The sequence below is a fragment of the Amycolatopsis cynarae genome, from assembly GCF_026802195.1.
Taxonomy (GTDB): Bacteria; Actinomycetota; Actinomycetes; order Mycobacteriales; family Pseudonocardiaceae; genus Amycolatopsis_E; species Amycolatopsis_E rhizosphaerae.
Map to the genome: position 1 here is coordinate 1,923,511 of NZ_CP113836.1, position 115,343 is coordinate 2,038,853.

At 71.9% G+C, this 115,343-nt stretch carries 74 protein-coding genes and 3 pseudogenes (2 of these 77 only partly in view); 48 read left to right on the forward strand and 29 right to left on the reverse strand.

Features of this window, described 5'->3' with window-relative positions:
• A protein-coding gene (locus ORV05_RS09290) for an SDR family NAD(P)-dependent oxidoreductase (protein ID WP_456062018.1) crosses the window boundary here: on the forward strand, positions 1-10,634 show its 3' portion. 5,470 nt of this gene lie to the left of the window's left edge; 10,634 of the gene's 16,104 nt are visible here — the last part of the coding sequence; the start codon falls outside the window, past its left edge; its stop codon occupies positions 10,632-10,634.
• Entirely contained in the window at positions 10,631-16,039 is a 5,409-nt protein-coding gene (locus tag ORV05_RS09295) for a type I polyketide synthase (RefSeq protein WP_268758042.1), read from the forward strand. Before ORV05_RS09290 ends, ORV05_RS09295 begins: the two co-directional genes overlap by 4 nt.
• Before the next feature lie 280 nt (positions 16,040-16,319).
• On the opposite strand, the gene ORV05_RS09300 is transcribed toward ORV05_RS09295, so the two are convergent.
• Together ORV05_RS09300 and ORV05_RS09305 are read right to left on the reverse strand one after the other, a co-directional pair.
• Positions 16,320-16,586, reverse strand: coding sequence for a hypothetical protein (locus tag ORV05_RS09300; protein ID WP_268758043.1), 267 nt, complete (start codon positions 16,584-16,586; stop codon positions 16,320-16,322).
• 166 nt (positions 16,587-16,752) lie between these two features.
• Positions 16,753-17,532, reverse strand: a complete 780-nt coding sequence (locus ORV05_RS09305; RefSeq protein ID WP_268758044.1) for a thioesterase II family protein — start codon at positions 17,530-17,532, stop codon at positions 16,753-16,755.
• 195 nt (positions 17,533-17,727) lie between these two features.
• Here ORV05_RS09305 and ORV05_RS09310 point away from each other — a divergent pair, with 195 nt between their 5' ends.
• Positions 17,728-20,394, forward strand: coding sequence for a helix-turn-helix transcriptional regulator (locus ORV05_RS09310; RefSeq protein ID WP_268758045.1), 2,667 nt, complete (start codon positions 17,728-17,730; stop codon positions 20,392-20,394).
• Between the two features lie 9 nt (positions 20,395-20,403).
• Positions 20,404-20,589, forward strand: a complete 186-nt coding sequence (locus tag ORV05_RS09315; protein WP_268758046.1) for a helix-turn-helix domain-containing protein — start codon at positions 20,404-20,406, stop codon at positions 20,587-20,589.
• A 91-nt stretch (positions 20,590-20,680) separates the two neighbouring features.
• Here ORV05_RS09315 and ORV05_RS09320 read toward each other — a convergent pair.
• Positions 20,681-21,117 (reverse strand): annotated as a pseudogene (locus ORV05_RS09320) (transposase); the annotation flags it as partial.
• Positions 21,118-21,234: 117 nt separating this feature from the next.
• Here ORV05_RS09320 and ORV05_RS09325 point away from each other — a divergent pair.
• Positions 21,235-22,518: an ISL3 family transposase gene (locus ORV05_RS09325; protein WP_268758047.1), complete on the forward strand. Its 1,284-nt coding sequence runs from the start codon at positions 21,235-21,237 to the stop codon at positions 22,516-22,518.
• Positions 22,519-22,527: 9 nt separating this feature from the next.
• Here ORV05_RS09325 and ORV05_RS09330 read toward each other — a convergent pair.
• The 5 genes and pseudogenes from ORV05_RS09330 to ORV05_RS09350 form a co-directional block, all read right to left on the reverse strand.
• Positions 22,528-22,877, reverse strand: a pseudogene (locus ORV05_RS09330) (transposase); the annotation flags it as partial.
• 50 nt (positions 22,878-22,927) lie between these two features.
• Positions 22,928-24,028: an HNH endonuclease signature motif containing protein gene (locus ORV05_RS09335; RefSeq protein WP_268758048.1), complete on the reverse strand. Its 1,101-nt coding sequence runs from the start codon at positions 24,026-24,028 to the stop codon at positions 22,928-22,930.
• 251 nt (positions 24,029-24,279) lie between these two features.
• On the reverse strand, positions 24,280-25,248 hold the full coding sequence (locus ORV05_RS09340) for an NAD-dependent epimerase/dehydratase family protein (protein WP_268758049.1): 969 nt from the start codon (positions 25,246-25,248) through the stop codon (positions 24,280-24,282).
• A gap of 14 nt (positions 25,249-25,262) precedes the next feature.
• Positions 25,263-26,555, reverse strand: coding sequence for a nucleotide sugar dehydrogenase (locus ORV05_RS09345; protein ID WP_268758050.1), 1,293 nt, complete (start codon positions 26,553-26,555; stop codon positions 25,263-25,265).
• A 71-nt stretch (positions 26,556-26,626) separates the two neighbouring features.
• Positions 26,627-27,310, reverse strand: a complete 684-nt coding sequence (locus tag ORV05_RS09350; RefSeq protein ID WP_268758051.1) for a PIG-L deacetylase family protein — start codon at positions 27,308-27,310, stop codon at positions 26,627-26,629.
• 423 nt (positions 27,311-27,733) lie between these two features.
• Between ORV05_RS09350 and ORV05_RS09355 the strand changes: the two are divergent.
• A pseudogene (locus ORV05_RS09355) lies at positions 27,734-36,616 on the forward strand (SDR family NAD(P)-dependent oxidoreductase); the annotation flags it as partial.
• Here ORV05_RS09355 and ORV05_RS09360 read toward each other — a convergent pair.
• Positions 36,609-37,379, reverse strand: a complete 771-nt coding sequence (locus ORV05_RS09360; RefSeq protein WP_268758053.1) for a TetR/AcrR family transcriptional regulator — start codon at positions 37,377-37,379, stop codon at positions 36,609-36,611. The pseudogene ORV05_RS09355 and the gene ORV05_RS09360 overlap by 8 nt on opposite strands.
• 65 nt (positions 37,380-37,444) lie before the next feature.
• On the opposite strand from ORV05_RS09360, the gene ORV05_RS09365 reads away from it, so the two are divergent.
• The 11 genes from ORV05_RS09365 (at position 37,445) to ORV05_RS09415 (ending at position 66,211) form a co-directional block, all read left to right on the forward strand.
• A complete protein-coding gene (locus ORV05_RS09365) occupies positions 37,445-37,864 on the forward strand; it encodes a hypothetical protein (RefSeq protein WP_268758055.1) in 420 nt (139 codons plus the stop codon).
• 105 nt (positions 37,865-37,969) lie between these two features.
• Positions 37,970-38,203: a hypothetical protein gene (locus ORV05_RS09370; RefSeq protein ID WP_268758056.1), complete on the forward strand. Its 234-nt coding sequence runs from the start codon at positions 37,970-37,972 to the stop codon at positions 38,201-38,203.
• Complete coding sequence (locus ORV05_RS09375) at positions 38,200-38,976, forward strand: ABC transporter ATP-binding protein (protein WP_268758057.1); 777 nt, start codon at positions 38,200-38,202, stop codon at positions 38,974-38,976. The genes ORV05_RS09370 and ORV05_RS09375 overlap by 4 nt, the downstream gene beginning before the upstream one ends.
• Positions 38,973-41,540, forward strand: coding sequence for an ABC transporter permease (locus ORV05_RS09380; RefSeq protein WP_268758058.1), 2,568 nt, complete (start codon positions 38,973-38,975; stop codon positions 41,538-41,540). The genes ORV05_RS09375 and ORV05_RS09380 overlap by 4 nt, the downstream gene beginning before the upstream one ends.
• A 158-nt stretch (positions 41,541-41,698) precedes the next feature.
• Positions 41,699-42,616, forward strand: coding sequence for a nucleotide disphospho-sugar-binding domain-containing protein (locus ORV05_RS09385; RefSeq protein WP_268758059.1), 918 nt, complete (start codon positions 41,699-41,701; stop codon positions 42,614-42,616).
• Positions 42,617-42,798: 182 nt separating this feature from the next.
• Positions 42,799-48,084 (forward strand): type I polyketide synthase, encoded by a 5,286-nt coding sequence (locus tag ORV05_RS09390; RefSeq protein WP_268758060.1) that lies wholly within the window; start codon positions 42,799-42,801, stop codon positions 48,082-48,084.
• Positions 48,085-48,125: 41 nt separating this feature from the next.
• The gene (locus tag ORV05_RS09395) at positions 48,126-52,913 is read left to right on the forward strand and encodes a type I polyketide synthase (protein WP_407652778.1); all 4,788 of its coding nucleotides are present in this window, start codon (positions 48,126-48,128) and stop codon (positions 52,911-52,913) included.
• 56 nt (positions 52,914-52,969) lie between these two features.
• Positions 52,970-63,520 carry a type I polyketide synthase gene (locus tag ORV05_RS09400; RefSeq protein ID WP_268758062.1) on the forward strand — a complete coding sequence of 3,517 codons (10,551 nt, stop codon included), beginning with the start codon at positions 52,970-52,972 and terminating at the stop codon, positions 63,518-63,520.
• A 172-nt stretch (positions 63,521-63,692) separates the two neighbouring features.
• On the forward strand, positions 63,693-64,634 hold the full coding sequence (locus ORV05_RS09405; RefSeq protein WP_268758063.1) for an ATP-binding cassette domain-containing protein: 942 nt from the start codon (positions 63,693-63,695) through the stop codon (positions 64,632-64,634).
• On the forward strand, positions 64,631-65,458 hold the full coding sequence (locus ORV05_RS09410) for an ABC transporter permease (RefSeq protein WP_268758064.1): 828 nt from the start codon (positions 64,631-64,633) through the stop codon (positions 65,456-65,458). The genes ORV05_RS09405 and ORV05_RS09410 overlap by 4 nt, the downstream gene beginning before the upstream one ends.
• A gap of 135 nt (positions 65,459-65,593) precedes the next feature.
• Positions 65,594-66,211, forward strand: a complete 618-nt coding sequence (locus ORV05_RS09415; RefSeq protein WP_268758065.1) for a methyltransferase domain-containing protein — start codon at positions 65,594-65,596, stop codon at positions 66,209-66,211.
• 84 nt (positions 66,212-66,295) lie between these two features.
• On the opposite strand, the gene ORV05_RS09420 is transcribed toward ORV05_RS09415, so the two are convergent.
• A complete protein-coding gene (locus ORV05_RS09420) occupies positions 66,296-67,060 on the reverse strand; it encodes an AfsR/SARP family transcriptional regulator (RefSeq protein WP_268758066.1) in 765 nt (254 codons plus the stop codon).
• 310 nt (positions 67,061-67,370) lie between these two features.
• Here ORV05_RS09420 and ORV05_RS09425 point away from each other — a divergent pair, with 310 nt between their 5' ends.
• Positions 67,371-68,009, forward strand: coding sequence for a ScbR family autoregulator-binding transcription factor (locus tag ORV05_RS09425; RefSeq protein ID WP_268758068.1), 639 nt, complete (start codon positions 67,371-67,373; stop codon positions 68,007-68,009).
• A gap of 6 nt (positions 68,010-68,015) precedes the next feature.
• Here ORV05_RS09425 and ORV05_RS09430 read toward each other — a convergent pair whose 3' ends face one another.
• Complete coding sequence (locus ORV05_RS09430) at positions 68,016-68,651, reverse strand: ScbR family autoregulator-binding transcription factor (RefSeq protein ID WP_326938130.1); 636 nt, start codon at positions 68,649-68,651, stop codon at positions 68,016-68,018.
• Between the two features lie 194 nt (positions 68,652-68,845).
• Between ORV05_RS09430 and ORV05_RS09435 the strand changes: the two genes are divergently transcribed.
• Positions 68,846-69,826 (forward strand): ScbA/BarX family gamma-butyrolactone biosynthesis protein, encoded by a 981-nt coding sequence (locus ORV05_RS09435; RefSeq protein ID WP_268758069.1) that lies wholly within the window; start codon positions 68,846-68,848, stop codon positions 69,824-69,826.
• Complete coding sequence (locus ORV05_RS09440; RefSeq protein WP_268758070.1) at positions 69,823-70,848, forward strand: NAD-dependent epimerase/dehydratase family protein; 1,026 nt, start codon at positions 69,823-69,825, stop codon at positions 70,846-70,848. The genes ORV05_RS09435 and ORV05_RS09440 overlap by 4 nt, the downstream gene beginning before the upstream one ends.
• Positions 70,849-70,944: 96 nt before the next feature.
• Here ORV05_RS09440 and ORV05_RS09445 read toward each other — a convergent pair whose 3' ends face one another.
• The 4 genes from ORV05_RS09445 to ORV05_RS09460 all read right to left on the reverse strand — a co-directional run bounded on the left by ORV05_RS09445 (position 70,945) and on the right by ORV05_RS09460 (position 76,085).
• Positions 70,945-71,823 (reverse strand): SAM-dependent methyltransferase, encoded by an 879-nt coding sequence (locus ORV05_RS09445; protein ID WP_268758071.1) that lies wholly within the window; start codon positions 71,821-71,823, stop codon positions 70,945-70,947.
• A gap of 79 nt (positions 71,824-71,902) precedes the next feature.
• On the reverse strand, positions 71,903-73,273 hold the full coding sequence (locus ORV05_RS09450) for an NAD(P)/FAD-dependent oxidoreductase (protein ID WP_268758072.1): 1,371 nt from the start codon (positions 73,271-73,273) through the stop codon (positions 71,903-71,905).
• Positions 73,270-75,027: a hydroxysqualene dehydroxylase gene (locus ORV05_RS09455; RefSeq protein WP_268758073.1), complete on the reverse strand. Its 1,758-nt coding sequence runs from the start codon at positions 75,025-75,027 to the stop codon at positions 73,270-73,272. The genes ORV05_RS09450 and ORV05_RS09455 overlap by 4 nt, the downstream gene beginning before the upstream one ends.
• Entirely contained in the window at positions 75,024-76,085 is a 1,062-nt protein-coding gene (locus ORV05_RS09460) for a hypothetical protein (RefSeq protein ID WP_268758074.1), read from the reverse strand. Before ORV05_RS09460 ends, ORV05_RS09455 begins: the two co-directional genes overlap by 4 nt.
• A 77-nt stretch (positions 76,086-76,162) precedes the next feature.
• Here ORV05_RS09460 and ORV05_RS09465 point away from each other — a divergent pair, with 77 nt between their 5' ends.
• Positions 76,163-76,777, forward strand: a complete 615-nt coding sequence (locus ORV05_RS09465) for a TetR/AcrR family transcriptional regulator (protein WP_268758075.1) — start codon at positions 76,163-76,165, stop codon at positions 76,775-76,777.
• A gap of 22 nt (positions 76,778-76,799) precedes the next feature.
• Here ORV05_RS09465 and ORV05_RS09470 read toward each other — a convergent pair whose 3' ends face one another.
• Positions 76,800-77,024 (reverse strand): hypothetical protein, encoded by a 225-nt coding sequence (locus tag ORV05_RS09470; RefSeq protein WP_268758076.1) that lies wholly within the window; start codon positions 77,022-77,024, stop codon positions 76,800-76,802.
• 172 nt (positions 77,025-77,196) lie between these two features.
• On the opposite strand from ORV05_RS09470, the gene ORV05_RS09475 reads away from it, so the two are divergent.
• From ORV05_RS09475 to ORV05_RS09485, 3 genes are all read left to right on the forward strand, one after another.
• The gene (locus ORV05_RS09475; protein ID WP_268758077.1) at positions 77,197-78,294 is read left to right on the forward strand and encodes an HNH endonuclease; all 1,098 of its coding nucleotides are present in this window, start codon (positions 77,197-77,199) and stop codon (positions 78,292-78,294) included.
• A gap of 294 nt (positions 78,295-78,588) precedes the next feature.
• A complete protein-coding gene (locus ORV05_RS09480) occupies positions 78,589-78,861 on the forward strand; it encodes a VOC family protein (RefSeq protein WP_268758078.1) in 273 nt (90 codons plus the stop codon).
• A gap of 105 nt (positions 78,862-78,966) precedes the next feature.
• Positions 78,967-79,518 carry an AAA family ATPase gene (locus ORV05_RS09485; RefSeq protein ID WP_268758079.1) on the forward strand — a complete coding sequence of 184 codons (552 nt, stop codon included), beginning with the start codon at positions 78,967-78,969 and terminating at the stop codon, positions 79,516-79,518.
• Positions 79,519-79,569: 51 nt separating this feature from the next.
• Here ORV05_RS09485 and ORV05_RS09490 read toward each other — a convergent pair whose 3' ends face one another.
• From ORV05_RS09490 to ORV05_RS09500, 3 genes are all read right to left on the reverse strand, one after another.
• A complete protein-coding gene (locus ORV05_RS09490; protein ID WP_268758080.1) occupies positions 79,570-80,019 on the reverse strand; it encodes a carboxymuconolactone decarboxylase family protein in 450 nt (149 codons plus the stop codon).
• An 89-nt stretch (positions 80,020-80,108) separates the two neighbouring features.
• Positions 80,109-80,759 (reverse strand): RES family NAD+ phosphorylase, encoded by a 651-nt coding sequence (locus tag ORV05_RS09495; RefSeq protein WP_268758081.1) that lies wholly within the window; start codon positions 80,757-80,759, stop codon positions 80,109-80,111.
• 20 nt (positions 80,760-80,779) lie between these two features.
• Positions 80,780-81,364 carry a helix-turn-helix domain-containing protein gene (locus tag ORV05_RS09500; protein ID WP_268758082.1) on the reverse strand — a complete coding sequence of 195 codons (585 nt, stop codon included), beginning with the start codon at positions 81,362-81,364 and terminating at the stop codon, positions 80,780-80,782.
• Positions 81,365-81,600: 236 nt separating this feature from the next.
• On the opposite strand from ORV05_RS09500, the gene ORV05_RS09505 reads away from it, so the two are divergent.
• The 3 genes from ORV05_RS09505 to ORV05_RS09515 are packed head-to-tail and all read left to right on the forward strand — an operon-like array spanning position 81,601 to position 85,254.
• The gene (locus ORV05_RS09505) at positions 81,601-83,172 is read left to right on the forward strand and encodes a sugar ABC transporter ATP-binding protein (protein ID WP_268758083.1); all 1,572 of its coding nucleotides are present in this window, start codon (positions 81,601-81,603) and stop codon (positions 83,170-83,172) included.
• Positions 83,169-84,212 carry an ABC transporter permease gene (locus ORV05_RS09510; protein ID WP_268758084.1) on the forward strand — a complete coding sequence of 348 codons (1,044 nt, stop codon included), beginning with the start codon at positions 83,169-83,171 and terminating at the stop codon, positions 84,210-84,212. Before ORV05_RS09505 ends, ORV05_RS09510 begins: the two co-directional genes overlap by 4 nt.
• 40 nt (positions 84,213-84,252) lie before the next feature.
• Positions 84,253-85,254, forward strand: coding sequence for a substrate-binding domain-containing protein (locus tag ORV05_RS09515; RefSeq protein WP_268758085.1), 1,002 nt, complete (start codon positions 84,253-84,255; stop codon positions 85,252-85,254).
• On the opposite strand, the gene ORV05_RS09520 is transcribed toward ORV05_RS09515, so the two are convergent.
• Genes ORV05_RS09520 through ORV05_RS09535 form a run of 4 tightly spaced genes read right to left on the reverse strand, consistent with a single transcriptional unit; the run spans position 85,241 to position 88,833 of the window.
• Positions 85,241-85,555, reverse strand: a complete 315-nt coding sequence (locus tag ORV05_RS09520) for a FeoC-like transcriptional regulator (protein WP_268758086.1) — start codon at positions 85,553-85,555, stop codon at positions 85,241-85,243. The genes ORV05_RS09515 and ORV05_RS09520 overlap by 14 nt on opposite strands.
• A complete protein-coding gene (gene feoB / locus ORV05_RS09525; protein ID WP_268758087.1) occupies positions 85,552-87,537 on the reverse strand; it encodes a ferrous iron transport protein B in 1,986 nt (661 codons plus the stop codon). The genes ORV05_RS09520 and feoB overlap by 4 nt, the downstream gene beginning before the upstream one ends.
• The gene (locus ORV05_RS09530) at positions 87,534-87,785 is read right to left on the reverse strand and encodes a FeoA family protein (RefSeq protein ID WP_268758088.1); all 252 of its coding nucleotides are present in this window, start codon (positions 87,783-87,785) and stop codon (positions 87,534-87,536) included. Before ORV05_RS09530 ends, feoB begins: the two co-directional genes overlap by 4 nt.
• A 52-nt stretch (positions 87,786-87,837) precedes the next feature.
• Positions 87,838-88,833 (reverse strand): LacI family DNA-binding transcriptional regulator, encoded by a 996-nt coding sequence (locus tag ORV05_RS09535; protein ID WP_268758089.1) that lies wholly within the window; start codon positions 88,831-88,833, stop codon positions 87,838-87,840.
• 98 nt (positions 88,834-88,931) lie between these two features.
• Between ORV05_RS09535 and ORV05_RS09540 the strand changes: the two genes are divergently transcribed.
• The 6 genes from ORV05_RS09540 (at position 88,932) to ORV05_RS09565 (ending at position 94,558) form a co-directional block, all read left to right on the forward strand.
• Positions 88,932-90,350 (forward strand): L-fucose/L-arabinose isomerase family protein, encoded by a 1,419-nt coding sequence (locus ORV05_RS09540; protein WP_268758090.1) that lies wholly within the window; start codon positions 88,932-88,934, stop codon positions 90,348-90,350.
• Entirely contained in the window at positions 90,340-91,845 is a 1,506-nt protein-coding gene (locus ORV05_RS09545) for an FGGY-family carbohydrate kinase (RefSeq protein WP_268758091.1), read from the forward strand. The genes ORV05_RS09540 and ORV05_RS09545 overlap by 11 nt, the downstream gene beginning before the upstream one ends.
• 22 nt (positions 91,846-91,867) lie before the next feature.
• Entirely contained in the window at positions 91,868-92,638 is a 771-nt protein-coding gene (locus ORV05_RS09550; RefSeq protein WP_268758092.1) for an MgtC/SapB family protein, read from the forward strand.
• 146 nt (positions 92,639-92,784) lie between these two features.
• Positions 92,785-93,258, forward strand: coding sequence for an MmpS family transport accessory protein (locus ORV05_RS09555; RefSeq protein ID WP_268758093.1), 474 nt, complete (start codon positions 92,785-92,787; stop codon positions 93,256-93,258).
• Between the two features lie 69 nt (positions 93,259-93,327).
• A complete protein-coding gene (locus tag ORV05_RS09560; RefSeq protein WP_407652779.1) occupies positions 93,328-94,041 on the forward strand; it encodes an ABC transporter permease in 714 nt (237 codons plus the stop codon).
• Positions 94,042-94,051: 10 nt separating this feature from the next.
• On the forward strand, positions 94,052-94,558 hold the full coding sequence (locus tag ORV05_RS09565) for a mycothiol transferase (RefSeq protein WP_268758095.1): 507 nt from the start codon (positions 94,052-94,054) through the stop codon (positions 94,556-94,558).
• Here ORV05_RS09565 and ORV05_RS09570 read toward each other — a convergent pair.
• Complete coding sequence (locus ORV05_RS09570) at positions 94,555-95,862, reverse strand: erythromycin esterase family protein (RefSeq protein WP_268758096.1); 1,308 nt, start codon at positions 95,860-95,862, stop codon at positions 94,555-94,557. The genes ORV05_RS09565 and ORV05_RS09570 overlap by 4 nt on opposite strands.
• Before the next feature lie 63 nt (positions 95,863-95,925).
• Between ORV05_RS09570 and ORV05_RS09575 the strand changes: the two genes are divergently transcribed.
• The 3 genes from ORV05_RS09575 (at position 95,926) to ORV05_RS09585 (ending at position 98,346) form a co-directional block, all read left to right on the forward strand.
• Complete coding sequence (locus tag ORV05_RS09575; RefSeq protein ID WP_268758097.1) at positions 95,926-96,459, forward strand: helix-turn-helix domain-containing protein; 534 nt, start codon at positions 95,926-95,928, stop codon at positions 96,457-96,459.
• A gap of 101 nt (positions 96,460-96,560) precedes the next feature.
• Positions 96,561-97,073 (forward strand): SRPBCC family protein, encoded by a 513-nt coding sequence (locus ORV05_RS09580; protein ID WP_268758098.1) that lies wholly within the window; start codon positions 96,561-96,563, stop codon positions 97,071-97,073.
• 148 nt (positions 97,074-97,221) lie between these two features.
• Entirely contained in the window at positions 97,222-98,346 is a 1,125-nt protein-coding gene (locus ORV05_RS09585) for a S1 family peptidase (protein WP_268758099.1), read from the forward strand.
• Positions 98,347-98,503: 157 nt separating this feature from the next.
• On the opposite strand, the gene ORV05_RS09590 is transcribed toward ORV05_RS09585, so the two are convergent.
• Positions 98,504-99,511: an EamA family transporter gene (locus ORV05_RS09590; protein ID WP_268758100.1), complete on the reverse strand. Its 1,008-nt coding sequence runs from the start codon at positions 99,509-99,511 to the stop codon at positions 98,504-98,506.
• A 204-nt stretch (positions 99,512-99,715) separates the two neighbouring features.
• On the reverse strand, positions 99,716-100,393 hold the full coding sequence (locus ORV05_RS09595) for an MBL fold metallo-hydrolase (protein WP_268758101.1): 678 nt from the start codon (positions 100,391-100,393) through the stop codon (positions 99,716-99,718).
• 103 nt (positions 100,394-100,496) lie between these two features.
• Between ORV05_RS09595 and ORV05_RS09600 the strand changes: the two genes are divergently transcribed.
• Together ORV05_RS09600 and uvrA are read left to right on the forward strand one after the other, a co-directional pair.
• Entirely contained in the window at positions 100,497-101,762 is a 1,266-nt protein-coding gene (locus tag ORV05_RS09600) for an acyltransferase family protein (RefSeq protein ID WP_268758102.1), read from the forward strand.
• A gap of 53 nt (positions 101,763-101,815) precedes the next feature.
• The gene (gene uvrA, locus ORV05_RS09605) at positions 101,816-104,671 is read left to right on the forward strand and encodes an excinuclease ABC subunit UvrA (protein ID WP_268758103.1); all 2,856 of its coding nucleotides are present in this window, start codon (positions 101,816-101,818) and stop codon (positions 104,669-104,671) included.
• A 139-nt stretch (positions 104,672-104,810) separates the two neighbouring features.
• Here the strand turns inward: uvrA and ORV05_RS09610 are convergent, their stop codons facing one another.
• A complete protein-coding gene (locus ORV05_RS09610; RefSeq protein ID WP_268759743.1) occupies positions 104,811-106,112 on the reverse strand; it encodes a cation:dicarboxylate symporter family transporter in 1,302 nt (433 codons plus the stop codon).
• A 205-nt stretch (positions 106,113-106,317) separates the two neighbouring features.
• On the opposite strand from ORV05_RS09610, the gene ORV05_RS09615 reads away from it, so the two are divergent.
• Genes ORV05_RS09615 through ORV05_RS09625 form a run of 3 tightly spaced genes read left to right on the forward strand, consistent with a single transcriptional unit; the run spans position 106,318 to position 109,059 of the window.
• Positions 106,318-107,925, forward strand: a complete 1,608-nt coding sequence (locus ORV05_RS09615; RefSeq protein ID WP_268758104.1) for a sensor histidine kinase — start codon at positions 106,318-106,320, stop codon at positions 107,923-107,925.
• Positions 107,922-108,587: a response regulator gene (locus ORV05_RS09620; RefSeq protein WP_268758105.1), complete on the forward strand. Its 666-nt coding sequence runs from the start codon at positions 107,922-107,924 to the stop codon at positions 108,585-108,587. The genes ORV05_RS09615 and ORV05_RS09620 overlap by 4 nt, the downstream gene beginning before the upstream one ends.
• 19 nt (positions 108,588-108,606) lie before the next feature.
• Positions 108,607-109,059 (forward strand): YbjQ family protein, encoded by a 453-nt coding sequence (locus ORV05_RS09625; protein ID WP_268758106.1) that lies wholly within the window; start codon positions 108,607-108,609, stop codon positions 109,057-109,059.
• Positions 109,060-109,203: 144 nt separating this feature from the next.
• Here the strand turns inward: ORV05_RS09625 and ORV05_RS09630 are convergent, their stop codons facing one another.
• Positions 109,204-110,511 carry an amino acid deaminase gene (locus tag ORV05_RS09630; RefSeq protein ID WP_268758107.1) on the reverse strand — a complete coding sequence of 436 codons (1,308 nt, stop codon included), beginning with the start codon at positions 110,509-110,511 and terminating at the stop codon, positions 109,204-109,206.
• Between the two features lie 155 nt (positions 110,512-110,666).
• On the opposite strand from ORV05_RS09630, the gene ORV05_RS09635 reads away from it, so the two are divergent.
• Positions 110,667-111,047, forward strand: coding sequence for a RidA family protein (locus ORV05_RS09635; protein ID WP_268758108.1), 381 nt, complete (start codon positions 110,667-110,669; stop codon positions 111,045-111,047).
• A gap of 112 nt (positions 111,048-111,159) precedes the next feature.
• Here the strand turns inward: ORV05_RS09635 and ORV05_RS09640 are convergent, their stop codons facing one another.
• The gene (locus ORV05_RS09640; RefSeq protein ID WP_268758109.1) at positions 111,160-111,519 is read right to left on the reverse strand and encodes a DUF1844 domain-containing protein; all 360 of its coding nucleotides are present in this window, start codon (positions 111,517-111,519) and stop codon (positions 111,160-111,162) included.
• Between the two features lie 175 nt (positions 111,520-111,694).
• On the opposite strand from ORV05_RS09640, the gene infC reads away from it, so the two are divergent.
• The 6 genes from infC to pheT all read left to right on the forward strand — a co-directional run.
• Complete coding sequence (infC, locus tag ORV05_RS09645) at positions 111,695-112,336, forward strand: translation initiation factor IF-3 (protein ID WP_268758111.1); 642 nt, start codon at positions 111,695-111,697, stop codon at positions 112,334-112,336.
• Positions 112,337-112,411: 75 nt separating this feature from the next.
• Entirely contained in the window at positions 112,412-112,606 is a 195-nt protein-coding gene (rpmI, locus tag ORV05_RS09650) for a 50S ribosomal protein L35 (protein WP_144588502.1), read from the forward strand.
• 77 nt (positions 112,607-112,683) lie between these two features.
• Positions 112,684-113,067, forward strand: coding sequence for a 50S ribosomal protein L20 (gene rplT, locus ORV05_RS09655; RefSeq protein WP_144588504.1), 384 nt, complete (start codon positions 112,684-112,686; stop codon positions 113,065-113,067).
• A complete protein-coding gene (locus ORV05_RS09660; protein WP_268759744.1) occupies positions 113,064-113,906 on the forward strand; it encodes a TrmH family RNA methyltransferase in 843 nt (280 codons plus the stop codon). The genes rplT and ORV05_RS09660 overlap by 4 nt, the downstream gene beginning before the upstream one ends.
• Before the next feature lie 97 nt (positions 113,907-114,003).
• Positions 114,004-115,080 carry a phenylalanine--tRNA ligase subunit alpha gene (gene pheS / locus ORV05_RS09665; RefSeq protein WP_268758112.1) on the forward strand — a complete coding sequence of 359 codons (1,077 nt, stop codon included), beginning with the start codon at positions 114,004-114,006 and terminating at the stop codon, positions 115,078-115,080.
• 62 nt (positions 115,081-115,142) lie between these two features.
• On the forward strand, positions 115,143-115,343 hold the start of the coding sequence (pheT, locus tag ORV05_RS09670; RefSeq protein WP_268758113.1) for a phenylalanine--tRNA ligase subunit beta. Its footprint extends 2,340 nt past the window's final position; only the first 201 of its 2,541 coding nucleotides appear in the window; its start codon is at positions 115,143-115,145; its stop codon lies beyond the right edge, outside the window.

Genomic DNA, 115,343 nt, shown 5'->3' on the forward strand with positions numbered 1-115,343 from the left:
TCACCACCGCCGACGCGGAGGAGCCGATCGCGATCGTCGGCATCGCCTGCCGCTACCCCGGCGGGGTCGCCACCCCGGAGGACCTGTGGCGGCTGGTGGCCGAGGACCGGGAGGCGCTCACCCCGTTCCCCGCCGACCGCGGCTGGGACGTCGACGCGCTCTACGACCCCGAGCCCGGCAAGCCCGGGCACAGCTACGTCAGGCACGGCGCCTTCCTGCACGACGCGGCCGAGTTCGACGCCGACTTCTTCGAGATCAGCCCGCGCGAAGCGGCCGCGATGGACCCTCAGCAGCGGCTGCTGCTGGAGGTGTCCTGGGAGGCCTTCGAGCGGGCCGGGATCGACCCGGTGTCGCTGCGCGGCAGCGCGACGGGGGTGTTCGCCGGGGTCATGTACCACGACTGGGGGACCCGCCTCGGCACCGTCTCCGACGACATCGCCGGGTACCTCGGCAACGGCAGTCTCGCCAGTGTCGTCTCCGGACGCGTTTCCTACGCACTGGGGCTGGAAGGCCCGACGGTCACCGTCGACACCGCGTGTTCGTCCTCGCTGGTCGCCCTGCACTGGGCGGCCCAGGCCCTGCGGCGCGGCGAATGCACGCTGGCGCTGGCCGGCGGGGTGACGGTGATGTCCACTCCGGACACCTTCGTCGACTTCAGCCGCCAGCGCGGCCTGTCGGCCGACGGCCGCTGCCGCTCGTTCGCCGATGCGGCCGACGGCACCGGGTGGGGTGAGGGTGCGGGCATGCTGCTCGTCGAGCGCCTGTCCGACGCCCGCCGCAACGGTCACCCGGTGCTCGCGCTGCTGCGGGGTTCCGCGGTGAACCACGACGGCGCCTCGAACGGCCTGACCGCCCCGAACGGCCCCTCGCAGCAGCGGGTGATCGCGAAGGCGCTGGCCGACGCCGGTCTTTCCCCGTCCGATGTGGATGCCGTGGAGGGCCACGGCACCGGCACCACGCTCGGCGACCCGATCGAGGCGCAGGCGCTGCTCGCGGCCTACGGCCGGGACCGGCTTCAGGACCAGCCGCTGTGGCTCGGCTCGATCAAGTCCAACATCGGGCACACCCAGGCCGCGGCCGGTGTCGCGGGCATCATCAAGATGGTCATGGCGATGCGCAACGAGCGGTTGCCGCGGACGCTGCACGTGGACCGTCCGTCCACTGTGGTCGACTGGACCTCCGGCGCCGTCCGGCTGCTCACCGAGCCGCGGGACTGGACGGCGAACGGGCACCCGCGCCGGGCCGCGGTGTCGTCCTTCGGCATCAGCGGCACCAACGCCCACGTGATCCTCGAACAGGCTCCCGCGCCCGAGGGCGCACCGGCGCCGGTCCCCGAGCCGCACGCCGGGCCGGACGTGGTCCCCGTGCCCCTGTCCGGCCGGTCGCCCGCCGCGGTCCGCGGCCAGGCCGCGCGCCTGCGCGGATACCTGGCCGCCCACGAGGACGTGCCGGTCGCCGAGCTGGCCCGCTCGCTGGCCACGACCCGCGCGGCGCTGGAGCACCGCGCGGTGGTCATCGCCGGGACCGCGGCCGGGCTGGCGGACGGCCTGGACGCACTGGCGGCGGGCGAACCCTCGGCGGCGGTGGTCACCGGCTTCGCGGGCACCGACGGCACCGACGGCAAGCTCGCCTTCCTGTTCTCCGGGCAGGGCGCGCAGCGGGTGGGCATGGGGCAACGCCTGTACGAGACCTACCCCGTGTTCGCGGAGGCCTTCGACGCCGTCTGCGCCGCCGTCGACCCGTTGCTGGACCTGCCGTTGCGCGAGGTCGTGTTCGGCACCACGGCGCTGGCCGACCGCGGCCTGCTCGACCAGACGCAGTACACCCAGACGGCCCTGTTCGCCGTGGAGGTCGCGCTCTTCCGGCTCGTGCGCTCGTGGGGGATCGTCCCCGACGCGCTCGCCGGGCATTCGGTCGGCGAGCTGGCCGCGGCGCACGTCGCCGGCGTGCTGTCGCTGGCCGACGCCGCCACGCTCGTCGCCGCCCGCGGCCGCCTGATGGGTGCGCTGGACGAGGTGCCGGGCGCGATGGTCTCGCTCGCGATGCCCGAGGAGGCCGCGCGGGAACTGCTGCGCGGACACGAGGACGAGGTGAGCATCGCCGCGGTGAACGGTCCCGCTTCGGTTGTCGTCTCGGGCGCCGCCGACGCCGTGTCGCGCATCGAGCGGGAGGCCTCCGCGGGCGGCGTGCCGACCCGCAGGCTCCGGGTGAGTCACGCGTTCCATTCGCCGCTGATGGCGCCAATGCTCGACCGGTTCCGCGAGATCGCCGCCGGGTTGACGTTCACCGCGCCGGAGATCCCGATCGTCTCCTGCGTCACCGGCCGTCCCGCGACGGACGAAGAGCTGTGCTCGCCGGAGTACTGGGTCACCCATGTCCGCGAGGCGGTGCGCTTCGGCGACGCGGTGTCCGAATTGGAATCCGGCGGGGTGCGGACGTTCCTGGAACTCGGGCCCGACAGCGTGCTGTCGGTGCTCGGCCCGCAGAACGTGCCGGATCCCGGCGCGGTCGCGTTCGTGCCGTTCGGCCGTCGTGACTCCGACGAGGTGCGCACGGCGCTGGCGGCGGTGGCGAGCCTCCACGTTCGCGGCGCGGCGACGCTGCCGCCCGTCCTCGGGGACGGCCCGGTGCGGCTCGACCTGCCCACCTATGCCTTCCAGCACAAGCGTTACTGGCTCGACGCCACACCGTCCGGCGACGTGACCGCGGTCGGCCAGCAGGCGCTGTCCCACCCGATGCTCGGTGCCGCCGTGGCGCTGTCCGGTTCGGACAGCACGGTGCTCACCGGCAGGCTCTCGGCCGGATCGTTGCCGTGGCTGGCCGACCACGTGGTGAAGGGCGCGATCCTGGTGCCCGGTACCGGTTTCCTCGAACTGGCGCTCGCGGCGGGCGAGGAGGTGGGCTACCCGGCGGTCGAGGAGCTGACCCTGCAGGCGCCGCTCGTGCTGCCGCCGGACGGCGCGGCCGCGCTGCAGGTGGTCGTCGGCCCCGCGACCGGCGACCGCCGCCCGGTCACCGTCTACTCCCGCCCGGCCGATTCGCCGGTGGACGGCGAGTGGACCCAGCACGCCCTCGGCTCGCTCGCCGCGGTGCCGCGGCCCGAGCCCGCCGGGCTCACCGAGTGGCCGCCGCCGGGTGCGCAGCCCATCCCCACCGAGGGTGCCTACGAGTTGCTCAACGCCCGCGGCTACGGCTACGGCCCGTCGTTCCAGGGCCTCGAGGCGGCGTGGCGCCGGGGCAACGAGGTGTTCGCCGAGGTGGCGCTGCCGGAGCCGGCCGCGGCCACGGCGGGCTCCTACGGCCTGCACCCGGCGTTGCTCGACACCGCGATGCACGCCGATCTGCTGGGCGATCCCGATGGCCCGACGCTGCTGCCGTTCGTGTGGAACGGCGTGACGCTGCACGCCGTCGGCGCCTCGATGCTGCGGGTGCGGATCGTGCGGCTGGACGGTGACGAGGTGTCGGCGATCGAGGTGGCCGACGGCGAGGGCAGGCCGGTCGCGTCGATCGAGTCGCTGGTCTCGCGTCCGGTGCGGCAGGAGCTTTCCGGGGCGCCGTCCGACGGGGCCGACGGACGACTGCTGAAGATCGCCTGGCAGCCGGTGCCCGTCCCGGCCGCCGAGCACGACGCGGCCGAGGGGAGCGACGTGGTCGCCGTCGGGCGTGGCCTGCCAGGGGTGGCCGCCACCTACGCCGGATTCGCCGACTTCGCCGCCGCCGTCGACCGGGGTGAGCCGGTCCCGGGGCTGGTGACGCTGACCGTGCCCCTGACCGCGGCGCACGGCGCGGACGACGTGCCGGAGACGGCTCGGGAGAACACCGCCTGGCTGCTCGCCGAGCTCCAGGCCTGGCTGGCCGATTCCCGGTTCGCGGGCACGAAACTGGCGGTGGTGACCCGGAACGCGGTGCCCGCCGAAGGGTCCACTGTGGACGTCACACAGAGCTTGCTGTGGGGTCTGGTCCGCGGGGCGCAGGCCGAGCACCCCGGCCGGGTCTTCCTGGTCGACACCGGCACCGGCACCGGCACCTCGGAGACCTCGGTGGCGGTGGTCGCGGCGGTGGTCGCCTCGGGTGAGCCCGAGGCGGCGGTTCGCGGCGTCGCTGGGGACACCGTGTTCGTGCCGCGGTACGCCGGGACGGAGCCGTCGGGCACGTCGCCGTGGGCCGCGGGCGGCACCGTCCTGATCACCGGCGGTACCGGCGGGCTCGGCAGCCTGCTCGCGCGGTACCTGGCGGCCGAACACGGGGTGAAGAACCTGCTGCTGACCAGCCGCCGCGGTCTGGCCGCGCCGGGTGCGGCGCAGCTCGCCGAGGAACTGACCGACCTCGGAGCGAAGGTGACCGTCGCCGCGTGCGACGTCGCCGACCGCACCCAGGTGGCGGCCCTGATCGCGGGGGTTCCCGCGGACGCGCCGCTCACCGCCGTGCTGCACGCGGCCGGTACGGCCGAGAGCGGGCTCTTCGACTCGCTGACCGCCGGGCAGACCGACCGGGTGCTGCGGCCCAAGGTGGACGCGGCCTGGCATCTGCACGAGTCGACCGCGGAGCTGGACCTCGCCGCGTTCGTGCTGTTCTCCTCCGCGGGCGGGCAGGTACTGCCCGAGGGCCAGGCGAACTACGCCGCGGCCAACGCGTTCCTCGACGGCCTCGCCGAATACCGCCGGGCCTCGGGCCTCGCGGCGACGTCGCTGGCCTGGGGCCTGTGGGCGGAGAACACCGGGCTCGGCGGCGAACTGGCCGAGGCGGACCTGACCCGCATGGCGCGGCTCGGCCTGCCCGCGGTCACCGCGGAGCAGGGCCTGGCGCTGTTCGACGCCGCACTCGGCGACGGCGAGGACATGCCCGCCGTGATCGCCCCGCTGCGGGTGGACGTGGCGGCGCTGCGGGCCCGCGCCGGCGAACTGCCCGCCCTGCTGCGCGGCTTCGTCCCGGCGAAGGCTCGCCGGGTCGCGAAGGCGGCGAAGCCGGCCGGCGCGGGCAACGCGCTGGCCGCCGAGCTGGCCGGACTGGCCGACAGCGAGCGCGACCGGCTGCTGGCCGACATCGTGCTCACCCAGGTGGCCGCCGTGCTCGGCTACCCGGACAAGTCCGAAGTGGACGGTACGCGCGCGTTCAAGGAGCTCGGTTTCGACTCGCTCGCCGCGGTGGAACTGCGCAACCTGCTCGGCACCGCCACCGGCCTGTCGCTGCCCGCGACCCTGATCTTCGACCACCCGACCGCGAAGGCGGTGGCCGACTTCGTCAAGGGCAGGCTCCTCGGTGCCTCCGCACTGGCCAGGGTTTCCGCCGCGCCGGCGCGGACCGGCGCCGCCATGCGGGAGCCGATCGCGATCGTCGGCATGGCCTGCCGCTATCCCGGCGGTGTCAAGTCACCCGAGGACCTGTGGCGGCTGCTGGTGGACCAGGTCGACGCGGTCACCGGGTTCCCGGTGAACCGGGGCTGGGACATCGACGGCATCTACGATCCGGAGCCCGGCAAGCGGGGCAAGACCTACGCCCGCGAGGGCGGCTTCCTGCACGACGCCGCCGAGTTCGACCCGGCGTTCTTCGGCATCGGCCCGCGTGAGGCGACGGCCATGGATCCGCAGCAGCGGCTCCTGCTGGAAACGGCGTGGGAGGCCATCGAACGGGCCGGTATCGACCCGACCACGCTGCGCGGCAGCCTGACCGGCGTCTTCGCCGGTGCCATGTACGACGACTACGGCAGCCGCGCCCCCGGCGCGCCCGCCGATGTCGCCGCCTACATCCCGAACGGCAGCTCGGGTGCGGTCGTTTCCGGCCGCATCTCCTACCTGTTCGGGCTGGAAGGCCCGTCCATGACGGTGGACACGGCGTGTTCGTCCTCGCTGGTGACACTGCATCTCGCGGTGCAGGCGCTGCGGGCGGGGGAGTGTGAACTGGCGCTCGCCGGTGGTGTCACGGTGCTCTCGCAGTCCGATCTGTTCGTCGACTCCAGCCGCCAGGGCGTGCTCTCGCCCAACGGCCGGTCGAAGTCCTTCTCCGCCGCCTCCGACGGCGTCGGCTGGGCGGAGGGGGCGGGCCTGCTCCTGCTGGAGCGGCTTTCCGACGCCCGCCGCAACGGGCACGAGGTGCTCGCGGTGGTCCGCTCCAGCGCGGTCAACCAGGACGGCGCGTCCAACGGGCTCACCGCACCGAACGGCCCGTCGCAGGAACGGGTGATCCGCGCCGCGCTGGCCGCGGGCGGCCTCCGTCCGTCCGATGTGGATGCGGTGGAGGCACACGGTTCCGGCACGAAACTCGGTGACCCGATCGAGGCGCAGGCGCTGCTGGCCACCTACGGCCAGGACCGCGAGCGGCCGCTGTACCTGGGCTCGGTGAAGTCCAACATCGGCCACGCCCAGGCCTCGGGCGGCGCGGCGGCCGTGATCAAGGTCGTGCAGGCCCTGCGGCACGACCTGCTGCCCGCGACGTTGCACGTGACCGCCCCGTCACCCGTCGTCGACTGGAGTACCGGGGACATCGAGCTGCTGACCCAAGCGCGGCCCTGGGCGCCGAACGGCCGCCCCCGCCGGGCCGGTATCTCTTCCTTCGGCATCAGCGGAACCAACGCCCACGTCATCATCGAGGAGGCGCCACCGTCCACTGTGGAGGACAAGCCACGCGCGGCACCGCAGCTGCCACCACTTCCGGTGGTGCCGCTGCCGGTCTCCGGCGCGGTGGCCGGGGCACTGGCCGACCAGGCGGGCAGGCTGGCCGCGCACCTGCGGGCCCACCCCGAGCAGGACCTCACCGACGTGGGCTACTCGCTCGCCACCGGCCGGGCGGCACTCGACCATCGCTCGGTGGTGCTGGCCGCCGACCGGGAGGCCGCGCTGAAGCTGCTCGACGGCCTCGCCGCGGGGCGCACCCCGGCGGGCACGGTGACCGGCACGACCAGTGCCGCCGACCTCACCGCCTTCCTGTTCACCGGCCAGGGCGCGCAGCAGCCGGGCATGGGGCGCGGACTCCACGAGGCCTTCCCGGTGTTCGCCGGTGCCTTCGACGAGGTGTGCGGCCTTTTCGACGCCGAGCTGGAGGTGCCGCTCAAGCAGGTGATCTGGGCGGACAAGGACTCCGCCGAGGGACGGTTGCTGAACCGGACCGCCTACACGCAGTGCGCGTTGTTCGCCGTCGAGGTGGCGCTCTACCGCCTGATGGAGTCCTGGGGTGTGACACCGGACTACGTGGCCGGGCATTCGATCGGCGAGCTGGCCGCGGCGCACGTGGCCGGGGTGTTCTCGCTGGCAGACGCGTGCTCGCTGGTCGCGGCCCGCGGCCGCCTCATGCAGGCGCTGCCCGCGGGCGGGGCGATGGCCGCCATCGCGGCCACGGAGGACGAGGTGCGCGCCGCACTGCCGTCCGATGTGGACATCGCGGCGGTCAACGGCCCGCGCTCGGTGGTCGTCTCCGGTCCCGGGGAGTCGGTGCGGGCCGCGATGGCGGCCTTCGCCGAGTCAGGACGGCGGACGAAGGAACTCGTGGTCTCGCACGCCTTCCATTCCGCGCTGATGGACCCGATGCTCGAAGATTTCCGCGCCGTGGCGCGGCGGCTGGCCTACTCGGCCCCGGCGATCCCGGTCGTTTCGAACGTCACCGGCCGGATCGCCACCGCCGCCGAGCTGTGCTCGCCGGAGTACTGGGTGAACCACGTGCGGGCGGCCGTCCGGTTCGCCGCCGGGGTCGACGCCCTCCTGTCGGCCGGGGTGACCCGGTTCGTGGAGCTCGGCCCGGACGCGGTGCTGACCGGCATGGCCCGCGAGTGCGATCCGGCGCGGGCCGACCGGCCGGACCGCGTCGTGGGTGTCCCGGCGCTGCGGCGCGGCCGCGACGAGGTGACGACCCTGTTCGCCGCGCTGGCCACGGTGTATTCGCGGGGCGCCGGGATCGACTGGCGGGCCGTGTTCGCCGGCCGTGGGGCGTCCAGAGTGGACCTTCCGACGTACGCCTTCCAACACCGCAGCTACTGGCTCGACGCCACCAGGAAGACCGGTGACGCCGGGTCGCTCGGCGCCAGGTCCGCCGCGCATCCCCTGCTGGGCGCGGTGGTGGAACTGCCGGACGGCGGTGCGGTGCTGACCGGGCGGCTGTCGGTGGACAGCCAGGCCTGGCTCGCCGACCACGTGGTCCTGGGCCGCACCATGCTCCCCGGCACGGCCTACGTCGAGCTGGCCGTGTACGCCGGTGACCAGCTGGGCTGCGACGTGGTGGAGGAGCTGACCCAGCAGGCTCCGCTGCTGCTGCCCGACGGTGCGGCCGGTGGCGTCGAGATCCGGGTACTGGTCGGTGCGCCCGACGCGACCGGCCGCCGTGAACTGTCGGTGCACTCGCGCACGGAGGAGTCCGGTGCGGTGTGGACGCGGCATGCGGCCGGCGTGCTGGACACCGGGGCCGCGCCCGAGGAGTTCGACCTTTCGTCCTGGCCGCCCTCCGGGGCCGAGCCGGTCGATCTCGGCGGGCTCTACGACGACCTGGCGGGACTCGGCTTCGGCTACGGCCCGGCCTTCCGGAACCTCAAGGCGGTATGGCGGAAAGACGGCGAGGTGTTCGCCGAGGTGGCCCTGCCCGAAGGCACGGTGGTGACCGGGTTCGGCCTCCACCCCGGGCTGCTCGATTCGGCACTGGGCGCCACGGACTTCCTGGTCCCTGGCGGGCCCAAGGCGTTGACCGAAACGACCATCCCGTTCGCCTGGAGCGGTGTGTCGCTGCACGCCGCCGAGGCCACCGCCCTGCGGGTTCGGGTGCGCGAGGAAAACGGCGGCGCGTCGCTCGCGCTGGCGGACGCGGCGGGCAAGCCGGTCGCGTGGATCTCCTCGCTGGTGACGCGGCCGGTGTCCCACGACCGGCTGGGCGCGAAGGTGCCGGACTCGCTCTACCGCATCGAGTGGCAGCGGGTGGCGGGTACCCGGCAGGCCGGGACGAGGGACGGCTGGGCCGTGCTCGGCTCGACCGACCTCGGTCTCGGTCTGCCGGTCCACGAGGAGCCGGTCCCGGCGAAGGTGCTGGTCCTGCCGGCCGGCTCCGGCGAAGGCGGGGCCGGGGTGCCTTCGCGGGTGCACGCGACCGTGCAGGACACGCTCGCGCGGCTGCGGGCCTGGCTGGCCGACGACCGTTTCGCCGACGGGAAACTGCTGGTCCTCACCCGGAACGCGGTGTCCGATCAGGACGGTCCGGATCTGGCACAGGCGTCGGTGTGGGGCCTCGTGCGGGCCGCACAGGCGGAGAACCCTGGCCGGGTGCAGCTGGTCGACCTGACCGGCACAACCGACACCGATGCGCTGGACGCGCTGGATGCGCTGGATGCGCTGTCGACGGTGGTGGCCTCCGGCGAGCCGGAGGCGATCGTCCGCGAGGGCGAGATCCGGGTGCCGAGGCTGACGAAGGTGACGGCGCTCGGCGAACACGCGGAGTGGGACCCCGACGGCACGGTGCTGATCACCGGTGGCGCCGGGCTGCTCGGCGGCCTGCTGGCCCGCCACCTGGTCGCCCGTGGTGCCCGCAGCCTCGTCCTCACCAGCCGCAGAGGGCCGAAGGCGCCGGGGGCGAAGGAATTGGCCGACGAGCTGGCCGGGCAGGGGGCGAAGGTGACCGTCGCGACCTGCGACGTCACCGACCGCGCCGAGCTGGCCAGGCTGCTCGGCTCGATCGAAAACCTCACCGCGGTGGTGCACGCCGCGGGCCAGATGGACAGCGCGGTGCTCGGTTCGCTGACCCCGGAGCAGGTCGAAACCGTGCTGCGGCCGAAGGTGGACGCGGCCTGGCACCTGCACGAGCTGACCGCGGAGCGGGACCTGTCCGCGTTCGTCCTCTACTCCTCGGTGGGCGGCCTGCTGCTCGCCGGCGGGCAGGCGAACTACGCCGCGGGCAACGTCTTCCTCGACGCGCTGGCCCGGTACCGCGTGGCCCGCGGCCTCCCGGCCACCTCGCTGGCCTGGGGTCCGTGGCAGGGCACCGGCGGCGAAGTGGACCTGGCGCACATCGCCAGGGCCGGGGTGGCCGAGCTCTCCGCGGCCGAAGGGCTCGAACTCTTCGACGCCGCGCTGGCGGCCGGGGAGCCGGTGCTGGTGCCGGTGCGGCTCGCCGAGCGGCGGGACGCCGACCGGGTGGCTCCGCTTCTGCGCGGCCTGGTGACGGCCGCCCCCCGGCGGGTCGCCGCGGCGGCCGCACCGGAGGCGGCCGCGCAGGAGGCCGGTTTCGCCGCACGGCTGGCCGGGTTGCCCGTGGACGAGCGGGAAGCGGCGACGCTGGAGCTCGTGTGCGAGCATGCGGCGGCGGTCCTCGGCTATGAGGACGCTTCGGCTGTCGGCGCCGAGAAGGGCTTCACCGACCTGGGCATCGATTCGCTGGCGGCGCTGGAACTACGCAACCGGCTCGGCGCCGCCTGCGGGCTGCGCCTGCCCGCGACGCTGATCTTCGACTACCCGAGCCCCCGCCCGCTGGCCCGGCACCTGCTGACGGAGTTGGCCGCGGAACTCGGCGAAGCAGCATCGAACCCCACGGAGACAGCAAGCACACCAGGCACTGTGGACATCGAGGGCGCCGACACCGCGGCAGCGCTGGAATCCATGGACCTGGCGGAGCTGGTCCGGTCCGCGATGGGTGACAACCACACCGACGAACGAGGGGAATCCCAGTGACCGAGGTGCCGTCGACGGAGCAGATCGTCGCCGCCCTGCGCCGGTCCATGATGGACAACGAGCGGCTCAAGGCGGACAACCACCGGCTCAACGCGGCCCTGGCGCCGATGACCGAGCCGATCGCCATCATCGGCATGGGGTGCCGCTATCCCGGCGGGATCACCAGCCCGGGGCAGCTGTGGGACCTGGTGGCCGAAGGGGTGGACGCGATCGGTGCGTTCCCCGAGGACCGCGGCTGGGACACCGCGGCGCTGCTGGACCCGACGGGCTCCCGGCCCGGCACGACCTACTCGGCGGAAGGCGGTTTCCTCTACGACGCCGCCGACTTCGAGCCCGAGTTCTTCGGGATCTCGCCGCGGGAGGCACTCACGCTCGACCCGCAGCAGCGCATCCTGCTGGAGACGGCCTGGGAGGCCGTCGAGCGGGCCGGGATCGTGCCGTCCACCCTGCGCGGCAGCAGAACCGGCGTGTTCGCCGGGGTGATGTACCACGACTACGGGGCGGGCAGCAGTGACGGCAGCCTGGTCTCCGGCCGCGTCGCCTACACGCTCGGGCTTCAGGGCCCGGCGGTCTCGGTGGACACGGCATGCTCTTCGTCGCTGGTCGCCCTGCACTGGGCGGCGACCGCGCTGCGCCGCGGCGAGTGCTCGCTGGCGCTGGCGGGCGGGGTCACCGTGATGGTGACCCCGGACATGTTCGTGTACTTCAGCGAGCAGCACGGGTTGTCCTCCGACGGGCGCTGCAAGGCGTTCGGCGCCGGAGCCGACGGCGTGGGCTGCTCGGAGGGCGCCGGGATGGTGCTGCTGGAGCGGCTTTCGGACGCCCGGCGCAACGGGCATCCCGTGCTTGCGGTGCTCCGCGGCAGCGCGGTGAACTCCGACGGCGCGTCCAGCGGCATCACGGTGCCCAACGGGCCCGCGCAGCAGCGGGTGATCCGCGCCGCGCTGGCCGACGCCGGTCTCGAACCGTCCGATGTGGACGCCGTCGAGGGGCATGGCACCGGGACCAGGCTGGGCGACCCGATCGAGGCGCAGGCCCTGATCGCCACCTACGGCCGGGCGGCCACGCCGGAACGGCCGCTGTACCTCGGGTCCTTCAAGTCGAACGTGGGTCACACGCAGGCCGCGGCCGGGGTCGGCGGCGTGATCAAGATGGTGGAGGCGCTCCGGCACGGTGTCCTGCCGCGGACGCTGCACGCCGACGAGCCCTCGCCCCACATCGAGTGGCCCGACGGCACCGTTTCGCTGCTCACCGCCGGCCGGCCGTGGCCGGAGACCGGCAGGCCGCGGCGGGCGGGGGTGTCGTCGTTCGGGATCAGCGGCACCAACGCGCACGTGATCCTCGAGGAGGGTGACCCGGTGGAGGCCGGTGCCCCGGCCGGGCCGGGGCCGGTGACCTGGCTGCTGTCGGCCAACGGGCCCGAAGCGCTGCGGGCGCAGGCGGGCAGGCTGGCCTCGTTCGCCGGAGCGCGAGAAGCGTCCGCTGTGGACATCGGGTTCTCGCTGGTGACCACGCGGACGCTCGCCGAGCACCGTGCGGGTGTCGTCGCTCCCGACGCCGAGGGCGCGCTACGCGCGCTCGCCGAATACGCGGAGGGCCGGATGCCCGCGGGCGTCGTGGCAGGGGTCGCCGGGGCCGGGCGCACGGCGTTCCTGTTCACCGGACAGGGTGCGCAGCGCGCCGGGATGGGACTTGCACTGGCCTCGGCGGTTCCCGCGTTCGCCGACGCGCTGGACGCGGTGGCCGCCGAACTGGACCGGCACCTCGATCTGCCGCTGCGCGCACTGCTCGGCGAAGCCGCGGCGGGCGGGAAACTGGACCGGACGGGATACGCGCAACCCGCGCTGTTCGCGGTCGAGGTCGCGCTGTTCCGGTTGCTCCGGTACTGGGGCGTGCGGCCGGACTACCTGCTGGGCCACTCGATCGGCGAACTCGCCGCGGCCCACGTCGCCGGGGTGCTGTCGCTCGAAGACGCCTGCACGCTGGTGGCGGCGCGGGCGCGGCTGATGCAGCAACTGCCGCCCGGCGGCGCGATGGTCGCCGTGGCGGCCACCGAAGACGAGGTCCTGCCGCTGCTCACCGGGGAGGTGGCGGTCGCGGCGATCAACGGCCCGGCGTCCGTGGTGCTGTCCGGCGCCGAAGACGCGGTGCTCGCGGCGGCCGGGAAGTTCGCCAAGACCTCGCGGCTGCGCGTGTCGCACGCGTTCCATTCGCCGTTGATGGCGCCGATGCTGGCGGACTTCGCCGCCGTCGCCGGGAAGCTGAGCTACGCCGCGCCGGAGATCCCCATCGTCTCGACCGTGTCCGGTGCGGTTTCCGGGACGGAACTCGCGACACCGGAATACTGGGTGGACCAGGTGCGCGCCACCGTCCGGTTCGCCGAGGGGATGCGCACGCTGCTCGACGCCGGGGTCACGAAGTTCGTGGAGGCCGGGCCGAGCGCGGTGCTGACCGCGATGGGGCAGTCCTGCCTGACCGGTGAGGACCGCGCGACGTTCGTCCCGGCGCTGCGCAAGGACCGGCCCGAGCCCGAGTCCGTGGCCGCCGCGGTCGCCTCGCTCTTCGTCACCGGGTCCACTCCGGACTTTTCCGCGTTCTACCCCGGTGGCCGGACGGTGGACCTGCCGACCTACGCTTTCCAGCGCAAACGCTACTGGCTGGAGAACCCGACCGGCGCCCGCGGCCGCGGGGCCGCCGAAGTGGGACAGCGCGAAGCGGAGCACCCGCTGCTGGGCTCCGTCGTGGTCGCGGCCGACTCGGGTGGCGTGGTGCTCACCGGAAGGCTCTCGCTGCGGACCCAGCCGTGGCTGGCCGAGCACGTGGTGCAGGGCTCCGTGCTGTTCCCCGGGACGGCGTTCGTCGAACTGGCCGTCCGTGCCGGTGACGAGGCCGGTTGCGGGCGCCTCGACGAGCTGACACTGGCGGCGCCGCTGATCCTGCCCCGCGACGGCGGGGTGCGGCTGCAGGTGGTCCTGGGCGCGGAGGACGAGTCTGGCGAGCGTTCGCTGGGCATCTACTCCCAGGCCGAAGACACCGCGGAACAGGCGGAGTGGATACGGCACGGCAGCGGCCGGATGTCGCCGGAGGCGGACCCGCCCGCGGCCGTGGCGGAATGGCCGCCGCCCGGAGCGGTGGAGATCGACGTGAGCGACCGCTACGACCAGCTCGCCGCCCAGGGCTTCGACTACGGGCCGGTGTTCGCCGGGCTGCGACGCGTGTGGCGCGCGGGCGCCACGCTAGCCGCCGAGGTGGCGCTGCCCGAGCACGCGGACGCCGCGGCGTTCGGGCTGCATCCGGCGCTGCTGGACGCCGCGCTGCACGTGATCGGGCTCGCCGGGCCCACCGAGGACAAGCCGGTGCTGCCGTTCGCGTGGTCCGGGGTTTCGCTGCACGCGGCCGGAGCGCCGAGCCTGCGCGTGCTGGTTTCGTCGGACGCCGAGAACACCGTGTCGCTCACCGCCACGGATCCGGCCGGCACGCCGGTGCTGAGTGTGGCGTCGCTGGCGTTGCGCCCGATCGCGGACGACGCGTTCGCCGTGGCTGCGCGGTCGGCGGTGGACGATTCGCTGTTCCGGGTCGAGTGGCTGCCTCGAACGGAAGAGCCGGGGGCACCGCTGGATGTGCGTTCCGCCGTGCTCGGCGCGGATCCGTTCGGTTTCGGCGGACAGTCCTATGAGGACCTCGATGCGCTGGTTTCGGCCGTACGTGCGGGTTCCCCGATACCGGACGTGGTGATCGCGTCGTTCGCGGCGCCCGCCGGGGCTTCCCCACGGGGAGCGCGGGAGGCGGCGCACCGGCTGCTGGCGCTGGCGCAGGCCTGGGTGGGCCCGGACGTGCCTGCCGGTTCGCGGCTGGTCGTCGTCACGTCCCGGGCGATCGCCACCCGGCCGGAGGAGGGCGTCGAGGACCTGACGCACGCCGCGCTCTGGGGTGTGATCCGGACGGCGCAGCTGGAGTACCCGGACCGGTTCATGGTCGTCGACGTCGACGAGGGCGACCTTCCGGTGGGCGCGGTACTCGGGGCGATGTACGCCGGGGAACCCGGTGTGGCGGTCCGTGACGGGGCGGTGCTGGTGCACCGGCTGGCGAAGCACGTGCCCCCGGCGGGTGCCCCGGTTTCGCTGGATCCCGATGGGACCGTGCTCGTCACGGGAGGCACCGGCGTGCTCGGGCGGCTGATCGCGCGGCACCTGGTGACCGCGCACGGCGTCCGCCACCTGCTGATCACGAGCCGCCGCGGTGCCGCGGCACCGGGCGCGGCCGAACTGGCGGCCTCGTTGACGGAACTGGGCGCCACGGTCTCGCTGGCCGCCTGCGATCTGGCCGACCGTGAATCCGTGGCCGCGGTGCTGGCCGGGGTGCCCGCCGGACATCCGCTGACGGCGGTCGTGCACACGGCCGGCGTGGTGGACGACGGGGTGCTGCTCGCGCTGACGCCGGAGCGGATGGACGCGGTGCTGCGCCCGAAGGTCGACGCGGCGTGGCACCTGCACGAGCTGACCGCCTCGCTGGATCTGGCGGCGTTCGTGCTGTATTCGTCCGCGGGCGGGACGCTGGGTGCGGCGGGGCAGGCGAACTACTCGGCCGCCAACGTGTTCCTCGACGCGCTGGCACACCACCGGGCCGCGCTCGGGCTGCCCGCGGTGTCGCTGGCCTGGGGGCTGTGGTCCGAAGGCGGCATGTCGGGCGATCTCGCGGACACCGACCTGGTCCGCATGGCGCGGTCCGGGGTGCTCGGGTTGTCCTTCGCCGACGGTCTCGAGTTGTTCGACGCGACGTTCGGGGCCGGGCAGCCTTCGCTGGTGCCGGTTCGGCTGGACATGTCCGGCGTCCGGGGCGACACGCACGGTGTCCCCGCGATGCTGCGAGGGCTGGTGCGGGGCGGTTCGCGGCGGCGCGCCGAGGCGGCCGACGACTCGTGGGACAGGATCGTCGCGCTGCCCGCCGAGGAACGGGGGCGGGCCCTGCTCGACCTCGTCTGCGGCGCCGCCGCGGTGGTACTGGGACACGAGCGCCGGGAGGCCATCGACCCGCGGAAGGGGTTCATCGAACTCGGCTTCGACTCCCTGACGGCGATCGAACTGCGGAACCGGCTGGACGCGCTGACCGGCCGGCGGCTACCCGCCACGCTGATCTTCGACCACCCGTCCGCGGCGGCACTGGCCGGGTTCCTCGGCGCGGGCCTGGCCGATACGTCGTCCCTTGTGGACACCCGGCTGGCCGGGCTGGAGGCCGCGGTGCGGGAGACGGAGCTGGACGACGCCTCGCGGGACGAACTCGTCACCCGGCTGAAGACGCTGCTGGCGGCCCTCTCGCCGGTCTCCCCGGCCGACGGGGAGATCGAGGACGCGAGCGCGGACGACCTGTTCGCACTGCTGGACGAGGAACTCGAATCCCCGGCCTGAAAATCCCTTCCCCGCGAGGGTGAATCGCGAAGCGGGGCCGCGGATTGCCGTGAAGGGTCCCTTCACAGTCGATACGGCTGTGAAGGGACCCTTCACGGCAGTCGTTCGACGGGAAACGGGACTTCTGGGATCGGGGTCGTGCCCTCAAAGTGGCCTTGAGGGCGTTTATGACTCTGAAGGCGACCTTCAGGGCATCCCGTCCCGGCCCCAGTGTGGGACACAACCGCCTGGGGGACCCGAGCCGACCGGACTTTGCCGGGTCCCTTGTCGATACGGGGTTTCACACTTCGGTGAGCAGGCCGAGGGAGCAGAGGGAACCGGCAAGGGCGATCATGTCCTGGCGGATCTGGTCGACGTCGGTCTCCCACAGCGCGGCGAGGACGGCGCTCGCGCGGTCCACGTCGCCGTTGTGCTGTTTGAGCGCGATCCACATCGCGGCGGCGGCAGGCTCGCATTCGACCTGGCGGCGGGTGCTGCGGCAGGTGAGCTGGAGGCAGCCGTTGGGGAGCATCCGCTGCGTGACACCGGGAGCGGTCTGGATGGTCATCATCACTACCTCCGAGGGCTGGCGGTCCGGGCTTGTTTCCTTGCTGTATCCAGTTTCGCGAATACGGACCGGCCGAACCATGGGGGCGGCACCTGAACGGGAGCTGGGGTTTCCCTACCCTTACCCGGCGGTGTTTCCTCCAGTCCGCCGCCCCCGGTCCCGGGGTTCAGGGGTTGCGCGCCGCGCTGCCGTCGCTCCAATCGCGCAGGCGCGCGGCCACGGTGGTCAGCACGCCGCCGAGCTGGGCGCCGAGGTAGAAGTGGCCGCCGGGGAACACCTCCACCGCGCAGCCGCCGGTGGTGTGGGCGCGCCAGGCCTGGGCCTCGGGGAGGTCGGTGACCGGATCGGTGTCGCCCACCAGGACCTGGATCGGGCAGTCCAGCTCGCGCCCGGCCCGGTGACGGTAGGTCTCGACGGCGGTGTAGTCCCCGCGGACGGCGGGCAGCACCATCCGCAGCAACTCGTCGTCGCCGAAGACGGCGCTGTCGGTGCCGGACAGCTCCTTGAGTGCGGCGATCAGGCCCTCGTCGTCGCGCTGGTGGACGTATTCGATGCGCTGCGCGGACGGCGCCCGGCAGGCGGAGGCGAACAGGCCCAGTGGCCGCGCTCCGCGTGTTTCCAGCCGTCGCGCGACCTCGTAGCCCAGGGTCGCGCCCATGCTGTGGCCGAACAGCGCCATCGGCCGGTCCTGCCACAGGCCGAGGTCTTCGGCGATGGCGTCGGCCATCGCGCCGACGTCGTCGAAGCAGCGTTCGCCCCGGCGGTCCTGGCGGCCCGGATACTGCACGGCGAGGATCTCGGCGGCCAGCCCGATTTCGTTGGCCGCACGGGAAAAGGGGAAGTAGGCGGTGGCCGATCCGCCGGCGTGCGGCAGGCACACCAGCCGCACCGCGGCTTCGTCGCTGGGGTGGAATCGCCGGACCCATCGGCTGGTTTTCGCGTTCACGGCAGTCACAGTTCAGGAAGTCTTCGGCCCATATCCCGGACCGGCAACCCCTAACGTGAAAATGATCGGTAAGCAACAGTGCGTAATCATTTTTCACCTCATCGAGCGACTTTAGATCGCGGTTGGGTGCGCTTAGGGGCCTGCTGCGACCGTCGATGCCGCAGGAAGATGACCGCCTGCATCGAGGAGTTTGCGATGAACGTGAACTGGGGGCAGCAGAACCGGAGAATCGAACCGCAGGAGGCAGGGGAGTTCTTCGAAGGCTTGTTGATCGAATGCGATGCGGGCGCGGGGGAGACCGTGCTGGTCGGCGGGGGACCGGCCAGCGGCAAGACGCAGGTGCAGAACCAGGTGGTGGTGCTGGCGAAGGAACTGGGCATCCCCGCGCTCACCGCGACCGGCGCCGCCGACGAGCGGGACGTGGACGGCGGCGTGATCGACCAGTTGCTGGCGTGCCCCGGGATGCCGCTGGACCTGGCCGAGCGATTCCGGCAGCCCGGCGGGGACAGCGCGGACCGGATCACCGGGCTGTGCGGCGCGCTGCACCGGATGGCCGGTGAACATCCGGTACTCGTGGCCGTGGACGATCTGCACCACGTGGACCAGATCTCCGCGCGGCTGCTGCTGCGCCTCCAGCGCCGCGCCCGTTCGGTGGCGTTGCTGCTGGTGTTCAGCCATGACGACTCTTGGTACGCCGGGGGTGGGCTGCCGTTCGCCTCGCAACCGCACCAGCACGTGCAGTTGACCCCGCTGTCCGTGGATGCCATCGCGGAACTGGTGCCCGGCGAGGAGCGCGACCGGTTGCCCGAGCACATCCACGAACTGAGCGCCGGAAACCCGTTGCTGGTCAACGCGCTGATCGATGCCCACCGCGAGGGAACGGACCCCGGATCGGCCTATTCCGAGGGCGTGCAACGGCTTCTGCACCGCTACGGCTCGCCGCTGCGCGAGGTCGCCACGGCGATGGCGGTGCTGGACACCGAGGTCCCCGCCGAAGCGGTGGCCACCGTGGCCGGTGTGGATCCCGTGGAGGCCGAGACCTCCGCCAGTCTGCTCGCGGGCAGCGGCCTGGTCGCGGGTTCGCGGTTCCGGCAGCAACCGGCCGCGGAAGCGGTGGTGGGCGGGCTGCGCGGATCGGAAAAGGTGCGGCTGCATGTGCGGGCCGCCGCGGTGAAGCACGCTCGGGGCCTGACCGCCACCGCGGTCGCCCGGCACCTGGTGGCCGCCGGTGAGGCGAACGCCGAGTGGGCGCTGCCGACGCTGGTGGACGCGGCGGAACAGGTGATGCTCGACGACGACGTCGAATTCGCCACCCGCTGCCTGAAGCTCGCCGCATCGGTGTCGGCGACGCCGCAGGAGCAGCAGCGGATTTCGCAGCTGCTCGCCAAGATCACTTGGCGGGTGAACCCGGCCGCGGCCGCACCGCACCTGCTGGCGCTGCGCGAGGCGGGCGATGAGCTGGACCGGTCCGACCGGGTCGCGCTCGCCAGGCAGTCGCTGTGGTTCGGTGAGCGCGGCGCCTTCGAAGGTGCGTTCGCGGCGCTCGCCGGCGAGGACGAGCCGCTCGACCCGCGCACCGCGGCCGAACTCGGCCTGGCCGGACACTGGCACTACGGCGTTTCGATGACCACGCCGGAAACCGGTGATCGCTGGCTTCGCACCGCGAAGGCGCTTTTCGGATTGTGGCGCACCGGGGGGAACGAGACGGCATCCGCCTGCGCGGAACAGATCCTGCAGAACAGCAGGCTTTCGGACAACTCCCTCGAGGCGCTCGCCACCGCCATCCTCGCGCTGGCCTACGACGGCAAGGCCGATCGGGCCGAAGGGTGGTGCACCTCGCTGAGTGAGGAGGCCGAGCACCGCGGCGCGGTGACGTGGCAGGCGCTGCTCGACGCGGTCGGTGCGAGCCTGCTGCTGCGCCAGGGCGACGCCGCGGGTGCGGCGGAGCGGGCCGCCCGTGCGGTGGCCATGCTGGACGCGCCGAACTGGGGCATCGCGATCAGCTACCCGCTGGCGACGCTGTTGAGTGCGCACACGGCGACCGGTGGGTTCAAGGCGGCCGCGGCGGTGCTGAGGCAGTCACTGCCGGACGCGGCACTGACCACGCTGAGCGGCCTCCGGTACCTGCGGGCGCGCGGCCAGTTCCATCTGGCGACCAACCGGGCGCTGGCCGCGGTCGGCGATTTCCAGCAGTGCCAGCGCATGCTGCGCGACTGGGAGCTCGACGTGTCGGCGATCGTGCCGTGGCGCACCGACCTCGCGGAGGCCAACCTGCGGTTGGGCAATCCGACCCTCGCCGTCGAACTGGCCCAGCAGCAACTCGCGTGCTCCGCGCCGACCGACGCCTACTCGCGAGGTTCCGCCCTGCGGATACTCGCGTTCGCGGGCGACGCGGCGGCTCGACAGGGGCTGTTGAACCGGGCAGCGGAGGCCTTCAAGGCCTCGGGTGACCGGCTGGAGCTGGCGAGGACCCTGCAGGGGATCAACCGGCTGGGCCAGCGCGCGGAACGCAGCCACGGCCTGGTCAAGCCGGTCCGCCTGCCGCGCCAGGCGGACCGCCCGACCCCGCACCGGCACGTCGTCCCGCGCCCGGAACAGCTGGCTTCCCCGGCCAAGCCGTCCACTGTGTCCACCGTGCCCCCTGGGTCCACTGTGGCCGGTATGTCCGGGGTGTTGAGCGAGGCCGAGCTGCGGGTCGCCGAACTCGCGGCGGAGGGGCGGACGAACCGGCAGATCGCGGAGACGCTGTACATCACGGTGAGCACGGTGGAACAGCACCTCACCCGCGTGTACCGCAAGCTCGGCGTCCCCGGACGTTCCGCACTGGCCGGCGAATTCGCCGCCGCCGAGGGTGGGAAGTAGGCGATTCCGGTGTCGCGAGAGGTACTGCTCGACGAGATCGAGTTGCGGGTCGCGGAACTCGCCCTGCACGGCACGGCCACCCCCACGATCGCGGAGGTACTGGGAGTCTCCACGAACGCGGCGGCCGGGCACCTGGCCACGGTGTACCGCAAGCTCGGGAAGGCACGATGCGGCGATGCCGGTCCCGGGCGGTGAAGGGCGGTCCGTTCCTGCGCTGGGGATGCGCATAATCTGCTACCGCCGACTGGCCGACATCCAACTCTGTTGGGAGTTCTTAGAGCGTGTCTCACTTGGCAAGTTTCTTGTAGCAGGTGATGGTGGCGCCGAGGGTGAGGAAGGCGAGGTAGTGGCTGGGTTTGCGTTCGTAGCGGATAGTCAGGCGATCGTTCTTTCGATCACCCACCGGTGTTTGCCGAGTTTCTCGGCGGATTCGATGCCCTTGCGGGCGATGCGCGGGGCGATCCTTCGCTGGCGGAGCCAGGCGCGCAGGGCGGGGATGTCGTAGGCCTTGTCGGCGTGCAGCTTGGCCGGTTTGCGGCGGCGTGGTCCGCGGCGGGAGCGGATTGCGGGGATGGCGTTGACGAGGGGTTTGAGTGCGTGGCTGTCGTGGGTGTTGGCCGCGGAGATGGCGACGGTCAGGGGCAAACCGGCGCGGTCGGACAGGGCATGGATCTTGGAGCCGGGTTTGCCCCGGTCGACCGGGCTCGGTCCGGTCAGCCCGCCTTTGGGGCTCTGTTGATCTATGTGTGGGTGGGGTGTGACCTGGTAGGAGGGGCACGTCGTTGCTGGGTCTAGGTTTCTGAGCTGTCGAGGAACAGAAACGAATAGACGGAGAACGACGTGCCCTCTGCCAGGGTATGGGGTCGGCTGTTGGGCGTGCGCAGCGCGGTCGTGGAGTCGGTGGAGTTCGACGAGGCTGGGCAGGTGTTGGTGGCTGGGGTGAGGTTGCGGCGGCGGGATCGTCACCGGTGCGGGGTATGCCGGCGGCGGTGCCCGCGCTATGACGCCGGGCGGGGCCGTCGCCGGTGGCGTGCCCTGGATCTGGGAACGGTGCAGGCGTTCGTCGAGGCGGACGCACCGCGCGTGCGGTGCCGCGAGCATGGTGTCGTGGTGGCCGCGGTGCCCTGGGCCCGGCATGGCGCCGGGCACACCCGTGCCTTCGATGACACCGTCGCGTGGCTGGCGACCACGGCATCGAGGACTACAGTCCGGCAGCTGATGAGGATCGCCTGGCCGACGGTCGGGGCGATCATCGCCCGGGTCCGCGCCGATATCGACGCTGCCGTGGATCGTCTGGCCGGGCTGCGGAGGATCGGGATCGACGAGATCAGCTACAAGAAGAATCACCGGTATCTGACGGTGGTGGTTGATCACGACACCGGCAGGTTGGTGTGGGCGGCACCGGGCAACGACAAACCCACCCTGGCCGCGTTCTTCGAGTTGCTCGGGCCGGACCGATGCGCCCAGATAACCCACGTATCAGCGGACGCGGCCGCGTGGATCGCCCGCACCGTGGCGCAGTACTGCCCGAACGCCATCCGCTGCGCTGACCCGTTTCACGTGGTCGTGTGGGCCACCGACGCTCTGGACAAGGTACGGCGCCAGGCGTGGAATACCGCGCGCCGACAACCCGGGGGCAGCCACAAGGACCGGCGTGGCCGCACCGCCTCGGCCGGTGCCGCCCAAACCATGAAACGCGCCCGGTGGGCGCTGTGGAAGAACCCCGAGAACCTCACCGACCACCAACGCCACAAGCTGGCCTGGATCGCGAAAACCGACCCGCGTCTCTACCGCGCCTACCTGCTCAAAGAAGGACTCCGGCACGTTTTCGCGGTTGGTGGTGATGCCGGTAAAGAAGCCTTGCGGCGCTGGCTGTCCTGGGCGGCACGATGCCGGATACCCGAGTTCGTCAAGCTCGCCCGAACGATCCGCTCCGAACGCATCGCCATCCACGCCACCCTCGACCACGGCCTGTCCAACGGCCTGATCGAATCAACCAACACCAAAATACGGCTGCTCACCCGCCTGGCCTTCGGATTCAAACACCCCAACGCCCTGATCTCCCTCGCGCTGCTAGCCCTCGGCGGCTACCGCCCCGAACTACCCGACCGCACCCACACATAGATCAACAGAGCCTTTTTTGGCTCTGACGGAGGCTCCGTCGAGGACCGCGCGGGACCAGTCGATCATGCCTTGGCTGCCCAGTTCGTCCAGCACCGCCCGGTGCACATCGCGCCACAGTCCAGCAGCCGTCCACTCGGAGAACCGGCGATGCGCAGTGGGTACCGTGACCCCGAAACTCGGCGGCAGATGCCGCCAGGCACACCCGCTGGTCAGCACGAACACAATCGCCGTGAACACCGCCCGATCGTCCACCGGGACATTCCGCCACCCTGCGGGCGCGCCTTTCCCGACGGGATGAGCGGTTCCACCAGCGCCCACAACTCGTCGGGCACCAGCCGCCGCGACAACTCGTCCATCACAAGTCATGATCTTGCCCGCACCTCAACCAATATCCAAGTGAGACACGCTATTAGGCGGCGGTGGTGGTGAGGGGTTCTGGTTGGCTGCGGTAGGTGCGCCCGGCCGGAGTGATGATCTCCAGAACGCCGCTGTCGGTCATGCGATGGTGCCAGCCCGGCTCGTCCTTGAGCCGATGATCGCGGCGGCACAGGCCGCAGAGATTTCCGCTGTCGGTGTCGCCGCCTTGGGCCCAGGGTTCGACGTGGTCGAGGTCGCAGGCCTGGACCGGTCGGTGGCAGCCGGGTACCCGGCATTCTCGATCGCGTACCTGCACCAGTTCCTTGGTGGCGGCGGACGGCCGGTAGCGGTGACGCCCTACCTCGATGGGTGCGCCGGTCATGGGGTCGGTGATCACCCGCCGGATCGTGGCATTCTGAGCGAGCTCCCGCGCCAGGTCAGCCGGGATGGGGCCGTGCCCGGCCAGTTCGGGGGGTTCGTTACGCAGCCCGGCCCAGGTCAGGAAGTCCAGATACACGAACACTTCCGCCCGCGGCGGCTCCACCTCGCAAGCGACACCGAGGCGCAGGTCGGAGAACACATCCGCCCGCAGCTCATCCAGCGTGCGTTCCTCACCCCTGCTCCGCAGTTCCCGAGCCACCCGATCCACCCGCGCATAGATGGTGGCGGCGATCTCGGCCGGGAGGTAGGCGTACAGCGTGGCCATCCCGTCATCCTCATGGCACAACTGAACCTTGCGACCCCGCTTGCGCTCCTCACACCGCCGGGCGTGCCCGTCGGGATCGACCCGGGCGACGGTCCTGTTCACCAGCCTCCGTACCGAGGTCGCATCCCGGGTAGCGATCTTCCCCGCCACCTGGGTATCGACTTCCCTCGCTTGTTCGTCGGTGAGGACGGAGGTTTGGTCGGCCACCTTCGATGCCCGATACGGATCCAGCTCACCCCGCTTCATCGCCTCAAACGTCGAAGGCAACCGCCGCGCCAGGTCCCGCGCGAGTGACACCTGCCCCTCTGCTTGACGCGCCCCGTAATGCAATTCGAGGGCGACCTCTTTGGGCACCGAATCGGAATCCCCCAACGCCGCCATCGCGGCCAGTTTCACCGCCTGACACGCGTTCGAACACGCCTCGGCCGCCGCGATCAGCGACAACACGTCGTCCCACTCCAGGTCGGCGATGCGTTCGTACAGTTCCGGTTTGGGTCCGGAAACCCCCCAGTTCTCGGTCACTCAACAATGCTATCGGCGACACGCCGCCAACAGTGTCACACGATCATGGTCACTTCGAACGAGAATTCGAACAAGTTTTTCGGGTACCGGGTTCGGCACTGAGGATGATCACGTGCCCCTTCGGGGCCCGGCCGGTGCCGCCCCGGCACCGGCCGGCCCCCGAAACCCCGACGCCGCTAAGGATTCTCCCGGCGGCGGTCGGCGACCACTGCCGCGATGATGTCGTCCAGGGTGCGGGTGGGGGCGAACCCGATCTGCTCGCGGGCGCGGGTGCAGTCGGGGATGCGGCGCTGCATGTCCTCGTAGCCCTCGCCGTAGGCCTGTTCGTACGGGACCTTCGCGATGGTGCTCGTGGATCCCGTCGCGGCGATCACGCGCTCCGCGAGTTGTGAGATGGTCGTCTGCTCGTTGCTGCCGAGGTTGAACACCCTGCCGTACGCCGATTCGTCCGACAGCAGGGCCACCAGGGCCGGGACGACGTCGTGCACGTGGCAGAAGCAGCGCGTCTGCTGGCCGTCGCCGAACACGGTGATGGGTTCGTTCGCCAGCGCCTGGGTGACGAACCGGGGGATGACCATGCCGTAGCGGCCGGTCTGGCGCGGGCCGACCGTGTTGAACGGCCGGACGATCACCGTGCGCAGGCCGTGCTCCACGGCGTAGAGGTAGGCGAAGGTCTCGTCCAGCGCCTTCGCCTCGGCGTAGGACCAGCGGTTCTTCAGCGGGGAGCCGATGATCCGGTCGGCGTCCTCGTCCAGTCCGTTGGCGGTGTTCTTGCCGTAGATCTCGCTGGTGGACGCGACGAGGATCGGCACGTCGTGGCGGAGCGCGGCGTCGAGCAGGTTCTCCGTGCCGTGCAGATTGGTCCGGAGGCTTTCCAGGGTCTTGTCCAGGATGGTGAACACGCCCACCGCGGCCGCGAGGTGGAACACGGCGTCGATGCCGGGCATGCACGCTTCGACCGCGTGCGGGTCGGTCACCGAGCCGCGCACGAAGCGGAAGCCGGGCTGTCCGGAAGCGCCGCGGAGGTTGTCCCGGCTGCCGGTGCTGAGGTTGTCGAGCACGACGACCTGGTGGCCTCGCGCCAGAAGATGCTCGGTCAGGTGGGAGCCGATGAACCCGGCGCCGCCGGTGATCAGGTAACGCACCTCGAGGTGTCCTTTCAGCTCGTGAACAGGGCGGTGTCGAAGCGGTAGGTGGCGTCGATCACGACCGGGCACTGCGCGAGCCATGCGTAGCCGTGCCCCGGCTGCACGGTGTGGATCAGCGCGAGGTCCCAGTCGACGCCGTGCGGATCGGCGACGTTGTCGAGCGAGCCGCCCGTGACCCGCACGTTCGGCACCAGCGGGTCGTGGTAGCCCACCTTCGCGCCCTTCGCGGCGAGCAGGTCGATGATGTCCAGCGCGGAGGAGGACCGCACGTCCTGCACACCCGGCTTGTAGGTCACGCCGACCACGAGGATCCGCGTGTCCGCCATGCCCCTTCCGTCACGGGACAGGACGTTCAGCACGCGGTCGACGACCTGCTTGGGCCGTTCCGCGATGGCGTGCATGGCCTGGGTCACCAGTGGCGCGTTGCTCTGCGTCGCCCGCAGCTGCCAGAGCAGGTAGTGCGGGTCGCAGGGGATGCAGTGGCCGCCGACGCCGGGGCCGGGGTGGAAGGCCATGAACCCGTACGGTTTGCTCGCCGCCGCTTCGATCACCTCGATCGGGTCGATCGAGAACCCGTCGCTGATCTCGGCGAACTCGTTGGCCAGCGCGATGTTCACCGCGCGGAAGGTGTTCTCGTACAGCTTGGTCATCTCGGCGGTCTCGGGCGAGCTGACGCAGTGCACGGCCGGGGTCAGCACGTTGATCACGCGCTGCGCCATCGCGGTGCACGCCGGCGTCACACCGCCCAGCACCCGGGGAGTGTCCGCCTGCGTGTGCGTCACGTTGCCAGGGTCGATGCGCTCGGGGCTGGATGCGACGAAGATGTCGCGGCCTACCTTGAACCCCTTGGCACTCAGGGGTTTCACCAGCAGTTGCTGGGCGGTGCCCACATAGCTGGTGGAGGTGAGGATCAGTGTCTGGCCGGCGCGGGCGCTGGCGATCAGCGCCGCGCACGCGTTCTTGAGCGGGCCGAGGTCCGGCATCAGGTATTCGTCGAGCCCGGTCGGCACGCACACCAGCACCGCGTCGGCCTCGGCCAGCCGCGCGGGGTCGGCGGTGAGCTGGAAGTCCTCCTGGTGCACGGCCTTTTCCAGCCGCCTCAGGTCGGACTCGATGAGGTCGACCTCGCAGGCGCGGATGGCGTCGAGCCGGTTCTGCGACAGGTCGATGCCGATCACCTCGACCCCGCCGGCGTGCAGGCCGAGCGCGGTCGGGAGGCCGACGTAACCCATCCCGATCACCGCGACCGAGGTCAGCTTGTTGCGCTGGGCCACGGCTTCGAATTCAGCGACAGTACTCGTCATTCAGGTTCACCCGTCTCTGGCAGGCAGTGAAATTCCCGGAAAAACGCGAGGTGATCGCCCCGCGGACGTGGTCAGTGCACGACGCGGACGATCTCGAACGCCTCGGCGAGGGCGGCGGAGATCTGCGAACCGCGGTATTCGGCGAGCGCCCGCACGCCCCGCTCGCTGCGGGGGTTGGGCCAGGGCTCCAACTCCTTGCCGTAGGCGCGCAGCGCTTCGAGCTTGCGCTCCAGGTCCTTCTCGTCGAGGCGCTGCCAGCAGTTGGGGCGGAAGGCGGTCGGCAGCCCGGACGCCTCCCCGACGTCGGTGGCCGAGCGGATCTCGAACGTCCGCAGCTCCCGCACGCTGCCCTTGCCGGGCCGGCCCGCGACCCGCGCCGCGCGGCTGACCAGTGCGTGGTCGGTGCTCAGATCGGCCATGCCGGTGGTGAAGATGGTGTCCGGTTCGAACTCGCGCACTTCCCGCTCCACGACCCGGTTGAGCTCGAGGTGGCTGACCGTGTCGAGCCGGTTGTCACCGAATTCGCTGATCCGCACGCGCTCCACCCCGAGCGTCTTGGCGGCCAGTTCGATCGCGGTGGTGCGGTTGGTGACGCCCTCCCCGGTCGCCGACCGGGAGCCGTCGTCGTTGGTGAGGATGCAGAGCGACACCGCCACGCCCTCGTCGGCGAGGCGGGCGATCGTACCGCCCGCGCCGAGCGTCTCGTCGTCGCCGTGCGCTCCCACCACCAGCAGTCTGCGTATCTTCCTGTGCATACCGATCCCCAGCCTTCATCCAATGGGCGAGCCATTCCGGAACCGGCCATCGCCGAAAAACGCGGGCGAGCACGGCACAACGGAGTCGAAAGGTCTGTCGAAGATGCCCGAAAATCTGTCACCGGCGAGTGCGGCCTACAACCCCTAAAGACCTTCTAAAGCAGACCTTGGTGACAAGGAACCCGGTGCGTAGGGGCGGGGCCGCGGGGTCACGCTCGAACCGTCCTTTGTGTACCTTCCGGGCATGCCGGGCCCGGGACCCGCCGGGGTAGGGGCCGGATTCCGCCGTGCTTGGGGGGCCGTTAGGGGTGGGTGCGCCGTTCGTGCGCTCGTATCGTCACATCCGACTGTCCGGCGAGGCGGAAGGAACGAGGACACGTGGGCAACTCCGAGGAAAAACTGGTCGGTGCGCTCCGTGCGTCCCTCAAGGAGACCGAGCGGCTGCGTGAGAAGAACCAACGGCTGACCGAGGCCGTGCGGGAGCCGATCGCGATCATCGGCATGGCCTGCCGCCTCCCGGGCGGCGCGAACACGCCGGAAGACCTCTGGCGGTTGCTCGACGGCGGCGTCGACGCGATCGGGGAATTCCCGGCGAACCGGGGCTGGGACCTCGAACGGCTCTACGACCCGACCGGCGAGCGCCCGGGGTCGAGCTACGTCCGAGAAGGCGGCTTCCTCCACGACGCCCTGGACTTCGACGCCGACCTCTTCGGCATCAGTCCCCGGGAAGCTCTGCTGATGGACCCGCAGCAGCGGCTGCTGCTGGAAACCTCCTGGGAGGCCTTCGAACGGGCCGGTATCGCGCCGCATTCGGTGAAGGGCAGCGAAACCGGTGTTTTCGCCGGCACGATGTACCACAACTACCAGGGCAGCTACGGCTCGTCCGGGGTCATCTCCGGCAGGCTCGCCTACACCTTCGGGCTCGAAGGACCCGCGGTCACCATCGACACCGCGTGCTCGTCTTCGCTCGTCGCGTTGCATCTGGCGGTGCGGGCCCTGCGCGGCGGTGAGTGCTCGCTCGCCCTCGCCGGTGGCGTCTCGGTGATGTCCACGCCGCGGACGTTCGTGGAGTTCAGCCTCGACGGCACACTGGCCCGCAGCGCCCGCTGCCGGGCGTTCGCCGACTCCGCCGACGGCACCGGCTGGTCCGAGGGCTGCGGCATGCTGCTCGTCGAACGGCTCTCCGACGCCCGCCGCAACGGCCATCCGGTGCTCGCGATCGTCCGCGGCACCGCGATCAACCAGGACGGCGCGTCCAACGGCATGACCGCGCCCAACGGCCCGGCACAGCAGCGCGTGATCCGCCAGGCGCTCGCCAACGCCAGGGTGGTGCCCGAAGAGGTCGACCTCGTCGAGGCACACGGCACCGCGACCAGGCTCGGCGACCCCATCGAGGCGCAGGCGCTGCTGGCCACCTACGGCCGGAGCCGGCCGGAGGACAGCCCGCTGTGGCTGGGTTCGGTCAAGTCCAACCTCGGCCATACCCAGGCCGCGTCCGGCGTCGCCGGGGTGCTGAAGATCGTCCTGGCGCTGAACAACGGCGTGATGCCGCAGACGCTGCACGTCGACCGGCCGACCCGGCAGGTGGACTGGACCGCGGGGCGGGTCGAACTGCTCACCGAGCGGCGGCCGTGGGAGCGCAACGGGCATCCCCGCCGGGGTGCCGTCTCGTGTTTCGGCCTGAGCGGCACCAACGCGCACGTCATCATCGAAGAGGCCCCCGAAGAAGTCCCCGAGGGCGCGGAAGGCGCAGCGGCCGCGCATCCGCGCGAGGAAGCCGCGATTCCGTTCGTGCTGTCCGGCCGGACGCCGCAGGCGCTGCGGGCGCAGGCCGCCCGGCTGGCCGACCACCTCGCCGGGCACCCGTCCGCGCCCCCGCTCGACGTCGCGCGCACGCTCGCCACCGGACGCACCCACCTCGACCACCGTGCCGCCGTCGTCGGCCGCGGCCACGCGGAACTGCTCGCCGCACTGAAGGACCTCGCGAACGGCGAGCCGGGCGCGATCACCGGAGTCGCCCGCGGCGAGACGAGCACCGCGTTCCTGTTCTCCGGACAGGGGTCCCAGCGTCCGGGCATGGGCCGGGAGCTGGCGTCGGCCCACCCGGTGTTCGCCGCGGCGTACGCCGCCGCCTGCGCGGAGCTGGACAGGCATTCCGGCCGCCCGATCCGGGAAGTGATCGACACCGACCCGGAAGCGCTGGCACGGACGGGAAACACGCAGGCAGCGCTGTTCGCCTTCGAGGTCGCGCTGTTCCGCCTCGTCGAGTCGTGGGGTCTGGTACCGGACGCCGTGTGCGGCCACTCGATCGGCGAGGTGGCCGCCGCGCACTGCGCCGGCGTGCTCTCGCTCGAAGACGCGGCCAGGCTGGTGGCCGCCCGTGGCCGTCTGATGCAGGCGCTGCCCGAAGGCGGTGCGATGGTCGCCGTCGAGGCGACGCCCGAGGAGGTGGCCGCCCACGATCCGGAAGGGACGGTCGACCTCGCCGCCGTCAACGGCCCGCGCTCCGTGGTGCTCTCCGGCGAGGAGGCCGCGGTGCTCGCGGTGGCCGCGAAGTTCACCGGGGCCGGACGCCGCACCACCAGGCTGCGCGTTTCGCACGCGTTCCACTCCCGGCTGATGGAACCGATGCTGGCGGAGTTCCGTGCCGTCGCCGGGAACCTCACCTACCGGCCGCCGGCGCTCACCGTCGTTTCCAGCGTCACCGGCGAGGAGGTCCACGCCGAGCTGACCGATCCCGAATACTGGGTGCGCAACGTCCGGCAGCCGGTGCGGTTCGGCGACGCCGTCCGCACGCTGGCCGCCGAGGGGGTCAACCGGTTCCTGGAGCTGGGCCCGGACGCGCCGCTGTCGGCGGTGGTCCCGGCCGCCGACGGCGTGGTCGCGGTCGCGGCGCAGCGCCGGGACGTGCCGGAGGACGTGGCGCTCGCCACCGCGCTGGCGACCCTGCACGTCCGCGGCGTCGTGCCGGACTGGACCGCGTATTTCACCGCCCGCGGTGCCGGGCGTACCGACCTGCCGACCTACGCCTTCCAGCAGCGGCGGTACTGGCTGGAAACCTCGCCGGACTCGGGGGACGCGACCTCGATGGGTCTCGACCCGGTCGACCACCCGCTGCTGGGTGCCGCGACCCTGCTCGCCGACACCGAGGGCGTGGTGCTGTCCGGCCGGATCTCGCCCGCGACGCACCCCTGGCTGACCGATCACCAGGTCGCCGGCACGATCCTTTTGCCCGGCACGGCTTTCGTCGAGCTCGCCGTCCGCGCGGGAGACGAGGCCGGCTGCGGCCGTGTCCGGGACCTGACGCTGCACGCCCCGCTGGTCCTGGCGCCGAAGGGCGCCGTCCGGATCCAGGTGCGGGTCGGCGGGGCCGCCGCCGACGGTTCCCGCCCGATCAGTGTCCATTCGCGACCGGACGGCCTCGCCGCGGGCGGTGACTGGGTCCGGCACGCGGACGGCACGCTCGCGCCCGCTTCCGGGAACCGCACTTCGTTCGACCTGAGTGCCTGGCCGCCCGCCGGTGCCGAGGTGGTGGACGTCGAGGGCATGTACGAGATGCTCGCCGGGCACGGCATGGCCTACGGCCCGGTGTTCCAGGGACTGAAGGCGGCCTGGCGTTCCGGCGGCGACATCTACGCCGAAGTCGCGCTCCCCGAGCAGGAACGTCCCGCTGCCGGTGGATTCGGACTGCACCCCGCGATCTTCGACGCGACGCTGCACGCCGTCGGGCTCAGCGGGGCGGCGGGCGAGGGCACTTCGCTGCCGTACTCGTTCTCCGACGTCGAGTTGACGGCCGCGGGCGCGTCCGCGCTGCGGGTGCACGTCCGGCCGGCCGGGGAGCGGACCGTGGAACTGCGGCTGGCCGACTCCGCCGGGCTGCCGGTGGCCAGGGTCGGTGCGCTGACACTGCGCCGGATCAGCGACGAGCAGCTCGCCGCGGCCCGCGCGGTTCCCGGTGGCACCGACTCCCTCTACCGGATCGACTGGGTCCCGGCCACGCTGCCGGCTGCCGCCGGGGTCCCGGATCTCCTGGTACACGAGGTCGCGCCGGGAACGGACGCGGCCGCGGCGAAGAAGGCCGTCCACAAAGTACTGTCCGTGGTGCGGGACCGGCTCTCCGGAACCGAATCCGGCCGCCTGCTCGTGGTGACCCACGGTGACCTCGCCGGGGCCGCGGTCGCCGGACTCGTCCGCACGGCCCAGGTCGAGAATCCGGGGCGGATCGTGCTCGTCGAGGGCACCGCGACGCCGGAGCAGCTCGCCGCGATCTCCGCGGCGGACGAGTCGGCCGTCCGGATCGCGGACGGCGAGGCGTCCGTGCCCCGGCTGGTTCGCGCGGTGCCCGAACCCGGCGAGATGCCCGACTGGGGCACTGTGCTGCTCTCGGGCGGTACCGGCGCGCTGGGCAGGCTCATCGCCGTGCACCTGGCGCGGCGGCACGGCGTCAAGAACCTGCTGCTGGTCAGTCGCCGAGGGCCGAAGGCGCCGGGCGCGGCCGAGCTCGTGGCCGAGCTGGCGGAACTGGGTGCCGAAGCGACCGTCGTGGCCGCCGATCTCGCGAACCGGGCGAAAGTCAAGGCGCTGCTGAAGAAGTACCCGGTGAACGCGGTCGTCCACGCGGCCGGTGTGCTCGACGACGGTGTCCTCGCCTCGATGACGCCCGAACGGATCGACGCCGTCTTCGATCCGAAGGCCCTGGCCGCCTGGCACCTGCACGAGCTGGCCGGTGACCTCACCGCGTTCGTCACGTTCTCTTCGGCCGCCGGGGTACTCGGCGCGCCCGGCCAGGCCAACTACGCCGCCGCCAACGCCTTCCTCGACGCCCTCGCCGAGCTCAGGCGCCGGGAAGGCAAACCGGCGCTGTCGCTGGCCTGGGGCATGTGGGAATCGTCCGCGGGCATGGCGGGCGAAACCCAGGGCAAGCGCGGCCTCGGCGCGTTCACGGCGGAAGAGGGCCTGGCGCTGTTCGACAGCGCGGCCGGCGCGGCGGGCGGGGTGTACGTCCCGATCAAGCTCGACCTGCCCGCCTGGCGCGAGGCGGTCGCCGTCCCCGATCTGCTCCGCGGCCTCGTCCCGGCGGCCCGGCGGGCGGTGTCCGGCGGTGAGGCGGGTGCGGACTCCCTGCTGGGCAAGCTGATCAGGCTGCCGGGGGACAAGCGGCTCGAACACCTGCGGGAGCTGGTGATCCGCCACGCGGCCGCGGTGCTCGGCCACCGTGCGGCCGACGTCTTCGACGCCGACCGCGCCTTCAAGGACCTCGGTTTCGACTCCCTCACCGCCGTCGAGCTGCGCAACGCGCTCAACGAGGCCACCGGCCTGAGCCTGACCGCGACGCTCGTCTTCGACCACCCGACCGCGGGCGACCTCGCCGCGCACCTGTACGAGTCGCTGCTCGGGGACCTGGGCGACGCCGCGGTACCCGAGGAGGCCCCGCTGCCCGCGGGCGCCGACGAACCGATCGCGATCGTCGGCATGGCGTGCCGGTTCCCCGGCGAGGTCGCCTCGCCGGACGACCTGTGGCGGCTGGTCGCCTCGGGCGGCGACGGCATCGGCGACTTCCCCGCCGACCGTTCCTGGGACATGGACTACTGGCTGGCGCAGGTGGCGCCGGACGGCGGCACCCCGCAGGGCGGATTCGTCCGCGATGCCACCGAGTTCGACGCCGCCTTCTTCGGCATCGGCCCGAACGAGGCCGTGATGATGGACCCGCAGCAGCGGATGCTGCTGGAGTCCTCCTGGGTGGCGCTCACCGGCGCAGGACTGGACCCGTTGTCGCTCAAGGGAAGCAGCACCGGGGTGTTCGTCGGCGTGATGCAGTCGGATTACGACCCGGGTGACGCGATGGACAGCGGCAGCCGCTACCGCGGATCGGGCGCGCTGAGCAGCGTCGTCTCCGGTCGCGTCGCCTACGCCTTCGGACTGGAGGGCCCGGCGGTGTCGGTGGACACGGCGTGCTCGTCCTCGCTGGTCGCGCTGCACCAGGCGGCGCAGGCGCTGCGGGGCGGGGACTGCTCGCTGGCGCTGGTCGCCGGGGTGTCCGCGCTGGTCTCACCCGCACCGTTCGCGCAGTTCGTGGACGGCGCCGTGGCCCGCGACGGCCGGTGCAAGCCGTACTCGGCCGCCGCGGACGGCTTCGGCTGGGGCGAAGGGGTCGGCGTGCTGGTCGTCGAGCGGCTCTCCGAGGCGCGACGGCACGGCCACCCCGTGCTCGCGGTGGTGCGGGCCAGCGCGGTCAACGCGGACGGCGCGTCCAACGGTCTCACCGCGCCGAGCGGATCCGCCCAGGAGCGGCTGATCCGCCGGGCGCTCGCCACCGCCGGGCTCGAACCGTCCGAAGTGGACGCTATCGAGGGCCATGGGGCCAGCACGCCGCTGGGCGACCGCATCGAGGTCTCGGCACTGCTCGCGACCTACGGTAAGGACCGGCCCGCGGACCGGCCGCTGTGGCTGGGATCGGTGAAGTCCAACCTCGGCCACACCCAGGCCGCCGCGGGCGTCGCGGGCGTGATCAAGATGGTGCAGGCGCTCCGCCACGGCGTGCTGCCGCGGACGCTGCACGTCACCGAGCCGACGGCCGACGTCGACTGGGGCGCGGGCACCCTCCGGCTGCTCGGCGAGACGATGCCCTGGCCCGAGGCCGGCCGTCCGCGCCGCGCGGCGGTTTCGGCCTTCGGTTTCAGCGGCACCAACGCGCACGTGATCCTCGAACAGGCACCGGCGGACGAGACCCCCGAAACCAGTAGGACTCCCGAGCCCGCCGAGACCGGTACGGCCGAGGACGGCGGCGCGGTCCTGCCGCCGCTCGTGCTGTCGGCCAGGACCGCCGCGGCACTGCCGGATCAGGCGCGTGCCCTGCTCGCGCACCTGGAGGCCGATCCTTCGCCGGACCTGGCCGGCGTCGCGTATTCGCTGGCCCACCGCCGTCCGCTGTTCGGGCACCGGGCCGCGATCGTCGGGGCCGACCGTGACGAGGTGGCCTCCGCGCTGCGCGAACTCTCCGCTTCGGACAACGCGGTGACCGGCCGGGCCCGGCCCGGGGGCACCACGGCGTTCCTGCTGCCCGGCCAGGGCGTTCAGCGTGCCGGGATGGGGGCCGGGTTGTACACGGCGTTCCCGGCCTTCGCGCTGGAGTTCGACCGGGTGGCCGCCGGGTTCGACGCCCACCTCGGCCGGTCGCTGCGCGAGGTGATGTTCGCCGAAGCGGGCTCGGCCGCCGCGCAACTGCTCGGCCAGACGCAGTTCGGCCAGGCCGCGGTGTTCACCTTCGAGGTGGCGCTGTACCGCCTGCTCGAGTGGTGGGGGCAGCGGCCCGACGTGCTGGTCGGCCACTCCGTGGGTGAGATCGCGGCGGCGCATCTGGCCGGTGTGCTCTCGCTTAACGACGCCGTGAAGCTGGTCGCCCACCGCGGCCAGCTGATGGCGGAGATGCCCGCCGGTGCGGTCGTCGCGATCGAGGCCGATGCCGGGGAGGTGCGCCCGCTGCTCGGCGCGGAGGCCGCGCTGGCCGCGGTGAACGGCCCGAAGGCCGTGGTGGTCTCCGGCACGGAGAGCGCGGTCCTGGCGATCGCCGGGCACTTCCGCGAGCTGGGCCGGCGCACGAACCGGCTCCCGATCGGAGCCGCCGTGCATTCGCCCCTGCTGGACGAGATCCTCGAAGAACTGGAGGAGATCGCCGCGGAGCTGACCTACGACGAGCCGCGGATCGCCGTCGTGTCGACCGTGACCGGCACCGCGGTCACCGGCGAACTGCGCGAACCGAAGCACTGGGTGGACAACTGCCGCGAAACCGTGTTGTTCGCCGACGCGGTGCGGGCGACCGGGGCGGCCCGCTTCGTGGAACTGGGCCCCGACGGGGTGCTCACCGCGCTCGCCCAGTCCGCGCTGGCGGGCACCGGCGACACCGGCGCGAGTGACGCCGTGTTCATCCCGGTGCTGCGCGGGAACCGGCCCGAGGTCCCCGCCGCGCTGCTGGCCGCGGGCGGGCTGCACGTCGCGGGGGCGGGTCTGGACATCCGCCGCCTGTTCACCGGCCAGGCGGCGAAAACCGTGCCCCTGCCCGATTACGCGTTCCACCGCACGCGCTACTGGCCGTCGGTCGACATGGAGGCGCGCCGGGCGGCGGGGGAGCACGCGGTGCCGGGCCTGCCGCCCGCGCGGCTCGAAGAGGCCATCACGGACCACGTTCCGTTCGAGCGGACCGAAAAGGGACTGCGGCAGTTCGTGCTCGGCCAGGCCGCGGCCCTGCTCGGCTACCGCGAGGCGGACTCGATCGACCCGGAGGCGCATTTCCTCGAATTCGGTTTCGACTCGCTCACCGCGATGGAACTGCGGAACCGCATCGCGAAAGCGGCCGGGGTCGAGCTGTCCGCCTCGGTGGTGTTCGACCACCGGAGCCCGGCGGGGCTGGCGAAGCACCTGCTGGCCGTCCTCACCGCCGATGGTGGCGAGAAGCCCGCGGGAGACCCGGTGAAGGAACTGTTCGCCGAGGCGGTCCGCGGCGGGCGCGTGGAAGACGGCATCGCCCTGCTGGGCGCGGCGGCGAACCTGCGGCCGAAGTTCGGCGGACCGGCCGACCTTGGTGCCCCGCCGCGCCCGCTGGCGCTGGCCGGGGACGCGCCCGGCCTGCGGGTGCTGGCGGTGCCTTCGCCCGCGGCGATGAGCGGGGCGTACCAGTACGCGAAGCTCGCGGCGGAGTTCCGCGGCACGCGGGCGGTTGCGGCGCTGCCGATGCCCGGATTCGCCAGCGGCGAACCGGTGCCCGCCGACCTCGACGCGGTGCTGGAGGTGCTCGAAGAGAGCGTCCGGCTGGGTGCCGGGGAGCGGCCGTACGCGCTGCTGGGCTATTCGTCGGGCGGGGTGCTCGCGTATGCGCTGGCCTCGCGGCTGGAGAAGTGCGGCCTCGTCCCGGCGGCCGTGGTGCTGCTGGACAGCTACGAGATGGACGGCGGCGGCGAAGCCACCGCCGGGACGGTCGCCGACATGGCGGCGGGCATGCTCGAACGCGAGGAGCAGTACGGCCCGTTCGACCGGGACAAGCTGACGGCGATGGCGCACTACCTGGGTCTGCTGGAATCGGTGGAGCCGGGTGAGGTGAGTGCCCCGACGGTGCTCGTCCGGCCCGAGCACCGGTTCACCACCGCGGGCGGCACTCCGGACGGGGCGGGCGAAGACCCGGCGGCCTGGCGCACGACGTGGCATCGCGCCGACGCGGTCGTCACCGTCCCGGGCGACCACTTCAGCGTCGTCGACGCCGACGCCGGCACCACCGCCGGTGCCATCGGCGCCTGGCTCGACGAGCTCACGTGACGGAGGCGGTCGACGGGTCTCCGGGAGCGGAAGGCGGAAGGAGGGCGGCGATGCCGTCGAGGATGCGGTCGAGCCCGAAGTCCACGGAGGTGGCCGCCGGGTACTCGCCCCTGGCCGCGAGTGCGGCCAGATGGGGGTAGTCGCGCTCGGCGAGGAGGGGGCTCAGGAACGCGCGGACCCCGGCCGCCCGCGGCGGGAAGTCGGCGGAGTCCGGGTCGGTGCGGGCGCGGAGGCGCTCGGCCGTCGTGCGGGTGAAGTCGGCCACCAGCCGGGCGCAGCCGAGAGCGTCCACATCGGACAGACCGGCCGCGGACAGCGCCGCCAGCAGCCGCTCCGTCCAGCTGAGGTGGTGCGGTGTCACGGGCCCGCCGCGGAAGGAGACGTCGAGCAGCCACGGCCGGGCGCGGTAGCGTTCGAGCGCGGCGTGCGCCCAGGAACGGACGGCGGCCCGCCAGTCCGTCTCCCCGGCCCGCGGGGCGGGGGGCGGTCCGAGTCCGGTGTCCGCCAGGAGGATCAGCAGTTCCTCCTTCGAGCCCACGTAGCGGTACAAGGCGTTGGTGGTCAGCCCGAGCGAGGCGGCGATGTTGGGCAGCGAGGCGGCGGCCAGCCCCTCGGTGTCGGCGAGTTCGACGGCCGCGGCCACGATCTGCGCCAAGCTGTGCGAAGGCTTCGGACCAGGGCGGGACCGCGGCGCGGTGACCCAGGCCGCGGTCAGGCCGGGTGGCAGTCCCGGAAGCTCGTGGGGGTCGGGTTCGGTCGGCATCTTTCGCTCCGCAGCCTCGTTCCGTAAACTGTGTAAGTCTTACACAGATCAGGGCTGGGGGCGGTGTGAGCAAGGCCAACCACTTCGGGCTGGGCCGCGTGACCGAGCTGGACCGGAAGCTGGCGGCCACCGAGATCGAACACGCCCGCTCGACCGGGGAATACGACAGCGCGGAAGCCGCACGGCGGCTGGCCCGCGTCCGCGCGGCGAGCACGCACACCGAACTGCGGGTCGCCGTCGCCGGCGGGATCGACGCCGTGGCCCCGCCGGTGCTGGAAGCGGCGCCGCGGATCGCGGGCGCGCTGTGGCTGTCCATCAGTGGGGTGAACCTCCTCATTTGGCTGTTCATCGGCCTGATCGGCGGTCAATGGGACCCGTCGTGGCTACTCTGGGTGCTGTTCGCCGGCGGCGTCCTCGTGGCCGGCGTCTGGGGTGCCCGCGACTGGGATCGCCGGATGCGCCGGGCGGCGCGAGACACGCCGTAGCGCGGTCCGGGTTCTCCGTACGGCCCGGCTCCGCTAAACTGTGCAAGCCTTACACAATTAATCCGAGATCAATCCGATGCTCCGCCGAGCCGATATGGGGGCTTCATGCCGGAGAGCACAGGAGACGCCCGGTCCTCGAGCGGACTCGCGCGCCGGGTCGTCACGATCGTCTGGGCGGTCGTCAGCGGCATCCAGTTCGTGATCTGGCTGCTCATGAGCCTGATCAGCATGTCCGTCAAGTACCCGTTCTGGTTGTGGACGATCGGCATCGGGGGTGCGGTACTGCTGCTGTGGTGGTACTTCGGCCCGGACCGCCGCGCCCGGCAAGGAACGGAGTGAACCACGTGTCCACCACGACTTCCGTCGAGTCCCCGGTACGCCTGGACTCGGTGCACAAGACCTACGGCTCCGGCGACAGCGCGGTCGAAGCGCTGGCCGGTGTCTCCGTCGACTTCCGCGCCGGCACCTTCACCGCGGTGATGGGCCCGTCGGGTTCCGGCAAGAGCACGCTGCTGCACTGCGCGGCTGGTCTCGACAAGCCGACCTCCGGCCGGGTCACCCTGGTGGGGACCGACCTCAAGGGCAAGAACGAGACCGAGCTGACGCTGCTGCGCCGCGCGCACGTCGCGTTCATCTTCCAGTCGTTCAACCTGATGCCCGCGCTGAACGTGGAGCAGAACGTCACCCTGCCCTCGCTGCTGGCGGGCCAGGAACCGGACCGGGCGTGGGTGGACCAGGTGATCGCGCGCGTCGGGCTGTCGCAGCGGGTGAAGCACCGCCCCGGCGAGCTCTCCGGCGGACAGCAGCAGCGCGTCGCGATCGCCCGCGCCCTCGCGGGAAGGCCCGCGGTGGTGTTCGCCGACGAACCGACCGGTGCGCTCGACACCACCACCGCGGTCGAGGTGCTGAACCTGATGCGCGAACTGGTGCGCGCGGGCCAGACCATCGTGATGGTCACCCACGACCCGGTGGCGGCGTCCTTCGCGGACGAGGTGCTGTTCCTGGTGGACGGCCGGATCGTCACGCAGCTGACCGCACCGGGCGTGGAGGCCGTGGCCGCCACGCTGGCGCAGCTGGGCGCCCGGGCCAAGCAGGCGCGGGGGCAGCGGTGAGTTCGCGGCGGGTGGTGCTCAAGCTGGCGCTGGCCAGCCTCAGGTTCCGCGCGGCCGCCTCGTTCGCTTCGTTCGTCGCCATCCTGATCGGGTGCGGGCTGCTGATCGCCTGCGCCGGGCTGTTCGAAACGGCCATCGTGCTGCAGGCACCGCCGCAGCGGCTCGCGTCGGCGCCGGTGGTGGTCGGCGGCTCGGCGGGGTTCAAACTGCCGGACGAAGAGTCGCAGGTGGTGCCGTACGCCGAGCGCGCGGGGCTGACCCAGGAGCAGATCGGCAGGATCGCGGCGGTACCGGGCGTGCGGCAGGCGGTGCCGGACGTGTCGTTCCCCGCCGTGCTGCTGCGGGACGGCGCACCGCAGGTCCCCGGTTCCGCGTCCGTCCTTTCCGGACACGGCTGGGACTCCGCGGTGCTCGGCGGCTACACGCTGCGCGAGGGCGCGCAGCCCCAGGCGCCGGGGCAGGTCGTGCTCGACTCGGCCACCGCGGCCGCGGCCGGGATCGGGCCCGGGGCGAGGGTCGAACTCGCGGTGGACGGACAGAAGCAGGACTTCCTCGTCACCGGGACGGCGGAGCCGGGCCGGACCGTGCGGGCGCCCGCGTTCTTCTTCTCGGCGGGCGACGTGCAGCGGTTCGGCACGCATCCGGGCAGCGTCGGCCTGGCCGGAGTGTTCCCCGCCGACGGCGTGGACGCCGGTGAGCTCGCCGCGCGCATCGCCAGCCAGGTCCCCGGGGTCAGCGTGCTCACCGGGGACGACCGCGGTTCGGCCGAGTTCCTCGGCGTGTCCGCCAGCCAGTTGCCGCTGATCCTGCTGGCCGCGGTGTTCGGTGGCATGGTGCTGGTGGTGATGGCACTGGTCGTCTCCGCGACGATCAGCCTCACCGTGCGGCAGCGGCAGCAGGAGCTCGCGCTGCTCCGGGCCACCGGCGCGACGCCGAAACAGGTCCACCGGATGGTGGTCGCCGAGACCATGGCCGTCGGCGTGCTCGCCGCGGTCTGCGGAGCCTTCCTGGGCAGCCTGGTCGGCAACCGGATCTTCGGCACCAGCCGGTCGCTCGGCATCGTGCCCGGCGAACTGGTGTTCCGGCAGGACGTCATCGCCTTCGCCGCCGGCATCCTCGCCACGCTCGCGATCACCTACGCCGCGGCCTGGTTCGCCGCGCTGGCGGCGGCACGGTCGCGGCCGATCCAGGCGCTCGCCGAGGCCGCGATCCCCAGCGCCAGGGTGAACCCGTTGCGCCGCATGGGGGCGCTGGTGTTCGCCGCCGCGACGGTACTGCTCGCCGGGACGACGATGTTCATGCCCGCCGACACGGCCTCGGCGATCGGCGGCCCGGCGGTGCTCACCGGCGCGATCGCGGTGGCGCTGATCGGCCCGGAGATCATGGCCTTCGTCGCCGACCGGTACGGCCCGTTCATCCGGCGGATCGCGGGCCGCGACGCCACCCTCGCCGTGATCAACTCGCGGGCGCGCGCGGTGGCGTTCGCCGCGGCGCTCACCCCGATCACGCTCGCCACCGCGGTCGCCCTCGGCAACGTGTACTCGGAAACCACCGCGCAGCGGGCACAGGTGTCGGCGTACGCGGGCCAGTTGCGGGCCGACGCGGTGATCAGCTCGGACACCGGCGGCATCGCGCCGGAGGCGCTCGGGCAGATCCGCGGCACGCCGGGCGTCGGCACCGCGTCGCCGCTGGTCACCAGTTCCGGCTGGATCGAGCAGCCCTACGACGGCAACGGCAGCGACCCGCTGCGCCTGATCGGCATCGCCGCGGAGGACCAGGGCGGTTCGGTGCTCGCCACCGAGGTCACGTCCGGTTCGCTGAAGGACCTCACCGGCGACTCGGTCGCGCTGCCGCAGAACGTCGCCGAGGACCTGGGCATCAAGCTCGGCCAGCAGATCACCATGCGGCTCGGCGACGGGGCGCAGGCACAGGTGAGGGTGGTCGCGCTGCTGGACAGCCCATCGAGCTACGCGAGCATGGTGCTGCCCGCGGACCTGCTGACCGCGCACACCACCACCGGCCTGCCGTCGCAGGTGCTGGTGAGGGCGGCACCGGGGCAGGACGCGGACGCGCTGGTTTCGGCGCTCACCGAGCGCATGAAGAACTGGCCGGGAGCCACCGTCGGCGACGACGGCGCGCTGAAGCGGAACTTCCAGGCGAGCGCCGACGTCGAGGCGATGATCAACTACCTGCTGGCCGTACTCGCCATCGCCTACGCGGCGATCGCGGCGGTGAACACCCTCGCCGTGGCCGTACTGGCCCGCCGCCGCGAATTCGGCGCGCAGCGGCTGGCGGGCGCGGACCGCAGGCAGGTGCGGCGGATGCTGTTCGTCGAAGGCGGCATCGTCGCGGTGACCGGTCTGCTGCTGGGGATCGTCATCTCGCTGTTCACCGTGCTGCCGATGGCCATCACCACCGGCGAGATCATCCCGTCCGGGCCGGTCTGGGTGTTCCTCGCCGTGGTGCTGGCGGTGTTCCTGATCGTCTGGCCCGTCACCGCGGTTTCCGCGCGGCTGGCGATGCGGCGCAGCCCGATCGAAGCGGTGACCCTGCCAGGGCAGTGAGGTGTCCGAGCGGGGCCTGTTTGCTTCGAATCATTCGGAGCAAACAGGCCCCGCTGCGCAACTGGTTTAGGGGTACGCGGGCCGCTTCCGGGTGGATAGCCTCGAATGCGACTATCCGCACCGGGCCGGCCCGGTTTCCTTTTCTGGAGTGGATTCCCATGCGTGTACTCCTGGCCGCGCCGTCCTCGCCCGCCCGCCTGCACAATCTCGTGCCACTGGCCTGGGCGCTGCGGACCGCGGGGCACGACGTGAAGATCGCCGGAAGGCCCTCGTTCGTCGACGAGATCCTCCGCACCGGCTGTGTCGCGGTCGATCTCGAATCCGGGGACGAAACGTCGCTCGCCGAGTCGGCGGCACTGGTCGAGTTCGCCAGGCTGTGGCGGCCCGCGATCGTCGTCTCCGACGGCCGGGCGCCGGCGGGGACCGCCGCCGCGCGCGCCGTGGAGGCGGTAGCGGTACGGCTCCTCGGTGCCCTGGACGAGCCGGTCGCCGGCGAAACCGGGGCCGGTCCCACCTTCGACACCGTTCCGCCGTCGTTGCGCGTAAGCGACGGAAGCGCCGGGGCGGCCCGTGCGGTCCGGCACGTACCGTACTTCGGACCGGCCGAGGTGCCGACCTGGTTGCGCCGTAAGGCAAGGCGCGGCCGCATCCTGCTCTCGCTCACCGACGCGGCCCTGTTCGGTCCGGTCTTCGACGCCGTCGCCCGCCTGGACGCCGAGCTGGTGTGCGCCGCCAGGGCCGAACGGATCCCGGACGGGGTCGGCGTACCGGCGAACGTCAGGCTCGTCGATTCGGCGCCGCCCGCCGCGTTGCTGCCCACGTGCGCGGCGGTGGTCCACGAAGGCGACGCGGCACTGGCGCTCGCGGCGGTGACTCACGGCCTGCCGCAGCTTTCGCTCACCGAATCGGTTTTCGCGGTCCGGGTCGCCGAAGCCGGTGCGGGTGTGGTCGCCGCACCGGGACGGATCCAGGACCTGCTGGCCGACGAGGCGCTGCGCACCGGCGCGAGCGCGCTCCAGGGCGAGATCGCCGCGCTGCCCGCCCCCCGCGAGGTCGTCGCCGAACTGACCCGCTGAATTCTCCGGCGGATTTGTGGGGCCGCCTCCGTCCTGTTAGGGGTGGGGCGGGCAAAAGGATCTCGGTAGCGTTTTCGGCGTGGCACGTTCCACCCCTTCGGTATTAGGTGGGTCGATTACGTGAGTACCGATTTCTGTTTCGCGGCGTTTTCCGGGCCGTTGTCTGGAGCGGGGGTAATGGTGTGACCGCCGAAAGCGAGCGCAAACTGCTCGGTTACCTCAAGCGCGCCACCACCGATCTGCGCGAGGCCAGGCGGTCCCTGCAGGAGGCCCGGCAGCGCGACAGCGAGCCGATCGCGATCGTCGGCATGGCTTGCCGTTATCCCGGCGGGGCTAGCTCGCCGGAGGGGCTCTGGGAACTCGTCGCCACGGGCACGGACGCCGTCGGCGGCTTCCCGGCCGACCGCGGCTGGCCGCTCGAAACACTCTACGATCCCACGGGCGAGCGCCCCGGCACCACGAACACGAGAGAGGGCGGGTTCCTTTACGACGCCGCGGAGTTCGACCCGGAATTCTTCGGCATCTCGCCCCGTGAGGCGCTCGCGATGGACGCCCAGCAGCGGCTGCTGCTGGAAACGTCGTGGACCGCGCTGGAGAGCGCGGGAATCGTGCCCGAGACCCTGCGCGGCAGCGACACCGGCGTGTTCGCCGGGGTGATGTACCACGACTACGCGGGCCACGCCGCGGCAGGCAGTGTCGTCTCGGGCCGCGTCTCCTACGCGCTCGGACTGGAAGGCCCCTCGGTGTCGGTGGACACCGCGTGTTCGTCCTCTTTGGTCGCCCTGCACTGGGCGGCGCAGGCGCTGCGCCGCGGGGAGTGCTCCCTCGCACTGGCCGGTGGTGTCACGGTAATGGCCACACCGGAGACCTTCGTCTACTTCAGCGAGCAGCGCGGCCTGTCCGGCGACGGCCGCTGCAAGGCGTTCGCCGCGAGCGCGGACGGCACGGGCTGGGGCGAGGGCGTCGGGGTGCTCGTGGTCGAGCGCCTGTCCGATGCCCGGCGACTCGGTCACGAGGTGCTCGCGGTGGTGCGCGGCAGCGCGGTGAACTCGGACGGCGCGTCGAGCGGGCTCACCGTCCCCAACGGCCCGGCGCAGCAGCGGGTGATCCGGCAGGCCCTCGCCGCCGCCGGACTGTCCACACCAGACGTCGACCTGGTCGAGGGCCACGGCACGGGAACGAAGCTGGGCGACCCGATCGAGGCGCAGGCCCTGCTGGCGACCTACGGCCGGGATCGCCGGGAGCCGCTGTGGCTGGGTTCTCTCAAGTCCAACATCGGCCACACCCAGGCCGCCGCCGGGGTCGGCGGCGTGATCAAGGTCGTGCAGGCCATCCGCCACGGCGTGCTGCCGAAGACGCTGCACATCGACGCGCCGTCGCCGCACGTCGACTGGTCGGCCGGGGCGGTGGAACTGCTCACCGAGGCCCGCGAATGGCCCGAAACGGGGCGGCCCCGCCGAGGCGCGGTGTCGTCGTTCGGTCTCAGCGGCACGAACGCCCACGTGATCATCGAGCAGGCGCCGCCGGTCACGGACGAAACCTCCGATCCGGTGGAGCTTCCGGTGGTGGCCTGGCCGGTGTCCGCCGGTGCCGCGGACGCGCTGGCCGCCCAGGCGCGGCGCCTGGAAAGCCACCTCGCCACGGAACTCGCCGACGCTTCGCCCGCGGACATCGGTTTCTCGCTGGCCACGACCCGCTCGGCACTCGACCACCGGGCCGTCGTCCTCGGCTCCGATCGCGCCGAACTGCTCGCGGGCCTGAGCGCGCTCGCCGCCGGTGAGAGTGCGCCCGGCGTGGTGCTCGACCGGCGCGGCAGCGGCCTGGCCGCCTTCCTCTTCACCGGCCAGGGCGCCCAGCGGGCGGGCATGGGCACGGTGCTCTCCGCCCGGTACCCCGCCTTCGCCGAAGCCTTCGACGCGGTGTGCGCCGGACTGGACCCGCATCTGGACCGCCCACTGCGGACGGTGCTGGGTGACGGCGAGGCACTGGAGCGGACCGGGTACGCGCAGCCCGCGCTGTTCGCACTGGAGGTCGCGCTGTACCGGCTGTTCGAAGGGTGGGGGGTCAGGCCGGACTACCTGCTGGGCCACTCGATCGGCGAACTGGCCGCCGCGCACGTCGCCGGCATCCTCTCGCTCGGCGACGCGTGCACACTGGTGGCCGCGCGCGCGAAGCTCATGCAGGCACTGCCCCCGGGCGGGGCGATGGTCGCCGTGCAGGCCACCGAAGCCGAGGTGGCACCGCTGCTCACGGGCGAGGTGGGCATCGCGGCGATCAACGGCCCGGAAGCGGTGGTGGTCTCGGGCACCGAGGAGGCGGTGCGGGCCGTGACCGCCGCGTTCCCCGGCCGGAGGACTTCGAAGCTCAGGGTGTCGCACGCCTTCCACTCGCCGCTGATGGAACCGATGCTCGCCGGGTTCTCCGCCGTCGCCAGGGAACTCGCCTATGCCAAGCCGAAGATCCCGATCGTCTCCACGGTCACCGAAGACGCCGACCTGACCACGCCGGAGTACTGGGTGAACCAGGTTCGCGCGGCCGTCCGGTTCCACGACGGCCTGCGCACCCTGCTCCGTCAGGGCGTCCGCACCTTCGTCGAGCTGGGGCCGGGCGCGGTGCTCACCGCCGCCGCCAGGACCGCGCTGGACGACGACAAGCTCGCGTTCGTCCCGGCCCAGCGCAAGGACGGGGACGAAGACCGCACCGTCGTCACCGCGCTCGCGAGCCTGCACGCACGCGGCATCGGGGTGGATTGGCGGGCCTTCCATGCCGGGGGACGCCGCGTCGCCCTGCCCACCTATGCCTTCCGCCGCACCCGGTACTGGCTGCCCGCCACGGCTTCCTCCGCGGCCACCGGCGCCGGGCTCCACGGCCAGCGGCCCGCCGGGCACCCGATGCTGAGCGCCGTCGTGCACCTGCCCGAGACCGGCGCACTGGTGCTCACCGGACGGCTCTCCGCCGACACCCTGCCGTGGCTGGCCGACCACGTGGTGCTGGGCACGATCCTCCTGCCCGGCACGGCCTTCCTCGAACTGGTGCGGCGTGCCGCCGACGAGGCGGGCGCCACCCGGATCGACGAGCTGACGCTCCAGGCCCCGCTCAGCGTGCCCGCGGACGCGGGCGCGGCGATCGAAGTCTCGGTGGAGGCGGCCGACGAGCACGGGCGCCGCCGGGTGAGCGTCCACTCGCGACTCGACGGCGAGGACACCTGGACGCGGCACGCCGAGGGGTTCGTGAGCGCGGAAGAGCCGGGTGTGCCGTCCTTGTCCCTCACGGAGTGGCCGCCCGCGGGTGCCGTCGAGGTCGAGCTGACCGACCCGTACGCGCTGCTCGCCGGACTCGGGTACGACTACGGCCCCGCCTTCCAGGGCCTGCGCGCGATGTGGCGGCACGGCGAGGACACCTACGCCGAGGTCGTCCTGCCGGACGGTGGTGAGGCCGGGGAATACGGCCTGCACCCCGCGTTGCTCGACGCCGCGATGCACGCTCAGCTCCTCGGCCCGGCGCCGCAAGGCGGCGCGGCCGAGCCGATGTTGCCGTTCTCCTTCGGCGGCGCCACTTTGCACTCCACGGGTGCCGCGGCGCTGCGCGTGCGGGTGTCGCCGGACGGCACCGACACCATCACGCTTCAGGTCGCCGACGCCACCGGTGCGCCGGTGCTGTCCGTCGAATCACTGGCCGCGCGGCCGGTCTCCCTCGGCAAGCTGGCGCCGAACCGTGATTCGCTGTTCCGGATCGCGTGGGAGCCCGCGACGAGCACCGGTGGAACGGACGCCGGAGACCTGCGCGTGCTCGAAGTGTCCACTCCGGACGGACCGGTGCCCGCTGCTGCCCGTGAGACGGCGCGGCAGGTGCTGGCCGCGATCCGGGCGGTGCTCGCCGAGGAAGGCGAGACGCGTCTGGCCGTGCTCACGCGCGGTGCGGTGTCCGTGGCCGGTGAGGATGCCGACCCGGCCCTCGCGCCGGTGTGGGGCCTCGTACGCGCGGCCGAGGCCGAGCACCCGGGCCGGTTCGTGCTCATCGACACCGACCCCGGCACCGACCGCGACCCCGATCCCGCCGGACGGGCACTGGCCACCGGCAGACCCGAGGCCGCCGTCCGGAAGGGCGAGGTCCTCGTGCCCCGCCTCACCTCCGTGACCGGGCAGCCCGGTGCGCTGGGCTGGAAGCCCGAGGGCACCGTGCTGATCACCGGCGGCACCGGTGGGCTCGGCGCCGTCGTCGCCAGGCACCTCGTGGCACACCACGGCGTGCGGCGGCTTCTGCTCACCAGCCGCCGTGGTGCCGACGCCCCCGGCGCGGCCGGGCTGCGCACCGAACTCGAGGCACTGGGAGCCACGGTCACCATCGCCGGCTGCGACGTCGCCGACGCCGCCTCCGTCAAGGCGCTGCTCGACCTGGTTCCGGCCGACGCGCCGCTGACCGCGGTGCTGCACGCCGCGGGCATCCCGTCCGCCGGCCGCGTCGAGACCCTCAGCACCGACGAACTGGACCGCGTCTTCGCCCCGAAGGTCGACGGCGCCTGGCATCTGCACGAGCTGACCCGCGATCTGGACGCCTTCGTCGTGTTCTCCTCGGCCGCGAGCACGATCCTCGCGGCCGGTCAGGCCGGATACGCCGCCGCCAACGCGTTTCTCGACGGATTGGTGAGCCACCGCCGCGCCCTGGGCCTTCCCGCGACCTCGCTGGCCTGGGGCGCCTGGGCCGAGGACGGTGGCATGGCCGGTGAACTCACCGAGGCCGACCTGCGCCGCCTGCGCCGCCTCGGCACGCCGCCGATGGCGACCGCGGACGCACTCGCCCTGCTCGACGCCTGCCTCACCACCGAGGGTGCCCTCGTGCCGGTGAAGCTCGACCTCGCGGCCCTGCGCGACCGCGGGGACGCGCTGCCGCCGGTCCTGCGCGGACTGGTCCGGTCCGGGGCGCCACGCCGCCGCGCCGCCGCCGCGGGCGTCGAGACCGCCGCCCGGCTGGCCGCACTGCCCGAGGCCGAACGCGAAACCCACCTCCTCGGCCTGGTGTCCGAGGAGGTGGCCGCCGTGCTCGGGTTCTCGTCGGCCGCGTCCGTCGAGCCCGACCGCGCCTTCCAGGAGATGGGTTTCGATTCGCTCACCTCCGTGGAGCTGCGCAACCGGCTCGGCGCCCTGACCGGGCTGAAGCTGACCGCGACCCTCGTGTTCGACCACCCGACCCCGGCCGCGCTCGCCCGGCGCCTGCACGAGCTGTCCGGCCCCGGCGACGCCGTGGACTCGCTGCTGGGCGAGATCGACCGCGTCGAGGCGCTGCTGGGCCAGGCGGCCGGAGCGCTCAACGGTTCGACCGCGAAGATCACCGCCCGGCTCGACGCGCTGGTGCGCAAGTGGACCGGCGCGCACGTCCCCGCGGAGCCGGCGGCCGCCCGCGCCGATCTCGGCACCGCCACCGACGACGAACTCTTTGCCGTGCTGGACGACGAACTGGGCATCTCATGAACGGGAAGGCCATGGGGAACGAAGACAAGCTCCGCGACTACCTGAAGCGTGCGACGGCCGATCTGCAGCAGGCCCGGCAGCGGCTGCGCGAACGCGAGGCCAGGGACACCGAGCCGATCGCGATCATCGGCATGAGCTGCCGTTACCCGGGGGGCGTCGCCAGCCCGGACGACCTGTGGGACCTGGTCGGCGAGGGCCGCGACGTGATCGGCGACTTCCCCGCCGACCGGGGGTGGGATGTCGAGGGCATCTACGACCCGACACCCGAGCGGCCCGGCAAGACCTACACGCGCCGCGGTGGTTTCCTTTACGACGCCGCGGACTTCGACGCCGAGTTCTTCGGCATCAGCCCGCGCGACGCGCGGCGCGCCGACCCGCAGCAGCGGATCCTGCTCGAAGCCTCGTGGGAGGCTTTCGAGCGCGCCGGGCTCGACCCGCTTTCGCTCAAGGGCAGCCCGACCGGCGTCTACGCCGGCGTCATGTACCACGACTACAGCGGTGGCAGCCCCGACGGCAGCCTGGTCTCCGGCCAGGTCTCCTACACACTCGGTCTCGAAGGACCGTCGGTGTCGGTGGACACCGCGTGTTCGTCGTCGCTGGTCGCGTTGCACCTGGCGGCGCAGGCTCTGCGGCGCGGCGACTGCACGCTCGCGCTGGCGAGCGGGGTCGCGGTGATGGGCACCCCCGAGATGTTCGTCGACTTCTGCGGCCGCCGCGGCCTCGCCGCCGACGGCCGCAGCAAGTCGTTCTCCGACGACGCCGACGGCACTTCCTGGGCCGAGGGGGTCGGTGTCCTCGTGCTGGAGCGGCTTTCGGACGCGCGCCGCAACGGTCACCGGATCCTCGCCCTCGTGCGCGGTTCCGCGGTCAACCAGGACGGCGCCAGCAACGGCTTTTCCGCGCCGAACGGCCCCTCGCAGGTGCGGGTGATCGAAGCGGCGCTGGCCGGAGCCGGGCTCTCACCGTCCGATGTGGACGCCGTCGAGGCCCATGGCACCGGCACCGCGCTCGGCGATCCGATCGAGGCGCAGTCGTTGATCCAGACCTACGGGAAGCGCACCGGCGAGCCCCTGTGGCTCGGCTCGATCAAGTCGAACATGGGGCACCCGCAGGCCGCCGCCGGGGTGGCCGGGGTGATCAAGATGGTGCAGGCGCTGCGGCACGGGAAGCTGCCGCGCACGCTGCACGTCGGCACGCCGTCGAGGCACGTCGACTGGACGGCGGGCGCGGTCGAACTGCTGACCGAGCCGCGCGACTGGCCCGAGGTGGACCGCCCGCGCCGCGCGGCCGTGTCGTCCTTCGGCGTCAGCGGCACCAATGCGCACGTGATCCTGGAGCAGGCCCCGGACACCCACCCCGAAACCGGCGGCGAAACCGGCACCGAGCCCCTGCCCGCCTCGCCCGTGGTGCGCCCGCTGGTGCTCTCGGCGAAGACCCCGGCCGCGCTGGCGGCGGCCGCGGGCAGGCTGGCGTCGCATGTGGACGCTTCCGGCGACTCGATGGCCGACCTCGCGTACACCCTGGCCACCGGGCGCGCGCGGTTCGGCCACCGTGCCGTCGTGCTCGCGGCGGAGCGCGGAGAGGCCGCCGAGGCGCTCCGTGCCCTGGCGGCGGGGCGATCGCGCCCGGACGTGGTCACCGGAACCGCGGACGTGCGCGGCAAGACCGTGTTCGTGTTCCCCGGCCAGGGTTCCCAGTGGCCGGGCATGGCGACGGGGTTGCTGGCCGAGTCGCCGGTGTTCGCCGAACGCATGGCCGAGTGCGACGCGGCACTGCGGGAGTTCCTGGACTACTCGGTGCTCGCCGTCCTGCGGGGCGAGCCGGGCACGCCGCCGCCCGACCGCGTCGACGTGGTGCAGCCGTTGCTGTGGGCGGTGATGGTCTCGCTGGCGGCGCTGTGGCGGGCGTTCGGCGTGGAGCCGGACATGGTGATCGGCCACTCGCAGGGGGAGATCGCGGCCGCGACGGTCTCGAACGCCTTGTCGCTGTCCGACGGTGCCCGGGTGGTCGCCCTGCGCAGCAAGGCCATCGGTGAGTTGCTCGGCGGACGGGGAGGCGGCATGCTCGCCGCGGGCCTGCCCGCCGCCGCCCTGCGCGAGCGGCTCCCCGAGTGGGACGGCCGGATCTCGCTGGCCGCGGACAACGGGGCCACCTCGGCCGTGCTGTCCGGCGACGGCGACGCGCTCGACGAACTGCGCGACCGGCTGCTCGCCGAGGGGTTCCGCGCCAAACGGGTGCCGGTGGACTACGCCTCGCATTCCGCGCACGTCGAGCACCTCGCCGACCGGCTGGCGGCGGACCTCGGCCCGATCCGGCCGGGGCCGGGCGAGATCCCGATGACCTCCACGGTCACCGGAGAGCCGGTCGCGCCATCTACTGTGGACGCCGGGTACTGGTTCGCGAACCTGCGCAACACGGTCGGGTTCGGGCCCGTGGTCGCCAGGCTCGCCGAGGCGGGCTACACCCGGTTCGTCGAGGTGAGCCCGAATCCGGTGCTGACCATGAGCATCCAGGAAACCCTCGACGAGGGCGGGTACTCCGGCGTCGTCTCCGGCACACTGCGTCGCGACGAGGGCGGTCTGGTCCGCTTCGCGACGTCGATGGCCGAGCTGTACGTCCGCGGCGGCTCCCTGGACTGGGCTCGCTTCGCGCCCGGTGCGGGAATCGCCGAGCCGCCGACCTATCCGTTCCAGCACAAGCGTTTCTGGCACGAGGAGGAGGCTGCCGCCGCGCCTGCCGCTCCCGCGCAGGTGGCAGACGGGCAGTTCTGGCGGGAAGTGGCCGAGGGTGAGGTGGACGCGCTCGCGGCCCGGCTCGGCGTCGGGGCCGCCCCGCTGGCCGAGGTCGTCCCGGCACTGGCCGCGTGGCACGCCCGCCGCACCGAACTGTCCACTCTGGATTCCTGGCGTTACCGCGTCTCGTGGGCGCCGCTCACCGGCACCGGGGCGGGCGGGCTGACCGGCAGCTGGCTGGTCGTCGTCCCGGCGGACGTCCCCGAGGCCGCCGCGCTGGCCGTCGCCGTGGCCGGGCACGGGGACGTGGAACGGATCACCGTCCCGGCGCGGGCCGAGCGCCGGGTGCTGGCCGGGCTGCTCGCCGAGGCGACCGCCGCCCGCCGCTTCGACGGCGTGCTGTCGCTGCTGGCTCTCGACTCCGGCGGGCATCCCGAGCACCCCGCGCTCGGCACGCCCGCCGCCGCGACCATCGTGCTGCTGCAGGCGCTGGCCGACTCCGGCGTCGACGCGCCCGCCTGGGTGGTGACCAGGGGCGCGGTCGCCGTGGACGCGTTCGCCGGCGCCGACCCCGCCGCCGCGCAGGTGTGGGGCCTCGGCACGGTCGCCGCACTGGACCAGCCGGGCACCTGGGGCGGTCTGGTCGACCTCGAAGGCCCGGCGGACGCCGCCCGGCTGTGCGCCGTGCTGTCCGGCGCGGACGGTGAAGACCAGGTCGCGATCCGCTCGTCCGGAGTGTTCGCCAAGCGCATGGTGCGGGCCCCGCTCGCCGCGGGCACGGCCGAACCGTGGCGTCCCCGGGGAACGGTGCTGGTCACCGGCGGCACAGGCGCGGTCGGCGCGCACGTCGCCCGCTGGCTGGCCGGACGGGGTGCCCAGCACCTGGTGCTGACCAGCCGCCGCGGCCTCGACGCCGAAGGAGCCCGTGAGCTCGCCGCCGAACTGACCGCCGCCGGTGTCCGCCGGGTCACGGTCGCGGCCTGCGATGTCACCGACGCGCAGGCACTCGGCGCGCTGCTGGCCGAGCACCCGCCGACCGCCGTCGTGCACGCCGCGGGGGTGCTGACCGCCGAGCCACCGCTCACCGACGTCACACCCGCCGGGTTCGCCGCCGCCACCCGCGCCAAGGTCACCGGTGCCGCACTGCTGGACGAACTGCTGGGGGAGACCGAGCTGGACGCCTTCGTCCTGATGTCCTCCGGCGCCGCGGTGTGGGGCACCTCCGGGCAGCCCGCGTACGCCGCGGGCAACGCCTACCTCGACGCGCTCGCCCGCCGCCGCCGGGCCGCGGGCCGGACCGCGACCGCGATCGCATGGGGTTCCTGGGGCGGCGGGGGCATGGTCGACGCCGAAGCGAGCGCACTGCTGCGCCGCATGGGCCTGGCCGAGATGGCACCCGCGCTGGCCGTCCAGGCACTGGGGCAGGCACTGGACCACGACGAAACCCACCTGGTGGTCGCGGACATCGACTGGTCCGCCTTCGCCCCCGTCTACCAGCTGGCCCGCCCCCGGCCCTTGCTGCGGGCGCTGCCCGAAGCCGCCGGGGACAAGGCGGAGACGACCGGCGAGACCGACACCGGCGGCCTGGCGGAACGGCTGGCCGGGCTCACCCCGGCCGAACAGCGGCGGGCACTGCTGGAGCTGGTGCGCGAACAGGTCGCCGTGGTGGCCGGGTACGACGACGGCGCCGCGGTCGAGCCCGCCCGTGCGTTCAAGGAACTCGGCTTCGACTCGGTGACCGCGGTCGACCTGCGCAACCGCCTGGGCGCCGCCACCGGGCTGAAGCTGCCCGCCACCGTCGCCTTCGACCACGTGAACCCGCAGGCGCTGGCCGAGCACCTGTGGTCCCGGCTGTGCGAGGGGACCGCCCAGGTGCCCCTCGAGGTGGAGCTGGACCGGCTGGAGGCCGTGACTGCCACGCTGGACGCCGCGGAGATCGACCGGTCCCGCGTCCTCGCCCGGCTGCAGGCGATGGTGACCACCCTGCACCGGACGCTCGCGGGCGACGGCGGCGGGACCGGCGGGACCGGCACCGCGCTGCAGACCGCGACCGCGGACGAACTGTTCGCCCTCATCGACAACGAGCTCGGCGCCTGAGGCGCGCACCCGCGCACCCGCCCACCCGCACCGACCACGACAAGAGGTTTCTCACGATGACTGACGACAACAAGCTGGTCGACTATCTGAAGCGGGTGACCGCGAACCTGCAGGAGACGCGGGAGCGGCTGCGTGAGGTCGAAGCGGCGGAGACGGAACCGATCGCGATCGTGGCGATGGGCTGCCGGTACCCGGGGGACATCCGCTCGCCCGAGGACCTCTGGGAGCTTCTCGCCCAGGGCCGCGACGCGATCGGCGAGTTCCCCACGGACCGCGGCTGGGCGCTGGACACGCTGTTCGACGCCGATCCGGACAGCCCGGGCACGAGCTACGTGCGCGAGGGCGGCTTCGTCCACGACGTCGCCGACTTCGACGCGCCGTTCTTCGGCATCTCGCCGCGCGAGGCGCTCGCCATGGACCCGCAGCAGCGGCTCGTGCTGGAGCTGGCGTGGGAGACCTTCGAACGGGCGGGCATCGCGCCGCACGCCCTCGCCGGGCAGCAGGTGGGGGTGTTCGTCGGCAGCGGCGGGCAGGACTACTACGACGAGCTCCCGCCGTCGGTGCTCGCCGGGGAGGTGGAGGACTACCTGAGCACCGGCAACGCCGGTTCGGTGATCTCCGGCCGCGTCGCCTACGCGCTGGGCCTTCAGGGCCCGGCGGTCACGATCGACTCGGCGTGCTCTTCGTCGCTGGTCGCCCTGCACCTGGCGGTGCAGTCGCTGCGGCAGCGGGACTGCTCGCTGGCGCTGGCCGGCGGGGTGATGGTGATGTCGCGGCCCGGGCCGTTCCTGGCGTTCAGCCGCCAGCGGGGGCTGGCCCCCGACGGCCGCTGCAAGGCGTTCTCCGACAGCGCCGATGGCACCGGCTGGGCCGAGGGCGCGGGCACTCTGCTGCTGGAGCGGCTTTCCGACGCGCGCCGCAACGGCCACCCGGTGCTCGCCGTGGTGCGCGGCTCCGCGGTGAACTCCGACGGCGCGTCCAACGGGCTCACCGCCCCGAACGGCCCCTCACAGCAGCGGGTGATCCGGCAGGCGCTGGCCAACGCGCGGTTGTCGGCGTCCGATGTGGACGCCGTCGAGGGGCACGGCACCGGTACCACGCTGGGTGATCCGATCGAGGCGCAGGCCTTGCTGGCGACCTACGGCCAGGACCGCCCCGCGGACCGGCCGCTGTGGCTGGGCTCGGTCAAGTCGAACCTCGGCCACGCACAGGCCGCGGCCGGGGTCGGTGGCGTGATCAAGATGGTGATGGCGCTGCGCCACGAGATGCTGCCCGCGACGCTGCACGTCACCGAGCCGTCGACCGAGGTCGACTGGTCGGGCGGGAATGTCGAACTGCTCACCGAGGCGCGCGAGTGGCCGGTCGCGGACCGTCCGCGCCGCGCCGGGGTGTCCTCCTTCGGCGTGAGCGGCACCAACGCGCACGTGATCGTCGAGGAGGCACCGGATCTCGCCGAGCCCGCCGAGTCCGCCGGGCAGGAGGCGCCGAGCTGGCCCGAGGGGGTTCCGGTGCCCTGGCCGGTCGCCGGGCACGGCACCGCGGCGCTGAAGGCGCAGTCGCGGCGGCTGCTATCCTTTGTGGACGATGTTTCGCCGCTCGACCTGGGCTTTTCGCTGGCCACGTCCCGGTCGCCGCTGACGCACCGCGCCGTGGTGCTGGCCGCCGATCCGGCCGGAGCGAAGGCCGCTCTGGCCGCCCTCGCCGACGGCGGCACCGGCGGCACGCCCGGTCTGGTCACCGGCACACCGGCCGAGGGCCTCACCGCGTTCCTGTTCTCCGGGCAGGGCGCCCAGCGGGCGGGCATGGGGGCGGAGCTGGCCGCGGCGTTCCCCGTGTTCGCCGAGGCACTGGACGAGGTCTTCGCGGAGCTGGACCGGCACCTCGACCGTCCGTTGAGGACAGTGGTGTTCACGAAGCCGCGGCTGATCAACCAGACCGGCTACACCCAGCCCGCGCTGTTCGCGATCGAGGTGGCGCTGTTCCGCCTGCTGTCCTCGTGGGGCCTCAAACCGGACTTCCTCCTCGGCCACTCGATCGGGGAACTGGCCGCCGCGCACGTGGCCGGGGTGCTGTCGCTGACCGACGCCTGCACCCTCGTCGCCGCCCGCGCGAAGCTCATGCAGGCACTTCCCTCCGGGGGCGCGATGGTCGCGCTGCTGGCCACCGAGGAGGAGGTCACGCCGCTGCTGACCGGGCAGGTGAGCATCGCGGCCATCAACGGGCCCAGCTCCGTGGTGCTCTCCGGCGCGGAGACCGAGGTCGGCGCCGCCGTCGCGGCCTTCCTCTCGCGGTTCGAGGGCCGCAAGTGCTCGAAGCTGAAGGTGTCGCACGCCTTCCACTCGCCGCTGATGGAACCGATGCTGGCCGAGTTCGCCGCCGTCGCCCGTACGCTTTCCTACTCCGCGCCCGGCATCCCGCTCGTCTCGAACGTCTCCGGCAGGCTCGCCGGGCCCGAGATCGCCACCCCGGAGTACTGGGTCGAGCACGTGCGCGCCGCCGTCCGGTTCCACGACGGTGTCGGTGTGCTGGCGGCCCAGGGCGTCACGCGGTTCGTCGAGGCCGGTCCGGACGGCGTGCTGTCCGGACTCGTCCGGCAGAGCCTCGAGGGCCGGGACCCGGTGGTCGTCCCCGTCCTGCGCCGGGACCGCCCGGAGCCGCTCGCCGCACTCACCGCGCTCGCCGGACTGTTCGTCGCCGGGCTCGTCCCGGACTGGGCCGCGGTGTTCGCCGGGCGGGGCGCGCGGCGCGCCGACCTGCCCACGTATGCCTTCCAGCGCAAGCGGTACTGGCTCGCGGCCCGCGCCAACCGCGACGAGGTGACCGCCGCCGGTCTCACCGCGGCGGGGCACCCGCTGCTCGGCGCGGCCGTGACGCTCGCCGGTGGCGAGGGCACGGTGCTCACCGGGCGGTTGTCGGTCGAGACCCACCCGTGGCTGGCCGAGCACCGGCTCGGCGGCATCGTCACCGTGCCCGGCACGGCGTTCCTGGAACTGGTGGTCCGCGCCGGTGACCAGGTCGGCGGCGGCCGGATCGGGGAACTGACCCTGGGCAGCCCCCTGGTCGTGCCGGAGACCGGCGGTGTCGGCGTGCAGGTGACGGTCGGGCCCGCGGGCCCGGACGGCACCCGCTCCGTGACCGTCCACTCGCGGCCCGAGGGCGCGGAGGCCGGCGAGCCGTGGACGCTGCACGCGAGCGGCACCGTCGCGCCCCGGTCGCACCGGGGCGGAACGGAACTGGCCGAGTGGCCGCCGACGGGTGCCGAGCCGGTGCCGATCGACGGCCTGTACGAAGACTTCGCCGACACCGGGCTCACCTACGGCCCGCTGTTCCGCTCGCTGCGCGCGGTGTGGAGCCGGGGGCGCGAGGTGTTCGCCGAGGTCGTGCTGCCCGAGGACAGCGGTGCCGAGCGCTTCGGCCTGCATCCGGCGGCGCTCGACGCCTGCACGCACGCACTGCGCGTCGCCGGCGGCGGCGACGGCGGGGCCGGCCGGGTCCCGTTCTGCTGGACCGGGGTCGAACTGCATGCCACCGGGGCTTCGGCACTGCGCGTGCGCTTCACACCGACCACCGAGGACGGCTTCGAGGTCGTGCTCGCCGACGCCACCGGCGCGCCGGTGGCCACGGTGGGCGAAACGGTGTTCCGCGCGTTCACCACGCCGGTCGCCGCTGCGGCGCCCCCGCTGTACCGCGTCGACTGGCGGCCCGCGGCCCTGCCGGAATCCACTTCGGACAGTTCCGGGACGGAAATCTTCTCCTGCCTGGGCGAGGCGGGCACCGCGGAGGAGGTGCACACGCTGACCCGGCGCGCGCTCGTCGCCGTGCAGGACTGGCTGGCGGCGGACCACCCGGAGGGCGCGCGGCTGGTCGTGGCGACGCGCGGCGCCATCCCCGTCGGCGACACCAGCACCACCGATCCGGCCGCCTCCGCCGTCTGGGGCCTCGTGCGCTCGGCGCAGGAGGAGAACCCCGACACGTTCCTGCTGCTGGATCTCGACCGCGAGGCCGGGGACACAGACGTCCACAGTGTACTGCCGAGGTTACTCGCGGCCGGGGAGCCGCAGGCCGCCGTCCGTGCCGGGACGGTGTACGTCCCGCGGCTCGTCCGCGTGGCGGACGAAGCGGAGCCGGTGACCTTCCCGTCGCACGGCACGGTGCTGATCACCGGTGCCTCCGGTGCGATCGGCGGCACGCTCGCCCGGCATCTGGTCACCGGGCACGGCGTGCGCAGGCTGGTGCTGGTCAGCAGGCGGGGCACCCCGGAACTGGAGCGCCTGGCCGCCGAACTCGGCGAACGGGGCGCGGAGGTCGTGCTCGCCCGGTGCGATGTCGCCGACCGTGCCGCGCTCGCCGCGGTGCTGGCCGCGATCCCGGCCGAACACCCGCTGACCGCGGTGGTGCACGCCGCCGGTGTGCTCGACGACGGCGTGCTGACGTCGCTGACGCCGCAACGCTTGGCCGACGTGCTGCGGCCGAAGGCCGACGGCGCGCTGAACCTGCACGAACTCACCCGGGACATCCCGCTCTCGGCCTTCGTGCTGTTCTCCTCGGTGTCCGGGGTGCTCGGCGCACCGGGGCAGGGCAGCTACGCCGCGGCCAACGCGTTCCTCGACGCACTCGCCGCCCATCGCGTGGCACAGGGCCTTCCCGGGCTGTCGCTCGGCTGGGGCCTCTGGGGCGAGATCGGCGGTATGGGTGGCACGCTGTCCGCCGAAGAGGTCGCCCGCCTGGCCGCGAGCGGGATCGTGCCGCTGGCGTCGGCGGAGGCACTGGCGATGTTCGACCGGGCACTGGCCGTCCCGAGACCGTCCGTCGTCCCGGCGAAACTGGACCTGCCGGTGCTGCGCCGGCTGGGCCGGATCCCGAAGCTGCTGGAGGAGCTCACCGGCGGGCCCGCCCGGCGGATCGCCTCGGCCGGCGCCGAGTCCACGGCCCCGGCCGGTTCGTTCGCCGCCCGCCTGCTGGCCCTGCCGGAGGCCGACCAGGCCGACGCCGCCCTCGAACTGGTGCGCGGCCGGGCCGCGGCCGTACTCGGCTATGGCGGCGCGCACGAGATCGAGCCCTCGGCGCAGTTCCAGTCGCTTGGGTTCGACTCGCTCACCGCGATCGAACTGCGCAACGGGCTCACCGCGGAAACCGGCCTGCGGCTGCCCGCGACGCTGATCTTCGACCACCCCACGCCGTCGTCGCTGGCCGGGTACCTGCTGGCCGAGCTGACCGGCACCGGCGAGCGGTTGGCCACCGCCGGGACCGGCCAGGCCGGTGCCGACGAGCCCGTCGCGATCGTCGGCATGGCCTGCCGGCTGCCCGGCGGGGTCACCTCGCCGGAGCAGCTGTGGGAACTGGTGGCGGGCGGCCACGACGGCATCGGCGACTTCCCGGCCGACCGCGGCTGGGACCTCGGTGGCCTGGTCGACCCGACCGGCCGCAGGCCCGGCACCACCTACGTCGCGCGCGGCGGGTTCGTCTACGACGCGGGCGACTTCGACCCCGGGTTCTTCGGTGTCTCCCCGAAGGAGGCACCGATGATCGACCCGCAGCAGCGGATGCTGCTCGAAACCTGCTGGGAGGCGCTGGAACGGGCCGGGATCGACCCGCTCTCCCTCAAGGGCAGCCCGACCGGCGTGTACGCGGGTGTGCAGTACCACGATTACGCGGGGGCGAACAGCGCCGGTTCTCTCGTCACCGGGCGGGTGTCCTACACCCTGGGCCTTCAGGGCCCCGCGGTCAGCGTCGACACGGCGTGCTCGTCGTCGCTGGTCGCTATGCACCTGGCGGCGCAGGCGCTGCGCGGCGGTGACTGCACGCTCGCGCTGGCGGGCGGGGTCACGGTGATGGCGACCCCGGAGACCTTCGTCGAGTTCAGCCGTCAGCAGGGGCTGGCCGCCGACGGCCGGTGCAAGGTGTTCTCCGACGACGCCGACGGCACCGTGTGGTCCGAAGGCGCCGGCGTGCTGGTGCTGGAGCGGTTGTCCGACGCCCGCAGGCTCGGCCACCCGGTGCTCGCGGTGCTCAAGGGCAGCGCGGTCAACCAGGACGGCACCTCCAACGGACTGACCGCCCCCAACGGTCCCGCACAGCAGCGGGTGATCCGCGCGGCGCTGGCCGACGCGGGCCTGAATCCGTCCGAGGTGGACGCCGTCGAGGCGCACGGCACCGGCACCAGGCTGGGCGACCCCATCGAGGTCCAGGCGCTGCTGGCCACCTACGGCAGGGAGACCTCCGCCGAGCGTCCACTGTGGATCGGCTCGGTGAAGTCCAACCTCGGCCACACCCAGGCGGCCGCGGGCGCGGCCGGGGTGATCAAGATGGTGTTGGCGATGCGGCACGGCGAGCTGCCCGCGACGCTGCACGTCGAGCGGCCGTCGAGCGAGATCGACTGGTCCTCCGGTACCGTCCGTGCGCTGACGGAGCCGGTGAAGTGGCTGCCCAACGGCCATCTCCGCCGGGCCGGTGTGTCGTCCTTCGGGGTCAGCGGCACCAACGCGCACGTGATCCTGGAGGAGGGTGACCGGCAGGAGGCCGTGCCCGGCGGCCTGCCCGGCTACGACGGCCCCGTCGCGTGGCCGGTCTCCGGCCGTGGCGCGGCGGCGCTGCGGGCGCGGGCCGAGCAGCTCTTGTCCTTTGTGGACGAAGAGCCGGAGGGCAGCCTCGCGGACATCGGCTTCGCACTGGCCACCACGCGCAGCGCGTTCGACCGCCGCGCGGTGGTCATCGGGCGCCGGTCGCCGGAGTTCGTCCGCGGTCTCGCGGCGCTCGTCGACGAAGAGCCGGCGCGGGGCCTGGTCACCGGGGTCGCCGCCGCGGGCGGGCGCACCGCCTTCCTGTTCGCGGGCCAGGGTTCGCAGCGGGTGGAGATGGGCGAGGGGCTGGCGCGCGAGCACCCGGCGTTCGCCTCGGCCTACGACGAGGTCTGCGCCGAGCTCGACCGGCACCTCGACCGGCCGATCCGGGAGATCGCCGCCGGGCCGGAGCTCGACCGGACCCGGTACACCCAGCCCGCGCTGTTCGCGCTGGAGGTCGCACTGTTCCGCCTGGTGCGCTCCTGGGGCGTGAAGCCGGACGTGCTGGCCGGTCACTCGATCGGCGAACTCGCCGCGGCCCACTGCGCCGGTGTGCTCTCCCTGCCGGACGCGGCGAGGCTGGTGGTCGCGCGGGGCGCGCTGATGCAGGCACTGCCCGAGGGCGGGGCGATGGTGGCGATCGACGCGACGCCCGAGGCCGTCCGCGCGGCCGCGGGGGACAGCGTGGACATCGCCGCGGTGAACGGCCCGAGCGCCGTGGTGATCTCAGGAGCCGCCGAAGCGGTGGCGGAGGTGGCGGCGAAGTTCGGGCGCACCAAGCGGCTGCGCGTCTCCCACGCCTTCCACTCCCGCCTGATGGACCCGATGCTGGCGGAATTCCGGGCGGTCGCGGAGGAACTGGCCTACGAGCCGCCGCGGATCCCGGTGATCTCCACGGTCACCGGCGAACCGGCGGCCGGGCTGGACTCGCCCGGGTACTGGGTACGGCAGGTCCGGGAGGGCGTGCGGTTCCTCGACGCGGTCACCAGCGCGGCGGCGAGTGGCGTCACCCGGTTCCTGGAGCTGGGCCCGGACGGCACCCTCACCGCGATGGCGGACGGCTGCCTCGACGAGCGGCCCGAGGGCCTGGTGCTGGCTTCACTGCTGCACAGGGAACAGGACGAGGCCGTCGCCGCGCTGACCGGCATCGCGCGTCTTCACGTGAGCGGGGCCGAGGTCGACTGGGCGGCGGTGTACCGGCCCACGGGCGCCCGTACGGTTCCGCTTCCGACGTATCCGTTCCAGCGGCAGCGTTTCTGGCTGGAGAGCGTGGCGTCCTCGCCTGGCCAAGAGGACCACCCGCTGCTCGGGTCGCCCCTGGAACTGGCCGGGCAGGCGGGGCTGGTGTTCAACGGACGGCTCTCGGCGGGCACCCACCCGTGGCTGGCCGACCACGTGGTCGGCGGTTCGATCCTGTTCCCCGGCACCGGTTTCGTCGAGATGGCGATCCGCGCCGGTGACGAGGCGGGCTGCCCCCGGCTCGACGAACTGACGCTGGAGTACCCCCTGGTGATCCCGGAACGCACCGGCGTGCGGGTGCAGTTCGCCCTCGGCGCGGCCGACGACGGCGGGAACCGGGCCTTCACCGTGCATTCGCGGCCCGAGGGTGCGACCGGTGGCGTGCCGTGGACCCGGCACGCCACCGGCAGGCTCGTGGGTACCGGCACGGCGGGATCGGCGGGATCGACGGGAGCGGAGTTCGAGCTGAGCGCCTGGCCGCCGCCCGGCGCCGAGGAGGTCCGGCTCGACGGTACCTACGAGGAGCTGGCCGCCGGGGGACTGGTGTACGGGCCCGCGTTCCGCGGCCTCACCGCGGCCTGGCGGCGCGACGGCGAGGCGTTCGCCGAGATCCGCCTCCCGGCCCCGGTTTCCTCGGTGTCCGATGTGGACCGCTATGGCATCCACCCGGCCGTGCTGGACGCCGCACTGCACACGATCGGCGTCTCCGGTGCGGCCGGGAACGAGCCGGTGCTGCCGTTCGCGTGGGAAGGCGTGCGGCTGCACGCCGTCGGCGCGACGACCTTGCGGGTGCACGTCAGGCCGGTGGGGACCGGCGCGGTCGCACTGGACATCGCCGACGGCACCGGGGCGCCGGTCGCGTCGGTGGAGTCGTTGCTGCTGCGCCCCCTGTCGGCGGTGCCGCAGCCGGTGCGGACCACCGGCCCCGACGCGCTCTTCCGCCTCGCCTGGGAGCAGACCGAACTCGACGCCGTAGCGGAGGTCACGGATTGGACGGTCGTGGGCCCGGACCCCTTCGGCCTCACCGGGGCGCTGGGCGCCGCGGCCGCCGAGGACCTCGACCAAGCCTCCGGCACCGGACTGCTGGTGCTGCCCGCCGGGGGCACCGAGGTGCACGCCGAACTGCACCGCGTGCTCGGCCTGCTGCAGTCCTGGTTGTCCGGGGACCGGTTCGCCGACGGTTCGCTGATCGTGGTGACCCGGGGAGCCGTGGCCGCCGAGCCCGGCGAGGCCCCGGATCCGGTGGGGGCCGCGGTGGCGGGCCTGGTGCGCTCCGCGCAGGCGGAGCATCCCGGCCGGATCGCGCTGGTCGATCTCGGGGCGGGCATCCCCTCGGGCCGGACGCTGGCCGCGGTGTCGGCCTCGGACGAGCCGCAGGTGGCCTTGCGTTCGGGCACCGTGCTGGTGCCCCGGCTGACCCGGGTGCCCGGCCCGGCCGAGGCCGGCCCGGCAGCGCCGGTGTGGGACGCCGAAGGCACGGTGCTGGTCACCGGCGCCACCGGTGCACTGGGCGGCCTCGTCGCCCGGCACCTGGTGACCGCGCACGGGGTGCGGCACCTGCTGCTCGCCAGCCGTCGCGGGGCCGAAGCCCCGGGCGCGGCGGAGTTGTGCGAGGAGCTGACCGGGCTCGGCGCGGAGGTCGTCCTGGCCGCCTGCGACGTGTCGGACCGCGAGGCGGCGGCGGAACTGCTCGCCCGCATTCCGGCGGAGGCGCCGCTGCGCGCGGTCGTGCACGCCGCCGGAGTGCTCGACGACGGTGTGCTGACCTCGCTGACCCCGGAACGCCTGGACGCCGTGCTGCGGCCGAAGGCCGATGCGGCGCTGGTGCTGCACGAGCTGACCCGCGAGCGGGACCTCACCGCGTTCGTGCTGTTCTCCTCGGCCGCCGGGGTGCTCGGCGCGCCGGGGCAGGGCAGCTATGCCGCGGCCAACGCGTTCCTCGACGCGCTGGCCGCCCGGCGCCGGGCCGAAGGGCTCGCCGGTTCGTCGCTGGCCTGGGGCCTGTGGGCGGCCGAGGGCGGTATGGGTGCGGAGCTGGAGGGTGCCGACGCGCACCGCATCGGGGAGACCGGCATCGGTGCATTGTCCACAGAGGACGGTCTACGGCTGCTGGATTCGGCGGCCGGTGCCACCGACGCCCTGCTGGTGCCCATCGCGCTCGACACCGGGGTCCTGTCCGCGGCGGGCGAGGGGGACCTTCCGGCCGTGCTGCGGGGGCTGGCGGGTGCCCGCGGCCGTCGCGCGGCTCAGGACACGGCGGAGGACACCACCGAGTCGCTGGCGCAGAAGCTGGCCGGGCTGCCGGCGAACAAGCGCAGCGCGACCCTGCTGACGCTGGTGCGCACGCACGCCGCCGCGCTGCTCGGGCACGCCGGCCCGGACGCGGTGGAGCCGGACCGCTCCTTCAACGAGGTCGGCTTCGATTCGTTGTCCGCCACCGGTTTCCGGAACAAACTCAGCCTCGTCACGGGCCTGAGGCTGCCGGTGAGCCTGATCTTCGACTATCCGACGCCGCGGATCCTCGCCGAGCACCTCCTCGGTGAGCTGGCCCCGGAACCGGCCGCGGGCGACGGGCCGGGCGCCTCCGCCGAAACCCTGACCGAACAAGGGGTCCGGGACGCGCTGGCGGGCATCCCACTGCACAAGCTGCGGGCCGCGGGCCTGCTGGAGGGCCTGCTGGAGCTGGCGGGCGTGCGGGCGCCGGAGGAAACCGGACCCGAGGCGCCCGCCGTACCGGCGGCCACGATCGACGAACTCGACACCGACGCGCTCATCAGCATGGCGATCGGGGGCGGGGACGACGAGTGAACCGTGTTCCACCCCGGCGTCAGTCGCCACCCCTAATGCGCCCGTACCCGGCCATTATTGCCGGGCCCGCGCGCACTGTGGCCCACTGGTACGGACAGTTTCCGAGCTCCTTGCCGGTTTCCGACCCGAGAAGTTCGTCACCGATCTCGACCCGAAAGAGGAGAGGTAACCGATGGTCACCGGCAACGTGATCGAAGCAAGGGGGCTGCGCAAGTCCTACGGCGAGGTGGAAGTCCTGACGGGCGTCGACCTGAGCGTGGCGCGCGGCACGATGTTCGCGCTCCTCGGCCCCAACGGGGCGGGCAAGACCACGACCGTGCGGATCCTGAGCACCCTCCTGGAGGCCGACGGCGGCACCCTCACCGTGAACGGCCACGACGTCACCCGGCACAAGCGGAAGGTGCGCGAACAGATCGGCCTGACCGGTCAGGACACCGCGGTCGACGAACTGCTCACCGGCCGCGAAAACCTGGAGATGATGGCGCGGCTGTTCCACCTGCCGCCCGCCGCGGTGAAGACCAGGGCCACCGAGCTGCTCGCGCAGTTCGACCTGGTGGAGGCGGCCGGGCGCCAGGTGAAGACCTATTCCGGTGGCATGCGCCGCCGCCTCGACCTGGCGATCAGCCTGATCACCACGCCGCCGGTGCTGTTCCTCGACGAGCCCACCACGGGGCTCGACCCGCGCAGCCGCTCGGCCATGTGGGACGCGATCCGGGAGTTGCTCGTCGGCGGCACCACGATCCTGCTCACCACCCAGTACCTGGACGAGGCCGACCAGCTCGCCGACCGCATCGCGGTGATCGACAAGGGCCGCGTGGTGGCGGAGGGCACGGCGGCCGAGCTCAAGCGCAAAGTCGGCACCGAGCGGCTGAAGCTCGCCTTCGGCGGCACCGGTGCGGCGCTGAAGGCGAAGGGCGTCCTCGGCGCCATCGGGGTCACCGCCGTGCTGACCGAAAACACGGTGAGCGTCGCCATCGAAGAGCCCGCGCAGGTGCGGCGGGTGCTCAACGAAGTCGGTGACGCGGGCCTCGAGGTCACCGGGCTCGAGCTGTCCGAACCGACCCTGGACGACGTTTTCCACACCCTTACCGGAACCGCGGGAGAGAAGCGATGACCCAGACCCTGTCACCGGAGACCGAGGGAAAACACCTTCCCGCCGCTCCCGGCCGTTCCCCGCTTTCGCTGGTGCTGTCCGACTGGCGGGTGCTGATCGGCCGCAACATCAAACACATCACCCGTAACCCGGAAATGCTGTTCCAGGCGGTGTCGCTGCCGATCGTGCTCCTGCTGCTGTTCCGCTTCATGTTCGGTGGCGCGATCAACTCGCCCGGCATGGCCTACATCGACTACCTGGTGCCGGGCCTGGTCGTGGTGAGCATCGGCTTCAACGCCACGACCACCGTGGTCGGTGTCGCCTCCGACCTCACGAACGGCCTCGTGGAGCGGTTCCGGTCCATGCCCATGGCGGGGTCGGCGGTACTGGTGGGTCATGTGGCCGCGGGAGTGCTGCGAAGCGCGCTGTCGCTCGTGGTGATGGTGGGCGTCGGTCTCGCGATCGGTTTCCGCCCCGGCGGCGGGCTGCTCGGCTGGCTGGGGGCGCTCGGCCTGCTCGCCCTGTTCGCGGCCGGTGTGTTCTGGCTCGCCACGCTGCTCGGCACCATCGCCAAGACCGTCGAAGGCGCGAGCGGGCTCGGCATGATCCTCGTCTTCGTGCCGTATGCCACCAGCGCACTGGTGCCGACCGCGTCGATGCCGGGAGTGCTGCGGGTGGTGGTCCAGAACCAGCCGGTGACCGTGCTCATCGACGCGGTCCGTGCGCTGATGAACGGCACGGACCTCGGCTCCACCGGGTGGCTCGCGCTGACCTGGTGGGTGGCGATCACGGCGCTGGCCGCGGTGTTCGCGGTGCGGAAGTTCCACCAGCGCGCCGGCGGCTGAAGGCCCGCACTCCTTTCGGGGCGGCCCGTGCTTTGCACCGGCCGCCCCCCGGCGCGTCCGCACAAGGTCCACTTTAGATCGGTCGGGCACTCTGCGTGGAGAAGAGCGGAACAGCCCGTGAAGTGAGGTGGCCCGATGCCGACCCGAATCACCGAAACAACGGCCGACGCCATCGGCCCGTGGTTCGCTCCGACGTCCGCCGATCCCGCCGGTGCCGTGGCCTTCCTCGCCGAACTCGCCGACCGGGTCACCCATCGCCGCGGCACGGGCCGGGTCTTCGTGCCGGGCGGTGGCCCGGTGGCCGGGGCACTGGCGGGGGAGGGCTACCGCGTCACCGACGGCACCGACCGCACCGACGGCACTGCCGGCACCGACGGCCCGCTCGGCTCCGGTCCGCGCTTCGACGTCGTCTTCTCGGGTTCGGACGAGCTTGCGCGGCTTCTCGCCCAGCGCGACCAGCTTCGCCTTGTCCGGCGGCTTGCGGCGTTCCTGCGCCCCGGCGGTGCCCTGGTGATCCAGGGTCGTCATCCCGACCCGGCCGCCTGGGCGAGGGACGCGCTGGTGGCCGACCACGACCCCCTGCGTCAGACCCTGCTCCTGGCCGGGGCGCGGTTCCCGCAGCGGTACGTGTGGCCCGCGGAACTGGATCTCATGGCGGAACTGGCCGGGTTGGCACCCGAGGGCTGCTGGGGCGGCTGGTACGGCGAACCCGTGGTGTGCGGCGGTGTGGTGGTGTCGGTGTTCCGCAGCTGATCCACCGGGCGCGGCGACGCCGAACGGCCCAGCCCCACCGCCGGTGGCGGGGGACCGGGCCGGGTGCCGGAGACGCGAAGGGGGTCAGACCGCGTCCGACAGTTCGCCGACGAGGATCGTGTGGTGCAGTTTCCGCAGTGAGCTGCCGGGTTCGATGCCCAGTTGCTCGACCAGGTTCTGTCGTGCGGAGGCGAAGGTTTCCAGCGCCTCGGCCCGCCGGTTCGAGCGCAGGAGTGCGGTCATCAGGTACTCGTAGAACGTTTCCCGCAGCGTGTGCTCCTTCGCCAGTGCGGAAAGCTGCCCCACGATCTCGCGATGCCTGCCGACCAGCAGTTCCGTCTCCATCAGCAGTTCCAGGCATTCCAGCCGGCTTTCCTCCAGCAGTGCGGCGCAGGACTGGATTTCGGGCGAGTCGGCGAACCCGCCGAAGGCCGCGCCGCGCCACAGGTCGGTGGCTTCACGCAGGACGGCCGCCGCCTGGCGGTAGCTGCGGTCCTGGTGCAGGGCACGCCCCTGCTGGTAGAGGCGGGTGAAACGGTCGGCGTCGAGCTCGTCGGTTCCGACGCGGAGCGAATAGCCGCGCGGGTTGGTGACCAGCGGGCTCTCGTCCGCGTCCTCGCCCGTGCCGCGAAGCTGCTTCCGCAACTGGGAAACGTAGACGTAGAGCGCGGCGTTGGCTCGCGCGGGCGGATTCTCGCCCCAGATCTCGCTGATCAGGTACTCGGTGGTCACAACCTGGTTGCGTTTCGCCAGCAGTACGGCGAGCAGCGTCTCGATCTTGCGTGCCCGCGGTGCGCTGACACCGGGCCGGCCGCTGACTCTGATTTCTCCGAGTATCTCGTAATGCATCTGAAGTGCCCTCCGGTGTCCGCGTTGTCCGGGATCTGCCCGTGGCGCCTCGTCCGTCCCCCAGCGCCTGGTGTCTGCCGGTGCGTGTCCGGCTCCACAGTCGGAGCCTACTGAACCGACCGGCCGGTTTTCAAGGATAAAACCGGGAGGTCGGTCGGTTTGTTTGGCCATGAGGTCCGCCGTAAGCCATTCGGGGGAACGGATCTTCGGGGTTGTACCCGATAGTAAACCGGGCGGTTGGTATGTAATAATGGAGAAGCGATGCGGGTCGAGTGTCCCGTGTCCGTGGTTCGGGACTGGAGGGGCGACGGTGACCAAACAGGCGCGCTCGGAGCAGACACGGCGCCTGCTGCTGGATGCCGCCGCCCAGCTGCTGCACCGGCATGGCTATGCGGCCACCAGCTTGGTGGACATCTCCCGCGCGGCCGGTGTCACGAAGGGCGGCCTGTACTTCCACTTCTCCTCCAAGGACGAGATCTGCGACGAGGTCCAGGACGGCGCGGTCGCCATGCTGCGGGAACACGTGGCTCGCGAACTCGCCGCCCCGCTGCCCGCCCTGCGGCGGCTGGCCAACCTCGGCCACACACTCATGCGCTGGCTCGACACCGAGCCGCGGGTGGGCGCCAGCTTCCGCGTGGCGCGCGAGATGGGCGCCAAGGACGAGCGGTTCGTGTCGTTTTCCCGCGCCTGGGTCGCGCAGGTCCACGAGTACGTGACGGAGGCGGGCGCCCGCGGTGAGCTCCGGCCGGGGGTGCGGGCCGACCGGGCCACGCTCCTGGTGGTGGCCGTCTGCGTCGGCCTCGAGTCCGCGGTTGGCGGCGGAACCGTCGCACCGGAAACCGATTTCGCCGGGACGCTGAGCGACCTCTGCCGGTTCATCGACCTGTCGGGGCCTGGCGGCGGCACCGTCGGCGACGGCGCCGCCGCCGATCGGGCGGCGGGGAAGTAACCGCTTTCAGGCCGGGACGGTGCCGGTGTCGGTGAGAGTGCCCGCCGCGGAGAACTTGTGCCGCCGCCGGGGTGGCACCACCGAGTTCAGGATCGTTTCCCACATGAAGGTCACGCGCTCGGGCAGGTCGGCTCGCCCGGTGAGTACCTGCGAGGTCAGCTGGATCCCGGTGAACGAGCCGATCACGAACTGTGCGAGCTGGTGCACGTTGACCTCCTCGCGAAGGTCGCCCGCCGCCTTCGCGGCGAGCAGGAAGCTGTGGACCGTATCGATCCACTGCTTGTAGGCGCTGCTCGCGGGCAGGAGGAACGAGCCCTGCTCGATCACGAGCCGGATGCCTGCCCGCACGCGGACGTCATGCTGCAGGCTGATCGCCAGGTGGTGGCCGAGGTCGATGACCGTCTGCAGTCCCGGCTTGTCTATTTCGGACAGTGCCTCCCAGACCCGGAACTGCTCGTCGATGAGCGCGTCGGCGAGATCTTCCTTGGCCTTGAAGTGGAAGTACAGCGCTCCCTTGGTGACCCCGGCCTCGGCGAGGATGTCCGACAGGCTGGCGCCCACGAAGCCGACTTCGTCGAACCGGGAAGCCGCGGCTTGCAGGATGGCGTTCCGTGTTTGTTCCGCACGCTCTTGGCGGGCCAAGGCAGGTTCCTCCGTAATCCTCGCGGGAAGATCAACTTTAGACCGTCGGGCGGATGTCCGCTACGCCGAAAGGCCAGTCTAACGCGCGGGGCTGTCAGGGGCCAGAAAAAAACCGGTGGGCAGGTATGGTTTTCCCGGTTCGTCTCCGGTACAAACGGAATGGTCTGGGGCAAGTTTTTTTCTGGGAGGAAGACGTGATCGGTACTTTGTTACTGGAGGCTGCTCACAAAACCAGCGAGACCGAGACCGGCGAACGATCCGTGCCGAGGCAACTCGGCTTCCAGCAGACGATTCCGCGGAGCTTCGTGCACCGCGCGGCCGTCTCGGAGGTCTTCGTCACCGATCTCAACATACTTGGCGAGGGCAGGGCGGAGATCGGCGCGCAGTGGCCGCGCCGGCACAGTTTCTTCGGCCCGCGAACCCCTTCGTCCCACGACCCGATGCTTTGCGCGGAGACGTTCCGGCAGGCGGGGCTCCTGATCGCCCACCAGGTCTACGGAATCCCGCTCGGGCACAGTTTTCTCTCCGACCACAAGACCTACTCGGTGGACGCGGCGGGCCTGGGCACCGTGGGCAGGCCCGTCGACGTGGTCCTGCAGGCCAGTGCGCACGACATCCAGTACCGCGGAAAGAACGTTGCCGGAATGCGACTGGACTTCGAATGCTTCCGGGACGGTCACCGCATCGGCAGTGCCTCTGAGCGCTGGCGCTGCGTGTCTTCGGCGGTCTACCGGCGCGTGCGAGGCGATCATTTCGCGGCGACGCCGTTCCAGGCCAGGGCGCGGCCGACGGTGGCGCCGGCGCTGGTCGGCCGCGAGCGGGCGGAGGACGTGCTGCTGGCGGCCGCCAGCTCGGAGACGGCGGCGGCCGCAACCTTTTCCCTGCAGTTCGATCCGGACCACGCGGTGCTGTTCGATCACCCCGTGGACCACGTGCCGGGCATGGTGCTCATGGAGGCGGCGCGTCAGGCGGCGCTGCTGGCCGTCGGCGATCCCCATGCCCTTCCCGTGGACGTGGAGTTCGGGTTCGACGCCTACGTGGAATTCGACGCGGAATGCCTGCTGCTCGTCACGGCGGAACCCGTCGCGGCGGACGGCACTCGCCGCGTGCGGGTCGTGGCCAGGCAGAACGGCGCCACCGCCGCCTCCGGCTCGCTCGCGATGCGCCTGTCATGAAGGCCGTCCCGGAAACGGCCACCACGCCGGACATCCTGGTCACCGGCGCGAACGGCTTCGTGGGATCGGCGGTGGTACGTGAGCTGGTGGCGCGGGGCGCGGGCCCGCGAGTTCGCGTCCTCGTCCGGCGTCCGGTTCCGGAGTGGATGACGGACTCCGGTGTGACCGTGTGGTGCGGTGACCTGACCGACGCCGCCTGCCTCACCGGGTCGTGCACCGGGATCACCACCGTGGTCCACCTCGCCTCGCAGGTCGGCGGGGATCCGGCGCTGTGCACGGCGGTCAACGAACGGGGCACCGGCAGTCTCCTCCAGCAGGCCCGCCGGGCCGGTGTCCCGCGCGTGCTGTACCTCAGTACGTGCGCGGTCTATCGCGACGGTGTCCACCGGGGAGCCGCGGAACCCGGCCATCCCGACCGTCGCGCACCACCGGGCTCCGTTCCGGTCACGGATCCGTCGTCGGCGACCAGTCGCAGCCGGCTGGCGGGGGAGCGCCTGGTCCGGGCCGCGGGGGGCATCGTCCTGCGCCCGCACCTGATCTACGGCGAGGGCGACCGCCACGTGGTGCCCACACTGGCCCGCTGGCTGCGTGCCGTTCCGGCGTGGGCGGCGGGCGGCTCGGCGCGCACCTCGCTCGTCGCGGTCACCGACCTGGCCGCGGTGATCGGGGCGCTGGCGCTGCACCCCGGCACCGGCCGGTCCGGCGACGTGTTCCACGTGGCCGGACCGCGTCCGCTGGCCATGCGCAGGCTGCTCACCCTGGTGTGCGAGCTGCTCGACCTTCCGCTCCCCACCGTGGATCTGTCGCTCGGCGAGCACCGCGCCCGCACTCGCGCGGTACTGCCCGCGGTGAGCGATCACCAGTATTCCCTGCTCACCCGGGACCACTGGTACGAGAGCAGCCGCATCTGGTCGGTGACCGGGGTGTCGCCGGGGCCGGGCCTCGCCCGGCGTTTCGCGGAGGCGGCGGACTGGTACCGGGAAACACTGGGCAGCGGGGACCGGTCTCCCGTGCTGCGGTGAGGCCGTTGCGGGCCCAGGGAATGGCGGTGCGATGCCGGGACCGACCGGCATCCGCTTCGCCCGCCGTCAGCGCCCTTCCGGCGCCCGGGGTCCGCGTCAGTTCTTGCGGGCCACCCCGGCCCAGACCACCGAATCTTCCGGGCTGTCGAAGTCGATCACCGGAGAATCCGCTGTGGACTCCTCCGGATGCCACAGCGGCGTCCACGTGGTGCCGGGCGGGACCATTTCCAGATCGCCGAACAGGAGGTCGATCTCCGCCCGCGGGCGCCAGCGCACCGGCGTGCTGGACTGCTCGTACATCCGGGCGAAGTTGGCCATGTCGAGGGCGCGCTGTCCGGGCACTCCGTCCGAGGAGCCGTGCGAGATGGCCAGGTAGGAGCCGGGGGTGAGCAGCGTGCGGTACCGGGCGAGGATGTCCGGGGTCTGGTCCACGCCGTCGGCGTCGAGTTGCTGCACGTGCAGCACCGCGATCATCAGCAGGGCCACCGGCTCGCTGAAGTCGATCACGCCGGTCTCCGCGATCCTCTCCCACAGGCCCTCCGGGTCGCGGAGGTCACCGTTGATCGCGGCATGCCGCGCTGGGTCGCCGTCCCGCTCCAGAAGCACCTGCGAGTGCGCGACCGCGACCGGTTCGTTGTCCACGTAGACCACGGCCGACTCCGGGTTCACCCGGTCCGCGACCACGTGCGTCGGGCCCATGGTGGGGATACCGGAGCCGAGGTCGACGAACTGCCGGATGCCGCTTTTCGCCAGGTAGCGCACCACCCGGTGCAGGAACTGCCGGTTGGCCTTGGCGGCGGGCCGCACGAAGGGGAAGGCGGCCAGCGCCTTGGCGCCGAACTCGCGGTCGATCGCCCAGTTCGAGGTGCCACCGAGGTAGTAGTCGTAGACGCGGGCGACGCTCGGGTGTTCGAGGTCGACGTCCCGGGGGAGGTACGGGTCACGGCGTGAGTCAGTGGTTTCGGAATCGGCCACAACGCGTCCTTCGGTCGGTAGCACGGTGTGCGGACATGGTAACCGGCAGGCCCGCCGCCGCCCTCCGGGTGATCAACTTTTACGGCGCGCGCGGGCTTTCGAGCCCAGGTGTGGGCGGGAGCGGCCGGCGGCGGACGGCGCGCCGTTCAAGGGCGTCGGAGACCATGGTCCGCAGGTCGCGGGAGAGCGCGGCGAGCACGGTGCGGCGGCCGGCGGCCGGGCGGGCCAGCGCGGCCGCGGCGAGCGCGAGGCCCCGGTGCGGGGTCGCGACCTCACCCGGGCGGCGGGAACGGGAGTACACGTCGAGCATCAGGGTGGTCAGCCCGTCCCGCTGCCGCGCGGACCGGTACAGCTCGATCTCCAGCGGCGTCATCGCCTCGCCGCGGGCCAGGCCGTTGGTCCACTGGTAGACCTCGAGGCAGTCGGCCTCCCGGCGGCGTTCCCAGTCCAGCAGTGCCGCGTCCAGCCGGTCGGTGTGCAGCACCGGTGCGGCCGCCTCACCGAGCAGCCGGCCGTACCGCAGGGCATCGCGGATGCCCTGCGCGGTCACGGGGTCCTTGAAGTGCCCCGCGTCGCCCGGCAGGGCCCAGCCGGGACCGGACGACCGGCGGAAGTAGGACTCGATCCCGGTGGCCGAACGGATACCGCCGACCAGTTCGCCGCCGCGCAGCCGTTCGGCGAGGCCGGGAATCGCGTTGATCGTGCGGAGGTACTCCGCCTCGGTGTCCGGCCGGAAGTCCGCGGCGCGGTCCTGGGGTGGTTGCAGCAGGCACAGCACGAGCCCGCCATCGCACGGGAACGCGGTGCCCAGTTCGGCGCCCGTGCGCCACTGCGCGGCGATCTCGCGCCATTCAGGTCGCGGATCGGTCCAGTACCCGAAGAAGCATGCCCGGCCGCTGGGCTCGCGCCGGTACGGCCGTTGCGCGCCGACGAGCCTCGCCACCGTGCTGCGCCTGCCGTCCGCGCCCACCACGAGCGGTGCGTGCAGTTCCTCTTCCGTACCGTCGCGGCCGGTGAACCGGACCCCGGCGACGCGCCCCGAGCGCACCACCAGCCCGGTGACCCGGCAGCCCTCCCGCACCTGCGCCCCGGCCTCCCTCGCGGTTCGGACCAGCGCGGCGTCCAGCCCGGTGCGGCGCACGCACATCGCGTACCCGACGCCGTCCACAGTGGAATAGCGGCCGCGAAGGGTGATGCCCTCGCCGACCGCCATCCCGATCGGCAGCCGCGGCGCGCCAAGGGCTTCCACCCGGTCCAGCGCGCCGAGGGCCCGTAACTCGGCGAGCCCGCCCGGCCACAGCAGATGGGTCGACAGGGTGTCCGACGGGAACCGCGAGCGGTCCAGCACCACGACGCGCTTCCCGGCGCGGGCCAGCGCGATCGCCGTCGCCGAACCGGCCGGGCGCGCGCCGACCACCAGTGCGTCCACGGCGTCCCTCTCGTTCGTCATCCCGGCAGGTCGAAGAGGTTGGGCTGCCCGGCCGCGTACCGAGCCGCGTCGATCCGTTTGAGCGGTTCGAGCTCCGGCGGCTGGTACAGGGTCTGGACCGGTACCCGGCCGCCCGTGGCACCGGCGGCGTCGAGCAGGGCGTTCACCGCCTGCCTGCCGGATTCGTTGGCGCCTTCCATGGTGGCCAGGTTGATGTCGGTGCGCACGTAGTCACCCGCCAGGAAGAGGTTGGGGATCGATGTCGCCGATTCCGGCCGGTACCGGTAGCTGCCCACCGTGTTGACGAACAGCGGCGTGTCGTTGGTCAGCCCGCCGCCGCTTTCCCGGATGGCCGGGTCCAGGAAGGACGAATGCCGGATGCCGTCGGGCAGGACGGATCGCCCCGTGTCGTTCAGGGCGTCGCACACCTGCGCCCAGCATTCCGCCAGCACCTCCTCGATGGTGCACTCGCGGGCCGGTTTCCCGTAGAGGATTCCTGGAGTGTCCCAATCGGACACGTCCAGCGACAGGATGTCCCGCGCGGCGCCGTCGCCGTACTGCGCGGGGATGTCCCGGTCCCACAGGGTGCTGTCCAGCACCGAGGTGATCTCCCACGGTGAGTCCAGGAACAACTGGGTGCCCGCCTTGATCGGCGGTGTCTCCCGCAGGGGGAACTGCACCCCGTTCATCCAGTCGGTGTGCAGTTCGTTCATCCCGGCCAGTTCGGGGGCCTGCCCCAGGATCGCCGGTGACCACAGCTGCCTGGCCCGTTCCACCGGGACCGCGCAGACGAACCAGTCCGCCGCGACCTGTGCGGGTGTTCCGGTGGGATCGGTGACCACGGCCGAGGAGATCCGCCCGCCGGACAGTTCCAGCGACCGCACGGTCTGCCCGACCGCGAAGCGCACGCCCAGGTCGGCCAGGCAGCGCACCCACGGGTCGATCCACGCCTCGGTGGTGGGGCCGTTGAGCATCCTGGCCGGGGACTGTCCGTTCGTGCCCAGGCCGAGGAAGGCCAGGATGAACGCCTCGCCCATCGCGCCGACCGTGCGGGTGTTCGCCACCTTTTCCTTGAGCGCGACCAGTCCTCGTGTCATGAACCGCACCAGCGCGACCTGGTACTCCTTCGAGCGTCCGGCGGCGCGCATGAAATCCCAGAACGCCACGTTCTCCCACTGGTTCTCGCGGCGCTCGCGGCTACTGGTCATGAACACCAGCAGCCGGTCGGCGAACAAGGCCACCTCCTGGGGAGGCAGGGAGACGACCTCCTGCACGAGGCCGATGATGGTGTCGCGCAGCGAATCCGGATCCAGTGGCCGGGTGGCCGGGTTGGTCGGCAGGGCGAGCTCGATATCCGACCTTCCGCCGCTGCGCGAAATCAGCGCGCCGTTGAGCGACACCAGGTTGTCCGAGACCGATTTTCCTTTGCCGGGCAGGGGGATTCGCGACATGGTGTCCGGGACGTTGTGGTAGAACCCGGGGAAGAACCGGAAGCCGTGCTCGCCGGGAAGGTCGGCCCGCCCCATGGTCCCGGTACCGGGCATCGGGATGGTCCGGGCCTTCCCGCCCAGCGCGGTGCTCTCGTACACCGTGACCTCGAAGCCGCGCTCGATCAGTTCGTGCGCCGCGGTCAGCCCGGCCATGCCGCCGCCGAGCACCGCCACCCGCAGTCCGCCGCTCGCCGCTCGCGCCGGGGTGCTTCCAAGCGCGACGGCGACACCGGCCATGGTCGTGCCGCGCAGCACCGTCCGTCTGCTGAACTTCCTGGGGTTCACTGCCCACCCCCGAGGCGGGACGGCAGCGTGCGGATGTGTTCCACGAGCCCGATCGAGCCGGGGCCGGTCCGCCCGACCGACTCGGGCAGCGCCAGCAGGCCGGAGTCCAAGACGAACGGATCGGTCACGTGGAAGGTGTAGTCCAGCCCGGGATACGGTTCCGGCTCCCAGCCGGTCGGCGTGCCCTTCTTGGCGTCCGTGCAGGAAGCGTTTTCCGCAGCGGGATAGGAGTAGGCCCCGGACACCCGCCAGTCGGACAGCCGGAGGGTCGCCATGCAGCCGATCACCGCGTCCGGCGTGGCGTGCGCGACCACGCCCTGCCACACGCCGTCGCCCTTGACCACGCCGCCGAGGAGGCTGGCACTGCCGTCGGGCTCGTGCGAGACGGCCCATTCCCACCCGGAGTAGCGCTGGTCGACGACGTTGAAACTGCCCCAGTTGTGGTCGTGGTAGCCGCGCCAGCCCGCGAGATCGGTGCTCTGCCCGTCGGGGGTGCGCAGATGTCCGGTGGGATGGCTGGTGGCGACCGGCGAGGTCCAGTACATCTCCTGGCCGCCGTCGTACCGGATCGGTCCGCCGGTCAGCCCGGTGACCGGCTGGTCCAGCCAGGCGTCGACGTCGAAACCGTTGGCGTGGAACACGAAATGGTAGGCGCCGCGCACCGGGTCGTACCCGATGCCGCCCGCGCTGTTGCCCGCGGACGGGGTCGCGGTGCTCGCCGTGGTCGGCGTCGCCGCCACCGGGAGCACCTCCTTCGGGCCGTTTTCCGGGTAGTAGAACATCGCGGTGATCGGGGCGGGGCTGGTGAAGAACAGCGCGATGAAGGTTCGCCCGGTCCGCGGGTCCATCAGGTGCACGTACCACCATTCGGTCGCCGACCCGGGGTGGGCGACGTCGTCGGCGGGCTGGGCGAGGTGGCCGGGGACCTGGGTCAGGTCCGAGCCGGTGATGTCGGTGGGCGGGGGAACGAGGTCCTGCGCACCGGCCGGCGGCAGGAAGAACAGGCTCAGGGCAGCGGCCGCGATCATTGCCACCACACCGTTGTGACGCAATTTCATCTGACCCTCCAGTGTTCATGGACAGAGTGTCGACACTGTGTCCACGAGTCAAGGGGTCCAGTTGTAGCATTCGGGTCATGCCGTCCGTGACCAGAGCGTCCCGCAACCGCCCGAAGCGCGAGGAGATCGTGCGCAGGCTTGTCGAGGCGGTGGAGAACGAACTCGGCCAGGGCACGCCGTACACGGAGATCTCGGTGTTGCGGATCGCCGAGCAGGCACAGATCGCGCGGTCGACGTTCTACCTGCACTTCCCGGACAAGAGCAGGCTGCTGATCGCGGTCGCCGACCAGGCCGTCCAGGGGCTGTTCGACGCCGCGGCCCGCTGGTGGAGCGCCGACCACGGGGACGGCCCCGCGGGCGTGGAACGCGCGATGCGCGAAATGCTCACCCACTACCGCGCACATCCGAGGGTGCTGCGCGCGCTGGCCGAGCTTTCCTATTACGACGAGGAGGTCGCGGCCTACTGGCTGGACAAGGTGGCAGGGTTCGTCGAGGTCGAACAGCGGCGGCTGGAAGACGAACAGCGCGCCGGGCGGGTGAGCGCGGACCTCGACCCGAAGAACACCGCGCGCCTGCTGGCGGGCATGGTGGAACGCGCCATTTCCCTGCACTGCCACATCGCCGGGCCGGACGAGGACCCGGCCATGGCCAGGGCGCTGGCCCGGTCCATCTGGCTGACCGTCTACGGGTGAGCGGGGTTTCCTCCGGCCTTGCTCATCCGGGGCGTTGGTGGAGTGCCGCTTCCGCGGTGGCGAGGCCGGTTCGCTCGGCCAGATCCACCAGCGCGACCCCGTGCGCCGGGTTGAGCCAGGCTCGTCGCACGGCTTTCCTCCGCCACCGCGACAAGCGCCACTGGTGCTCGACGTAGCCGGGCGGTCGCGTCTCGGCGGCGAAAGGGTTCAACGGCCCATCCACGTCCACCAGTAGCAACGGTTTCACGCCTCCACGTTACCTGAAAGAACCCAGCGGCGAACGCCGTTCGAAATGCCACTATCGTGCGGTGCTGTTGGCGACGTGTCGTCGATAGGCTTGTGATGTGACCGAAAACTGGGGGTTTTCCGGGCCCGATCCGGAACTGTACGACCGCATCGCCGATCTCGACCGGGATGAGGTGTTGTCGCTGATCGCGGCGGCTGAGGCGTGTTCGAATGCGTGTCAGGCGGTGAAGCTGGCCGCGGTGGCGGCGTTGGGGGATGCGGAATCGGTGGCGAAGGAAGTCGGCCTCGAATTGCATTACGGTGCGCGTCAGGCGGAGGGTCAGGTGTCGCTGGCCCGGGATTTGGTGCGGCGTCTGCCTTCGACGTTCGAGGCGATGCGGCGGCGTGCGCTGGATCCGTATCGGGCGTCGAAGGTGGCCGATCAAACCTCGGTCTTGACCGACGACCAGGCACGAGAGGTGGATGCGCGGGTGGCGGGGAAGATCGCTACCCGGGATGCGACGTCGGTGCGGCGCCTGGTGAACAGGACCGTCGCCCGGGTTGATCCGGATGGATACGCGCGGCGGTGCGAGGAGCGGAAGCGGTCCCGTAATGTTCAGCTGTGTCACGAGGATGAGGGCATGGCGACCCTGTATGCGTATCTTCCGGCCGAGATCGCCGCCACCATCTATGCGCGGGTGGATCGGGTGGCGCGACAACTGCGGAGCCGGGGGGAGGAGCGCACTCTGGATGAGTTGCGGGCGGATGTGTTCTCCGATCTGTGCCTTGGTGTCGCGCGGCCGGTGGAGCCGCCGCGGGCGGAGGTGTTCGTGTATCTGGATTTCCTGACCTGGGCCGGGCTGCGCAGCGAACCTGCCGAACTGGCCGGACACGGCCCGATCCCCGCTCAATTGGCACGGGAGATCGCTCAGAATGCCACGATCCGGCGGGTCGTCACCGACCCGATGACCGGCACCCCGATCGACGTCGGGCGCCACCGCTACCGACCACCCGCCGCCACCAAGGAGTTGGTCCAGGTGCGAGACCGGGAATGCCGCATACCCGGCTGCCACAGACCAGTTCAGGCCTGCGATCTCGACCACGTCGAACCCTGGGCCCAGGGCGGCGGCACCGACCACGGCAACCTTTGCGGCCTGTGCCGCCGCGACCACCGGCTCAAGGACGAACCCGGCTGGCACCACCGGATGACCGACACCGGAGTCCTGGAGATCACCACCCCGGCCGGTCGCACCTACCGAGGCGAACCCGAACCCCTGATCACCGCCGCCTGAACGACAAGAGGTCCACCGGTCATGGTTGTACGTAGCGGGTTGCGATCGCCTGGAACTGCTTACGCCGGTTGAAGCCCCGCTCGACCTGGTTACGTTCGCTGGTACCGCTCGGCCTCAAACGACGGGTGCCACCCGCCATCTGATCCCTTATGAAGCCGGTTCGCGACCTGATCCCGCCGCTGCGGAACCACCGCCTTGATCTTGCGGCACCGCAAAGCGGGCCGGTTCACGCTGCTGCCATAGGCTTTGCCATTGCAGTGGCTGTTTGTGGTCGATGCCGTATAGGGTCTGATCGTGGCCTCTCGAATTTCGGAACTGGTGATCCCTTCCCTGGATCCGCGACGGCTGGCCGCGTTCTGGTGCGAGGTACTGGACTTCACCGTGCTCGAGTTGCGGATGCACTTCGACGTCAACGCCACCGACCGCGATCAGGACGCCGAACTGGAACGCCTCCTGAAGGTCGGGGCGCGTCGGGTCGATATCGGCCAGACCGGCGAGGAGAGCTGGCACTGCCTCGCCGACCCCGAAGGCAATGAATTCTGCCTTCTGAGAACTCGCCTGAGCTGAGCATCGGCCGGTGGTCACTTCGCGACGCGTCAAGCCGAGCCGCAACAACGAAATTCACCCCAGTATTTCCGCCTCGGCTCGGGCTGAAATGACACAATGCACTGTATGGCATTGCCGACGCTGATCGTCGTGAGCGGGCCCCCCGGGGCGGGCAAGACAACCCTGGCGCACCGGATCGCCCGGGAAATGGGCTGCCCGGCGATCATCCGCGACGAAATCAAGCAGGGCATGACCCATGCCGCCGCGGGACACGAACCCGGCGGAAGCGACTCGCTCAACATCCCCACGCTGAAGGCATTCTTCGACACCCTGGCGCTGCTCCTGCGGGCGGGAGTCACCCTTGTCGCCGAAGCCGCTTTCCAGCACCACGTCTGGCAACCCAATCTGGCACCGCTGGCCGAACTCGCCCGCATCCGCATCATCCGCTGCACCGTCGAAGCCGCGACCGCCCACGGCCGCATCGCCCATCGCGCGGCCCACGATCCCCGCCGGGCCGCCCACGCCGATCACGAACTCCTGAAGGCGATCGACTCGGGCGGACACCGCCTCGACGACTTCGAGTGGATCCGCATGGACCTGCCCGAACTGACCGTCGACACCACCCACGGCTACGACCCGAGCCTGCCCGAGATCGTCGCCTTCGGGCAGTATCGCTAAAGCGGCCAGGGCCTCCGCGTAGAAGGTCGAAGGACCGGCCGCGAGCGGGGCTTACCAGGTCTTGCCCGCCTGCTCCCGCACGGTGTGGTTGATGCGGTTGAAGAAGTTGGTCATCGCGATTTCCAGGATGATCGCGGACAGCTGGTTCTCGTCGAAGTGAGCGGCGGCCGCGGCCCAGATCTCGTCGGTCACGCCCGGTGCGCCGTCCTGGATACGGGTGGCGGCTTCGGTCAGCGCGAGTGCCGCCCGCTCCGCCTCGGTGAAGAAGGGAGTTTCGCGCCACGCGACCACGTTGTGCAGCCGCTGGTCGGTCTCGCCCCGCTTCTTGGCCGACTCGATCCCGGCGAACACGCACGGCGCGCACCCGTTGATCTGGCTGGCCCGCAGGTGGACCAGTTCGAGCAGGAGCGGGTCGGCGCCCCCGGCGTGAATGGCCTTGTTGAGGTGCTTGATCGCCGTGAACACGTCGGAATTCGCCGGGCTCTTCATGCGGGCTTCCATCGGTCTAGCTCCTTCGTCGGTTACCGGGCCCGTCCGGGCCCGTCACACCCCTGACGGAGCGGGGCCGGGAAAGGTAACAACCACCGCGGTCACAGCAGGACGTAGTTCAGTTCCTCGCAGATCCGGGCGAGTGGGACGTCCAGGCCGGGGTGGTCCAGTGGCAGCAGCACGTCCGGCTCCACCGGCAGTGCGGAACCGGCCGGCGGGTCCCACAGGCACAACGCGGGCCCCCCGCCGTCCATGGACGACCGGTACCACAGGCCGTCCAGTTCCTTGAACGCGCCGCGGATCGCCCGCGCCCACGCCTGCGTGATCTTCTTGGGGCCGCTGGAGATCTCCTGGGAGGCGCCGACCCTGGTGGGCCACAGCCCGGACAGATCCAGCAGTCGCAGGGTGCGGGTGGGGCGCACCACGACCAGCCGCGGACCCCGGGTCCTGCGGTCCACAATGGAGGTCGTCTGGTAGACCTCGGCGATGCTCGTGCGCACGGTCAGTCCGAAGTAGAGCACTCCGTTGCGCGGGTCGTGCGCCGCGGTGCCGTCGCGGCCGGGGCGCTGCGGGTCGAACCGGCCGTGCGGCAGGGGTCCGGTGTAGCGAAAGGAGTTCCAGTGCTGGGGATGGTTGCCGTGCGCGGTGAAGATCCGGACCAGCCGGGTCCCCGGGTGCACCGCGACGATGTCCTCCGGGTGCAGTTCGTGCGCCAGGGCGGCACGCGCAGGCGGCAGCGGAAGCCGTGCCATCTCGGGTGAGGATCCGCCCGCTAGAACGCGGTGCCGAGGGTGGTCGCGAGGTCGGCGACCGGGTCGGGGTCGCCGCCCGCGAGCAGCCATTGGCGCGGGGTCGCCGGCTTGCCGTGGATCACCAGGTCGTCCTGCGGGGTGGCCATGAACGCGGCCACCACCAGCGGGGGCTGGTCCTCCGGCACGGCGGAGAGGACGACCTCCAGTCCGGGCAGCACGTTGCTGCCCGCGAACTGCCAGGCGGGCAGGCGCCAGCCGCCCTGGTCCTTCCAGCCGGTGAGGCGGCCGGCGGCGAGCTTGTGCCGGATCCGGCTCGGGTCGACGTTGAGCAGCCGCGCGGCGTCGGTGACGGTGAGCGCCGATTCGGCCAGCACCGCCTGCACGGCCACCGTCCTGGCCCGGTGGTCGGGCTCGTCGTCACGGCACTCGGACAGGTCCAGCCCGACGTCGGTCAGCGCGGCCCGCTGATCCGGGGAGAAGAAGTGCGACGGGTCCGGGTGGGGCGGTGAGAGCCTGCGTGCGGCGTCTTCGACGAGGGTGAGGAACTCCTTAGCGTCTACGCGGAGCCCCACCCTGGCGAGGACACTTTCCAGCGCAACCGTCATACGCACACGGTAGCGCAGATGTGCGGGTTCGTGCGCTGTGGCGCGCGAATTCACCAGATCCGCACACTCACCGCACGTGATCCAACACGATCCGTAGGCGGACGCCACCGAGTGTGGCAGGTAGGGGCACCTCTGTCCAGGGCGGAACCACCCGGAGGGCCCGCTTGACAGGTGTCGGCGGTCACTCTAGCGTCGCTGGGTAATCGATTTCTCCCCGTCGGCGTGGGGGTCTCCGGATGGACAGCGACGTCGCTCCGCTGGTCGAGATGATCGGCATCAGCAAGTCCTTCGGTGGCGCGCGGGCGGTGGCCGACGTGGACTTCTCGGTGCGGGCGGGCGAGGTGCACGCGCTGCTCGGCGAGAACGGCGCCGGGAAGTCGACGCTGATGAAGGTGCTGTCCGGCCAGGTGGCCGCCGACCGGGGAACGATCCGCCTCGGCGGCGAGTCCGCACGGCTGGCCGGGCCCGCCGACGCCCGCCGCGCGGGCATCGCGATGATCCATCAGGAACTGGACCTGGTCCCGGCGCTGACGGTCGCGGAGAACGTCTTCCTCGGCCGCGAGCCCCGCACCCGCTGGGGCACCGTGGACCGGCGGCGGATGCTGCGGGAGACCCGGCGGCTGCTGGCGCGCACAGGGGTGTCCTTCGAACCGCGCCTTCCGGTGGAGGCGCTGCGCACGGGGGAACAGCAACTGGTCACCATCGTCAAGGCGCTCTCGCTCGACGCCCGCGTGCTGATCATGGACGAGCCCACCTCGGCGCTTTCGGCGTCGGAGGTCGAGCGGCTGTTCGAGGTCATCGGCGAACTGCGCCGCGGCGGCGCCGGGATCGTCTACATCTCGCACCGCATGGAGGAGATCGGCCGCATCGCCGACCGGGCCACGGTGCTGCGCAACGGTTCCGTGGTCGCCGAGTTCGCGGCCCGGTCGATGACCGCGGCCCAGGCCTCGGAGGCGATGGTCGGCCGCCCGGTGCAACTGATGTTCCGCGCCCGGGACAAGGCCGGGGCGGGTGCGGCCGGGGAGTTGCTGCGTCTGGAGGACTTCGCGGTGCTCCCCAGACGGGCCCGGCCGGGGCGGCGCGACCCGGCCGGGGTCGGCCTGCGCGTCGCGAAGGGCGAGATCGTGGGGCTCGCCGGGCTGCTCGGTTCGGGCCGTACGGAACTGCTGGAGACGCTCTACGGGGTCGGCACACCCGGGCCGTGGCGGGGCCGTGTGCTGCTGCGGGGCGAGCCGGTCCGCCCGCGCGGGCCGCGCCACGCGCTCCGGCTCGGGATCGCGTTCGTGCCCGAGGACCGGCGGATCGCCGGGCTGGTCCTCGAACACTCGGTACTCGCCAACACGGTCCTGTCCGTTGTGGACAGGATTGCGCGGCTGGGGACGGTGTCCCGGCGAAAGGAACGTGGGGCGGCACGGGCTTCGACGACCAGGCTGGGGGTGAAGCTCGCGTCGCTCCACGCACCCGTGGGGTCGCTGTCCGGCGGCAACCAGCAGAAGGTGGTGCTCGGGCGCGGCCTGCTGACCGAACCGGATCTGCTGCTGCTGGACGAGCCCACCCGGGGCGTGGACGTCGGCGCCAAGGCGGAGATCTACCGCCTGCTCGGCGAGATCGCCGCCCGCGGCACCGGCGTGCTGCTCGCCTCGTCCGAGCCCGCCGAACTGGTCGGCGTGTGCGACCGGGTGGTGGTGCTGCACGAGGGACGCACCGTGCGCGAGGTGGACACCGCGGCCGTGTCCGAGGCCGACCTGCTGGCGGCCGCGATGGGAGAGGGCACCGTGGAGGACCTCGTGGTGGGAGGGGCCGGATGACCGCCGGAGTGGCCGGGCGCGAGGAGGAAGAGGCGCCGCGGCGGCGACGGCGACGGCAGGATCTGCTGAACCTGCTGTTCCGGTTCCAGAGCCTGTTCGGGCTGGTGCTGGTGTTCGCCGCGGCGGTGCTCTACTCGCCGAGCAAGAACGGGCACCTGCTGTTCACCGACTCCGGCAACCTGTTCAACGTGGTCCGGTCGATCTCGGAGATCGGCATCCTCGCGGTCGGGATGACCCTGGTCATCCTCATCGGCGGGATCGACCTGTCGGTCGGCTCGGTCCTCGGGCTCGCCAGTGTCGGCTCGGCCGTGCTGCTGGTCGAGAAGGGCTTCGGCGTCGTCCCCGCGGTGCTCGCCGTACTGGCCATCGGGCTGGGGTTCGGGCTGCTGCAGGGCGTGGCCATCGCACGGTTCGGCATCCAGGCGTTCATCGTCACGCTCGCCGGGATGCAGATCGCGCGCGGACTGGCCCGCATCTGGTCGGGCGGGCAGGGCATCACCATCACCTACGGCGACGGCCCAGGCCAGGCACCCGTGGTGTTCTCACTGCTCGGGGAGCGGACCTTCGACGGGCTGGTGCCGATCCCGGCGCTGATCTTCATCGTCGTCGCAGCGCTGGCGGTGCTGCTGCTGCGGGTCAGCGCCTTCTCCCGGCACGTCTACGCCATCGGCGGCAACGAAAAGGCCGCCCGGCTGTCCGGGGTGCCGGTGACCCGGGTGAAGATCGCGGTGTTCGGCCTCTGCGGCCTGCTCGCCGCGCTGGCGGGCGTCGTGCACGCCGGGCAGCTCAACTTCGGCGGCCCCAACGACGGCGCGATGTACGAACTCGACGCGATCGCCGCGGTGGTGATCGGCGGGACGAGCCTGAGCGGCGGCCGCGGCTCGGTCGTCGGCACCGTCGCGGGCGCACTGCTGGTCGGCGTGTTGCGCAACATCCTCGCGCTCAACAATGTCGACTCGAACGTCCAACTGCTGATCATCGGCCTGGTGATCGTGCTCGCCGCCGGCCTGCAGCGGCTCAGGCCGGCTTCGGTCACCTGACGTCACCTGAACGTCACCCGAACACGGAAGGGGATTCGTCATGACGGGGAGGGCACGGCGAACGGCGGCGGTGCTGGCGGCCGGCGCGCTGGTGGTCGCCGGTTGCGGAACGACGCACGACAACGCCTCCGGCGGGCCTGCCGCGCGGCAGGGAAGCGCGAAATGCGGCCCGAACGGCAAGTACACCATCGGGATGAGCCAGGCCAACGTCGCCGAGCCGTACCGGCAGCGGATGGACGACGACATCCGTGCCGCCGCCGCGTCCGTGCCGCAGTTCACCGTGAACTTCGCCGACGCGGCGCAGGACAACGCCAAGCAGGTCGAGCAGGTGGACACGTTCCTGACCCAGCAGATCGATCTGCTCATCATCAGCCCGAACGAGGCCACCCCGCTGACCGCGCCGGTGAAACGGGCCTACGACAAGGGAATCCCGGTGCTCGTGCTGGACCGCAAGGTCGACGGCGACGCCTACACCGAGTTCATCGGCGCGGACAACGTCGACATCGGGCGCCAGGCCGGGCAGTACTTCGCGAACGTGCTGCTGCCGCACGGCGGGAAGATCGCCGAGATCCGCGGGCTCGCGGGCTCGACCCCGGCCAAGGAACGCGGCGACGGGTTCGCGCAGGGCATCCAGGGCCACGGCATCGACATCGTGGCCACCCAGGACGGCGACTGGCTGCGCGACAAGGGACAGCAGCAGGCCGACGCGATCCTCAAGGCGCACCCGGACATCCAGGCGATCTACTCGCAGAACGATCCGATGGGCGAGGGGGCGCGGATCGCGGCGCAGAACGCGGGCCGTCCGGACCTGCCGATCACCGGGATCGACGGGCTGCCCATCGAGTCCGGCGGGATCAAGGCCGTCGAAGCGGGCAGGCTCTCGGCGACCTTCGTCTACCCCACCGGCGGCAAGGAGGCGATCGAGGCCGCCAAGCAGATCCTCCTCGACTGCAAGCAGGTGCCCAAGATCCAGACCCTGCCCACCCGGCTGGTCACCAAGGAGAACGCGGCCCAGGTCTACGCGACCCTCAACGGTCGCTGACCGGGCGGGGACGCCGCAGGGTGAAGGTGATGGGGGACGGCCGGGCACCGCGGGTGTCACAGCCCGGCTGCCCCTTCGCCGAGAGCGGACAGGCGCCGCAGCCGCCGCTGGTGCACCCGCTCGCCAGCTCGGCCGCCGAAACCCGGCCCATCCGCACCAGGTGGTCGAGCGCGGCCTCCACCACGTCGCGGGACAGGTCCGTCACCCGCACCACGGCTTCCACCGAGGGCGCCCCACCCTCCATCGCCGTCAGCACGGCGCGCAGGGGCCCGGCCGGGCCGGCGGGAGGCCGCGCGTTCACAGGAACAACCTCCCCAGCTGGAACACCAGCACCGCCAGTGACCAGGCCACGGTGAGCTGCACCGCGACCCCGAACGCCGTCCAGTTCAGCCCGATCTCGCGGCGCTGTGCGGCCAGCGTGGCCACGCAGGGCGTGTAGGCCAGCAGGAAGATCAGGAACGCCCAGGCCGCGGCCAGCGGATGGCCGTGCGAGGAGCGGGCGAAGTCGGCCCGGAGCTGGTTGCCCAGCTGCCCCGGTTCCCGGCTGTTCGCGGGTTCGCTCGTCGCGTAGGTCTGGGCCCACGAGGAGATCACCGCCTCCTTCGCCACGAAACCGACCATCAGCGCGCTGGCGGTCTGCCACTGGCCGAACCCGGCGGGTTCGAAGACGGGGGCGATCGCCTGCGCGGTCGCGCCGTAGACGCTGTCGGCCGGGGGCACCTGGCCGAAACCGGAGTCGCCGCGCACCGGGATCGCCTGCAGCAGCCACACCAGGGACACGACGGCCACGATGATGCCCGCGGCGGTGCGCAGGAAACCCTTGAGCCGCACCCAGGTGACCAGCCCGACGAGCCGGGCGGTGGGGCGCTGGTAGGGCGGAAGGTCGATCATCAGCGGTTCGCTGCCCATGGTCCGCCACAGCGTCGAACGCAGGGCCAGCCCGACCAGCACGACGAGCACGATCGAAGCGAGGTACAGGGCGAACACCACGGCACCGGCATAGTGCGGGAAGAACGTGGTGGCGACCAGGACGTACACGGTCAGGCGCGCACTGCACGAGGTGAACGGGACCAGGAGCGCGGTCAGCACCCGGTGCCGGGCGTTCGGCAGGGCACGGGTGGCGCTGATCGCGGGCACATTGCAGCCGAAGCCGACGACCAGCGGCAGGAAGGCCCGGCCGGGCAAGCCGATCCGGCGCATCAGGCGGTCGGTGACGACGGCCGCCCTCGCCATGTAGCCGGAATCCTCGAGCACGGCGAGCAGCACGAACATCAGCGCCATCAGCGGCACGAACGTCAGCAGCATGCCGACACCGGCGACCAGGCCGTCGAGGACGAACCCGGACACCCAGCCGCCGCCGAGGCCCAGCGCGTTCAGCAGGGCGGAGACCGCGCCGGTCACCGGTCCGGAAAAGAACCTGCCGAGGGCGTCCTGCAGCGGTGCCGCGACGGTTGTGGTGATCTCGAAGACGGCGAACATCGCCAGCAGGAACAGCAGCGGGCCGGTGACCGGGGCGGTGACCCAGCGGTCGATCCGGTCCGTCCAGGTGCGTCGCACCACCGGGTCCCGGGTGACCGAACGGGAGACGGCCTCGCTGATCCACGCGAACCGCTCGTCGGCCAGGGCCAGTTCGTCCGGTTCGCCGTCGCCGGAAGCGCGCACCTCGCGTGGTGCGGGCACCGGGGCCGCGAGCGCCTCGCCGACCGCTTCGGCGAGGGCCGTGAGACCGTTTTGCCGCCGGGGATCGAGCGGCACCACCGGGGCGCCGAGCTCGCGGCCCAGCGCTGCGGGGTCGATCCGCAGGCCCCGGCGCTCCGCGACGTCGGCCATGGTCAGCGCCACGACCAGCCGGTACGGGTGTTCCCGTAACTGCGCGAGAAGGTAGAGGCTCCGCGAGAGGTGCGCGGCGTCCACGGTGACCACCACCACCTCGGGGCGTTCCGCCGGGGGCACCGTGACGAGCAGGTCCCGGGTGAGCTCCTCGTCGGGGGAGGCCGGGTCGAGGCTGTAGGCGCCGGGCAGGTCGATCAGGCTGACGGGGCTTGCCCCGGTTTCCCTGGTGGTCCCAGCCCCGCCGAGACTCCAGGCGCCGCGCCCGATCTCGACCGAGGTGCCGGGCCAGTTCCCCATCCAGCGGCGGGCCCCGGTCAGCGCGTTGAACAGGGTGGACTTCCCCGCGTTCGGGGCTCCGGCGAGGGCCACCACCGGCGCGCCGGGGACGGCCGGGCCGCCCGCCGCGTCGGAATGGCACGAGGGCGCGGCCGTCTTCACCGGCCGGTTCACGCCGGACCCACCGGGAGTGAACGAGCGGGCAGCGCCCGCAGCGTCGAGCGGTCGAGCGCGATGCGGGCGTCCTGAACGGCGATCACCCGGCCCCCGCCCGCCGTGCGGTGCAGCACCAGGACCTCGGTGCCCGCCCGGAGCCCGAGTTCGGCCAGGCGCCGCACGCGGGCGCGGTCGAGCTGGGGTGTCTCGATGACCGCCCGGCTGCCCACCGGCAGCGCGGCCAGGGTGCTCGCGTCGGCGTCCATACACTGCAGGGTATGCCTCATAGGCTTGCCTAACCAAAGCCCATGGGCCGGATCACACGGACGCGCGGCGGCTGCTGCCCCGTTCGACGAGACGAGCGGCCAGCGTCCGGGCCTCCGGCGGCCGTGCCGGGTCGGCGATGCGGGCGAGCAGCAGGCGGGCGGCCTCGGCGCCGATCTCGTAGGCCGGCTGCGCCATGACGGTCAGCGGCGGGTCGATCAGGCTCGCCCACGGCACGTCGTCGAAGGCCACCACCCCGACATCGCGCCCCAGCCGCAGCTTCGCCGCGGCCAGTTCCTCCAGGACCCCGATCGCCATGGCGCTGTTGGCCACCAGGAGCGCGTCCGGTGGGTGCGGCGCGTCCAGCAGTTTCCTGGCCGCCGCGCGGCCACCGGCCGCCCGGTACGCCGCGCGCCGTTCGAGGCGGGGGGACAGCCCGGCCGCCGAAAGGGCGTCCCGGTACCCGGCAAGCCGGTCGTCCGCCGTCCGAATCCCCGAAGGCCCGGTGACGCAGCCGATGCGCCGGTATCCCGCCGCGATCAGGTGCTCTGTCGCCTCACGGGCGGCGAGCCGGGTGTCCACCAGCACCTGGTCGGTGCCGCGGCCGGCGAGCGGCCGGTCCACCGCGACCACCGGCGTCCCGCGCTGCCGCAGGCGTTCGATGCTGGAGGGCAGGCCGGTGGGGGAGAGGATCACCCCGGCGGCCCGCTCCTGCAGCGCCACGTCGATGTAGCGGCGCTCCTTGTCCGCGTTCTCGTCGGAGTTGCACAGCACCACCGAGTACCCGGCGGTCTGCGCGACGTCCTCGACCCCCCGGGCGATCGACGTGAAGAACGGGTTCTCCACGTCCGAGATGATCAGTGCCAGCACCGCGGTCTCCTGGCGGCGCAGGTTCCGTGCCAGCGCGTTCGGGTGGTAACCGAGCTCCTCGGCGGCGATGCGCACGCGGCTCACCAGTACCGGGTCCACGGACGATTTCCCGTTGAGCGCACGGGACACCGTCGCCGTGGAGACGCCGGCCTTCCTGGCGACGTCGCTGATGGTCGGCACGCCGAAAACTCCTTCCACGCCAGCGGTATTGACACCGCCCGGGTGCCAGAATAGCGTCACGGGTAATCGATTACCCGCACGCTCGCCGGGGAGGCGCGGTGGCCCGCATCGGTGTGATCAGCATTTCCGACGGACGCGATCACGTACACGCGCGAAACGCCGAGTTCATTCGCGGTAAGCAGCGCGAGCTGGTGCGATCGCTGACCGAAGCCGGGCACGAGGTGGTCGAGGGCGGCGAAGCGGTGGCCACGAACAGCCTCGCCGTCTCGGTGGCCCGCGAGGTCGCCGCCGCGGGCGTCGACGTCACGGTCTTTTCCTACGCGGTGTGGAGCTTCCCGCACTTCACCATGCTCGCCGCCGACGCCACCCGCGGCCCGCTGATCCTGCTGGCCAGCACCGATCCGACCGAACCCGGCCTGGTCGGCATGCTCGCCGCGGGCGGGGCGCTCGACCAGATCGGGCGCGCGCACACGCGCCTGTGGGGTGCCCCGGACGATCCGGCGCTCGCCGCCGAGATCGGTTCGCACGCACGGGCCGCGGCCGCGGTCGCCTCCTTGCGCGGCTCCACCTTCGGCCGCTTCGGCGGCCGTCCCATGGGCATGAACACCGCGGTCGCCAACACCGACCAGTGGATGCGCCAGTTCGGTGTGGACGTCGAGGAGATCGACCAGTACGAACTGGTCCTGCGCGCGGAAAAGGCCGATCCGGGCGAGACCGCGAAGGCCCGCGCGTGGATCGAGGCCCACGCCGCCGGCGTGCACTACGACGGCGACAAGCTCACCCCCGAACTGCTCGACCGGCAGATCCGCTCCTACCAGGCGATCCGGGACATCATCGCCGAACGCCACCTCGACTTCTCCGGCATCAAGGGGCAGCCCGAGCTGACCGAGCACTACGCCACGATGGACGTCACCGAGGCCTTCCTCAACGACCCTTACGACTGGAACGGGCCCAAGGACGTGCACATCACCGCCACCGAGGCGGATATGGACGGCGCGCTGACCATGCAGCTGTTCCACAAGATCTCCGGCACCCCCGTGCTGTTCGCCGACGTGCGCCACTACCACGCCGACCGGGACATCTGGGATCTGTGCAACTCCGGCCAGCACGCCACGTGGTTCGCCGCCCGCAGCGACGATCCGGCACAGAACCTGGCGAAGGTGAACTTCTATCCCGAGGTGTTCTTCTTCCCCGCGGGCGGGGCCTCGGTCCACCACGTCGCGGCGCCGGGGCAGATGACGCTCGGCCGCCTCACCCGCAAGGACGGCCGGTACCGGCTCCAGCTCATGCTCGGCGAGTTCGAAAGCTACGACGACGAGACCAACGAGGCACTGATGCGCCAGTCCACCCCGGAATGGCCGCACGCTTTCGCCCGGCTCGACGTGCCCGGCGAGGTGTTCCTGGCGAACTTCGGCGCCAACCACATCCATGCCATCCCGGGTGATCACCGGGCCGAACTGCGGGCGGCGGCGAAGCTGCTCGACGTCGAGCTGAACGAGTGGACCCGTGCCGTCTGACGGGCTGCTGCTGGGCATCGACATCGGCACCTCCAGTTCGAAGGGGGTGCTGGTCACGCCGCGCGGGGAGATCGTGGCCCGCGCCTGGCGGGCGCACGAGACCTCCCACCCGCATCCGGGCTGGGTCGAGCACGATGCGGAAACCGTGTGGTGGCAGGACTTCCTCGCCCTGTCCCGGGAGCTCACCGCGGCCGCCGGCGGGCGGGCACTCGCGGGACTGGCGGTCAGCGGGATCGGCCCGGTGCTGCTGCCCGCCGATGCCGCGGGGCGCCCGCTGCGCCCGGCGATCCTCTACGGCGTCGACACCCGCGCCCACGCCGAAATCGCCGAACTCACGGCGGAACTCGGCGATCGGTCCATTGTGGAACGTGCGGGTACGGCGCTGTCCTCGCAGGCGGTCGGCCCGAAATGGCGCTGGCTCGCGCGGCACGAGCCCGAGGTGTACCGGCGCAGCAGCCTGTTCCTGATGGCGAGCTCGTACCTGGTGCACCGGCTCACCGGCGAGTACGTGCTCGACCACCATTCCGCCAGCCAGTGCGATCCCATGTACGACCTCCGGGCCGGTGACTGGGCGCAGGACTGGGCGAGCCTGGTGGCCCCCGGGATCGAACTGCCCCGGCTGCTCTGGCCGACCGAGGTGGCCGGCACCGTCAGCGCCGCGGCCGCGGCGGAAACCGGCCTGCCGCGGGGACTCCCCGTCACCGCCGGGACGGTCGACGCCTGGGCGGAGGCGGCCAGCGTCGGGGTGACCGAACCGGGCGAGACCATGGTGATGTACGGCACCACCATGTTCCTGATCCAGGTCCTGGCCGATCCGCGCCCGCATGCCGGGCTGTGGACCACCCGGGGCGCCTTCCCCGGCACCTACTCGCTCGCCGCGGGCATGGCCACCTCGGGCGCCATCACCGACTGGCTGCGCGGTCTCGTCGGCGGTGATTTCGCCGGCCTGCTCGCGCGGGCCGCCGAGGTGCCGCCGGGCAGCCGCGGTCTGCTGCTGCTGCCGTACTTCGCCGGGGAGCGCACCCCGCTGTTCGACCCGGACGCCCGCGGGATCCTCGCCGGACTGACCACCGGGCACGGCCTGGGGGAGCTGTACCGGGCGGTCCTCGAGGGGATCGCCTACGGCGTGCGGCACAACCTCGAGGCCATGCACGCCTCCGGCGGCAAGGCGCGGCGGCTGGTCGCCGTGGGCGGGGGCACCCAGGGCGGGCTGTGGACCCAGATCGTCTCCGACGTCACGGGTGCCGAGCAGGACGTGCCCGCCGAGACCATCGGCGCGGCCTTCGGGGACGCGCTGCTGGCGGCCGTGGCCACCGGTGCCGCACCGGAGATCGCCGAGTGGAACCCGGTGGTGCGCACGGTCCGGCCGCAAGCCGGCCACAACGAGGTCTACCAACGGTTCTACCGCCATTACCGTGAGCTGTACCCGGCGACGGCGGAGCTGGCGCATTTCCTGGCGGCCGAGCAGAAGGCGGCCGACGGCCCGGCGAGCTGAAGAAGAAGCGAGGAGGCCTTGGATGCGCTCTGCCCTGGCGGCCGGGTTCGGGGAACCGGTGGGCCAGGGCTGGGTACAACTGGCGGAGCTGGTGCTGGCCCTGGTGCTGTGCTCGCTCATCGGGCTCGAACGGGAGCTGAAGCAGAAGAGCGCCGGATTGCGGACCCACACGCTGGTCGGGGTCGGGGCGGCACTGTTCCTCTTGGTGAGCAAGTACGGGTTCAGCGATGTGCTGGCCGAGGGGCGCATCGTGCTCGACCCCTCCCGGATGGCCGCGCAGATCGTGTCGGGGATCGGTTTCATCGGCGGCGGCCTGATCTTCGTCCGCCGCGACGTGGTGCGCGGCCTGACCACCGCGGCGGTCGTCTGGATGAGCGTGGCGGTCGGCTGTGCCTGCGCGGCGGGGCTCCCGCTGCTCGCGATCTTCGTGACGGCCGCGCACTTCCTCGTCGTCTACGGCTACCCGCCCCTGATCCGGGTCCTGACCCGCACCCGGCCCGTCACCGCGACCGTCCGGGTCACCTATCAGGACGGGCGTGGGGTGCTCCGAAGCGTGCTCGAACACGCCACCCACGCGGGTTACTCGGTCGAGCACGTGGTCACCGAACGCCGGCAGTCCGAGCCCGCGGACGAGGACGACTTCCCGCGACCGCCCTGGGGCGGCGGGCGGCTGATCGATCTGCGAATGCGGCTGCTCGGGCCCCGTTCGGTGAACGCGCTGCTCACCGCGCTGGCCGAGCACTCGGGCGTGGTGGCGGTGGAGACCGGGGAAATCGACGACACGAGCGAATAACCGGCGCGGCCTCCATACGGGTGAAATGCGTCTCTTTCACCGTTGTGGGGTAACGGTTGGTGCTCTTCTGCCGAATACCCGTTGACGCGCTCGCTGGAAGCGCGGTGAGGCGAGAGAAGACCCCTGCCATGGGTGTGGTTCCCGCGGTGGATTCCAGGAACGGGCGAGGGCCCGATTCGGGCACGACGGTGCTGATTGCCGCGCTCGGCGTGGTACTGGCCGTCGGCCTGGTCACGCTGCTGGTCGCCGGGCAGCGTTCGGCCGGTGGTCCCGCCCCGTCACCGTCGGGAATGACCGGGGCGCCGGTGGTGGCCGCGCCCGTGGCCCAGATGGTGGCCCACACCGTCACCTACGAACTCGACGGCGGGCAGACCGCCCTCGACATCACCTACGTCGCCCAGGGTTCCGCCATCGCGCAGGTCGCCAAGGCCGCCACTCCCTGGACCATGATCGTCGAGCGGCACGATCCCGCGGGAGGTGCCCTCTACGTCAGCGTCTCGGCGCGGAACAGCGGTTCCGGACCGCTGCACTGCCGGGTGCGGGTGGACGGGAGCACGGTCGCCGAAGGAACCGTCGCGGAGCCGGGCGGCATGGTGCGCTGCTCGAAATCCCTGAGCTGAGCCCGGCCGTCGCGCCCCGGCACTGGCACGATCGAAGCCGTGACGGGTGGCTCGGTGGTGATCTCTCCGATGCTGGCGGTCGTGCTGGCCGCCCTGGTGGTGCTCGGTGCCGTCGTGTTCCGCGGCGGTGGTCTCGGGCCGGGCCGGGCGGTGGTCGTCGCCGCGCTGCGGGCCGTGGTGCAGCTCGCGGCGGTGTCGGTGGTGCTCACCGCGGTCCTGCGCTCGGGCTGGTGGACCGGCCTGTTCGTGCTGCTCATGTTCGTGGTCGCGGCCGTCACCTCGGCCCGGCGGGTCGGCGTGCCCCGGCGCGTCGCCCCGATCGCGGCGGCGATCGGCGGCGGGGCCGCCCCGGTGCTCGCGCTGGTGCTCGGCTCCGGGGTGCTGCCGCCGAAGCCGATCGCGGTGGTGCCCGTTTCGGGCATCGTGATCGGCGGCGCGATGACCGCGACCTCGCAGGCCGCGCGGCGCGCCCTCGACGAGTTGAAGACCCGGCACGGCGAGTACGAGGCGGCACTGGCGCTGGGCTTCCTCCCGCGGGCCGCCGCATTGGAGATCTGCCTCCCCACCGCGGGGCAGGCGCTGATCCCGGCACTGGATCAGACCCGCACGGTGGGCCTGGTGACCCTGCCCGGGGCCTACGTCGGCGTGCTGCTCGGCGGGGCGAGCCCGGTGCAGGCGGGGGTGACCCAGATCCTGGTGCTGATCGCGCTGCTGGCGGCCGAGGCGATCGCGGTGCTGCTCGTCGTGCAGTTCGTCGCGGCAGGACTGGTGAGAAGGCACTAGGTTGGCGGCCATGACTGTTGCCGAGCTCGTGACCGATGGCTTCGACCGGATCCGGCAGGTGGTGCACGGGGCGGTCCGCGGCCTGACCGAGGACCAACTGGCCCGGCGCCTCGACGAGGAGGCCAATTCGATCGCCTGGCTCGTCTGGCACCTCACCCGTGTCCAGGACGACCACCTCGCCGACCTCGAGGGCGCCGAACAGGTCTGGACCAGCCAGGGCTGGCACGAGCGGTTCGGGCTGACGCTCGATCCCGCCGACACCGGCTACGGCCACAGCGCCGCGCAGGTGGCCTCGGTGCGGGTCTCCGGGGACCTGCTGACCGGTTATCACGACGCGGTGCACGCCCAGACCGTCGCCTGGCTGTCGGGCCTGGAGGAATCGCAACTCGATCGGATCGTGGACGAGAACTGGGACCCGCCGGTGTCACTGGGGGTGCGGTTGGTGAGCGTGCTCTCCGATGACCTGCAGCACGCCGGGCAGGCCGCCTTCGTCCGCGGCATCCTGCTCCGCGGCTAGTCCTGAAAGCGCTCTCGCACCTCCGCCGGTGAGCACGCGATCGCGTCGTCGTCGGGTTCGGCCGCGGTGACCCGCGGAAGGTGGACGACGGCGTCGAAGGCTTCCAATGGGTTCAGTTCCGTCGAGAACGTGCCGTAACGCTGCGTCGAGACGGCCCTGACCGTGGCGGTGTCGGTCGGCGACAGCCGCCGGAGGTCGACCGCGAACGGGCCCCCATGGCTGGCGGCCATGAGCGCGTCGAGGCTGCCGGGTTCGGGTGGCTCCAGTTCGGTGAACAGGGTGCCGGTGTAGAAGTCCGCTCCGGTGTTGAGGGTCTGGCCGCGGCCGTTGGTGGTGGCGATGACGCGGTAGTCCTCGCCGAGCCGGTCGGCCAGGTGCAGCCCCATCGTCGAGGCCGGGGACATGCCGGGAAAGCGGGCGGGCCAGCGCTGGATGTGGCCGTTGTGCGCGGCGAGCACGATGCGGTCCTCCCGCCGCAGGATCCATTCCACGGTGTCGGCGATCGCGGCATCGCGGTTGTAGAAGGCGCTTTCCCGCTCGCCGCGGGCCATCGCGCGGACGTTCACGTCGATGGTGACGGCGAGGCGCAGGGAACGCAGCGCGCGCTCGTAGGCCACGGCTCCGGTTCGCCGCCGGTAGTCCAGGCACCGCCCCTCCAGCCGTGCGGTGAGCTCGGACAGCCCTGCCGTCAGGGCGTCCCGCTTCGCGGGTTCGAGCCCGCCGTAGGCGGCGACAGCCTGCGCGAAGGAGAATGCCGACGGCACCGCGAACGCGGCGGCGGTCTTCCGGATGTCCGGGTCGACGGTGAACTCGGGATCCGCCTCGGCGAGGTAGTCGAGAGCGGCGTCCAGCCCGGGCAACAGCGAAAGGTTCGAGCCCGACAGGTCGATTCCGTGGAAACCCACCGGCCGTGCGGCCGTGCGGTTGTGCTGCCGCATCCACTCCAGGAGGGCCCGCATCGGTGTCCACAACCCCATCAGCGACGTCATGCCGTGGGCCAGGACCTCGCCGATCCGGTCTTCGCCGCCCCGGACCCAACGGTCGGTGCGGTGTCCTTCGGTGAATCCGGTCTCCATCGCGTAGGCACCGAAGCCGTGTCGCTCCACGAGGTGGCGCAGCAGGCGATGGCGCAGTTGGTAGGACTCGTGGTTGTAGTGCGCGCTCTCGCCGATCGCGACCACCCTCGCGTCCCCGATCACCTCGTCCAGCCAGTCCAGATCGTCCAGCGGTCCGCCGGGATCCAGGGTGCGCAGTGGCCGCACCGCCGCGCTGCTGAGGACGGATGTCGCCGTGTTCGTTGTCATGACCGGCCCTTCCTTCAATGTTCCCAACATTGGGAATGGTACCGGATATGAGATCATTGTGGGGTGGATACGCTAGAACTGCTCCTGCATCCGGTGCGCCTGCGCCTGGTTTATGCCCTGTCCGGCGGGCGCGTCCGCACCACCGCCGAGTTGTGCGCGAGCCTGCCCGACGTGCCCAAGACCACCGTGTACCGGCACGTCGGCCTCCTGGCCGAGGGTGGGGTGCTGGAGGTCGCCGGCGAGCAACGGGTGCGCGGCGCGGTGGAGCGCCACTACCGGCTGCGCCGGGACCGGGTCACGGTCGATGCCGAGGCGGGCGCGTCGATGTCGCCGGATGACCATCGTCGCGGATTCGCCGCCGCGATGGCCGCGCTCCACGCGGAGTTCAACGCCTACCTCGACCGGCCGGGCGCCGACCCGTTCGCCGACCGGATCGGCTACCGGCAGGGCGTCTTCTGGCTCAGCGAGGACGAACTCACCGAGGTGATCGGCGAGCTTCGTGCCGTCTTCGCGTCACGGGCGGGCAACCGGCCCGCGCCGGGCCGTGCCCCGCGGCTCGTGAGCATGATCCAGTTCCCCACCGAGGCGGAGGGCTGAGCCAGTCAGGCTGCGGCGTCCGGGTAGCAGGGCGCACGGGGCGCCCGGCAGGGCCGCTCAATCCCTGGCAGACACCCATGGGGCCGGTAAACAGTGAAACCATGACACGCATGCCGTTGATCTCGCTCGACGACCACACCGTTCCCGTGACCGTCCAGAACCGGACCCACCTGTCTCCGGAGGACGCCTTCCGGATCATCGTCCCGATCGACCTCAGCCTCGTGTTCAAGGGCTGGGGTCTCTTCCCCGGTGTGCGGGGAGTGAAGAACCAGACCGGTGCCTGGGACGCGGCCGGCCAGTCCCGCAACCCGGACCTCACCGACGGCAGCACGGCCTTCGAACGACTCACGGAGTACACCGCCCCGCACTCGTTCGCCTACGAGATCACCGGCTTCACCAACGTCCTGCGGCGGCTGGTGTCCGGCGTCCGCGGCGAGTGGACCTTCACCCCGGATGCCGAGGGCACGCTCATCCGCTGGACCTATGAGTTCAAACCGCTTCCGCGCCGCCGGTGGATCCTGCACCGGATCGTCACACCGCTGTGGCGGCGCTACATGCGCCACGGCATCGACGACGCCAGGCGCGCGGCGGAGCGGATCGCCCTCGGGCGGTGACACTTACGCCGCAACGATTTCGGCGCCGAACGGGGGCCACGGCGGACAGGAATCGGACAGAAGGAGAGCAAAAGTCTAGACCAATTTCGGAGTGCCTCGCATACTCGGCGCACGGTGTGTTTTCGTCCGGTCCCCGGAGGTGCAAACCATGCGTTCGAGAATCCCGCTCGCCGTCGTCGGCGCGGCCGCCCTCGCCCTGAGTCTCGCCACGGCCGCGGCACCCGCCGCGCAGGCGTCACCCGGCTTGCTCGCGGCCATGCAACACGATTTCGGTCTGACGAAGGAACAGGTCCAGACCAGACTCGCGCAGGAGAAGACCGCGGGCGAGATACTGCCCGCGGCCCAGCGTGCCGCGGGCGCGGCCTTCGGCGGCGCATGGTTCGACGCCGCACAAGGCAGGCTCGTGGTCGCGGTGACCGATCGCGCGTCGGCCACGGCCGTCGAGCGGACCGGCGCCGCGACGGTGCCCGCCCGGGTGAGCGCCGCCGTCCTGGACGGCGCGAAGAAGGCACTCGACGATTCCGCGAAGGCACGGCCCGCTCCGGCGTCGGTGAGCGCATGGCGCACGGACCCCCGCAGCGGCAGCCTCGTCGTGACACTGCAGCCCGGCGCGCGGGGCGCCGACGTCGATGCGTTCCTCTCCCGGGCGCGGCAGACCGGCGCCCCGGTGGCCGTGGCCACCGCGCCGCGTCCCACGACGACCTCGGCAGGCACCGTCGGCGGCGACCCGTACATCATCAACGGCAGCGTGCGGTGCTCCATCGGATTCTCGGTGTCCGGTGGGTTCGTCAGCGCCGGGCACTGCGGCAGCCCGGGCAACACGGTCACCGGCTGGGATGGCTCGGCGATGGGAACGTTCGTGGGTTCTTCCTTCCCTGGCAACGACTACTCCTATATCAGCATCGGCAACGGCTGGTGGACCGTCCCGGTCGTGCTGGGCTGGGGCACCGTGAGTGACCAACTGGTGCGGGGTTCGGCGGTCGCGGCGCCGGGCACCTCGATCTGCCGTTCGGGTTCGACGTCGCACTGGCACTGCGGCGTCGTGGAGGGACTGAACGAGACGGTCAACTACTCGCAGGGCGCGGTGTACGAGATGACGCGGACGTCGGTCTGCGCGGAGCCGGGCGACTCGGGTGGTTCGTTCATTTCCGGTGACCAGGCCCAGGGCGTGACCTCGGGCGGGTACGGCAACTGCAGTTCCGGCGGCGAGACGTGGTTCCAGCCGGTGAACGAGATCCTGCAGACGTACGGGCTGTCGCTGGTCACGGCCTGAGCCGCGGCTCGGCAACCCACTCGCTCACGGTGCGAGTCCCACCTTCGGTCTGGATGAGCAGGGCAGCGCGCTTGTGCCGGGATCTTGGCGTTCTTTCCCGTGAGGGGACCCCTCACGGGAGCCAGGTGAGATGCAGCCGGAGCGGACGAGCCCTGCTTCACCGGGTCGATTCTCGGATCGGTCTCACCGACACGGACTTCGCCGCCCTCGGCGAGTGGCTGCGGGTCTCATGATTTCCAGCTCGGAAAGCGCTTTCGCCCGCCAGTTGCACCAGCGCCGCACCGGCGAGCAGTGCCAAGGCTCCGGCCAGTTGTGTCCGGCCGAGCGCCTGGCCGAGCAGGAGCCAGGCCAGTACGGCAGCGACCAGCGGTTCCACCAGGGCCAGCACGCTCGCGAGTGCCGAGGGCAGCTCACGCAGCGCGTGCAGCCCGGCCAGGTAGGGCAGCACGGTGCAGGCCACGGCGAGCGTCAGCAGCGCCAGCCACACGGGGGCCCGCAGGCCGCCGAGCACCGCGGGGGCGTGGAGCAGGTCCGACGGCAGTGTCCACGGCGGGCTGACCGCGGCCATCACGACCGCCCCGATCGCCAACCCGGCCGCGGTCAGCCCGAACGAGTCGTGCCTGCTCGCACCGTGTTCGCCCAGCAGGAAGTACCCGGCCGAGCAGATCGCCGCGGCCAGCCCGGCGGCGACACCGGCGAGGTCCAGCCGGGCGCCCTGCCAGACCTGCGCGACCAGACCCAGGCCCACCACCGCCAGCCCGATACCCAGCCACACCAGCCCGGGCAGCCGGGTGCGCCGCACCACCCGCACCCACAGCGCGACCAGCGCGGGCGCCAGGTTGACCAGCACCATCGCCACCCCCACCGGGACCCGGGCCACGGCCAGGAAGAAGAACAACTGCACCCCGGCGACGCCGACCAGGCCGTAGCCGAGCAGCAGCCACAGGTCGGCGCGGCGGAACCGCAGTGCCCGCGGCCGCAGCACTGTGACCACCGGTGCCAGCAGCATCGCGGCCAGTGCGATCCGCACCGAGGTCACCGCCGCCGCCGGACAGCCCGCTGCCATCACCGCCTTGGCCAGCGGGCCGGAACTCGCGAACAGCACCCACGAGGTCAGGCTCAGCCCGGTCGCCTGGGCACGGCTGGTCTTCTCCAGTACGGCCACCCCGGCAGTCTGCTGTCCGGCGGCCCATCATGACCAGCGGTTTTGCGGCGACCGGCCACGGTCCGGCCGCGCAGGGGGCCACTTGAGGGCGAGCCGCGGCCGGTGTGGCGCGTAGCTGCGCGTCCGGCCCCAGTCCCCGGCGATCCCCGCGAAGGTGATCCTGCGTAGCCCCTCGCAGACGGTGGCGGCCCCACCCGCCCAGGCTCACCAGCCGCGTTCGCGCCACTCGCCGAGTTTGGGGCGCTCCGCGCCAAGTGTGGTGTCGTCACCGTGGCCCGGGTACACCCACGTGTCGTCGGGTAGCTCGCCGAACACCCGGGTCTCCAGGTCGTCCATCAGCGAGGTGAAGTTCTCCACGCCAGCCGTTTTTCCAGGCCCGCCCGGGAACAGGGAGTCGCCGGTGAACAGGTGCGGGTGTCCGTGCGGGTCGCGGTAGAGCAGCGCGATCGAGCCGGGGGTGTGGCCGCGCAGGTGGATCACCTCCAGCACGCAGTCGCCCACCGCGAGCCGGTCGCCGTGCTCCACCAGGTAGTCCGGCGGCACCGGCAGCGGGCCGGCGTCGAGGGGGTGGGCGGCGGTGTTGGCGCCGTTGGCCCCGGCGACCGCGCCGAGCGCCTGCCAGTGGTCGCCGTGCTGGTGCGTGGTGACGATGGTGCGCAGCGCGGGACGGTCCGGGCCGTGGCCGATCAGGTCGGAGATGCGGTCCGGGTCGTTGGCCGCGTCGATCAGCAGCGCCTCGTTCTGGGCGCGGCACACCAGCAGGTAGGTGTTGTTGTCCATCGGCCCGACGGACAGTTTGGTGATGGTCAGCGCTTCGAGCGTGCGGCGGGCGGCGTCGCCGCCCGGCTCGACATGGCCCGTGTAGTCCTCCACGACGTTCACCTCCCTACCGTAACCGGAGCGTTTCGGACGGTTCCACCCGTTCAGGTTCGTCTCAGCAACACCCCGTAGCCTGGCGGCTCCCGAAAACGATCTTCAGGAAGCCATGTCACAGCCCACTGCGACCTCCGCCTCCCGTTCCCCGCGCCGCATCAGCTGGGATGCCGTCCGGGTGATCGCGGTGCTGGCCGTGATGCTGGGCCACATCACCCATCAGGGGCCCTATGCCCATCCCGAGCTGAACGGCTACCCGTTCCGGATCACCGCCCAGTTCGGGGCCGCGGCGCTGATGGTCGTCTCCGGGTACTTCGTCTGCCACACGGTCCGCCGGGGCCGGACCGGCGGCTGGCTGGCCCGCAAGCTCGCCCGGCTGCTGCCGGCGTACCTGGTCGCGGCACTGGTGACCTACCTCGTCATGCGCTACGCCGGCGCGGCGTTCAACCACCAGGGTTTCGGCGATGGCTGGTGGGACTTCCTGTTCGGCCCGACCAGCGACGGCCGGGCCTGGGTGTCGTCGTGGTACGTCCCGGTCGGCTCCGACCTGGTGGTCAACCTGCTCATGATGCAGGGCTGGAACCAGTCCTTCATCTGGCTCGACGGGTCCTACTGGACCCTGCCGGTGCAGCTGATGGTGTTCACCGGCGCGGCGGTGCTGTGGTCGGCGACCCCGTGGTTCTCCGGCGGCCGCGACCGGCGTGTCCAGGCACTGGCCTGGGCCATGGTCGCGGTGCCGCTGGTGCTGCGGTTCTGGGTGATCGGCGTGCACAACCCGCAGCCGTGGGCCTACGCCGTCGTCTTCGGGCTCGGGCTGCACCGCATGCACGCCTTCGCGGCCGGTATCGCGATCTGGCTGTGGGCGCGGGACCGGATGACCGGGGGCCACCTCGCCGTGCTGCTCGCCGCGTCGGTGGCCGCGCAGGACCTGCACCTCTACCCCGACCACGTCCAGCTTCCGTCCGATCCGGCCCGCCTGCCCTCCGACCTCGGCTTCGCGCTGATGCTGGTGGCGATCTGCGCGGCCGCCAAGGGGCCGGACTGGAAGTTCCTGCGACCCGTCGCGCCGGTGCTCGGCTGGCTGGCCGGCATCTCCTACGGCGTTTACCTGGTGCATCAGGAACTCGGCTATCTGCTGGCTCGTGTGCTGCTCGGCGCGGGATTCGGCGGCTGGCTGCGGCTGCCGCTGGTGGTGGCGGCGGCGGTGCTGGCGGGCTGGCTGCTCACCAGGTTCGTGGAGCGGCCCGCCTACCGCAGGCTGACCGCGCCGAAACGCCCCGCACCCGCCCCCCGGCTACCCCCCGACGATTTCCTGCCGACCCAGCGCAAGGGCAGCGGAAGTGGTCCGGCTCCCATTTCTGTCGGTGGCCCGTCCTAGCATGGATGCGGCTGGCCACATCGGCCGACACAATCCAGCGAAGGGACCTTGGCGTGGCTGATCGCCTCGTTGTTCGCGGCGCCCGCGAGCACAATCTCCGTGGCGTCGATCTCGATCTGCCCCGGGACAGCCTCATCGTCTTCACGGGCCTGTCCGGATCGGGGAAGTCCAGCCTGGCCTTCGACACGATCTTCGCCGAAGGCCAGCGCCGGTACGTGGAGTCGCTGTCCGCGTATGCGCGGCAGTTCCTGGGGCAGATGGACAAGCCGGACGTGGACTTCATCGAGGGCCTGTCCCCGGCGGTGTCGATCGACCAGAAGTCCACCTCCCGCAATCCGCGGTCGACGGTGGGCACCATCACCGAGGTCTATGACTACCTCCGGCTGCTCTACGCACGGGCGGGCAAGGCGCATTGCCCCCAGTGCGGTGAAGCGATCAGCAAGCAGACTCCGCAGCAGATCGTCGATCAGGTGCTCGAAATGGAGCCGGGCACCCGATTCCAGGTGATCGCGCCGGTGGTCCGGGGCCGCAAGGGCGAGTACCTCGACCTGTTCGCGAACCTTCAGCAGCAGGGCTACTCGCGGGCCGTGGTGGACGGCGCGGTCCACCAGCTCACCGACCCGCCGAAGCTGAAGAAGCAGGAAAAGCACAACATCGGCGTGGTCATCGACCGCCTGACCGTGAAGCCGTCCTCGAAGCAGCGCCTCACCGACTCCATCGAGACGGCGTTGCGACTGGCCGACGGGCTGGTCGAGCTCGAGTTCGTCGACCTGCCCGAGCACGATGCGCACCGCGTCCGGGGGTTCTCCGAAAACCTCGCCTGTCCCAACGGGCACCCGCTGGCCATCGAGGACCTCGAACCGCGCTCGTTCTCGTTCAACTCGCCGTACGGCGCCTGCCCGGAGTGCACCGGTCTCGGCATCCGGAAGGAGGTCGATCCGGAACTGGTGGTGCCCGACGACGAACTGTCCCTTGGCGAGGGCGCGATCGCGCCGTGGGCGGGCGGGCAGAGCGCGGAGTACTTCCAGCGCCTGCTCGAATCACTGTCCGAAACGGTCGGGTTCCGGATGGACACCCCGTGGCGGAAGCTGGGTGCCAAGGCGCAGAAGGCCGTCCTGCACGGCATCGACGAGCAGGTGCACGTCCGCTACCGCAACCGCTACGGCCGCCAGCGTTCCTACTACGCGGCCTTCGAGGGCGTGATCCCGTTCCTCGAGCGGCGGCTGGAGCAGACCGAGTCGGAGTACATGCGGGAGCGCTACGAGGGCTACATGCGCGAGGTGCCCTGCCCGGCCTGCCAGGGCACGCGCCTCAAGCCCGAGATCCTCGCGGTCACCCTCGAGCACGCCGAGCACGGAGACCGGTCGATCGCCGAGGTGTGCGCGCTGTCCATCGACGAGGCTTCGCATTTCCTCGACGGCCTGGTGCTCGGCCCGCGGGAGACGATGATCGCGGGCGCGGTGCTCAAGGAGATCCAGGCCCGCCTGCGCTTCCTGCTCGACGTCGGGCTGAACTACCTGTCGCTGGACCGCGCGGCGGGCACCCTGTCCGGTGGTGAGGCCCAGCGCATCCGGCTGGCCACGCAGATCGGTTCCGGCCTGGTGGGTGTGCTGTACGTGCTGGACGAGCCGTCGATCGGCCTGCACCAGCGCGACAACCACCGCCTGATCGAGACGCTGACCCGGCTGCGGGACCTCGGCAACACCCTGATCGTGGTCGAGCACGACGAGGACACCATCCGGGCCAGCGACTGGGTGGTCGACATCGGCCCCGGCGCGGGGGAGCACGGCGGCCACATCGTCCACAGTGGACCGTACAAGAAGCTGCTGCGCAGCAAGGAATCCCTCACCGGTGCCTACCTTTCCGGGCGAGAGACCATCCCGGTGCCCGAGATCCGCCGTCCGGCGGACCGCAAGCGCCAGTTGACCGTGGTCGGTGCCCGCGAGCACAACCTGCGCGGAGTGGACGTGTCCTTCCCCCTGGGCTGCCTGGTCTCGGTCACCGGTGTGTCCGGCTCGGGCAAGTCCACGCTGGTCAACGACATCCTGGCCACCGTGCTGGCGAACAAGCTCAACGGTGCGCGGCAGGTGCCGGGCCGGCACACGCGCGTGCGCGGGCTCGACCTGGTGGACAAGCTGGTGCGGGTGGACCAGTCGCCGATCGGCCGTACCCCGCGGTCCAACCCGGCCACCTACACCGGCGTGTGGGACCACATGCGCAAACTGTTCGCGGCGACCACCGAGGCGAAGGTGCGGGGCTACCAGCCCGGCCGGTTCTCCTTCAACGTCAAGGGCGGGCGCTGCGAGGCGTGCGCGGGCGACGGCACCATCAAGATCGAGATGAACTTCCTGCCGGACGTGTACGTGCCGTGCGAGGTGTGCAAGGGCGCGCGGTACAACCGCGAGACCCTCGAGGTGCACTACAAGGGCAAGACGGTTTCCGACGTGCTGGACATGCCCATCGAGGAGGCGGCCGAGTTCTTCGAGCCGATCAAGGCGATCCACCGGCACCTCAAGACCCTGGCGGACGTCGGCCTCGGGTACGTGCGGCTCGGGCAGCCCGCGCCGACCCTCTCCGGTGGTGAGGCACAGCGGGTCAAGCTCGCCAGCGAACTGCAGAAGCGGTCCACCGGGAAGACGGTGTACGTGCTCGACGAGCCCACCACGGGCCTGCACTTCGAGGACATCCGCAAGCTGCTGGGCGTTATCAACGGGCTGGTCGACAAGGGCAACACGGTGATCGTCATCGAGCACAACCTCGACGTCATCAAGACCTCGGACTGGGTCATCGACATGGGGCCGGAAGGGGGTTCCGGCGGCGGCACCGTGGTGGCCGAGGGGACCCCGGAGCAGGTGGCGCAGGTGGCCGAAAGCCACACCGGGCGCTTCCTGCAGTCCGTGCTGGGCTGAGCCGTCCAGGCAGTCTGAGCAGTCTGAACAGGCTGAGTGGTCCGGGTCGTCGGCCGGGGCACCAGTGACCCTGGTGACCCCGCGGCAACGCCGACGGCCCGGCCGGTGGCCGGGCCGTCGGGGACCGCTCTCAGGAGGATCAGGCAGGGACCTGCTCCGGGACCGGCGCGGCCGCCGGTTCGTCGTCGATGAGCGTGGTTTCGTTGAACGGGGCCCGGCCGGAAAGCACCTGGGCTGCCTTCGTCCGGTCGAACTCCTTGGTCCACGAGCCGATCACCACGGTGGCGACCGCGTTGCCCGCGAAGTTGGTCAGGGCGCGGGCCTCGGACATGAACCGGTCGATGCCCAGGATGAAACCGACCCCGCCGACGAGGTCCGGCCGGTGGGACTGCAGGCCGCCGGCGAGGGTGGCGATACCCGCGCCACTGACCCCGGCCGCGCCCTTGGAGGCGATGACCATGAACACCAGCAGGGAGATCTGCTCGCCGATCGACAGCGGGCTGCCCTGGGCCGAGGCGATGAACAGGGTCGCCATGGTCAGGTAGATCGCGGTGCCGTCGAGGTTGAACGAGTACCCGGTGGGCACGGTGATCCCGGCGACCGAGCGGCTCACGCCGAGGTGCTGCATCTTCGCGATCAGCCTCGGCAGCGCCGATTCCGACGACGAGGTGGACAGGATCAGCAGGAACTCGCGGGCCAGGTAGCGCATCAGGCTGAACACGTTGACACGGGCGCCGAGCCACAGCACCGCGCCGAGCACCACGAACACGAAGAGCACGCAGGTGATGTAGAAGCCGAGCATCACCACGAGGAGGCTGCGCAGCGCCGCCCATCCGGTCGAGCCGACCACGGCCGCGATCGCGCCGAACGCGCCGATCGGCGCCGCCCACATGATCATCGACAGGATCCGGAACACGAGCTTCTGCAGGTGCTCGATGCCGCGCAGGATCGGCTGCCCGGCGGGGCCGAGCTTCTGCAGCGCGAACCCGGCCAGCAGCGCGACGAGCAGGGTCTGCAGCACCGAACCGGAGGTGAACGCGGACAGCAGCGAGGTGGGGATGACGCCGAGGAGGAAGTCGGTGCTGCCCTGCCCGCCGGTGGCCTGCTGGTGCGCCTTCGCCGCGGCCGCCGGGTCCAGGTGCAGACCCGAACCGGGGTGCAGCAGGTTGCCGACCACGAGCCCGATCACCAGTGCGACGGTCGACATGGCCAGGAAGTACCCGATCGCCAGCAGGCCCACCTTGCCGACCTTGGCGGCCTTGGCCACCGAACCGATGCCCAGCACGATGGTGCAGAAGATGATCGGCGAGATCATCATCTTGATCAGGTTGACGAATCCGTTGCCCAGCGGGGTGAGGCCCTTGGCGAAGCCGGGGGCGGCGAACCCGACGATGATTCCGAGCACGACCGCGGCGAGCACGGCGAGGTAGAGATAGTGCATCCGGTCCCGGCGCCGCGGTGCGGCGGCGGGGGACAATGTGGTCGGCACCCTTGCCTCCAAAAGATCCTTCATCGCGCCGGACGGGCGCGGCTTTGCGGTGACTATGCGAGCGGAGGTGGCTCGGGTCACGGTTGTGTTCATTGAGTTCGTGAAGGTGGTGCGCACGCCCCGGCGAGACCCGCGGCCCACCGGTTACATTCGGTGGGTGCGGAACCGGCGATGGAGTCTGGCCCGGCAGTTGCTGTTGCTGCAGCTGGCGGGGATCATCGCCCTGGTCGCGGTGGGTGCCGGGCTCGACTGGCTCGACGCCTCCCGCGAGGTGCGGGACCGGGCCGCCGAACAGGCCGTCACGGTGGCGCGCACGATCGCCGACGCGCCCACCACGGTGACCGCTCTGTCCACTTCGGATCCCAGCGCGCAGCTGCAGCCGCTCGCGGAGCGTGTCCGGGTCGATACCGGGGTCGACTTCATCACGATCATGAACCCGGAGGGCGTCCGCTACACCCACCCCAATCCGGCCATGATCGGCCAGCGGTTCCTCGGTAACACCGCCGGGGCGCTGCGGGGCGGACTCGTCACCGAGACCTACACCGGCACCCTCGGCCCGTCCGTGCGCGCGGTGGTCCCGGTGTTCGACGGCTCCCGGCACGTGGTGGCGCTGGTGGCCGCCGGAATCAGGGTTGAGGCCATCTCGGCGGGTCTGGCCCAGCGGCTCGTGCCGCTGTTCGCGGTCGCCGGCACCGTGCTCGTAGTGGGAGTGGCCGGAGTTTTCCTGGTCAGCATCCGCTTGCGGAAGCAGACCCGCGGGCTGGCACCCGACGAACTGAGCCGGGTGTTCGCCTACTACGAGGCCACGCTGCGCGCGGTGCGGGAGGGCCTGGTGCTCGTCGGGTCCGACGGCCGTGTCGCCCTGTGCAACGACGGGGCGCGGAATCTGCTCGGGCTCACCGACGATCCGGCGGGGGCGCCGGTGGACACGCTCGGTCTGCCACCGGGGTTGCTGGAGACGTTCCGTTCGCCGGAACCACGCACCGACGAGATCCACGTGACCGACACCCGGGTGCTGGTGGTCAGCACCGCCCCGGTGCGTTCGTCGCGGGGTGCCCGGGGCACCGTGGTGACCCTGCGGGACCACACCGATCTCCAGTTGCTCACCGGCGAGCTCAACACCACTCGCGGACTGGCCGAATCCCTGCGTTCGCAGGCACACGAGGCGGCCAACCGGCTGCACACCGTGGTGTCGCTGGTGGAGCTGGGCCGGCCCGAGGAGGCCGTCGCGTTCGCCACCGAGGAGCTCGCGATCGCGCAGCGGCTGACCGACCGCGTGGTGGGTGCGGTGTCGGAACCGGTGCTGTCCGCGCTGCTGCTGGGCAAGGCGGCGGAAGCCGCCGAGCGCGGCGCCGAACTAGTGCTGACCGAGGACACCGCGCTCGACGACCTCGACGTGGAGCCGCGGGATCTGGTGACGATCCTGGGCAATCTGATCGACAACGGCATCGACGCGGCGATCGGGCGGGCGGCGCGGGAAAAGCCGCGCGTGGTGGTCACGGTGAAGGAGGACGGCGACGGGCTGCTGATCCGGGTCGCCGACACCGGGCCCGGGATCGAGGAAGCGGCCCGGAGCGCGGTGTTCCGCCGGGGCTGGTCCACCAAATCGCAGGAGGGTCCGGTCGGGCACGGGCTGGGGCTGGCTCTGGTGGGCCAGACCGTCCGCCGCTACGGGGGCACGATCGAGGTCGGCAACGGCGCCGGGGACACCCGGGGCGCCGTGTTCACCGTCCGGCTCCCGCTGCGGCAGGGGGCCCAGGCATGATCATGGTGCTGGTCGTGGAGGACGATCCGGTCGCCGCGGAGGCCCACCGCCAGTACGTGGAGCGGGTGCCGGGGTTCGCGGTCGCGGGCGTGGTGCACTCGGGCGGGGAGGCACTGCGGTTCTGTTCGCGGCACACCGTGGATCTGGTGCTGCTCGATTTCTACCTGCCCGACATCCACGGGCTCGCCGTATGCCGCGCCCTGCGGGCCGCGGGCAGCACGGTGGACGTGATCGCGGTGACCTCGGCGCGGGATCTGGAAGTGGTGAAGTCCGCGGTTTCCGCCGGGGTGGTGCAATACCTTCTCAAACCGTTCACCTTCGCTTCACTGAAGGAAAAGCTGGCACGGTACGCGCGGTTCCGGGAGAGCGCGGGGGAGGCGGCCGACCAGACCGATGTCGACCGCGCGCTGGCCACGTTGCGCGCCCCGGCCCGGCCCGTGCTGCCCAAGGGGATGAGCGTGGACACCCTCGACGCGATCGTCGCCGCCCTCCGGGGATGCCCTGACGGGATGTCCGCCGGCCTGGCCGCCGGGGCGACCGGCGTTTCCCGCGTCACGGCCCGCCGGTATCTCGAATATCTGGCCGACAACGGGTTGGCCGTGCGTGAACCGCGGTACGGGCAGGTGGGCAGGCCCGAGGTCTGGTACCGCAGGAACAGCTAAAGCCGTTACGATCCGGCGCATGAGCCAGCCATATCCCCAGCAGTTCCCGATCCTGCTTTCCACGATGAACGATTTGCCCGGCTACAAGGTGGTCCGGGTCTACGGTGAGGTTTTCGGCCTGACCGTGCGCAGCCGGAACATGTTCTCCACGATGGGCGCCGGGTTCAAGGCGATGGCGGGCGGTGAACTGAAAGGGCTTTCGAAACTGCTGTCCGACTCGCGTTACGAAGCGCTCGGGCGGCTGTGCCAGGAGGCGATGGCCCACGGCGCGAACGCGGTGCTGGCCCTGCGGTTCGACTGCAACGAAATCGCCCAGACCGCCAGTGAGATCGCCGCCTACGGCACCGCGGTGTACGTGATGCCGGAGGGGCAGGACGGGATGGCGCAGATGCAGGCGCAGCAGCAACAGCAGCAGCAGCAGCAGGCTCCGGCCCAGTACCAGCAGCCGCCGCAGGGCTACCCGCAGCAGTAAGGGCCGCCGAACCGGGAAGGTGGTGTCCGCGCGGCCGGCGAGGAGCTCGTCGCAATCCCGGTCGCGTGGGCTCCGCACGACCGGCATACCGTCCATTTCGGACTCGGCGGCAGGGCGGGCGGCCTGGCCGCGGTCGTCCGCTTCCTAGAAAAAGGTCCGCACGAAATCGACCACGGTCTCGCCCGAGGCGACCGGGATCAGCGACCACTTGTCGAACACCGTGCACGGATGCGACAGCCCCAGCCCGACCCAGTCGCCGACCTGAAGCGGCGAGTCCGGCGGGAGGGCGACGAAGGCGTGCTGGTCGTTCAGCGCGGTCACGGCGTGGCCGTCGAGCGGCGCGACGGTCCCGGACCGGCGGTACAGCTGCGGTTCCGGCAGGCCCTCGTCGAACGAGGCGTCGCGCTTGCCCAGGGTGAGCAGCGCCAGTTCCGCGGTCGGCCGGGAGGTCACCTGTGCCCAGGCCCGCAGTGCGGGGCGCAGCGGCGGCACCTCGCTGATCCGCGGGTGCTCGCCGAGGGGCGAGACGCCGCGGTAGAAGCCGTCGTCGTGAGTCAGGTAGCAGCCGCTGCGCAGCACCGGCACCACGGGCAGGCCCTCGGGCCAGCCCGTGGTCAGCTCGGCGGTCACGCGGTCGAAGTACGCGCTCCCGCCCGCGGTGACGATCACCTGGCCGGCCTCGGCGAAGAAACCGCGGTCGGCCAGCGTGACGGTGAACTCCCGCATCCGGCGCACGTAGCCGGTGACCCTTTCCTGTGCATGTTCTCCGGCGTCGTGGGCGAGTGCGCCCTCGTATCCGGCGACCCCGGCCAGTCGCAGCACTGGGCTGTCCCGCACCGCCTCGGCGACGGCCAGCGCGGTGTCGTCGTCGCGGGCTCCGGTGCGGCCGGGGTCGGCGCCCAGTTCGACCAGCACGTCGATGGGACGCTCCGCGTCCGTCAGCGCGGCGAGGGCCTCCGTCATCAGCTCCACCGCCCGGACGGAGTCGGCCCAGCAGCTGAATTCGAAACCCGGGTCGCGGGTCAGTTCGGCGGCCAGCCAGCGCAGTGCCGCCGGGTCGACCAGCTGGTTGGCCAGCAGGATCCGCGAGACCCCGAAGGCCCGGTAGACCCGCAGCTGACCGGCGGTGGCGGCGGTGATGGCCCATGCTCCGTGCCCGGCCTGCCGGGCGAACAGCTGCGGCGCCATGGTCGTCTTGCCGTGGGGTGCCAGCCGGACCCCGTGCGCGGCGCAGAAGTCCGCCATGGTGCGCAGGTTGTGGTCCAGCGCCTCGGCGTCGAGCACGACCATCGGGCCGACGAAACCGCCGGTGAACAGGTTCGGCCGCCGCCGAGCGGCCTCGGCCAGCGGCAGCCCCCAGAGCTCGGACGGGACCGATTTGAACCGCCAGTCGAGCGGTTCCCCGGTGAGTGCGGCCAGTGCTCCGGGGTTCAGGGTGAGGGCGGTGGACATCGATGCTGGCTTCCTGAATCTGTTGCGGTGCGTGAAAACGCGGTTGCCGATGATGATCGTTGTAGCTGTAGCATCGGCCCCCGAACAGGTCAAACCCTGCCCGTCGGGCATCCGTCCGCAGTGGGTGGACGGCGCAGTGAGACAAGGGAGTGTCGATGGCCAAGGTCGCGATCAGTACCGGCGACGCGCCGAAACCCCCGGCCGCGTTCGCGCAGGCCAGCCGCAAGGGCAACATCCTGCAGGTGGCCGGGCAGGTCGCGGTCGACCCGAAGACCGGCGAGCTGGTCGGCACGACGGTCGCGGAGCAGACCCGGCAGGTGTTCGCCAACCTCGGCGCGGTGCTCGAAGCGGCGGGTTCGAGCTTCGACGACGTGGTGATGGTCCGGGCCTACCTCACCGACACCGCGCACTTCGCCGAGTTCAACGAGGCGTACGGCCGGCTGGTGAGCGAGCCCTACCCGGCCCGCACCACCGTCTACGTCGGCCTTCCCCCGGGCAAGCTGGTCGAGATCGACGTCCTCGCCGTCCTGGACTGAGCACGGTCCGCCGGGGTCCGGGCGACCGCACTGTGGCCTGCCGTGAGAGGGTCCCTCACGGCAGGCTTCCGTGTTTCGCCCGGTCCGGGCCCACGGCCTCCCTCAGGTCGTCTCAGTGGACGGGGCCGGTGTACTTCTCGCCGGGGCCCTGGCCGGGGGCGTCGGGAACGGCGGAGGCCTCCCGGAAGGCCTTCTGGAGGGACTGGAGCCCGTCCCGCAGGGGCGCGGCGTGCGCGCCGAGGTACTCGGCGGAGGCGGTGACCAGTCCGGCCAGCGCGGTGATCAGGCGGCGTGCCTCGTCCAGGTCGCGGTGGGGGCTGGTGTCCGGATCGGGATCGGCCAGGCCCAGCCGCTCGGCCGAGGCCGACATCAGCATCACGGCCGCCCGGGAAATGACCTCCACGCTGGGGATGTCCTCGAGCGAACGGACGTCAGGGGAATTTTCGGGCTGCTGAGAAGCGTTGTGTGACACGTCTGGTACCCTTCCACGTGCGACCAGCCTCCGGGAAATCGGGGGCCGCAAGTGGAGCCCCGCTCCCACCCGCGCTGCCCACCGAGGTGGCCGGGTCCGGTCTCGCCACTTCAGTTGTGGTGAAGCGTCCGTTCGCGGACGCGATCGGAAGAGGGCCCCGCGGGCCGGCCAGCAAGTGCCGGAGACGGGGCCCGCGGTATGTGGGCACCAGGTCGAGCAGGCGACATATTTCTCGAACCAAGGAGGCCACATCAGCTCCGAGACACGCATCAACGACCGCATCCGCGTTCCCGAGGTCCGTTTGGTCGGACCGAACGGTGAGCAGGTCGGTATCGTCCGGATCGAAGATGCGCTCAGGCTCGCTCAGGAAGCGGACCTCGACCTCGTCGAGGTCGCCCCGCAGGCGCGCCCCCCGGTCTGCAAACTCATGGACTTCGGCAAGTTCAAGTACGAGAGTGCGCAGAAGGCTCGCGAGTCGCGCCGGAACCAGCAGCTCACCGTCATCAAAGAGCAGAAGCTGCGCCCGAAGATCGACCAGCACGACTACGAGACGAAGAAGGGCCACGTGTCCCGCTTCCTCGCCGCCGGGAACAAGGTGAAGGTCACCATCATGTTCCGTGGGCGTGAGCAGTCGAGGCCGGAACTCGGGTTCCGGCTGCTGCAGAAGCTCGCCGACGAAGTGTCCGAACTCGGTTACGTGGAGTCGTCGCCGAAGCAGGACGGTCGCAACATGATCATGGTGCTGGCGCCGCACAAGAATGCCAAGGCGAAGCAGCAGAAGGCGCCGAAGGAAGAACAGGAACACGTCGAGTCCTGACCTGCCGCCGCCGAGACGACGCAGTCCGCAGCACACCGGTTTTCCGGTGTGCTGCACCATGAAAGAGAGTCACTAATGCCCAAGATGAAGACGCACAGCGGCACCTCGAAGCGGATCCGGGTGACCGGCACTGGCAAGCTGCGCCGCCAGAAGGCCGGCCGGCGGCACCTGATGGAGAAGAAGGCCAGCAAGGTGACCCGCCGTCTCGAGGGCACCACCGAGGTCGCCCAGAACGACGCGGGCCGCATCAAGCGTCTGCTCGCCCGCTGAGCTTCCCCGCCTTTCGCCGTAAACCCCGGGGTGCCGGCATCGGTATCGGTGCCCCCTGAGATCGACAGGATGGACCCGTGGCACGCGTCAAGCGGGCGGTCAACGCCCAGAAGAAGCGTCGCGCAACTCTCGAACTGGCCAGCGGCTACCGCGGCCAGCGTTCGCGGCTGTACCGCAAGGCCAAGGAGCAGACGCTCCACTCGCTGAACTACGCCTACCGGGACCGCCGCGCCCGCAAGGGTGACTTCCGCCAGCTGTGGATCACCCGCATCAACGCCGCCGCCCGTCAGAACGGCGTGACCTACAACCGGTTCATCCAGGGCCTCAAGGCCGCCGGCGTGGAGGTCGACCGCAAGGTCCTCGCCGACCTGGCCGTCACCGACGCGGCCGCGTTCGCCGCGCTGGCCGAAGTGGCCAAGCAGCACGTGACGACCGGCCCCGAAGCCGAGAAGTCGGCCTGAGCACCGAAGCCACGCAACCCGGGGCGGAGCCGTTCACCGAACGGACCCCCCGGGTTGCCGCTGCCCGGCGCCTGACCCGCCGCGCCGAACGGGACAAGACCGGCCGGTTCCTCGCCGAGGGCGCCAACGCGGTGGGCGCGGCGCTGGACCGCGGCGCCGCCGAACCGGGGTTCGTGCACGAACTGTTCGTGACGGAACGGGCCGCGCAGGCCCATCCGGAGCTGGTCACCGCCGCCCGCGAGCAGGGCGTGCGTGTCTCGCCCGTCACCGACCGGGCCGCCGCCGGGCTGTCCGAGACCGTCACCCCGCAGGGCATCGTCGCGGTGTGCGCATTGCTGGACCGCCCGCTCGCCGCGGCGCTCCCGCCATCCCCGCGCCTGGTCGCGGTCCTCGTCGGCGTGTCCGACCCGGGGAACGCGGGCACCGTGATCCGCGTCGCCGACGCCGCCGGTGCCGACGCCGTGCTCCTGGCGGGCGACAGCGTCGATCCCCACAACGGCAAATGCGTCCGTGCCTCGGCAGGCAGCCTGTTCCACCTGCCGATCGCGCGGGTTCGCGAAACCGGTGCCGCGCTGACGGCCTGCCGTGAGGCGGGGCTGCGGCTGCTGGGTGCGCACGGCTACGCCACCACGGGGCTGGACGCCCTGGATCTGTCCCGGCCCGCGGCCTGGATCTTCGGCAACGAGGCGCACGGACTGCCGCCCGAGGTGCTGGCGGCGGTCGACGAAGGGGTGCGAATTCCGCTCTACGGCAAGGCGGAGAGCCTCAACCTGGCCACCGCCGCGGCGGTCTGCCTGTACGGCAGCGCGCTGGCGCTGCACGGGCCGCGCGGAGGGTGACCGTCCGTCACCGGATCGCGGTCGCCTAGAATCCATCGGTAATTGCTTACGTGTGCTCGTGCCGAGCCGCGACCGTCACAGCGGACGCTGAGGAGTTATGTCCGGAGCCAACGACAAGCAGGCCGCCCAGCCGGGCGACGGGGTTTCCACCCTGACGCCGGAAACCCTGCAGGCCGCGGTCAAGGCCGCCGAAGCCGATTTCGGGCAGGCCGAAGACCTGGACGCGCTCGCCGCGGTGAAGCCGGCCCACCTGGGTGACCACGCCCCCCTGATGCTGGCCCGCCGGGCCATCGGGGCGTTGCCCAAGGCGGAGAAGGCCGAAGCGGGCAAGCGGGTCAACGAGGCCCGTCAGGCCGTCCAGGCCGCTTTCGACACGCGTCGTGCCGTGTTGCAGGCCGAGCGCGACGAGCGCGTGCTGCGGGAAGAGGCCGTCGACGTGACGCTGCCCTGGGAGCGCATCCCGCGCGGCGCGCGTCACCCGATCACCACCCTGAGCGAGCGCGTCGCCGACGTGTTCGTCGCGATGGGCTGGGAGGTCGCCGAGGGCCCCGAGCTGGAAGCCGAGTGGTTCAACTTCGACGCCCTCAACTTCGGCAAGGACCACCCCGCCCGGCAGATGCAGGACACCTTCTACGTCGGCGAGCCCGGTTCTGGCCTGGTCCTGCGCACCCACACCTCTCCGGTGCAGGCCCGCACGCTGCTACACCGCGACGTTCCCGTATACGTCGTCTGCCCGGGCCGCACCTACCGCACCGACGAACTCGACGCCACGCACACCCCGGTGTTCTCCCAGGTCGAGGGCCTGGCGGTGGACAAGGGCATCACGATGGCGCATCTCAAGGGCACGCTCGACGCGTTCGCCCGCGCGATGTTCGGCGAGCGGTCCAAGACCAGGCTGCGCCCGCACTTCTTTCCGTTCACCGAGCCCTCCGCCGAGGTGGACGTCTGGTTCGAGGAGAAGAAGGGCGGCCCCGGCTGGGTGGAGTGGGGCGGCTGCGGCATGGTCAACCCGAACGTGCTGCGGGCCTGCGGCGTCGACCCGGAGGTGTACTCGGGCTTCGCGTTCGGTATGGGGCTGGAGCGGACCCTGCAGTTCCGCAACGGCATCCCCGACATGCGCGACATGGTGGAAGGCGACGTCCGGTTCACCCTTCCCTTCGGCACGGAGGCCTGAATGAGCGTGCGTGAACTGGCCGCTCTCGCCGGCCCGGCCGCTCTGCGGAACAAGGAGGCACAGTGCGAGTCCCGGTAAGCTGGCTGACCGAGCATCTGGACGCCGGCGAGATAGGGCCGCAGGAACTGGCGGAGGCGTTCGTCCGGATCGGCATGGAGATCGAGGACATCCAGCCCCTCGGTGAGGTGACCGGCCCGGTGGTCATCGGCCGCGTCGCCGCCATCGAGGAGCTGACCGGCTTCAAGAAGCCCATCCGCTACTGC

Coding starts and splice junctions, on each gene's coding strand:
- ORV05_RS09300 (WP_268758043.1), bottom strand. CDS start 16,586: ATGACCATCCAGACCGCTCCCGGTGTCACGCAGCGGATGCTCCCCAAC.
- ORV05_RS09310 (WP_268758045.1), top strand. CDS start 17,728: ATGAACGTGAACTGGGGGCAGCAGAACCGGAGAATCGAACCGCAGGAG.
- ORV05_RS09345 (WP_268758050.1), bottom strand. CDS start 26,555: ATGACGAGTACTGTCGCTGAATTCGAAGCCGTGGCCCAGCGCAACAAG.
- ORV05_RS09350 (WP_268758051.1), bottom strand. CDS start 27,310: ATGCACAGGAAGATACGCAGACTGCTGGTGGTGGGAGCGCACGGCGAC.
- ORV05_RS09360 (WP_268758053.1), bottom strand. CDS start 37,379: ATGCCGACCGAACCCGACCCCCACGAGCTTCCGGGACTGCCACCCGGC.
- ORV05_RS09370 (WP_268758056.1), top strand. CDS start 37,970: ATGCCGGAGAGCACAGGAGACGCCCGGTCCTCGAGCGGACTCGCGCGC.
- ORV05_RS09385 (WP_268758059.1), top strand. CDS start 41,699: ATGCGTGTACTCCTGGCCGCGCCGTCCTCGCCCGCCCGCCTGCACAAT.
- ORV05_RS09400 (WP_268758062.1), top strand. CDS start 52,970: ATGACTGACGACAACAAGCTGGTCGACTATCTGAAGCGGGTGACCGCG.
- ORV05_RS09405 (WP_268758063.1), top strand. CDS start 63,693: ATGGTCACCGGCAACGTGATCGAAGCAAGGGGGCTGCGCAAGTCCTAC.
- ORV05_RS09410 (WP_268758064.1), top strand. CDS start 64,631: ATGACCCAGACCCTGTCACCGGAGACCGAGGGAAAACACCTTCCCGCC.
- ORV05_RS09415 (WP_268758065.1), top strand. CDS start 65,594: ATGCCGACCCGAATCACCGAAACAACGGCCGACGCCATCGGCCCGTGG.
- ORV05_RS09420 (WP_268758066.1), bottom strand. CDS start 67,060: ATGCATTACGAGATACTCGGAGAAATCAGAGTCAGCGGCCGGCCCGGT.
- ORV05_RS09440 (WP_268758070.1), top strand. CDS start 69,823: ATGAAGGCCGTCCCGGAAACGGCCACCACGCCGGACATCCTGGTCACC.
- ORV05_RS09450 (WP_268758072.1), bottom strand. CDS start 73,273: ATGACGAACGAGAGGGACGCCGTGGACGCACTGGTGGTCGGCGCGCGC.
- ORV05_RS09460 (WP_268758074.1), bottom strand. CDS start 76,085: ATGAAATTGCGTCACAACGGTGTGGTGGCAATGATCGCGGCCGCTGCC.
- ORV05_RS09465 (WP_268758075.1), top strand. CDS start 76,163: ATGCCGTCCGTGACCAGAGCGTCCCGCAACCGCCCGAAGCGCGAGGAG.
- ORV05_RS09485 (WP_268758079.1), top strand. CDS start 78,967: ATGGCATTGCCGACGCTGATCGTCGTGAGCGGGCCCCCCGGGGCGGGC.
- ORV05_RS09490 (WP_268758080.1), bottom strand. CDS start 80,019: ATGGAAGCCCGCATGAAGAGCCCGGCGAATTCCGACGTGTTCACGGCG.
- ORV05_RS09495 (WP_268758081.1), bottom strand. CDS start 80,759: ATGGCACGGCTTCCGCTGCCGCCTGCGCGTGCCGCCCTGGCGCACGAA.
- ORV05_RS09500 (WP_268758082.1), bottom strand. CDS start 81,364: ATGACGGTTGCGCTGGAAAGTGTCCTCGCCAGGGTGGGGCTCCGCGTA.
- ORV05_RS09505 (WP_268758083.1), top strand. CDS start 81,601: ATGGACAGCGACGTCGCTCCGCTGGTCGAGATGATCGGCATCAGCAAG.
- ORV05_RS09510 (WP_268758084.1), top strand. CDS start 83,169: ATGACCGCCGGAGTGGCCGGGCGCGAGGAGGAAGAGGCGCCGCGGCGG.
- ORV05_RS09515 (WP_268758085.1), top strand. CDS start 84,253: ATGACGGGGAGGGCACGGCGAACGGCGGCGGTGCTGGCGGCCGGCGCG.
- ORV05_RS09530 (WP_268758088.1), bottom strand. CDS start 87,785: ATGGACGCCGACGCGAGCACCCTGGCCGCGCTGCCGGTGGGCAGCCGG.
- ORV05_RS09550 (WP_268758092.1), top strand. CDS start 91,868: ATGCGCTCTGCCCTGGCGGCCGGGTTCGGGGAACCGGTGGGCCAGGGC.
- ORV05_RS09560 (WP_407652779.1), top strand. CDS start 93,328: ATGCTGGCGGTCGTGCTGGCCGCCCTGGTGGTGCTCGGTGCCGTCGTG.
- ORV05_RS09565 (WP_268758095.1), top strand. CDS start 94,052: ATGACTGTTGCCGAGCTCGTGACCGATGGCTTCGACCGGATCCGGCAG.
- ORV05_RS09570 (WP_268758096.1), bottom strand. CDS start 95,862: ATGACAACGAACACGGCGACATCCGTCCTCAGCAGCGCGGCGGTGCGG.
- ORV05_RS09580 (WP_268758098.1), top strand. CDS start 96,561: ATGACACGCATGCCGTTGATCTCGCTCGACGACCACACCGTTCCCGTG.
- ORV05_RS09585 (WP_268758099.1), top strand. CDS start 97,222: ATGCGTTCGAGAATCCCGCTCGCCGTCGTCGGCGCGGCCGCCCTCGCC.
- ORV05_RS09600 (WP_268758102.1), top strand. CDS start 100,497: ATGTCACAGCCCACTGCGACCTCCGCCTCCCGTTCCCCGCGCCGCATC.
- ORV05_RS09610 (WP_268759743.1), bottom strand. CDS start 106,112: ATGCACTATCTCTACCTCGCCGTGCTCGCCGCGGTCGTGCTCGGAATC.
- ORV05_RS09620 (WP_268758105.1), top strand. CDS start 107,922: ATGATCATGGTGCTGGTCGTGGAGGACGATCCGGTCGCCGCGGAGGCC.
- ORV05_RS09625 (WP_268758106.1), top strand. CDS start 108,607: ATGAGCCAGCCATATCCCCAGCAGTTCCCGATCCTGCTTTCCACGATG.
- ORV05_RS09630 (WP_268758107.1), bottom strand. CDS start 110,511: ATGTCCACCGCCCTCACCCTGAACCCCGGAGCACTGGCCGCACTCACC.
- ORV05_RS09635 (WP_268758108.1), top strand. CDS start 110,667: ATGGCCAAGGTCGCGATCAGTACCGGCGACGCGCCGAAACCCCCGGCC.
- rpmI (WP_144588502.1), top strand. CDS start 112,412: ATGCCCAAGATGAAGACGCACAGCGGCACCTCGAAGCGGATCCGGGTG.
- pheS (WP_268758112.1), top strand. CDS start 114,004: ATGTCCGGAGCCAACGACAAGCAGGCCGCCCAGCCGGGCGACGGGGTT.